The sequence below is a fragment of the Sphingomonas antarctica genome (genome assembly GCF_965137005.1).
Taxonomy (GTDB): Bacteria; Pseudomonadota; Alphaproteobacteria; order Sphingomonadales; family Sphingomonadaceae; genus Sphingomonas_O; species Sphingomonas_O antarctica.
In genome coordinates, this window is the sequence record NZ_CBCRXM010000007.1 from 1 (window position 1) to 115,343 (window position 115,343).

At 64.5% G+C, this 115,343-nt stretch carries 104 protein-coding genes and 3 pseudogenes (1 of these 107 running past the window's edge); 47 read left to right on the plus strand and 60 right to left on the minus strand.

The window, feature by feature from the left end; all coding sequences use genetic code 11:
- Both ACM9ME_RS08870 and ACM9ME_RS08875 read left to right on the plus strand, forming a co-directional pair.
- Window positions 1–909, plus strand: a 909-nt coding sequence (locus ACM9ME_RS08870) for a 3'-5' exonuclease (protein WP_415643103.1), incomplete at its 5' end; no start/stop codon positions are given.
- Window positions 909–2,711: an ATP-dependent nuclease gene (locus ACM9ME_RS08875; RefSeq protein ID WP_415643104.1), complete on the plus strand. Its 1,803-nt coding sequence runs from the start codon at window positions 909–911 to the stop codon at window positions 2,709–2,711. The genes ACM9ME_RS08870 and ACM9ME_RS08875, both read left to right, overlap by 1 nt.
- Window positions 2,712–2,737: 26 nt before the next feature.
- Here the strand turns inward: ACM9ME_RS08875 and ACM9ME_RS08880 are convergent, their stop codons facing one another.
- From ACM9ME_RS08880 to ACM9ME_RS08900, 5 genes are all read right to left on the minus strand, one after another.
- Window positions 2,738–3,028: a HigA family addiction module antitoxin gene (locus tag ACM9ME_RS08880; RefSeq protein WP_415643105.1), complete on the minus strand. Its 291-nt coding sequence runs from the start codon at window positions 3,026–3,028 to the stop codon at window positions 2,738–2,740.
- Window positions 3,028–3,312 (minus strand): type II toxin-antitoxin system RelE/ParE family toxin, encoded by a 285-nt coding sequence (locus ACM9ME_RS08885; protein WP_415643106.1) that lies wholly within the window; start codon window positions 3,310–3,312, stop codon window positions 3,028–3,030. Before ACM9ME_RS08885 ends, ACM9ME_RS08880 begins: the two co-directional genes overlap by 1 nt.
- A 96-nt stretch (window positions 3,313–3,408) precedes the next feature.
- Complete coding sequence (locus ACM9ME_RS08890; RefSeq protein ID WP_415643107.1) at window positions 3,409–3,774, minus strand: response regulator; 366 nt, start codon at window positions 3,772–3,774, stop codon at window positions 3,409–3,411.
- Between the two features lie 19 nt (window positions 3,775–3,793).
- Entirely contained in the window at window positions 3,794–5,302 is a 1,509-nt protein-coding gene (locus tag ACM9ME_RS08895; protein WP_415643108.1) for a sensor histidine kinase, read from the minus strand.
- A 51-nt stretch (window positions 5,303–5,353) separates the two neighbouring features.
- Window positions 5,354–6,013 carry a hypothetical protein gene (locus ACM9ME_RS08900; protein ID WP_415643109.1) on the minus strand — a complete coding sequence of 220 codons (660 nt, stop codon included), beginning with the start codon at window positions 6,011–6,013 and terminating at the stop codon, window positions 5,354–5,356.
- An 85-nt stretch (window positions 6,014–6,098) separates the two neighbouring features.
- Here ACM9ME_RS08900 and ACM9ME_RS08905 point away from each other — a divergent pair, with 85 nt between their 5' ends.
- Window positions 6,099–7,010, plus strand: a complete 912-nt coding sequence (locus ACM9ME_RS08905; RefSeq protein ID WP_415643110.1) for a DMT family transporter — start codon at window positions 6,099–6,101, stop codon at window positions 7,008–7,010.
- Window positions 7,007–7,486 carry a GNAT family N-acetyltransferase gene (locus ACM9ME_RS08910; protein ID WP_415643111.1) on the plus strand — a complete coding sequence of 160 codons (480 nt, stop codon included), beginning with the start codon at window positions 7,007–7,009 and terminating at the stop codon, window positions 7,484–7,486. Before ACM9ME_RS08905 ends, ACM9ME_RS08910 begins: the two co-directional genes overlap by 4 nt.
- On the opposite strand, the gene mmsB is transcribed toward ACM9ME_RS08910, so the two are convergent.
- The 8 genes from mmsB to ACM9ME_RS08950 form a co-directional block, all read right to left on the minus strand.
- Entirely contained in the window at window positions 7,467–8,342 is an 876-nt protein-coding gene (gene mmsB, locus ACM9ME_RS08915; protein WP_415643112.1) for a 3-hydroxyisobutyrate dehydrogenase, read from the minus strand. The genes ACM9ME_RS08910 and mmsB overlap by 20 nt on opposite strands.
- Window positions 8,339–8,686, minus strand: coding sequence for a hypothetical protein (locus ACM9ME_RS08920; protein ID WP_415643113.1), 348 nt, complete (start codon window positions 8,684–8,686; stop codon window positions 8,339–8,341). Before ACM9ME_RS08920 ends, mmsB begins: the two co-directional genes overlap by 4 nt.
- A gap of 10 nt (window positions 8,687–8,696) precedes the next feature.
- On the minus strand, window positions 8,697–9,473 hold the full coding sequence (locus tag ACM9ME_RS08925; protein WP_415643114.1) for an enoyl-CoA hydratase: 777 nt from the start codon (window positions 9,471–9,473) through the stop codon (window positions 8,697–8,699).
- 102 nt (window positions 9,474–9,575) lie between these two features.
- Window positions 9,576–10,628, minus strand: a complete 1,053-nt coding sequence (locus ACM9ME_RS08930; protein ID WP_415643115.1) for an enoyl-CoA hydratase/isomerase family protein — start codon at window positions 10,626–10,628, stop codon at window positions 9,576–9,578.
- Complete coding sequence (locus tag ACM9ME_RS08935) at window positions 10,625–11,770, minus strand: acyl-CoA dehydrogenase family protein (RefSeq protein WP_415643116.1); 1,146 nt, start codon at window positions 11,768–11,770, stop codon at window positions 10,625–10,627. Before ACM9ME_RS08935 ends, ACM9ME_RS08930 begins: the two co-directional genes overlap by 4 nt.
- A 4-nt stretch (window positions 11,771–11,774) precedes the next feature.
- Window positions 11,775–13,277, minus strand: coding sequence for a CoA-acylating methylmalonate-semialdehyde dehydrogenase (locus ACM9ME_RS08940; protein WP_415643117.1), 1,503 nt, complete (start codon window positions 13,275–13,277; stop codon window positions 11,775–11,777).
- A gap of 2 nt (window positions 13,278–13,279) precedes the next feature.
- Window positions 13,280–14,080: a crotonase/enoyl-CoA hydratase family protein gene (locus tag ACM9ME_RS08945; RefSeq protein ID WP_415643118.1), complete on the minus strand. Its 801-nt coding sequence runs from the start codon at window positions 14,078–14,080 to the stop codon at window positions 13,280–13,282.
- A 2-nt stretch (window positions 14,081–14,082) separates the two neighbouring features.
- Window positions 14,083–15,243, minus strand: a complete 1,161-nt coding sequence (locus ACM9ME_RS08950; RefSeq protein WP_415643119.1) for an acyl-CoA dehydrogenase family protein — start codon at window positions 15,241–15,243, stop codon at window positions 14,083–14,085.
- A gap of 56 nt (window positions 15,244–15,299) precedes the next feature.
- On the opposite strand from ACM9ME_RS08950, the gene ACM9ME_RS08955 reads away from it, so the two are divergent.
- From ACM9ME_RS08955 to ACM9ME_RS08980, 6 genes are all read left to right on the plus strand, one after another.
- On the plus strand, window positions 15,300–16,445 hold the full coding sequence (locus tag ACM9ME_RS08955) for an isovaleryl-CoA dehydrogenase (RefSeq protein WP_415643120.1): 1,146 nt from the start codon (window positions 15,300–15,302) through the stop codon (window positions 16,443–16,445).
- A gap of 133 nt (window positions 16,446–16,578) precedes the next feature.
- Complete coding sequence (locus tag ACM9ME_RS08960) at window positions 16,579–18,180, plus strand: carboxyl transferase domain-containing protein (protein WP_415643121.1); 1,602 nt, start codon at window positions 16,579–16,581, stop codon at window positions 18,178–18,180.
- Window positions 18,177–18,671 (plus strand): endonuclease domain-containing protein, encoded by a 495-nt coding sequence (locus ACM9ME_RS08965; protein ID WP_415643122.1) that lies wholly within the window; start codon window positions 18,177–18,179, stop codon window positions 18,669–18,671. The genes ACM9ME_RS08960 and ACM9ME_RS08965 overlap by 4 nt, the downstream gene beginning before the upstream one ends.
- Complete coding sequence (locus tag ACM9ME_RS08970; RefSeq protein WP_415643123.1) at window positions 18,668–19,141, plus strand: nuclear transport factor 2 family protein; 474 nt, start codon at window positions 18,668–18,670, stop codon at window positions 19,139–19,141. Before ACM9ME_RS08965 ends, ACM9ME_RS08970 begins: the two co-directional genes overlap by 4 nt.
- A complete protein-coding gene (locus ACM9ME_RS08975) occupies window positions 19,138–21,054 on the plus strand; it encodes an acetyl/propionyl/methylcrotonyl-CoA carboxylase subunit alpha (RefSeq protein WP_415643124.1) in 1,917 nt (638 codons plus the stop codon). The genes ACM9ME_RS08970 and ACM9ME_RS08975 overlap by 4 nt, the downstream gene beginning before the upstream one ends.
- A 34-nt stretch (window positions 21,055–21,088) precedes the next feature.
- On the plus strand, window positions 21,089–21,475 hold the full coding sequence (locus ACM9ME_RS08980; RefSeq protein ID WP_415643125.1) for a VOC family protein: 387 nt from the start codon (window positions 21,089–21,091) through the stop codon (window positions 21,473–21,475).
- Here ACM9ME_RS08980 and ACM9ME_RS08985 read toward each other — a convergent pair.
- Window positions 21,472–23,478, minus strand: a complete 2,007-nt coding sequence (locus ACM9ME_RS08985) for a coiled-coil domain-containing protein (RefSeq protein ID WP_415643126.1) — start codon at window positions 23,476–23,478, stop codon at window positions 21,472–21,474. The genes ACM9ME_RS08980 and ACM9ME_RS08985 overlap by 4 nt on opposite strands.
- Window positions 23,479–23,621: 143 nt before the next feature.
- Between ACM9ME_RS08985 and ACM9ME_RS08990 the strand changes: the two genes are divergently transcribed.
- Window positions 23,622–24,680: a hypothetical protein gene (locus ACM9ME_RS08990; RefSeq protein WP_415643127.1), complete on the plus strand. Its 1,059-nt coding sequence runs from the start codon at window positions 23,622–23,624 to the stop codon at window positions 24,678–24,680.
- Here the strand turns inward: ACM9ME_RS08990 and gltA are convergent.
- Both gltA and gltX read right to left on the minus strand, forming a co-directional pair.
- Window positions 24,656–25,939, minus strand: coding sequence for a citrate synthase (gene gltA, locus ACM9ME_RS08995; RefSeq protein WP_415643128.1), 1,284 nt, complete (start codon window positions 25,937–25,939; stop codon window positions 24,656–24,658). The two genes, ACM9ME_RS08990 and gltA, sit on opposite strands and share 25 nt — an antisense overlap.
- Window positions 25,932–27,440, minus strand: a complete 1,509-nt coding sequence (gene gltX, locus ACM9ME_RS09000; RefSeq protein WP_415643224.1) for a glutamate--tRNA ligase — start codon at window positions 27,438–27,440, stop codon at window positions 25,932–25,934. Before gltX ends, gltA begins: the two co-directional genes overlap by 8 nt.
- Before the next feature lie 157 nt (window positions 27,441–27,597).
- Between gltX and ACM9ME_RS09005 the strand changes: the two are divergent.
- Window positions 27,598–29,043: pseudogene (locus ACM9ME_RS09005) on the plus strand (ComEC/Rec2 family competence protein); the annotation flags it as partial.
- A gap of 541 nt (window positions 29,044–29,584) precedes the next feature.
- On the opposite strand, the gene lexA reads toward ACM9ME_RS09005, so the two are convergent.
- The 5 genes from lexA to ACM9ME_RS09030 all read right to left on the minus strand — a co-directional run bounded on the left by lexA (window position 29,585) and on the right by ACM9ME_RS09030 (window position 33,755).
- Window positions 29,585–30,247, minus strand: coding sequence for a transcriptional repressor LexA (gene lexA / locus ACM9ME_RS09010; RefSeq protein ID WP_415643129.1), 663 nt, complete (start codon window positions 30,245–30,247; stop codon window positions 29,585–29,587).
- A 61-nt stretch (window positions 30,248–30,308) separates the two neighbouring features.
- Window positions 30,309–31,091 carry an indole-3-glycerol phosphate synthase TrpC gene (gene trpC / locus ACM9ME_RS09015; protein ID WP_415643130.1) on the minus strand — a complete coding sequence of 261 codons (783 nt, stop codon included), beginning with the start codon at window positions 31,089–31,091 and terminating at the stop codon, window positions 30,309–30,311.
- On the minus strand, window positions 31,088–32,068 hold the full coding sequence (gene trpD / locus ACM9ME_RS09020) for an anthranilate phosphoribosyltransferase (RefSeq protein ID WP_415643131.1): 981 nt from the start codon (window positions 32,066–32,068) through the stop codon (window positions 31,088–31,090). The genes trpC and trpD overlap by 4 nt, the downstream gene beginning before the upstream one ends.
- Entirely contained in the window at window positions 32,065–32,649 is a 585-nt protein-coding gene (locus ACM9ME_RS09025; RefSeq protein ID WP_415643132.1) for an anthranilate synthase component II, read from the minus strand. Before ACM9ME_RS09025 ends, trpD begins: the two co-directional genes overlap by 4 nt.
- On the minus strand, window positions 32,646–33,755 hold the full coding sequence (locus ACM9ME_RS09030; RefSeq protein ID WP_415643133.1) for an alpha/beta fold hydrolase: 1,110 nt from the start codon (window positions 33,753–33,755) through the stop codon (window positions 32,646–32,648). Before ACM9ME_RS09030 ends, ACM9ME_RS09025 begins: the two co-directional genes overlap by 4 nt.
- A 44-nt stretch (window positions 33,756–33,799) precedes the next feature.
- Between ACM9ME_RS09030 and ACM9ME_RS09035 the strand changes: the two genes are divergently transcribed.
- On the plus strand, window positions 33,800–34,606 hold the full coding sequence (locus ACM9ME_RS09035; protein ID WP_415643134.1) for a DUF4198 domain-containing protein: 807 nt from the start codon (window positions 33,800–33,802) through the stop codon (window positions 34,604–34,606).
- Here the strand turns inward: ACM9ME_RS09035 and ACM9ME_RS09040 are convergent.
- Window positions 34,600–36,099, minus strand: a complete 1,500-nt coding sequence (locus ACM9ME_RS09040) for an anthranilate synthase component I family protein (protein WP_415643135.1) — start codon at window positions 36,097–36,099, stop codon at window positions 34,600–34,602. The genes ACM9ME_RS09035 and ACM9ME_RS09040 overlap by 7 nt on opposite strands.
- Before the next feature lie 10 nt (window positions 36,100–36,109).
- The gene (locus ACM9ME_RS09045; protein ID WP_415643136.1) at window positions 36,110–38,041 is read right to left on the minus strand and encodes a peptidylprolyl isomerase; all 1,932 of its coding nucleotides are present in this window, start codon (window positions 38,039–38,041) and stop codon (window positions 36,110–36,112) included.
- A gap of 44 nt (window positions 38,042–38,085) precedes the next feature.
- Between ACM9ME_RS09045 and tpiA the strand changes: the two genes are divergently transcribed.
- From tpiA to ACM9ME_RS09080, 7 genes are all read left to right on the plus strand, one after another.
- Window positions 38,086–38,790, plus strand: a complete 705-nt coding sequence (gene tpiA, locus ACM9ME_RS09050) for a triose-phosphate isomerase (protein ID WP_415643137.1) — start codon at window positions 38,086–38,088, stop codon at window positions 38,788–38,790.
- 122 nt (window positions 38,791–38,912) lie between these two features.
- Window positions 38,913–39,293, plus strand: a complete 381-nt coding sequence (gene secG, locus ACM9ME_RS09055; RefSeq protein WP_415643138.1) for a preprotein translocase subunit SecG — start codon at window positions 38,913–38,915, stop codon at window positions 39,291–39,293.
- A gap of 52 nt (window positions 39,294–39,345) precedes the next feature.
- Window positions 39,346–40,980 (plus strand): CTP synthase, encoded by a 1,635-nt coding sequence (locus ACM9ME_RS09060; protein WP_415643139.1) that lies wholly within the window; start codon window positions 39,346–39,348, stop codon window positions 40,978–40,980.
- 104 nt (window positions 40,981–41,084) lie between these two features.
- Window positions 41,085–43,532, plus strand: a complete 2,448-nt coding sequence (locus ACM9ME_RS09065; RefSeq protein WP_415643140.1) for a TonB-dependent receptor — start codon at window positions 41,085–41,087, stop codon at window positions 43,530–43,532.
- Between the two features lie 102 nt (window positions 43,533–43,634).
- Complete coding sequence (locus ACM9ME_RS09070; protein ID WP_415643141.1) at window positions 43,635–44,363, plus strand: AAA family ATPase; 729 nt, start codon at window positions 43,635–43,637, stop codon at window positions 44,361–44,363.
- A gap of 11 nt (window positions 44,364–44,374) precedes the next feature.
- Window positions 44,375–45,046 carry a hypothetical protein gene (locus tag ACM9ME_RS09075; RefSeq protein ID WP_415643142.1) on the plus strand — a complete coding sequence of 224 codons (672 nt, stop codon included), beginning with the start codon at window positions 44,375–44,377 and terminating at the stop codon, window positions 45,044–45,046.
- 10 nt (window positions 45,047–45,056) lie between these two features.
- On the plus strand, window positions 45,057–46,367 hold the full coding sequence (locus ACM9ME_RS09080; protein ID WP_415643143.1) for an SPOR domain-containing protein: 1,311 nt from the start codon (window positions 45,057–45,059) through the stop codon (window positions 46,365–46,367).
- Here the strand turns inward: ACM9ME_RS09080 and ACM9ME_RS09085 are convergent.
- The 4 genes from ACM9ME_RS09085 to ACM9ME_RS09100 form a co-directional block, all read right to left on the minus strand.
- Entirely contained in the window at window positions 46,364–47,569 is a 1,206-nt protein-coding gene (locus ACM9ME_RS09085; protein ID WP_415643225.1) for a dihydroorotase, read from the minus strand. The genes ACM9ME_RS09080 and ACM9ME_RS09085 overlap by 4 nt on opposite strands.
- Before the next feature lie 14 nt (window positions 47,570–47,583).
- On the minus strand, window positions 47,584–48,516 hold the full coding sequence (locus tag ACM9ME_RS09090) for an aspartate carbamoyltransferase catalytic subunit (protein ID WP_415643144.1): 933 nt from the start codon (window positions 48,514–48,516) through the stop codon (window positions 47,584–47,586).
- A gap of 42 nt (window positions 48,517–48,558) precedes the next feature.
- Entirely contained in the window at window positions 48,559–50,250 is a 1,692-nt protein-coding gene (locus ACM9ME_RS09095) for a M20/M25/M40 family metallo-hydrolase (protein WP_415643145.1), read from the minus strand.
- A gap of 104 nt (window positions 50,251–50,354) precedes the next feature.
- A complete protein-coding gene (locus ACM9ME_RS09100; RefSeq protein ID WP_415643146.1) occupies window positions 50,355–51,254 on the minus strand; it encodes a LysR family transcriptional regulator in 900 nt (299 codons plus the stop codon).
- Window positions 51,255–51,323: 69 nt separating this feature from the next.
- On the opposite strand from ACM9ME_RS09100, the gene ACM9ME_RS09105 reads away from it, so the two are divergent.
- From ACM9ME_RS09105 to ACM9ME_RS09115, 3 genes are read left to right on the plus strand one after another with little or no spacing between them, the layout of a single operon-like run.
- Window positions 51,324–51,692 (plus strand): carboxymuconolactone decarboxylase family protein, encoded by a 369-nt coding sequence (locus tag ACM9ME_RS09105; RefSeq protein WP_415643226.1) that lies wholly within the window; start codon window positions 51,324–51,326, stop codon window positions 51,690–51,692.
- Window positions 51,679–52,674, plus strand: a complete 996-nt coding sequence (locus tag ACM9ME_RS09110; RefSeq protein ID WP_415643147.1) for an aldo/keto reductase — start codon at window positions 51,679–51,681, stop codon at window positions 52,672–52,674. Before ACM9ME_RS09105 ends, ACM9ME_RS09110 begins: the two co-directional genes overlap by 14 nt.
- A 44-nt stretch (window positions 52,675–52,718) precedes the next feature.
- On the plus strand, window positions 52,719–53,747 hold the full coding sequence (locus tag ACM9ME_RS09115; protein WP_415643148.1) for a zinc-dependent alcohol dehydrogenase family protein: 1,029 nt from the start codon (window positions 52,719–52,721) through the stop codon (window positions 53,745–53,747).
- A gap of 48 nt (window positions 53,748–53,795) precedes the next feature.
- Here the strand turns inward: ACM9ME_RS09115 and ACM9ME_RS09120 are convergent, their stop codons facing one another.
- The 14 genes from ACM9ME_RS09120 to sdhC form a co-directional block, all read right to left on the minus strand.
- On the minus strand, window positions 53,796–53,999 hold the full coding sequence (locus ACM9ME_RS09120; protein ID WP_415643149.1) for a hypothetical protein: 204 nt from the start codon (window positions 53,997–53,999) through the stop codon (window positions 53,796–53,798).
- Between the two features lie 40 nt (window positions 54,000–54,039).
- Window positions 54,040–56,082: an RNA polymerase sigma factor RpoD gene (gene rpoD, locus ACM9ME_RS09125; RefSeq protein WP_415643150.1), complete on the minus strand. Its 2,043-nt coding sequence runs from the start codon at window positions 56,080–56,082 to the stop codon at window positions 54,040–54,042.
- A 7-nt stretch (window positions 56,083–56,089) separates the two neighbouring features.
- The gene (gene dnaG / locus ACM9ME_RS09130; RefSeq protein WP_415643151.1) at window positions 56,090–57,931 is read right to left on the minus strand and encodes a DNA primase; all 1,842 of its coding nucleotides are present in this window, start codon (window positions 57,929–57,931) and stop codon (window positions 56,090–56,092) included.
- Window positions 57,928–58,305: a GIY-YIG nuclease family protein gene (locus ACM9ME_RS09135; RefSeq protein WP_415643152.1), complete on the minus strand. Its 378-nt coding sequence runs from the start codon at window positions 58,303–58,305 to the stop codon at window positions 57,928–57,930. Before ACM9ME_RS09135 ends, dnaG begins: the two co-directional genes overlap by 4 nt.
- Window positions 58,306–58,442: 137 nt before the next feature.
- Window positions 58,443–58,895 carry a GatB/YqeY domain-containing protein gene (locus tag ACM9ME_RS09140; RefSeq protein WP_415643153.1) on the minus strand — a complete coding sequence of 151 codons (453 nt, stop codon included), beginning with the start codon at window positions 58,893–58,895 and terminating at the stop codon, window positions 58,443–58,445.
- A gap of 90 nt (window positions 58,896–58,985) precedes the next feature.
- Window positions 58,986–61,619 carry a TonB-dependent receptor gene (locus tag ACM9ME_RS09145; RefSeq protein ID WP_415643154.1) on the minus strand — a complete coding sequence of 878 codons (2,634 nt, stop codon included), beginning with the start codon at window positions 61,617–61,619 and terminating at the stop codon, window positions 58,986–58,988.
- Window positions 61,620–61,770: 151 nt separating this feature from the next.
- Window positions 61,771–62,676 (minus strand): NAD-dependent epimerase/dehydratase family protein, encoded by a 906-nt coding sequence (locus ACM9ME_RS09150; RefSeq protein ID WP_415643155.1) that lies wholly within the window; start codon window positions 62,674–62,676, stop codon window positions 61,771–61,773.
- Window positions 62,673–63,770: a glutamate 5-kinase gene (gene proB / locus ACM9ME_RS09155; protein ID WP_415643156.1), complete on the minus strand. Its 1,098-nt coding sequence runs from the start codon at window positions 63,768–63,770 to the stop codon at window positions 62,673–62,675. Before proB ends, ACM9ME_RS09150 begins: the two co-directional genes overlap by 4 nt.
- Entirely contained in the window at window positions 63,767–65,437 is a 1,671-nt protein-coding gene (locus ACM9ME_RS09160) for a formate--tetrahydrofolate ligase (protein WP_415643157.1), read from the minus strand. The genes proB and ACM9ME_RS09160 overlap by 4 nt, the downstream gene beginning before the upstream one ends.
- The gene (obgE, locus tag ACM9ME_RS09165; protein ID WP_415643158.1) at window positions 65,422–66,465 is read right to left on the minus strand and encodes a GTPase ObgE; all 1,044 of its coding nucleotides are present in this window, start codon (window positions 66,463–66,465) and stop codon (window positions 65,422–65,424) included. Before obgE ends, ACM9ME_RS09160 begins: the two co-directional genes overlap by 16 nt.
- Window positions 66,466–66,636: 171 nt before the next feature.
- Window positions 66,637–66,843, minus strand: coding sequence for a hypothetical protein (locus ACM9ME_RS09170; protein WP_415643159.1), 207 nt, complete (start codon window positions 66,841–66,843; stop codon window positions 66,637–66,639).
- 1 nt (window position 66,844) lies between these two features.
- Complete coding sequence (gene sdhA, locus ACM9ME_RS09175) at window positions 66,845–68,650, minus strand: succinate dehydrogenase flavoprotein subunit (protein WP_415643160.1); 1,806 nt, start codon at window positions 68,648–68,650, stop codon at window positions 66,845–66,847.
- Window positions 68,647–69,027, minus strand: coding sequence for a succinate dehydrogenase, hydrophobic membrane anchor protein (gene sdhD / locus ACM9ME_RS09180; RefSeq protein ID WP_415643161.1), 381 nt, complete (start codon window positions 69,025–69,027; stop codon window positions 68,647–68,649). The genes sdhA and sdhD overlap by 4 nt, the downstream gene beginning before the upstream one ends.
- Window positions 69,027–69,422 (minus strand): succinate dehydrogenase, cytochrome b556 subunit, encoded by a 396-nt coding sequence (gene sdhC, locus ACM9ME_RS09185; protein ID WP_415643162.1) that lies wholly within the window; start codon window positions 69,420–69,422, stop codon window positions 69,027–69,029. Before sdhC ends, sdhD begins: the two co-directional genes overlap by 1 nt.
- A 104-nt stretch (window positions 69,423–69,526) precedes the next feature.
- Between sdhC and ACM9ME_RS09190 the strand changes: the two genes are divergently transcribed.
- Window positions 69,527–70,864 (plus strand): methyl-accepting chemotaxis protein, encoded by a 1,338-nt coding sequence (locus ACM9ME_RS09190; protein ID WP_415643163.1) that lies wholly within the window; start codon window positions 69,527–69,529, stop codon window positions 70,862–70,864.
- 4 nt (window positions 70,865–70,868) lie between these two features.
- Here the strand turns inward: ACM9ME_RS09190 and ACM9ME_RS09195 are convergent, their stop codons facing one another.
- The 7 genes from ACM9ME_RS09195 to ACM9ME_RS09225 form a co-directional block, all read right to left on the minus strand.
- The gene (locus ACM9ME_RS09195) at window positions 70,869–71,726 is read right to left on the minus strand and encodes an ion channel (RefSeq protein WP_415643164.1); all 858 of its coding nucleotides are present in this window, start codon (window positions 71,724–71,726) and stop codon (window positions 70,869–70,871) included.
- Complete coding sequence (locus ACM9ME_RS09200; protein ID WP_415643165.1) at window positions 71,723–73,036, minus strand: FAD-dependent oxidoreductase; 1,314 nt, start codon at window positions 73,034–73,036, stop codon at window positions 71,723–71,725. Before ACM9ME_RS09200 ends, ACM9ME_RS09195 begins: the two co-directional genes overlap by 4 nt.
- A 260-nt stretch (window positions 73,037–73,296) precedes the next feature.
- Entirely contained in the window at window positions 73,297–74,568 is a 1,272-nt protein-coding gene (locus ACM9ME_RS09205; protein WP_415643166.1) for an RNA polymerase sigma factor, read from the minus strand.
- On the minus strand, window positions 74,568–74,927 hold the full coding sequence (locus ACM9ME_RS09210; protein ID WP_415643167.1) for a YciI family protein: 360 nt from the start codon (window positions 74,925–74,927) through the stop codon (window positions 74,568–74,570). Before ACM9ME_RS09210 ends, ACM9ME_RS09205 begins: the two co-directional genes overlap by 1 nt.
- A gap of 308 nt (window positions 74,928–75,235) precedes the next feature.
- The gene (locus tag ACM9ME_RS09215; protein WP_415643168.1) at window positions 75,236–76,087 is read right to left on the minus strand and encodes an outer membrane protein assembly factor BamB family protein; all 852 of its coding nucleotides are present in this window, start codon (window positions 76,085–76,087) and stop codon (window positions 75,236–75,238) included.
- Complete coding sequence (locus tag ACM9ME_RS09220; protein WP_415643169.1) at window positions 76,084–76,824, minus strand: hypothetical protein; 741 nt, start codon at window positions 76,822–76,824, stop codon at window positions 76,084–76,086. Before ACM9ME_RS09220 ends, ACM9ME_RS09215 begins: the two co-directional genes overlap by 4 nt.
- Before the next feature lie 142 nt (window positions 76,825–76,966).
- Window positions 76,967–77,479 (minus strand): UrcA family protein, encoded by a 513-nt coding sequence (locus ACM9ME_RS09225; protein WP_415643170.1) that lies wholly within the window; start codon window positions 77,477–77,479, stop codon window positions 76,967–76,969.
- On the opposite strand from ACM9ME_RS09225, the gene ACM9ME_RS09230 reads away from it, so the two are divergent.
- Window positions 77,463–79,334: a winged helix-turn-helix domain-containing tetratricopeptide repeat protein gene (locus ACM9ME_RS09230; protein ID WP_415643171.1), complete on the plus strand. Its 1,872-nt coding sequence runs from the start codon at window positions 77,463–77,465 to the stop codon at window positions 79,332–79,334. The genes ACM9ME_RS09225 and ACM9ME_RS09230 overlap by 17 nt on opposite strands.
- A gap of 310 nt (window positions 79,335–79,644) precedes the next feature.
- The gene (gene uvrA, locus ACM9ME_RS09235) at window positions 79,645–82,542 is read left to right on the plus strand and encodes an excinuclease ABC subunit UvrA (protein WP_415643172.1); all 2,898 of its coding nucleotides are present in this window, start codon (window positions 79,645–79,647) and stop codon (window positions 82,540–82,542) included.
- A 10-nt stretch (window positions 82,543–82,552) separates the two neighbouring features.
- Here the strand turns inward: uvrA and ACM9ME_RS09240 are convergent, their stop codons facing one another.
- Genes ACM9ME_RS09240 through ACM9ME_RS09250 form a run of 3 tightly spaced genes read right to left on the minus strand, consistent with a single transcriptional unit; the run spans window position 82,553 to window position 84,462 of the window.
- The gene (locus ACM9ME_RS09240; protein WP_415643173.1) at window positions 82,553–82,864 is read right to left on the minus strand and encodes a hypothetical protein; all 312 of its coding nucleotides are present in this window, start codon (window positions 82,862–82,864) and stop codon (window positions 82,553–82,555) included.
- A gap of 27 nt (window positions 82,865–82,891) precedes the next feature.
- The gene (locus ACM9ME_RS09245) at window positions 82,892–84,196 is read right to left on the minus strand and encodes an ATP-dependent nuclease (protein ID WP_415643174.1); all 1,305 of its coding nucleotides are present in this window, start codon (window positions 84,194–84,196) and stop codon (window positions 82,892–82,894) included.
- Complete coding sequence (locus ACM9ME_RS09250) at window positions 84,091–84,462, minus strand: AAA family ATPase (RefSeq protein ID WP_415643227.1); 372 nt, start codon at window positions 84,460–84,462, stop codon at window positions 84,091–84,093. Before ACM9ME_RS09250 ends, ACM9ME_RS09245 begins: the two co-directional genes overlap by 106 nt.
- 299 nt (window positions 84,463–84,761) lie before the next feature.
- Between ACM9ME_RS09250 and ACM9ME_RS09255 the strand changes: the two genes are divergently transcribed.
- The 9 genes from ACM9ME_RS09255 (at window position 84,762) to aat (ending at window position 91,657) form a co-directional block, all read left to right on the plus strand.
- The gene (locus tag ACM9ME_RS09255; protein WP_415643175.1) at window positions 84,762–85,037 is read left to right on the plus strand and encodes a hypothetical protein; all 276 of its coding nucleotides are present in this window, start codon (window positions 84,762–84,764) and stop codon (window positions 85,035–85,037) included.
- A gap of 343 nt (window positions 85,038–85,380) precedes the next feature.
- Entirely contained in the window at window positions 85,381–85,590 is a 210-nt protein-coding gene (locus ACM9ME_RS09260) for a cold-shock protein (protein WP_415643176.1), read from the plus strand.
- Window positions 85,591–85,658: 68 nt separating this feature from the next.
- Window positions 85,659–85,856 (plus strand): hypothetical protein, encoded by a 198-nt coding sequence (locus ACM9ME_RS09265; RefSeq protein ID WP_415643177.1) that lies wholly within the window; start codon window positions 85,659–85,661, stop codon window positions 85,854–85,856.
- 49 nt (window positions 85,857–85,905) lie between these two features.
- The gene (locus tag ACM9ME_RS09270; RefSeq protein ID WP_415643178.1) at window positions 85,906–86,541 is read left to right on the plus strand and encodes a hypothetical protein; all 636 of its coding nucleotides are present in this window, start codon (window positions 85,906–85,908) and stop codon (window positions 86,539–86,541) included.
- A 140-nt stretch (window positions 86,542–86,681) separates the two neighbouring features.
- A complete protein-coding gene (locus ACM9ME_RS09275) occupies window positions 86,682–88,493 on the plus strand; it encodes an aminopeptidase P family protein (RefSeq protein ID WP_415643179.1) in 1,812 nt (603 codons plus the stop codon).
- A gap of 178 nt (window positions 88,494–88,671) precedes the next feature.
- Complete coding sequence (locus tag ACM9ME_RS09280; RefSeq protein ID WP_415643180.1) at window positions 88,672–89,010, plus strand: hypothetical protein; 339 nt, start codon at window positions 88,672–88,674, stop codon at window positions 89,008–89,010.
- 3 nt (window positions 89,011–89,013) lie between these two features.
- Window positions 89,014–90,126 carry an MBL fold metallo-hydrolase gene (locus ACM9ME_RS09285; RefSeq protein WP_415643181.1) on the plus strand — a complete coding sequence of 371 codons (1,113 nt, stop codon included), beginning with the start codon at window positions 89,014–89,016 and terminating at the stop codon, window positions 90,124–90,126.
- Window positions 90,127–90,146: 20 nt separating this feature from the next.
- Entirely contained in the window at window positions 90,147–90,860 is a 714-nt protein-coding gene (locus tag ACM9ME_RS09290; protein WP_415643182.1) for a ParA family protein, read from the plus strand.
- A complete protein-coding gene (aat, locus tag ACM9ME_RS09295; protein ID WP_415643183.1) occupies window positions 90,857–91,657 on the plus strand; it encodes a leucyl/phenylalanyl-tRNA--protein transferase in 801 nt (266 codons plus the stop codon). Before ACM9ME_RS09290 ends, aat begins: the two co-directional genes overlap by 4 nt.
- On the opposite strand, the pseudogene ACM9ME_RS09300 reads toward aat, so the two are convergent.
- The 3 genes and pseudogenes from ACM9ME_RS09300 to ACM9ME_RS09310 form a co-directional block, all read right to left on the minus strand.
- A pseudogene (locus tag ACM9ME_RS09300) lies at window positions 91,633–92,079 on the minus strand (DUF2155 domain-containing protein); the annotation flags it as partial. The gene aat and the pseudogene ACM9ME_RS09300 overlap by 25 nt on opposite strands.
- Window positions 92,057–92,446, minus strand: a complete 390-nt coding sequence (locus tag ACM9ME_RS09305; RefSeq protein WP_415643184.1) for an NADH:ubiquinone oxidoreductase subunit NDUFA12 — start codon at window positions 92,444–92,446, stop codon at window positions 92,057–92,059. The pseudogene ACM9ME_RS09300 and the gene ACM9ME_RS09305, both read right to left, overlap by 23 nt.
- Window positions 92,447–92,456: 10 nt before the next feature.
- Complete coding sequence (locus ACM9ME_RS09310) at window positions 92,457–92,915, minus strand: DUF192 domain-containing protein (protein ID WP_415643185.1); 459 nt, start codon at window positions 92,913–92,915, stop codon at window positions 92,457–92,459.
- A gap of 84 nt (window positions 92,916–92,999) precedes the next feature.
- Between ACM9ME_RS09310 and ACM9ME_RS09315 the strand changes: the two genes are divergently transcribed.
- Window positions 93,000–94,250, plus strand: a complete 1,251-nt coding sequence (locus ACM9ME_RS09315; RefSeq protein WP_415643186.1) for an MFS transporter — start codon at window positions 93,000–93,002, stop codon at window positions 94,248–94,250.
- Here the strand turns inward: ACM9ME_RS09315 and ACM9ME_RS09320 are convergent.
- Window positions 94,247–94,771, minus strand: coding sequence for a regulatory protein RecX (locus ACM9ME_RS09320; RefSeq protein WP_415643187.1), 525 nt, complete (start codon window positions 94,769–94,771; stop codon window positions 94,247–94,249). The genes ACM9ME_RS09315 and ACM9ME_RS09320 overlap by 4 nt on opposite strands.
- Window positions 94,772–95,028: 257 nt before the next feature.
- On the opposite strand from ACM9ME_RS09320, the gene ACM9ME_RS09325 reads away from it, so the two are divergent.
- The 5 genes and pseudogenes from ACM9ME_RS09325 (at window position 95,029) to ACM9ME_RS09345 (ending at window position 103,227) form a co-directional block, all read left to right on the plus strand.
- A complete protein-coding gene (locus tag ACM9ME_RS09325; RefSeq protein ID WP_415643228.1) occupies window positions 95,029–96,708 on the plus strand; it encodes a fatty acyl-AMP ligase in 1,680 nt (559 codons plus the stop codon).
- Between the two features lie 53 nt (window positions 96,709–96,761).
- A complete protein-coding gene (locus ACM9ME_RS09330) occupies window positions 96,762–99,107 on the plus strand; it encodes a putative bifunctional diguanylate cyclase/phosphodiesterase (RefSeq protein ID WP_415643188.1) in 2,346 nt (781 codons plus the stop codon).
- A 183-nt stretch (window positions 99,108–99,290) separates the two neighbouring features.
- A pseudogene (locus ACM9ME_RS09335) lies at window positions 99,291–99,809 on the plus strand (hypothetical protein); the annotation flags it as partial.
- 75 nt (window positions 99,810–99,884) lie between these two features.
- Entirely contained in the window at window positions 99,885–102,656 is a 2,772-nt protein-coding gene (locus tag ACM9ME_RS09340) for a YadA family autotransporter adhesin (protein WP_415643229.1), read from the plus strand.
- A gap of 70 nt (window positions 102,657–102,726) precedes the next feature.
- Window positions 102,727–103,227, plus strand: coding sequence for a hypothetical protein (locus ACM9ME_RS09345; RefSeq protein WP_415643189.1), 501 nt, complete (start codon window positions 102,727–102,729; stop codon window positions 103,225–103,227).
- On the opposite strand, the gene thiS is transcribed toward ACM9ME_RS09345, so the two are convergent.
- Entirely contained in the window at window positions 103,224–104,228 is a 1,005-nt protein-coding gene (thiS, locus tag ACM9ME_RS09350) for a sulfur carrier protein ThiS (RefSeq protein WP_415643190.1), read from the minus strand. The two genes, ACM9ME_RS09345 and thiS, sit on opposite strands and share 4 nt — an antisense overlap.
- A 75-nt stretch (window positions 104,229–104,303) precedes the next feature.
- Here thiS and accB point away from each other — a divergent pair, with 75 nt between their 5' ends.
- Genes accB through ACM9ME_RS09380 form a run of 6 tightly spaced genes read left to right on the plus strand, consistent with a single transcriptional unit; the run spans window position 104,304 to window position 111,023 of the window.
- Window positions 104,304–104,774, plus strand: a complete 471-nt coding sequence (gene accB, locus ACM9ME_RS09355; RefSeq protein WP_415643191.1) for an acetyl-CoA carboxylase biotin carboxyl carrier protein — start codon at window positions 104,304–104,306, stop codon at window positions 104,772–104,774.
- Complete coding sequence (gene accC, locus ACM9ME_RS09360) at window positions 104,774–106,123, plus strand: acetyl-CoA carboxylase biotin carboxylase subunit (RefSeq protein ID WP_415643192.1); 1,350 nt, start codon at window positions 104,774–104,776, stop codon at window positions 106,121–106,123. The genes accB and accC overlap by 1 nt, the downstream gene beginning before the upstream one ends.
- A 7-nt stretch (window positions 106,124–106,130) precedes the next feature.
- Window positions 106,131–107,057 carry a bifunctional riboflavin kinase/FAD synthetase gene (locus ACM9ME_RS09365; RefSeq protein ID WP_415643193.1) on the plus strand — a complete coding sequence of 309 codons (927 nt, stop codon included), beginning with the start codon at window positions 106,131–106,133 and terminating at the stop codon, window positions 107,055–107,057.
- Entirely contained in the window at window positions 107,054–109,996 is a 2,943-nt protein-coding gene (ileS, locus tag ACM9ME_RS09370; protein WP_415643194.1) for an isoleucine--tRNA ligase, read from the plus strand. Before ACM9ME_RS09365 ends, ileS begins: the two co-directional genes overlap by 4 nt.
- Window positions 109,997–110,554 (plus strand): signal peptidase II, encoded by a 558-nt coding sequence (gene lspA / locus ACM9ME_RS09375; RefSeq protein WP_415643195.1) that lies wholly within the window; start codon window positions 109,997–109,999, stop codon window positions 110,552–110,554.
- Window positions 110,547–111,023: a DUF3035 domain-containing protein gene (locus tag ACM9ME_RS09380; RefSeq protein ID WP_415643196.1), complete on the plus strand. Its 477-nt coding sequence runs from the start codon at window positions 110,547–110,549 to the stop codon at window positions 111,021–111,023. The genes lspA and ACM9ME_RS09380 overlap by 8 nt, the downstream gene beginning before the upstream one ends.
- Before the next feature lie 98 nt (window positions 111,024–111,121).
- Here the strand turns inward: ACM9ME_RS09380 and ACM9ME_RS09385 are convergent, their stop codons facing one another.
- The 4 genes from ACM9ME_RS09385 to ACM9ME_RS09400 form a co-directional block, all read right to left on the minus strand.
- Entirely contained in the window at window positions 111,122–111,931 is an 810-nt protein-coding gene (locus ACM9ME_RS09385; protein ID WP_415643197.1) for a TorF family putative porin, read from the minus strand.
- Between the two features lie 121 nt (window positions 111,932–112,052).
- Window positions 112,053–113,231 carry a cystathionine beta-lyase gene (metC, locus tag ACM9ME_RS09390; protein WP_415643230.1) on the minus strand — a complete coding sequence of 393 codons (1,179 nt, stop codon included), beginning with the start codon at window positions 113,229–113,231 and terminating at the stop codon, window positions 112,053–112,055.
- A complete protein-coding gene (sseA, locus tag ACM9ME_RS09395; RefSeq protein WP_415643198.1) occupies window positions 113,197–114,039 on the minus strand; it encodes a 3-mercaptopyruvate sulfurtransferase in 843 nt (280 codons plus the stop codon). Before sseA ends, metC begins: the two co-directional genes overlap by 35 nt.
- Before the next feature lie 29 nt (window positions 114,040–114,068).
- A protein-coding gene (locus ACM9ME_RS09400; protein WP_415643199.1) for a cryptochrome/photolyase family protein crosses the window boundary here: on the minus strand, window positions 114,069–115,343 show its 3' portion. It continues 270 nt past the right edge of the window; 1,275 of the gene's 1,545 nt are visible here — the last part of the coding sequence; the start codon falls outside the window, past its right edge; the stop codon is at window positions 114,069–114,071.

The following is a 115,343-nucleotide window of genomic DNA, read 5'->3' on the forward strand; positions in this document are numbered from 1 at the left end:
CTCCCCGAGGGAGGGGACTTTTATTTGTCTCCCCCCACCGGGGGGAGCGACTCGCCGGGGGCGAGCGGAGGGGGGAGCCGCAGCGGAGAGACAACCCACGCCGACCTAACCCGCATCATCCTCGACGAATCCGGCTACACCGCGATGCTCCAGGCGGACAAGACCGCCGAGGCCGCCGGCCGCCTCGAAAACCTCACCGAACTCGCCCGCGCGATGGAGGAGTATGAAACGCTCCAGACGTTCCTCGAACACGTCTCATTGGTCATGGACAATGACGCGCGGTCGGAGGAGCCCAAGGTCACGATCATGACCATCCACGCCGCCAAGGGGCTGGAATTCGACAAGGTGTTCCTCGCCGGCTGGGAAGAAGGCGTGTTCCCCTCGCAACGCTCATTGGACGAAGGCGGCACCGCCAGCCTCGAGGAGGAACGCCGCCTGGCGTACGTCGCCATCACCCGCGCCCGCGTCGAAGCGACCATCCTCCACGCCGCCAACCGCCGCATCTACGGCCAATGGACCAGCTCCATTCCCAGCCGCTTCGTCGCCGAACTGCCCCCCGCCAATATCGAAACCGAAACCAGCATGGCCGGCGGCGAAAGCCTGTGGCGCGCCAACTGGTCCGAACGCGCCGATCCCTTCGCCAACATCCAACGCGGCGAAGGCCGCGGCCCCGGCTGGGGGCGCGCCGCCAGCGGCAATTTCACGACGACTCCCCAACGCATGGTCGAACCGAGGCAGAGCGCGGTGAGTTTAGGAAATAAGGGCCGCGACGACGTGGCACTGGGCCAGCGCGTGTTCCACCAGAAATTCGGCTACGGCGTGATCGCGGAGATTGAGGGGAATAAGCTGGAGATCGATTTTGAGGTGGCCGGGCGGAAGCGGGTGTTAGATAGTTTTGTGAGTGTATAATGATAGCCGATGGAGGGGGTGTGGAGCAGGAGTTAGATCATTTCGTCGCGGTAGAGTTCTACCGATTCAAAGCGTTTTCAAGATTTTCCATAAACTTGAGAAACTTCAACGTCCTAGTCGGGCCTAACAACGCTGGAAAGTCAACCGTTCTAATTGCGTTCCGGATTCTTGCTGCAGCTTTTAGGCGCTCAACCACAAGAAAGGCAGAGTTTTTGCACGGACCTGATGGACCGGTGCGTGGTTATAGCGTTGATTTAACTTCGATATCGGTCGCTGAAGAGAACTTGTTTTATAATTACAACGATGGTGAAGCAGCTTGGGTAAAGTTCGAGCTTTCGTCGGGCAATTCATTACTGTTATACTTTCCAGAAAGAGAGACTTGCTATCTCATTCCTGATGCACAGGGGAAGTCATGCTCAACGCCATCTGACTTCAAGCGGCATTTTCGTTGTCAGATTGGTTTCGTGCCGATCTTAGGACCTGTCGAACACCGAGAAAGATTATATGAGAAGGAAGCCGCACGACGAGCCTTGAGCAACTATGGTGCGGCGCGGAACTTCAGGAATATCTGGTATCATTTCCCTGAAGAGTTTGACGAGTTTCGCGCTCTCGTCAAACGTACTTGGCCTGGGATGGACGTCACGCCTCCGGAAATCGACTCATCGCACGAGCGGGCGGTTCTCCACATGTGGTGCCCTGAAAACCGAATGCCACGTGAAATTTTCTGGGCTGGTTTTGGGTTTCAGGTCTGGTGTCAGATGTTAACGCATCTTTTGCAATCTCGCCGGGTATCGATGTTTCTCATCGACGAACCTGACATCTATCTTCACTCCGATCTGCAACGTCAGATTCTGAACATTCTGCGGGAGCTAGGGCCTGATGTCATCTTGGCTACACACTCAACCGAGATTGTGACGGAAGCTGAGACTGACGAAATAGTCGTTGTGGATAAGCAGAAGGCTCGAGCTTCTCGACTAAAGAATGCCGGACAGCTGGAATCGGTGTTCAGAATACTAGGTTCGACCGTCAATCCTGTTCTAACGCAACTTGCGAAAACACGTCGTGTTATTTTTGTTGAGGGTCTAGATTTTCAACTACTTTCCCGCTTTGCACGTAAACTGGGTAAGGAACGTTTAGCAAACCGCTCAGACTTTGCTGTTGTTCCGGTCGAGGGCTTCAACCCTGATCGAATTCGGACGCTTAAGCGAGGAATGGAAACGACTTTGGGCGTCCAGATTGCAGCCGCCGCCATATTGGACCGCGACTATCGATCATCAGAGGAGTGCAAAGAGATCACTGTAGCGTGCAAAGAGTTTTGTGACTTTGCCGTTATCCATGATGGCAAAGAGCTGGAGAACTTTTGCCTGGTCCCAGACGCGATCGATCGTGCGGCTGTCGGGCGGGTTGCAGATCGTGCTCGACGTAGTGGAACTAAACTCGAATACATTCCAATTGCTGAATCGGCGCTGGTTTCATATGCATCTGCACGACGAAACTACGTCACGGGGCAACGAATTGCCGATCGACGCACTTACGAACGCGCGAAGGGTGGGACGGTCCACGAATCAACTCTAAATCAAGAGATTCTAGACGAAATTGAAGCAAGCTGGAATAGTAACGCCAATATATTTGCTATGATACCCGGTAAGGACGCGTTAAGTGAAGTTAATCGGGTGCTTCAAGATAAGTACAATGTTAATGTTACGCCTAACAGTATTGTTGATGCAATGAGACGTGATGAAGTGCCTCAAGAGATGGTAGATCTGATCGAGAAGTTAGACCTCTTTGCTGCAGCTAAATAGATGTTGGGCCATGCGCTGCGAGTGAACTAAGCTCCCGCCCTCACCACCTCACTCACCCTCGCCCGCGCTGCCACCAGATCATGCGCCACCTGCATCCTGAGCATCGTCTCCGCCCGCACGCCGAACGCCTGCTCGAACCGCACCGCCATGTCCGCAGACAGCGCCGCGCGGCCATTGAGCAATCCACTCATCGCCTGACGCGACACGTGGAGGCGTTCCGCCGCACCGGTCACGCTCATGCCGTGCGGTTCGACCACCTCGGTCCGCAGCCATTCGCCGGGGTGAACCGCGAAACTCGAATGAAGCTTGATCGCCATCAGTGATAATCCTCCAAATCCACATCTTCGATCACGTCACCGTCGATACGGAACGTCATTCGCCAATTCTTCGTCACCGTCAGCGACCAGATGCCGCGCCGATCGCCCGTCAATTCATGCGCGCCGTAATTGGGCGGCACGCGCAACTCCTCGGCGTCTTCGATCAAATCCAGATAAGCGAGCATCTTGCGCAGCCGATCAACGAGGTTCCCCGGCAACCCTTTGGACCTTCCGGTCTCCGCGAACTGGCGAAGCGCCTTGTGCCGAAAACTGCCGAATTCCACGGCGTCAAATAATCAACCTGATGGTGATGTGTCAAGTGTAACTTTACACATTGAACTCTCCGCTGTGGTGCGTCACCTTTGTCACCTTTGCCGGATTTACCCCGCCATTCGCGCCATCATCGCCGAGATTTGCGACCCGCGATACGGCTTGGCGATGAACTCGGCGTGGGGCGGGAGGTGCAGATCTAGGTCGGTCGCGTTGCCCGACGTGACGATGACGCGGATCGGTGGCCAGCGGTCATGGACCTGCGCCGCCAGTGCTGCGCCGTTGATGCTGCCAGGCATTTCAACGTCGGTGAACACCAGCGCGATGTCGTCGCGGCTTTCGAGCAGGGCGATCGCTTCGTCCGCATCGGCGGCTTCGATTGCGTCATATCCCGCATCCTCCATCATGTCGCACGCCGACATGCGGACGATCGGTTCGTCTTCGACGATGAGGACAGACCTGCGGCCGTCGGTCATCGGGTGAATACGCTTTCGATCATTGGCGCACGATGATTTTCATCGGCGTTCGGAAATGGGCAGACAGGCCAGTGTCAGAGTAACGAAGCGTGGTCCCGCCCGTTCCGGCCAGCCCCAGATTAATCAGGCGTGAGCCAAATCCCTTGGTCGTAGGGCTCTGCGCGGGCGGCCCGCCATGCTCGATCCAGTCGAGCATCAGCACGGCCGCATCGTCTTCGCCCTCGATCCGCCACGTCACGTCGACGCGCCCTTCGGGCACCGACAGCGCGCCATATTTGATCGCATTGGTGGTCAGTTCATGAAGCAACAGCGACATCGACAAGGCGGCCTTGGATCCGGTGACGACGGGCGGGCCGGCGGGGACGATGCGCCCATCCTGCGCCGCCGCGTTGATCACCGATTCGATGATCTGGTCAATCGGCGCATCATGCCAATTGCCGCGCATCAGGATGTCGTGGGCCGCGCCGAGCGCGTAAAGCCGTTGTTCGAGGACTTCGACGACGGCCGGATCCGCGACACGGCGCAGCGTCTGGGTCGCGATGGCCTGTGCCACCGACAGCGCGTTCTTCAGGCGGTGGCCGATCTCCTGATTGACCAGTCGCTGTTGTTGTTCGGCCTCGACGCGTTCGGTGACGTCCTCGATTGTGCCGATAAAGGTCGTCGCCCGTCCCGCTGCGTCGAATTCATACGTCCCGCGCCGCTCGATCCAGCGCAGCGCACCGGTATCGGGGCGGACGATGCGGTAAAGGGTGTCCTGCGGTCCGGGGGCGGGCTTGCGCCGCGCCGCCGCGATGGCCGCCCGGTCCTCCGCCACCAGCAGCTTTTCGAGCGCCGCGCGATCGTGTTCGTCCGCCACGCGCACCCCATAGATGCGGCAGAATTCAGGGGAGACGCGGACGATATCGCTGCCCAGATCGAAATCGAACGTGCCGATCCGACCGGCTTCCTGCGCCGATTGCGTGCGGGCATTTTGCTCATTGATCAGGTCGCCCAGCCGCCGCTCGACTGCTACCGCATCGTCGCGAATGCGCGCATGGCGGCGCAGTTCGATCATCGCCATCACCGACCGGCCCAGCGCCTCCAGCCCGCGCCGCTGCGCCGTGTTCAGCCCTTCGGGCCGCGCCACGATATCGATCACGCACAACGTCCCCAACGCGTGACCAGCCACATCGATCAGCGGCACCCCGGCATAAAAGCGGATGCCGCCTTCGCCCGTCACCAACGGGTTGGCGGCGGTACGCGGATCGCGCGTCAGGTCGGGGATGATGAAGGTTTCGCGCGCCGTGATGGCGTGCGCACAGACCGCCTGATCGACCGGCGTACTGTCGAAATCGATTCCGGCGCGCGCCTTGAACCATTGGCGGCGGTCATCGACCAGGCTGACCAGTCCGATCGGTGTCGCGCATAACGCGGTGGCGGCGGCGACAATATCGTCGAACACCGCCTCACCCGGCGTGTCGAGCAGTTCATACTGCTCCAGCGCGTGCAGCCGCCTGGCATCTTCTACCGTCGATTGCACGCCCGCCATGCGCCGCGCTTCGCCGAGTTTCGTGCGGCAATCAAGGGCAGAGGCTTGCGGTTAGGCGAGCGTCGTCCCCGCCACCGCGACGATGCTCGCCGCTTCGATATAGGCGCGCACGGCATTCCCCAGCGCGCGCCCATAGGACTGATGATGGATGCGGCGGAACCACGCGGTTTCGACTGACACGAACCAGATGATGCTGACCAAGAATGATGCCACGCCGGCAATCTGCAGGCCGACGACGTTCATCCGCAGCAGCGTGCCCGCAACGCTTGCCCACAGGGCCATCGGCGTCGCGGCATAGCATTGCGCGTAAAATGGCTGGCGCAGCGTGTCGCGCGTCACGGGCCGGTTCATCGACCGCAAGGCGCGCACAGCCATGAGCAACGGAAAGACCGAAAACATCGCCATCCGCGCAGCGAGAAGATCGGTGTCGTTGCTGATAAAGCCGGAGAGACCCACCCGCGACGCGAGCAACGGGCTGTCTCCGACGAGGGCGATTTCAAGGATGTGAGCAATGACCAATGACAGCAGCAGGAACAGCGGCGGGCTGAGCGCCGCCTGATATTGATCCTCGGGCGCGTCATTCAACTCGTCATCGGCGTAACGCATCATCGCCAACGGATGCCGCACCGCGCGCCACAGGGTCAGCGGCCAGAAGATCAACCACGACATGACCTCGTACAACAAATCGTCGAGCGACTTGAGCAGACCCATGAACCCCATAAACGCGAGGTTAGGCGGTGCGACTGCACAGGGCTAGTGCTTGACCCGGCGCGCCGGATCGCGTCGAGCGAATGACATGACGCGCGCCAGCTCCGCCATCCCCTTTGCCGTCGCGTGCCTGGGCATCGCGACGTTCGCGCTGATGGACACGACGATGAAGCGGCTGTCGATCGAACTGGGCGCCTACGCCGCGATCCTGTGGCGGCAGGGTATGGCGGCGGTCATGGCGGGTATATTCTACTTCCGTGAGCGCCAGCCCTGGCCCGGACGCGCAGCGATGCGCTTTCACCTGATGCGCGGCTGTGCCGGCGCGGTCATGGCGACGACGTGGTTTTACGGCCTGGCGCGACTGCCGATGGCGGAAGCGATTGCGCTGAGCTTCATCGCGCCGATCATCGCCTTGTTTCTCGCGCGGCTGTTGCTCGGCGAGACGGTCGGACGCGAGAGCATCATTGCCTCGCTGTTGGGGTTGGCGGGGGTGGCGGTGATGCTCGTGGCGCGGTTGGGCGACGGGACGGACCGGCATCTCGACGGCGTCGCGGCGATCCTGTTTTCAGCGGTGCTCTACGCCTGGAACCTCATCCTGATGCGGCAGCAGGCGCAGGTCGCACGCGCGATCGAAGTGGCGTTTTTCCAGAATGCGATTTCGGGTGGTTGGCTGCTCATCGCCTTGCCCTTCGTGTGGTTCGCACTGCCTTCGAGCGTCGCGATACCGCATGGCGACCAGTGGCCGCTCGTTGTCGCGGGCGCGGCATTGACCGTCGTGTCGCTGTTCCTGCTCAGCTGGGCTTATGCCCGCGCGGAGGCGCAAGCTCTGGTGCCCGTCGAATATACCGCATTCGTCTGGCTGTCGCTGTGGGGGGCGGTGTTTTACGCCGAAGCGGTGACGGTCACGACGCTGATCGGCGCGGTGCTGATCGTCGCGGGCTGCCTGTTCGCGGCTTACGGGCGACGGGCCGATTTGATCAAAGTCGAGGTCGGCGCATGAGCATTTCCGTCCGCCCCGCAATCGAGCCCGATGCGGCGACGATCCTCCGATTCGTGCGCGATCTCGCCGATTATGAGCGTGACCCCGAAGCGGTCGTGGCGACCGAGGTGATGCTGGCGCAAGCGCTGTTCGGGCCAGACCCGGCAGCCGAGGCGCTGATCGCGGATATGGACGGCCAACCCATCGGTTTTGCCTTGTTCTTCCACAATTTCTCGACCTGGACCGGGCGGCGCGGCCTCTACCTCGAAGATTTGTACATCACGCCCGACGCGCGGGGGAGCGGCGCAGGCAAAGCGTTGCTTGTCGCTTTGGCAAAAATCGCCACGACACGCGGTTGCGCGCGGTTCGAATGGTCGGTGCTCGATTGGAACGATCCCGCCATCGGCTTCTACAAATCGATCGGCGCGCAGCCGATGAACGAATGGACCGTGTTCCGCCTCGACGGAGACGCGCTCGCTAGCCTCGCAGCGTCTTGATGATCGCGGAGAAATCGAGCCCGCCATTTCCGGCATCGGCGAACGCCTGATACAATTCGCGCGCCCGCGCACCCATCGGCGTGTCGGCGCCGACCGAAGCCGCCGCTTCCTGGCTCAAATTGAGATCCTTGAGCATCAGCGCAGTCGCGAAACCGCCCTGATAATCGCGATCCGCGGGTGTCTCCGGCCCGACACCGGGCATGGGGCAATAGCTGGTCAGCGACCAGCTCTGCCCCGAAGACACGCTGGCGATGTCAAAGAACTTGTCCGCCTCCAGACCCAATTTCTCCGCCAGCGCAAACGCCTCGCACGTCGCAATCATTTCCGCGCCGAGGATCATGTTGTTGCAGACCTTCGCCGCCTGCCCCGCGCCGTTGGCGCCGGCATGGATTACCGCCTTGCCCATCGCCGCGAGGATCGGCTGCGCCCGCGCAAATGCCTCGTCCGATCCGCCGACCATGAACGTCAGCGTCCCCGCACTGGCCGCCGTGATCCCGCCCGACACCGGTGCATCGACGGCAAGCAACCCCCGATCTGTCGCCATCTGCGCGACTTCCTTGGCCGTCGCCACGTCGATGGTCGAACAGTCGAGCAGCAAAGTACCTCGCGGCGCTTCGAGCAACGCGCTCTCATAAACCTCGCGGACATGCTTGCCTGCGGGCAGCATCGTCACCACCGCCTCCGCGTCATCGGCAGCGTCAGCCGCACTCGCCGCGCGCGAACACCCCGCCGCGACTGCCTTGGCCAAAGCCTCCTCGCTCAAATCGAACGCGCGAACGGCAAAGCCTTTCGCCGCCAAATTCGCGGCCATCCCGCCGCCCATATGGCCAAGGCCGATGAAACCGATGCTGGTCATGCGGTCGTCCTATGGTTTGCGCCGGTCAGCATCGCAACGACATCGCCACGATGCACGAAACTCAGGTACAACAAATAAGCGGCCATGAACGGCGAGCCGAGGAACAGCGCTCCGAGGGCGAGCAAAATGCCGAGCGCCGAAAATTGGTTACGCCACGCCGTCCACATGGCGAATAACGCCAGGCAACAGGTGAAATCGACGATGAACTGCCCAGGCCAGCGATGCGCCGCGATCTCGCCGAAATAAGCGGGAAACAGGTAGATCCCTTCGCGCGCCACGACCGGCACGGTGTAGGCGGAAATCCCGACGAACAATGCGATCATGAACACCCGAAACCAGGCCATTCGTGCCTCCCTATTTACCCGTCCACTTCCCCGGCCGCTTCTCGACGAATGCGGCCATGCCCTCTTTCTGATCCTCGGTGCCGAACAGGCCGTGGAACAGGCGGCGTTCGAACGTCACGCCTTGCGCCAGCGTGGTTTCGAACGCGGCGTTGACCATTTCCTTGTTGGCGATAGCGGCAAGGGGCGCCATCGCAGCGATGGCGGCAGCGACCTTCATCGCTTCGTCGATCAGCCCGGCGGCGGGCACGACGCGCGCGACCAGACCCGCGCTTTCGGCTTCCGCCGCGTCCATCATCCGCCCGGTCAGGCACATCTCCATCGCCTTGGATTTACCCACCGCGCGGGCGAGGCGCTGTGATCCGCCCATGCCCGGGGTCACGCCCAGCTTGATTTCCGGCTGGCCGAACTTGGCGCTGTCCGCCGCGAGGATGAAGTCGGCCATCATCGCGACTTCACACCCGCCGCCCAGCGCATAGCCGGCAACCGCAGCGATCCACGGCTTGCGTGTCGCAGTCACCTTTTCCCAGCCGCCGAAGAAATTGCTGCCGTACATCTCGGCAAAGCCTTGGCCCGACATTTCCTTGATGTCCGCACCCGCGGCGAATGCCTTTTCGCTGCCGGTGAGGACCAGGCAGCGCTGGCTGTCGTCCGCGTCATATGCGGCAAACGCGGCGATCAGATCGGCGAGCACTTGCGAATTAAGCGCATTCAACGCCTGCGGCCGATTGAGCGTGACGAGCGTCACGGCATCGCGTCGTTCGACCAGGATGGTTTCGTATTCAGCCACAATGTCTCTCCGTCATCCCGGCGAAAGCCGGGATCCACGGTGCCGGATGAGCGGCTCTCGCGGATAGGTGGACCCCGGCTTTCGCCGGGGTGACGAGGCGGGTCAAGCCGGGAGCGGCGCCCATTCTTCGCCCTCAGGCAGCGGGGCGAAGATCGCGTCGAGCAACGCGTCCGTCACGCCTTCGGGTGTTGCCGGGTTCCAGACGGGCGCATTGTCCTTGTCGACGATGACTGCGCGCACCCCTTCCGTAAAATCGGGGCGGGTCAGCACGCGCGATGCGATGCGATACTCCATCGCCAGATTGTCGGCGAAATCGTGCAGCGTCCGGCTCGTCGCCAATTGGCGCAGCGCGACCTTCATCGTCTGTGGCGATTTGGTGCGCAATGTGGTGAGTTCCTTGTGCGCCCAATCACTCGCATCCGCTTCAAGCGCGGCGATAATGTCTTCAAGCCGATCAGGCGCGAACAAGGTGTTGATACGGTCGAGATTTCCGATGATCTTCGTTTCATCGGGTACGTCCGACGATCCGTCGAGGATCAGCGCGATCTCATGCGGCCGTTCGGCAATCCAGTCGCGAACATCCGCTATCCGGTCGCTGAGCAGATAATGCGTGGCAAGGCCGAGATACAGGCATTCAGCGCCATCTAGCCTAGCCCCGGTGAGCGCGAGAAACTTCCCGACATGACCCGGCAATCGCGACAGATACCAGCCGCCGCCGACATCGGGGAACAAGCCGATGCCCGTTTCGGGCATCGCCAGCCGCGTGTTCTCGGTCGCTACGCGGTAGCGCGCCGGTTGCGAAATACCGACGCCGCCGCCCATCGTGATCCCGTCCATGAACGCGACCACGGGCTTTAGATAAGTGAACAGCAAATGGTTGAGGCGATATTCGTCGTGAAAGAATTTGCGCCCCGACACGCCCCCATCGTTGAGTGCCGAATTGCGCAGGAACGCGATATCTCCCCCCGCGCAAAACCCTCGTCCCTCGGCATGGTCGATCACCACCGCGCCAACCGCGTCGTCGTCCCGCCACGCGACCAGCGCGGCGGTCATCGCATAGACCATGTCGAGCGTCAGGGCGTGCAGCGCCTTGGGCCGGTTGAGCGACAAATGGCCGACGGCTCCGTCGATGCGGGCGAGAATTTCGTCGGTCACTGCCGCAACAAATCTCGGCCGACAATCAACCGCATCACCTGATTGGTGCCCTCCAAAATCGAATGCACGCGCAGGTCGCGCCAGAAGCGTTCGATCGGATAATCCTTGAGGTAACCGTAGCCGCCGAACAGCTGCAGCGCGTCGTTGACGATCGCCGAGCCATTGTCGGTCGCCAGCCGCTTGGCCATCGCCGAGAAACGCGATTTGTCGGGCGCGTTGGCAGTCACCTTCGCCGCCGCCAGATAGAGCAAGGCGCGCGAGGCCTCTAGGTCCGTCGCCATGTCCGCCAGCATGAATTGCGTGTTCTGAAACTCCGCCACCGGCTGGCCGAATTGATGCCGCTCCTTGGTGTATTTGATCGCTTCGTCGAGGCAACGCTGCGCCCCGCCTAGCGAACACGCGCCGATATTCAACCGCCCGCCATCGAGCCCGGCCATCGCAAAGCGGAAGCCATCGCCCTCCGCACCGACACGGTTTTCGACCGGCACGCGGCAATCCTCGAAAATCACCTGCGCGGTCGGGCTGGCATTCCAGCCGAGCTTTTTCTCCGGCGCGCCGAACGACAGGCCGGGCGTGTCCTTTTCGATCACCAGGCACGAAATGCCTTTCGACCGGTCGTCGCTGGTGCGAACCATGCAGACGTAAATGTCGTTATAGCCGGCACCCGAAATGAACTGCTTGGTGCCGTTGAGGACGTAGTGATCGCCGTCCAGGCGCGCGGTCGTCTTGAGCGCCGCGGCGTCCGATCCCGAGCCCGGCTCGGTCAGGCAATAGCTGGCGATCTTGTCCATGCTGACCAAGTCGGGAAGGAAACGGTCCTTGATCTCCTGCCCGCCGAACCGGTCGATCATCCACGTCGCCATGTTGTGAATCGAGATATACGCGCTGGTCGCGGGGCAGCCATAAGCCATCGCCTCCATGATCAGCGCGGCCTCGAGCCGCCCCAGCCCGATCCCGCCCGATTCCTCGGACACATAGATCGCACCGAAACCCAGCTCGCCCGACGCCTTCCACACATCGACCGGATAATGGTTGGTCTCGTCCCACTCCGCCGCGAACGGCGTGATGCGGTCGGCGGTAAATTTCCGCGCCAGATCCTGAATCTCGCGCTGGTCGTCGGTCAGGTCGAATTGATTGCTCATCGGCTCACCCCATCGTCGGGATGATGAACGCTGAGTCGCCCGCGCCGCCATCGGGCCAGCGCTGGGTCACCGTTTTGACCTTGGTCCAGAAGCGAACGCCTTCCATGCCGTGCTGATTGTGGTCGCCGAACGCCGAACGCTTCCACCCGCCAAAGCTGTGATAGGCGACGGGCACCGGGATCGGCACGTTGATGCCGACCATGCCGACATTGACCCGCGCGGCGAATTCGCGCGCGGCGTGGCCGTTGCGCGTGAATATCGCCACGCCATTGCCATATTGGTGATCGCTGGCGAGTTTGAGCGCGTGTTCGAAATCGGCGGCGCGGACGATCTGTAGCACGGGGCCGAAAATCTCTTCCTTGTAGCTTTCCATCTGCGGCGTGACATGATCGAACAGCGTCGGGCCAATGAAGAAGCCCTCCTCATGCCCCTGCAGCTTGAAGCCGCGACCGTCGATCACAAGTTCGGCACCTTCGTCGACGCCGGTCTGGATCCAGTTCTCGACGCGCTGCTTGTGCGCGGCGTTGACCACCGGACCATAATGCGCGTCGGGATCGGTCGAGGTACCGATGCGCAGCGCGTTCATGGCTGGGATCATCGCCTCACGTAGTTCATTGGCGGTCTTGTCAGTCACCGGCACAACCACCGGCAGCGCCATGCAACGCTCTCCCGCCGATCCGAACGCCGCCCCGGCCAGATCGTTGACGACTTGATCGAGATCCGCGTCGGGCATGACGATGCCGTGGTTCTTGGCCCCGCCCATCGCCTGCACGCGTTTGCCGGCGGCGACACCGCGCGAATAGACGTACTGCGCGATGTCCGACGAGCCGACGAAGCTGACCGCCGCAATCGCCGGATGATCGAGGATGGCGTCGACCATTTCCTTGTCGCCGTGGACGACCTGCAGAATGCCCTCGGGCGCACCCGCTTCGAGCATCAGTTCGGCCAGCCGCACCGGCACGGACGGATCACGCTCGCTCGGCTTCAGAATGAAGGCATTGCCCGCCGCGATCGCCACGCCGAACATCCACATCGGGATCATGCCCGGGAAGTTGAACGGGGTGATCCCCGCGCCGATGCCCAAGGGCGTGCGCAGCGAATAGATGTCAATGCCCGGCCCCGCGCCCGGCGTATATTCGCCCTTCAGGAGATGCGGCACGCCGCAGGCGAATTCGATGACGTCGAGCCCGCGCTGAATATCGCCCTTTGAGTCGGCAACGACCTTGCCGTGCTCCGACGACAGCAGTTCGGCCAGCGACTGCATGTTCGCCTCGACCAGCGCCTTGAAGTTGAACATCACGCGCGCCCGGCGCTGCGGATTGGTCGCCGCCCAGCCCGGCTGCGCCGCCTGTGCCGCCGCGACGGCGCGATCCAAAGTCGCCGCATCGCCCAGGCCGACCCGCGCCTGAATCTGTCCGGAGTTCGGGTCGAACACGTCGCCATGTCGCGAAGCCGCGCCGCCAGTGCCGCCAGTGCCGCCAGAAATAAAATGGTCGATCTGTCGCATGGTCATTGTCCCGTAAAATTGGGGGTGCGGCGTTCGAGGAACGCCTTGATCGCCTCGTCATTGTCGGCGGTGGCATGAGCCAGCGCCTGCATCGCCGCCGACATGTCGAGGATGTTGGGGAGCGTCGCGGTCTGCCCTTCGCGCAGCAGGCGCTTGGCCATGCGCGTTGCGTGAGGCGGGTTGGCGGCGATCTCCGCTGCAATCTCGTGCGCCTTAGCCATCAACATTCCGTCGCTGACGACATGCGTGACCAACCCGATCCGGAGCGCCTCGCCAGCATCGATCGTGCGGCCCGTGAGCGCGAGTTCGCACGCCATCGGGAAACCGATAATCCGCGGCAGCAGCCATGCGCCGCCATCCCCCGGAATGATCCCCAGCTTCACGAAGCTCTCGGCAAAACGCGCGCTCTCGGCGGCAACGCGAATGTCGCACATCGTGGTCAGGTCGAGGCCCGCGCCGATCGCCGGGCCATTGATCGCGCACACCACCGGCACTTCCAGCGCCTGGAATGCCAGCGGGATGCGCTGGATACCCGTCTTGTAATTGCGCCGCGTCTGAACCGGCCGTTCGTCGCGCAGGCCGCCGCCCGGGACCATCTTCTTGAGGTCGCCACCGCTCGAAAACGCGCTGCCCGCGCCGGTCAGGATGACACAGCGCACCTCGATATCCGCGTCCGCCGCTTCGACCGCCGCGATCAGCGCATCGACCGTCGCGATGTCCGAAATCGGGTTGCGCCGCTCGGGCTCGTTGAGCGTCAACGTCAGGATCGCGCCATCGCGCTGCTGCAGGATCAGGTCGGTCATGTTCAGTAACTCTTCGGCAGGCCGAGCACGCGCTCGGCGACATAGTTGAAGATCATTTCGCGGCTGACGGGGGCGATGCGCGCGATCATCGCTTCGCGCAGGTAACGCTCGACATCATATTCCTTGGCATAACCCATGCCGCCATGCGTCAGCATCGCGGTTTCGCAGGCAGAGAAGCCAGCTTCGGCGCCGAGGTATTTGGCGGCATTGGCGGACGCGCCCGCATCCTCCCCGGCGTCGAAGGCACGCGCGCCTTCGAACACCATCAGGTTGGCTGCTTCCAATTCCATGAAAGCGCGCGCCAGCGGGTGCTGAATTCCCTGATTCTGCCCGATCGGCCGCCCGAACACGACGCGTTCCTTGGCATATTGGGTCGCCTTGCGCAGCGCCGCGCGACCAAGGCCTACTGCTTCCGCACCGAACAGCACGCGCTCCGGGTTCAACCCGTGCAGCAGATACTGAAATCCCTTGCCTTCCTCACCCACCAGATCGTCCGCCGGCACCGGCAGATTGTCGATGAACAGGGTGTTACACTCGACCGCCTTGCGCCCCATTTTCGGGATCGGCTGCGCATCGACATATTGGCGATCCAAGTCAGTGTAGAACAGGCTCAGCCCCTGATGCGGCTTGGCGCATTGATCCTTGGGCGTGGTCCGCGCGATGAGCAAAATCTTGTTCGCGCGCTGGGCATTGGTCGTCCAGATCTTGCGCCCGTTGATGACATAGCCGTTGCCCGATTTTTCGGCGCGGGTTTCGAGGCTGGCGGTATCCAGCCCCGAATTCGGCTCGGTTACGCCGAAACACGCCGAGTCCTCCCCCGAAATCGCGCGCGGCAACAATTCCATGCGCTGCGCCTCGGTGCCGAATTTGACGAGCGGCATCAGCCCGAAAATGTTGAGGTGTATCGCCGACGCGCCGGTGAACCCCGCGCCCGATTCGGTGACCGTCTGCATCATCAGCGCCGCTTCGGTCAGCCCCAGCCCGGCACCGCCGGCCTCCTCGGGCATGGCGATGCCCAGCCAGCCGCCCGCCGCCATGTCGTCGACGAACGCCTGCGGGAACACGCCCGTCTCGTCGGTCCGCCGCCAATACTCGTCGTCATAGGCGGCACAGACCCGCGCGACGCTGTCGCGGATCGATTGCTGGTCTTCGGTTAGCTGCACAAAGGCCTCCTAGGCCGGTGTTGCGCGCCGCTCAACCTTGGGCCTAGGGCACCCGCATGGACTTCGACTTTCAACTGGGTGAGATGGCGGACACGATCCGCGACACCACTGCCCGCTTCGCCGCGGACCGCATTGCGCCCATTGCGGCCGAAATCGATCGCAACGACCGGTTTCCGATCGAATTGTGGCCCGAAATGGGTGCGCTCGGACTCCACGGCATTACCGTGTCCGAAGACGATGGCGGTCTCGGTCTCGGCTATCTGGAGCATGTCGTCGCGCAGGAAGAAATCGCGCGCGCCTCGGCCTCGGTGGGCCTCAGCTACGGCGCGCATTCGAACCTTTGCGTCAACCAGATCAGCCGCTGGGCCAACCCCGAGCAGAAGGCCAAATACCTGCCCAAGCTGATCTCGGGCGAACATGTCGGCAGCCTGGCGATGAGCGAATCGGGCGCAGGCAGCGACGTGGTTTCGATGAAATTGCGCGCCGAAAAGACCGATAACGGCTATGTTTTGAACGGCACAAAATTCTGGATCACCAATGCCGAATATGCCGACACGCTGGTCGTCTATGCCAAGACGGGTGATGGTTCGCGCGGCATCACCACCTTCCTGATCGAAAAAGACATGGCCGGTTTCTCGATCGGCCAGAAACTCGACAAGATGGGCATGCGCGGATCGCCCACCGCCGAGCTGGTGTTCGACGATTGCGAGGTTCCGGCGGAAAACGTCATGGGCCCCGAAAATGGCGGCGTCGGCATCCTGATGTCCGGCTTGGATTACGAGCGCACGGTCCTTTCCGGCATCCAGCTGGGCATCATGCAGGCGTGTCTCGACACCGTCCTGCCCTATGTCCGTGAGCGCAAGCAATTCGGCAAACCGATCGGCAGCTTCCAGCTGATGCAGGCCAAGGTCGCCGACATGTATGTCGCGCTCAATTCTGCCCGCGCCTATGTCTATCAGGTCGCCAGGAATTGCGACGCGGGCAAGACCACGCGCTTCGACGCGGCGGGTGCGATCCTGCTGGCGAGCGAGAGCGCGGTAAAGGTCGCCAACGAGGCGATCCAGGCGCTCGGCGGCGCAGGCTATACCAAGGACTGGCCGGTCGAACGCTATTACCGCGATGCCAAGCTGCTCGACATCGGCGCCGGCACCAACGAGATCCGCCGCATGTTGATCGGCCGCGAACTGATCGGGGCGGCATGATGGGTGTGCTCAAGGCGTCCCTCCCGCTTGCGGGAGGGACAGGCGCGCAGCGCCAGGGTGGGGAGAGTCGTGCACTCCCCACCCCCGCTCGGNTNCGCCGAGTCGCCCCCTCCCGCAAGCGGGAGTGGGGTCTGTGAGCGCGCCCGTTCTCGACACCAAGATCAACACCGACAGCGACGAATTCCGCGCGCGCTCGGCACATAATCGCGCGCTGCGTGACGAACTGCGCGCCCGCGTCGGCAAGGCGGCACTGGGCGGCAACGAGAAATCGCGCGAACGGCACACGTCACGCGGCAAGCTCCTCCCCCGCGACCGCGTCGAACGCGTACTCGATCCCGGATCGCCGTTCCTCGAGATCGGGCAATTGGTCGCGAACGGCCTATACGATGACGAGGTGCCCGGCGCGGGCATGATCGCGGGCATCGGCCGTGTGTCGGGCCGCCAGTGCATGATCGTGTGCAACGACGCGACGGTGAAGGGCGGCACTTACTACCCCCTGACCGTCAAAAAGCATCTCCGCGCGCAGGAAATCGCCACCGAAAACCGTCTGCCCTGCATCTACCTCGTCGACAGCGGCGGCGCGAACCTGCCGCACCAGTCCGAAGTCTTCCCCGACCGCGACCATTTCGGCCGCATCTTCTTCAATCAGGCGAACATGAGCGCGAAGGGCATCCCGCAGATCGCCTGCGTCATGGGCAGTTGCACCGCCGGCGGCGCTTACGTCCCGGCGATGTCCGACGAGAGTATCATCGTCCGCGGCCAGGGCACGATTTTCCTCGCAGGGCCACCGTTGGTGAAGGCGGCGACGGGCGAGGAGATTTCGTCCGAGGATCTGGGCGGCGGCGATCTGCACGCACGCAAATCGGGCGTGGTCGATCACCTTGCCGAAAACGACGAACATGCGCTGAGCATCGTCCGCGACATCGTTTCGACCTTCGGTGAGTCCACGGGTTTCGACGCCGCGCTCAAGGAACCGCGCGAGCCCAAATACGACGCCAAAGAGCTGTACGGCATCATCCCCGAGGATGTCCGCGCGCCGTATGACGTTCACGAAATCATCGCGCGCATCGTCGACGGGTCCGAATTCCACGAATTCAAGGCGCTCTATGGCAGCAGCCTCGTCTGCGGTTTCGCGCATATCTGGGGCATCCCCGTCGCGATCCTTGCGAACAACGGCGTGCTGTTCAGCGAAAGCGCGGTGAAGGGCGCGCACTTCATCGAACTCGCGCAGCAACGCAAAATCCCGCTCCTCTTCCTCCAGAATATCTCCGGCTTCATGGTCGGCGGTAAATACGAAGCCGAAGGCATCGCCAAGCACGGCGCCAAACTCGTCACCGCCGTCGCCACCGCCAGCGTGCCCAAAATCACCGTGCTGATCGGCGGCAGTTTCGGCGCGGGCAATTACGGCATGGCGGGCCGGGCCTATTCGCCGCGGTTCCTCTTCAGCTGGCCCAATGCGCGGATCAGCGTGATGGGCGGCGAACAGGCGGCATCGGTTCTGGCGACAGTCCACCGCGACGCGGACAAATGGACGCCGGAGGAAGCCGAAGCGTTCAAGGCCCCCGTCCGCCAGAAGTACGAGGACGAAGGCAACCCCTATTACGCCACCGCCCGCCTGTGGGACGACGGCATCATCGACCCCGCGCAGACGCGCGATGTGTTGGGCCTGGCCTTCGCCGCAACGCTTAACGCGCCGATAGACGAGGGAGCACGCTTCGGCGTGTTCCGGATGTGAGCGGGGCAGAGCCAATACCTCCCCGGTACGGGGAGGGGGACCGCGCGGCAACGCCGCGTGGTGGAGGGGTTCTCAACGCGAGCGCCACCGCCCGGCAAATTGCCAAACGCGAGAGACGCTCGGGCAACCTCCCGGAAGTGCTCGTCTGGCGCGAACTGCGAAAGCGTCCGGGCGATCACAAGTTTAGGCGGCAACACCCCCTGAGCGAACTCATCCTCGATTTCGTTTGCCTCGATCGCCGCCTTGCGATTGAGATCGACGGCCAGTCGCACGATCACGGTGATCGGCCGGTTAGAGATGAGCATCGCGACGCCTATCTGCAGTCGCGCGGTTTCGCCGTCCTTCGGATCCCCGCCCGCGAAGTGCTCCGGGATCTCGACAACATCATCCGTGGCATCGTCCATGCGTGTGACGAACGCCAACCCCTCCACCACGACGCTACGCGTCGCGGTCCCCCTCCCCGTGCCGGGGAGGTATTGGAACCAGCATGATCCTAATCTCAATCGCCCTCGCCGTCACGCCCATCGCGCCCATCGTGAAGGGCACTGCCCTCCCCCCGCCGGAAACCGCCGAGGGCGCGGTGATGGCGCCGATCACGACGCTGCTCGATGCGCTGACCCACAAAGACGGCGCGGCGATGCTCGCGGTGACGTTGCCCGAGGGTTCGATCACCGCCGCGCGCGTCGAAGCCGATGGCTCGCATAGCCACAAAACCTTGCGCTGGGCCGATTTCGCCGCCGTGATCAAACCCGGCGGCCCGCGCATCGTCGAAACGCTCGGCACTCCCGCGATCGAGATCGACGAGGATGTCGCCATGGTCTGGGCGCCGTATACCGTCACCGCCGACGGCACGCTGTCGCATTGCGGCTACGACCATTTCGACCTGGTCCGCAGCGGCGGCGCATGGAAGATCCTCAACATCACCTATTCGCACCGCACGACGGGCTGCGCGCCGCAATGATCAAGTCGCTGCTCATCGCCAATCGCGGGGAGATCGCCTGCCGTATCATGCGAACCGCCCGGGCGATGGGTATTCGCACCGTCGCGGTTTATTCGGATGCCGATGCCAAGGCGCTGCACGTGCGTCAGGCGGACGAGGCGGTGCATATCGGCGCGTCGCCCGCGCGCGAAAGCTATCTGGTCGGCGAGAAGATCATCGCGGCGGCAAAGCAGACCGGGGCGGAGGCGATTCACCCGGGCTATGGTTTCCTCAGCGAAAATGCCGGCTTTGCGCAGGCGGTGATCGACGCCGGGCTGATCTGGGTCGGCCCCGCCCCCGCCAGCATCACCGCGATGGGCCTGAAGGACGCCGCCAAGGAACGGATGATCGCCGCGGGCGTCCCCGTCACGCCCGGCTATCTCGGTGCGGACCAAGCGCCCGCGCGGCTGAAAGCTGAGGCCGACACCATCGGCTATCCCGTGCTGATCAAGGCGGTCGCGGGCGGCGGCGGCAAGGGCATGCGCCGCGTCGATGACGGCACCGCCTTCCTCGACGCGCTCGAAAGCTGCAAACGCGAAGCCGCCTCCTCCTTCGGCGACGACCGCGTGCTGATCGAGAAATACATCCTCTCGCCGCGCCACATCGAAGTGCAGGTGTTCGGCGACACGCATGGCAATGTCGTACACCTGTTCGAACGCGACTGCAGCCTGCAGCGCCGCCACCAAAAGGTCATCGAGGAAGCCCCCGCCCCCGGCATGGACGAACGCACGAGGGCAGAGCTGTGCGCTGCAGCGGTGCGCGCCGCCAAGGCGGTCGATTATGTCGGCGCGGGAACGATCGAGTTCATCGCCGATGCGTCAGAAGGCCTCCGCGCCGACCGCATCTGGTTCATGGAAATGAACACGCGGCTGCAGGTCGAACATCCCGTGACCGAGGAGATTACCGGCGTCGATCTGGTCGAATGGCAATTGCGCGTGGCGTCCGGCGAAGCCATTCCGCTCAAGCAGGATGAGCTCAGCATCAACGGCTGGGCGATGGAAGCGCGCCTGTATGCGGAGGATCCCGCAAGAGGCTTCCTTCCGTCTACCGGCAAGCTGACGGACCTGCACCTCGACGATCAGGTTGCCCGAATAGAAACAGGTGTGGATCGCGGCTCGGAAGTTTCGCCTTTCTACGATCCGATGATCGCCAAGCTTGTGACCAAGGGCGCGACTCGGGACGAAGCGATCGAGCGGCTGGCCTTTACTTGCGATGACACGCTGACTTGGCCTGTGCGGAACAATGCAGGCTTTTTGGCTGCGTTGCTGCGTCACCCGGACTTTGCTGCCGGTCGTATCGATACGGGCTTCATCGCCCGCGAAGGCGACGCGCTATTGGAAAGCGCGACAATCAGCGATGCACTGCTCGATACGGCCGCAGTCAGCGTCTTTCTCGCCAGCGGCGGTTCGCGTGGCGCGTTCGACCGGCATGATGAAGAGGCATCGGGCGACCCTTGGAGTGACGCGCTAGGGTTTCGCCTCAACCGCGCCGCCAACACCAACGTCTGGATGCTCGCTGACGGTGAACTGCGTCAAGGCGATGCACGTGCGCGTGCCACCGGTGCCGGATCGCTACTATGGCGCTCGGACGACGGCACGATCATTGTTGATCGCGGCTGGCCCCACATCTTCGCCGCGCCACGAACTTCGGGAGTTGCGGGCGCAACAGGCGGAGACGGCTCCATCCTCGCCCCCATGCCTGGCCGCGTCACCTCGGTCGATGTCGCGGCGGGCGACGCTGTGACAAAGGGCCAGAAACTCCTCACCCTCGAAGCGATGAAGATGGAACACGCGCTCACCGCGCCGTTCGACGGCGTGGTTGCCGAACTCAATGCGAGTGCGGGCGAGCAGGTTCAAGTCGATGCCATGCTTGCGCGGATCGAACCGAACCAGTAGCGTTTCGAAACTAACATTGCAGAGGAGAGACTCGATGTTCACGCACGTCATGGTCGGATCGAAGGATCCGGAACGCAGCCGCAGTTTCTACGACAAGGTGCTCGGCGCACTCGGCATCGGGCCCAGCCAGTCGCCTCCCGGTGCGGGCCGTCACTTTTACGGCGACATGACCAAGGGCGGCGCATTCGGCGTCGGCACCCCGGCAGAAGGCGAGCAGCAGCACGCCAATGGCGGCACCATCGGCTTCATCGCGCCGTCGTCACAGCACGTCGATGCCTTTCATCAGGCTGGCCTCGACAACGGCGGCTCATGCGAAGGAAAGCCGGGCAAGCGTGAAGGTGCTCCCGGATCACCCTATGGCGCGTATCTGCGCGATCCGGATGGCAACAAGATTTGCGCCTTCGCGCCACCCGGACGTTAAGCCCGCAGGCGTTCGATCGCCTGGGCCAGCGCGACGTACAGCTTGCCCATATCCGACGACAGGAGGGTCACGCCGAGCGCGTGGCCCTCTCGCGTCGACAGCACCTGGCGCAGCATCGCTTCGAAGTCGTGGACGTAGCGGTTCACCCCGTCGCGGAAATCGGGGTCTTCGCCATAATAGGTCGCGACCGTGCGCGCCTCGCCGCCCGACAACAGCCGTACCGCGCGCCGCGTAAACACCCCGCGATCGCCGCGCAGATAGGCGTCCCATGCGGTGTCGGCGATCTCGGTCGACAGCAGTTTGGCGACGTCGATCGCGGTCGAATTGAGCGACTCGACGAGCAACGCAACCTGCGCCGACAAATCGCGCCGCACGTCCGCCGCCGCGACCCGTTCGTCGAGCGCCAGCAATTGCTGGTTGATCCCGGCGCTGGCCGATTGCGACACCGCGACCGCGCGTTCGATTGCCGCCGCGACCGCACCGACGCTCGCCTCGACCTCGTGCGCCACCGCGTCGGCGAGCGCGCGTCGCGCCTCGTCGCTGAGCCGCGCCACGGCATCGGGAATCGCGTTGGTGATCGCTTCGCGCGCTTTGTCGGCGGAGCTGGCCGCGACTTCGCGCACCCGCAACAGCGCATCGACCAATTGACCGCCGGCCTGTTGGCTCAGCGCTTCGGCGGTCGCGAGCGCCGCCGCCAAGGTCTCACCCAATTCGGCGGCGCTGCGCCCGCTGTCGCTGAGGCCCGCCAAATGACCCGCGGCGCGTTCGGCGTCGCCCGCCAAGGCGCGGATTTGCGGGGTGATCTCGTTCGCCGTCTCGCCCGCCGCATGCAGCCGCTGGCTCGCGCCGTCGAGCAGCATCGGCAGCGCCTCGCCCAGATCGCGCGCACCGGCATCGAGCGCGCGCAACCGCGCCTCGGCACGGCCCAGAACCTCGTCATGCCCGGTGAACGATCCGAGTCGCGCGTCGACGTCCCCTAAGGCCCCGGCAAGATCGGTCAGGACGCCGCGCGTCGCCTCACTCTGGCTTTCGAGCAGCGCACCCAAGGCCGCGACACGGTCTTCCAGTTCGGCAATGCGCGCCTGCGCCGCCACCCCGGCTTGTTCGCCGCTGCGCGCAATCGCCTGTTCGGCCGAACCGACAAACGCCTCGAGCGCCGCGCCTTGTGCCGCGAGGCCCAGCCGCACGCCCTCGGTCGCCTGGTGCGCGCGGTCGAGCGCCGCATCGACCCCCTCGGTCAACGCGGCGGTCGCGCCGGCAATCGCCTCGCGCGCCTGCACAGCTTGCTCGGCCGCACGTGCATTGCCGTCGCTCAGCGCCGCGGCGCTGGTCTCCGCAAGCACCTTGGCGTCGTGGCTTTGCGTCGCCAGCGCGCCGACTTGCGCAGTCAGCGCTTCGGCATGGCCCAGCGCGCTGCGCGCTGCCAAATCGATTTCCGCCGCCATTTCGCGCGTCTGGATATGCGCCTTGGGCACGTCGCCGAGCAGCAGCGCCATGTCGGCGCGCGCCACGGCGGTAGCTTGCTTGAGCGCATTGGCATGGCGCGAGAGGAGATCGAGATCGCCGCGCAGTGTCTCGCTCATCGCGCGCATGTCGGTCGCCGCACGTTCGCCCGTCGCGCCCAGCGCCGCGCCGCCTTCTTCGATCTGCGCGCGCTGGATGATGATGCGGTCGGTCGCGGCATCGATGGACGCCTGCATATTGGCCTGCTCGCCGCGCAATGCCTGGATCATCAGCCGCAACCGCCGAGCCTCCGCCCGGCTGCCGCGCGCGAACAGGGCGTAGAGCCCGGCGAAAAACAACAGCGGCACCAAGGCGATCACCGTCAGCGCCGCCGCCCCGCTCGCGGGCGGAAGCGACGCGCGCAATTCGGGCAGCACCATCAGCGCGACGAACGCCAGCCACGCCGCGCCCGCCAGCGCCAGAATGCCGAGCAACGCCGGACTGCGCCAGTCGCGCGTCGGCGCCTCGGGTGCGTAACCCGGCTCGACATACGCCTCCACCGCGTCCTCCTCAAAAGGCCGGTGCAGGCCGACGACTCTCGCTTCCCCCGTCATGGCGCTGGCGTAACACGAACGTCGCACAGCCGTAAGCGGCGGCTCGACAAATTTGCCGCTAGTGGCCAATCGGGCGGCTGGAGGACGGCGTGGCGCTGATTGGGTTGATCGATCTGGAGGACCCGCTCGACGCGCGGGCCGAGGCGGCGCTGCACCGCGCGCTGCGCGAAGCGGGCGTCACGCGCATCGCGACGCCGGGCGAGGCCGCGAAGTTCGACCGGGGCGATCGCGTGCTGCTGGTCGGGGCCGACACCCTTATCGACAGCGCGATGATCGCAGCGATGGCCGAGGGGCCGACGTCCACGCTCGCGTGCCTGCCCAACGAGGTCGACACCTCGCATTACGAATTGATCGACGGCGCAACCCGCTGGGCCGGATGGGCTGCGCTGCCCGGCGATATGGTGGCGGAGACCGCACAGACGCTCGATCCCGATTGGTCACTCGCTTTGACCCTGGTGCGCCGGGCGGTCCAGCACGGCGCATTGCGCGTCGATGCCGGTCGCGCGGGTGCCCTGATCGATTTGAGTGCAGGGGATGCAGTCGCCGCAATCGACGAGGCGCGGTTGCGGACGGCGATGCGGCCCAAGGCAGGCATTTGCGGGCGGATCGTCGAACGCGCGGCATTGTTCATTGCCGACACGTTGCTCGGCGTCGAGCATAATCTGCGCTGGATCGGCGGGGCGACGGCGGCGTTGCTTGGCGGGTTCGGCGCCGCCCTGGCTTACGGCTGGATCGCTCCGGCGGCTGTGAGCTTCATCCTGCTCACGATTTCCACGCGCGCCTGGCGCGGGCTGACCCTCGTCGCGGGCCGGCCATTGCCGTGGCTCGATCATGCCGTCGATGCCGCCGCGCTCGCGGGACTGGCCGCTGCGACCGGCTGGGCGTGGACGTCGAGTGGACAATGGGGTGTCGTGCCGCTGGCCATCGTCCTCGCCGCCGACACGGCAATGGCGGCGGAGGATGAGGCGGACGCAGCCGCGCCCTTGTGGTGGCGTGGCGACCCGCCCGCTTATGCCGCGATCCTGCTCGCCGGATCACTCGCCGGGCATCTTGTCCCCGCATTGGTCGCGGCGACCGTTTATGCCTCAGCCAGCTTTGCCGTGGCGCGGCGCCGCCTCCGCGTTCAGCGCTTGTCGATCGAGACGTAATCGCGCGCGGTCGCGCCGGTGTAGAGCTGGCGCGGGCGGCCGATCTTCTGTTCGGGGTCCGAGATCATCTCGTTCCACTGCGCGACCCAGCCGACGGTACGCGCGAGCGCGAACAGCACGGTGAACATCGTCGTCGGGAAGCCGATCGCCGACAGGATTACGCCCGAATAGAAATCGACGTTCGGGAACAGCTTTTTCTCGATGAAATACGGATCGCTCAGCGCCATTTCCTCGAGCGCGATGGCGACGTCGAACACCGGATCGGTGACGCCCAATTCGCCGAGCACTTCGCGCACCGTCTGCTGCATCACCGTCGCGCGCGGATCGTAATTCTTGTACACGCGGTGGCCGAAACCCATCAGGCGGAACGGATCGTCCTTGTCCTTGGCGCGGGCGATATATTCGGGGATGCGGTCGACCGTGCCGATCTCGTGCAGCATGTTGAGCGCAGCTTCGTTCGCCCCGCCATGTGCCGGACCCCACAGGCAGGCAATGCCCGCCGCGATGCACGCGAACGGGTTGGCGCCCGACGACCCCGCCAGACGCACCGTCGACGTCGACGCGTTCTGTTCGTGATCGGCATGGAGGATGAAGATGCGATCCATCGCCTTTTCGACGATCGGGTTGACCTCATACGGCTCGGCCGGGTTGCCGAAGGTCATGCGCAGGAAATTGCCGGTGTAGGACAGGCTGTTCTGCGGATACACGAACGGCCGGCCGACGCTGTATTGATATGCCATCGCCGCGATCGTCGGGATCTTGGCGATCAGCCGGTGCGACGCGATGAGGCGCTGGTTCGGATCGGTGATGTCGGTCGAATCATGATAGAAAGCCGACAGCGCGCCGACGACACCGCACATGATCGCCATCGGATGCGCGTCGCGACGGAATCCGCGGAAGAATGACGACATCTGGTCATGGACCATCGTGTGGCGCGTGATCGTGCCGCTGAACTTCGCAAGCTCGTCCTTCGACGGCAACTCGCCATTCAACAGGAGGTAGCATACCTCCATATAGCTCGATTTTTCGGCCAGATCGCCAATGGCATAGCCGCGGTGGAGCAACACGCCCTCGTCGCCGTCGATATAGGTGATCGCCGACTGGCACGCAGCGGTCGAGGTGAAGCCCGGATCGTAAGTGAACGCGCCGGTCTGCGCATAGAATTTGCGGATATCGACGACATCGGGCCCGACGGACCCGTGCATCACCGCATAATCCTGATCCTTGCCGCCCAAGGCGATCTTTGCGGTGTCAGCCATGAGTCTCTCCTTGCGGCGGTGCAGCAATCGCATTGCGCCGGTTTAAGCTATCGTCAAGCCGCCCGAACGACTCCTCTCGGCCGAGCAGTGCCAGCACGTCGTAAATACCCGGTGAAGTGCTCCGCCCGGTGAGCGCCGCACGCAGCGGTTGGGCGACTTTACCGAGGCCGATACCGGCGGTTTCGGCGACTTGCTTGATCGGCGGCTCGAGGTTTTCGGCGGTCCAGTCGAGCACCGGGTCGATCGCCGCACGGACCTGTGCCACCAGCGCTAGTCCGGCGTCGTCGAGCAGGCCCGCCGCCTTTTCCTCAAGCGGAAGCGGACGTTGTGCGAACAGGAACGCGGCGCCGTCGGCCAGCTCGTTGATCGATTTGGCGCGGACCTTGAGAAACGGCATCGCCTTGGCAAGCAACGCCGTCGCCCCGGCGGAGGCCGGGGCCGCTAAAGGCGGTCGCGCTCCAACGCCAGCGGCCTGCGCCGGGGCGACGCGCTCTGCCACCAGCCCCGCCAGACGCGCATCGTCCGCTTCGCGCAGATAATGGCCGTTCATGTTTTCGAGCTTCTTGATGTCGAAGCGCGAGGGCGAACGCCCGACATCCTTGATGTCGAACCACTCGGTCGCCTGTTCGCGGCTGATATACTCGTCGTCGCCATGGCCCCAGCCGAGGCGGAGGAGATAATTCGACAGCGCCTCGGGCAAAATGCCCATTTCGTCGCGATACGCCTCGACGCCCAGCGCGCCGTGGCGCTTGCTGAGCTTGGCCCCATCCTGCCCGTGGATCAGCGGGACGTGCGCGTAAATCGGCTCCGCCCATCCCATTGCATGGATCAGCGCCAACTGGCGGAACGCGTTGTTGAGGTGATCGTCGCCGCGAATGACATGCGTCACGCCCATATCGTGATCGTCGACGACGACCGAAAGCATATAGGTTGGCGTACCATCCGAGCGCAGCAGGACCATATCGTCCAGTTCGGCATTGGCGACGGTGACTTCGCCCTGGACCAGATCCTGAATGCGCGTCTCACCCGTCCGCGGCGCGCGCAGACGGATGACGAACGGCAGATCGGGCGTATCGGTTCGATCGCGCCAACGCCCGTCGTAACGCAGCGGTTGCTTGTTGGCGCGCTGCTCCGCACGCATCGCCTCAAGCTCTTCGGACGTCGTATAGCAGCGATAGGCATGCCCCGCCGCGAGCAGTTGGTTGGCGACCTCGGCATGACGATCCGCACGCGCGAACTGATAAATTTCCGGCCCGTCCCAATCGAGCGCGAGCCAGCGCATCCCGTCCAGAATCGCCTCGATCGCCGCGTCCGTCGACCGCGCGCGATCAGTGTCCTCGATGCGCAGCAGGAAATCGCCACCGTGATGACGCGCGAACAGCCAGTTGAACAACGCAGTGCGCGCGCCGCCAATGTGCAGGAAGCCGGTTGGTGACGGCGCAAATCGGGTGACAACCTTACTGGTTGCCGGAACAGTTGCGCTCAAGCGCCAAGTCTCCATGAATGCGGCCATGGCCACGGTGATCGACGCGCGCCCTAGCATGGCAACCAAGGGGCTTCAAACGCTCGGGTTGCACATGCATCCGCGCCATTGGGGCCCGCGCGTCGAAGCATGGCTGGAGGTCGAGCGCGACCAATTGTTCCTGTGGACGCCGGTGATGCTGGGCGTCGGCGTGGCGGCGTGGTTTGTCTTGCTGTCGCCGGTCGAGTGGTTGGCGTTTCTGGGCTTGTGCGCGGGTGTCGCGTTGGTCGCAGCAGTCGCGGCGAGCGGGACGCGTCTGCGACGCGCCTTGCTGTGGAGTGCGGCACTCGCGGCACTTGGCTGCGGGCTCAGCTGGGGGCGCGCGGAACGCGTCGCCGCGCCGGTGATCGCGCGTCCGACGATCGCGCAGCTTTCCGGGCGTGTCGAACGCATCGACTTGCTTCCCGCACGCGGTACCATGCGCCTGACCCTCTCGGGATTGGGTGCGGGATTGCCCGATCATGTCCGCGTGTCGGTACCGCTCGATCCGGCGCCACCAGCCGTCCATGAAGGCGATGCGGTCAGCTTGCGTGCGCGGCTCGTTGCGCCGCAGGAACCCGCCGTTCCGGGCGGCTATGATTTCGCACGCATCAGCTGGTTTCAAGGGCTGGGCGGCGTCGGCAAGGCGCTGGGGCCCATCACCGTGACACCCGCCCCGCGCGGCGGACCCAGCCTGCGCGAACGCCTGTCGGCGCACATCCGCGCACAGATCGACGGCAGCGCGGGTGGCATCGCGTCGGCTTTCGCCAGTGGCGACCGCGGCGGCATCGCGCAAAGCGACGAAGAGGCGATGCGCGACAGCGGCCTGACGCATTTGCTGTCGGTCAGCGGCCTGCACATCTCGGCGGTGGTCGGCGCGGCGTTTTTCCTGACGCTCAGATTGCTCGCTTTGTGGCCGCGTCTGGCGCTGCGCCTGCCGCTGGTGGCGATTGCCGCCGGTGCAGGCGCGGCGGCGGGGATCGGCTATACCCTGCTCACCGGCGCCGAAGTGCCGACGATCCGCAGTTGCGTTGCGGCCGTTCTGGTGTGCGTCGGGATCGTCCTCGGGCGCGACGCCTTCACGCTGAGGCTGGTCGCGGCGGGGGCGCTGGCGGTGTTGCTCGCCTGGCCCGAGAGCTTGGTCGGCCCCAGCTTTCAGCTCAGCTTTGCCGCCATCGCGACCATCGTCGCGCTCCACGAAATACCCGCCGTCAAGGCCCGCTTCGCCAAGCGTGACGAGGCATGGTGGGGCAAGGTCGCTCGCGAAATCGGCGCCTTGCTCCTGACGGGCCTGGCGGTCGAAATCACCCTCGCCCCGATTGCGCTGTTCCATTTCCACAAACAGGGGCTGTTCGGCGCGTTGGCGAATATCGTCGCGATACCGCTGACAACGTTCGTCACCATGCCGCTCGAGGCGCTGGCCCTGCTGTTCGACACGGTTGGTCTCGGCACGCCGTTCTGGTGGGCGACCGGCAAGTCGCTCGACCTGCTGCTGTGGATCGCGCGCAGCGTCGCCGCCTGGCCCGGCGCGCGCGCGGCGCTGGCCGACATGCCGCTGGGGGCCTTCGCGCTGATTATCGGTGGCGGAATATGGCTGATCTTGTGGAAGACACGCGCGCGGCTGTTCGGTCTATTCCCGCTCGCCGCCGGCGTGCTGATCGCCGCTGCCGCGCCGCCGCCCGACCTGATCGTCACAGGTGACGGCAAGCATCTCGCGGTGCGGCAGACGGACGGCAGCTATGCGATCCTGCGCGACCGCGCGGGGGATTACGTCCGCCAGGTGCTCGCCGAACGCGGCGGGACGCTGGCGGAGTTGAGCGATCTCGACGGCAGCGACGGCGCATCGTGCAGTGCCGACCTGTGCCGCGCCACGCTGAGCAGCGGCGGGCGTTCATGGCGCGTGATGGCGACAAGAACGCCTTATCTTGTCGATCGACCGTTGTTCGAAGGCGAGTGCGCTGCTGCGGATATCGTCGTCAGCGACCGCCGCTTGCCCTATTGGTGCCGCCCGCGCTGGTTGAAAGCCGATGCCGTATTGCTCGCCAAAACCGGCGGACTGGCCATCGCGCTGAGCGATCAATCGGTCGCCACGGTCAGGACACCCGGCGACGCGCACCCGTGGGTCCGCGCCGCCGAGGCCAATTTCAATAGCGGCGGAGCAAACCGGCGAGGCGGCCCTGCACGCGGACGCGGTCGGCGCGATACCGCTGCGCCTCGTAACGCGCATTCGCCGGATCGAGGCGAACATTCCCGCCCCCTTCCGCATGGAAATATTTGAGCGTCGCTTCGCTGTCGTCGACCAGCGCGACGACGATATCGCCCTCGCGCCCGGTCTCCGTCTTGCGGATCAAGGCGAAGTCGCCGTCGAGAATACCCGCCTCGACCATCGAATCGCCCGAGACCTCGAGCGCATAATGTTCGCCCGGGCCGAGCAAGGCGGCGGGAACCTGCAAAATGCTTTGTCCTTCGATCGCCTCGATCGGCGCACCCGCGGCGATGCGGCCATGCAAGGGCAAGTCGATGACGTCGTTTGCGGGCATAGGTATCTTGGGCGCCGCGACCTTCGCGCGCGCCTTTGCAACTTGCGGCCCGCGCTCGGGCGAACGCACGACTTCGAGCGCACGGGCACGATTGGGCAGACGCTTCAGAAACCCGCGCTCCTCCAGAGCCGAAATCAGGCGATGGACACCCGATTTGGACTTGAGGGTCAGCGCTTCCTTCATCTCCTCGAACGAAGGCGAGATACCGGTTTCGGCGAGCTTGTCCTCGATATAGCAGATTAGTTGGTGCTGTTTGCGCGTCAGCATGCCTGCGGACTCCCATGGTCACGGAACGTTCCAGACCGTTTATGTTCGCATTTGTTCCCCGTCAAGACCCCGTCAACAGCCGTGACGTAGCGGCAGCAAGGTCGTCCTGACGCATCAAACTTTCGCCGACGAGGAAGCAGCGCACGCCATGCGCCGCCATCGCCGTCAGATCGGCATGGCTGCCCAACCCGCTTTCGGCGACGAACGTGCAGCCCGCAGGCGCGCGACCGACCAGTTCATACGTGCGCTCAAAACTCACCGAGAAATCGCGCAGGTCGCGGTTGTTGACCCCGATCAGCCGGGATCGAAGGTTCAGCGCGCGCTCCAGTTCATGCGCGTCGTGCACCTCGACCAGCACGTCCATGCCGCGCTCGATCGCCGCCGCTTCGATTTCCGCCATCGCCCCGTCGTCCAGGGCGGCGACGATGATCAGGATCGCATCCGCGCCGATCGCGCGGCTTTCGGCGACTTGCCACGGATCGATCAGGAAGTCCTTGCGGATCACCGGCAGACCGCACGCGGTGCGGGCCGCGACGAGGAAGTCTTCATGCCCCTGAAAATAATCGGCATCGGTCAGCACCGACAGGCACGCCGCGCCGCCCGCGGCATAATCGCGGGCATGCGCGGCGGGATCGAAATCGGCGCGGATCAGCCCCCTGGATGGCGACGCCTTCTTGATCTCGGCGATCAGTCCGAACCCCGGCGCGGCATCGAGCGCCGCGCGAAACCCGCGTGGCGGCGTCTGCGCGGCGGCATCGCGGTCCAGAGCCCCGAGCGAACGCAGCGGCTTTCGTGCCGCGACTTCGCCGCGCTTGGTGTCCAGAATCTGCGCGAGAATGGTCATGCGCAGTACGCGATCCAGCAATCGAGCAGCGCCTTGGCGAGCCCCTTGTCGACCGCTTCCGCCGCTTCCTCGACCCCGTCCTGCCAGTCGCGCGCGTGTCTTGCGACGATCAGGGCGGCGGCACTGTTGAACAGCACGGCGTCACGATAGGCGCCATTCTCGCCCATCAACAGCCGACGAAGCGCCTGCGCGTTATAAGCCGCATCGCCGCCCCGGATCGCGGTCAGCGGATGAGTGGGAAGGCCGGCATCGGCTGGCGTGATCCGCTCGGGCGGGTGGCCCAACCTTATCACCGTGCTCGGGCCGCCGATCGACAGTTCATCCAGCGGTTCGTCGCCCGCGACCAAAATCGCATCCTCCGTGCCGAGCATCGCCAGCGCGTCGGCGTAGATCGGCAGGTAATCGGGCCGTGCGATGCCGATCAATTGCCGCCGCACCCCCGCCGGATTGCACGCCGGGCCCGTCAGGTTGAAGATCGTGCGTCGCTGGATCGATCTGCGGATCGGCGCGAGCCGGGCAAGTGCTGGATGGTGTTTTTGCGCGAACAGAAACGCAATGCCGAACTCGGCAAGCGTCGCTTCGGCAGTTTCGGACGCGCGATCGAGGTCGAGCCCCAGGGCTTCGAGCGTGTCGGCCCCGCCGGCCTGGCTCGATGCGGCACGGTTGCCGTGCTTCGCGACCGGCACGTCGCATGCCGCAACCACGATCGCTACTGCGGTGGACACGTTGAGGCTGTTGCTCATGTCGCCACCCGTGCCGCACACGTCAATCGCGCCGTCGGGCGCGGCGACGCGGATCATCCGCGCGCGGATTGCGCGAACGGCGGCGGCGATTTCGATCGCGGTTTCGCCGCGCAACGACATCGTCAGGATGAAGTCGCGCGCGGCATCGTCGCCAACCGCGCCATCGAGCAGTGCGTCGAACGCGGTCGTCGCCTGTTCGGGGCTAAGCGGTTGCGCCGCGTCGGGCAGGGTCATGCAAGCGCCTTTACCGGCAATCCGGCGATGCTCATGAAATTGGCGAGCAGGGCATGGCCATGTTCGGTGGCGATGCTTTCGGGATGGAATTGCACGCCGTGGATCGGCAGCGTCGCGTGGCGCAGGCCCATGACGCTGCCGTCGGGTGCGGTTGCATTGACGAACAAGGCGGTGGGCGTATTTTCGACGATCAGCGAGTGATAGCGCGTGGCGGCAAATGGCGACGGCAGCCCGGCGAACAGCCCGGTACTGTCATGCGTCACTGGCGACGTCTTGCCGTGCATCAGGCCGCCGCGCGCGACGCGTCCGCCAAAATGCTGGCCGATCGCCTGATGGCCCAGGCACACGCCGAGGAGCGGCTTGCCCGCATCGGCGCAGGCCGCGACGAGTTCGAGGCTGACACCCGCTTCGTTCGGTGTCCTCGGTCCCGGCGAGATCAGGAACGCGGACGCCCCGCTCGACAAGGCCTGCCCCGCCGAAATCGCGTCGTTGCGGACCACCTCCACCTCCGCGCCGAGCTCCAGCAGATAATGGACGAGGTTGAAGGTGAAGCTGTCGTAATTGTCGATGACGAGGATCATGGACTCGGCGTGGCCAAAAGCTTGGCGAGGTCCGCCTGCCAGAATTTGCCCCAGGTATGCGTGCCGTGGCCGTGGGTTTCGGTGCTGGCGGGGATCAGGCGGAACGTGGCGCGCGGCATGCGCTTCACTTCGCGCTCGGCGATGCCGAGTTCTGGCGGATTGATGAAATCGTCGCCCGAGTTGATCCACAGGACCGGCACCGTGATGCGCTCCAGATTCGCCGACGGGTCGTAGTTGCGCGAGGCATCGTACCAATAGATCGAATCATTGGCGTCCACGCCCCTGCCGCGACTGGCGAAGGCGGCGGCGAGCGCGGCCTCGGCCTTTTCGCGCGTCGGGAATTGTGCCTGCAGCGCTGACGCGTTGCCCCCGGCGATGATCGACAGGTCGGTGACCGTGCGCATCGCCTGCGCGGGCTGATCCTTATACTCGCCACCCAGCCAGGCGGGATCGGCCTCGATCGCGTCGATTGCCATCTTGCGCCACATGCGGTTGCGTCCGGCGATCGCGACGGACTGACAGGCAAAGGGGGCAAGGCGCCTGGCGAAGCCCGGATGCGCCTCGCCCCACACGAAGGCGTGCATGCAGCCCATCGACGTACCGAGGATCAACTGGAGGGATTGCACCCCCAGCCCCTCGGTCAGCATCCGCCGCTGCGCCTCGACCATGTCGTCATAATCGTAACGCGGGAATTTCATGTGCAGCCCGTCGCTGGGCTTGGACGAGCCGCCGTGCCCCAGATTGTCGGGCAGGATAACGAACCATTTGGCGATATCGAGCGGCTGGCCGCGGCCGTAAAGTTCGTCGGCAAATTGCGTGACGAGGAACTGCTTGCCCGTCCCGCCGGTGCCGTGAAGCACCATGATCGCATTGTCGATCTGCCCTTTGGCATCGCGGTGCGGTATGCCGAGCGTGGTGTAATGCATCCGCACTTCGGGGAGCTTTTCGCCCGATTTGAATGCGAAATCGCGGAGGGCGACGTCCCCTTCCTTGGTCGGCCATTGCCGGGCCTGCGGGGCGGCGGGCGAGGTGACCGGTTGCGCCTTTTGCACGATGGCCGGGGCGGCGACGAACAACCAAGCGAGGGCGATGATCAGGCGGGTCATGCTGGACGCTTTACGACGCAGTGCGGGGCGCGCAAACCGATACCGTGATCCGCAAATTGTTCCTGACCCTGCTGTTCGTCGTGCCAGCGGGCGCTTTGGCGCACGAAATGTGGCTTGCCCCCGCCGCCTTTCGTTATTCCGGGACGCAGGCCGTGGTGCCAACCCGCTTTCTGGTCGGTGACGCCGCCGACATCACGCCATGGCGCGTCGCGTGGGACAAGGTGGTGTCGCTCCGCAGCTATGGTCCGACCGGCATCGTCGATCAGCAGGCCAACCTTCGGCCCACGATGCCTTCGCTTGAGGCGGCTGCCGAAGTACAACTCACTGGGACAGGCACGCATATTGTCGCAATCGAGACGTATCATGCGGAGATTACGCTGCCCGCAAGCGCGTATAATGCCTATCTCGCCGAGGATGGCCTGACACCCGCCATCGAAGCCCGCCGCGCCGCGCATCTGGAGGCCCGGGACGGGCGGGAAGTCTATTCGCGACGCGCCAAAATGCTCGTCCAGCTTGGCCCGCGACCGACCGGCAATGTCACGCAGCCGATCGGCCAAACGTTGGAAATCGTGCCGCTCGCCAATCCGTTCGCGCTGCACAACGGCGACGTGCTCGCCGCACGTATTCTCTATCTCGGCAAGCCGCTCGATGGAGCGAAAGTCATGTTCGCCGATCTCGACCGGCCCGCCTCACCGCCCATATTCGCGCAATCGCGCGGCGGCGGTATCGTTCGGTTTGTCGCTGCAGGAAAAGGTCGTTCGCGACTTAGCGTGGTGTGGACCCGTGCGCTGGACGGCAATCCACGCGCCGATTTCGAGACGATCTTTTCCAGCCTGACGTTCGGTTACTGACCAAAGCCCGCTTCACCCGCCAGCCGGATTGCTTCGCGCGCGGCGGCAAACAGCGCGCCGGATTTGGCTTCGCATTCGCGCTGTTCGTTTTCGGGGAGGCTGTCGGCGACGATGCCCGCCCCGGCCTGGACGTGCATCGTGCCGTCCTTCACGACGGCGGTGCGTAGAACGATGCAGCTGTCCATGCTGCCGTCGGGGCTAAAATAGCCGACGCCACCGGCATAGGCCCCGCGCGTTTCGGGTTCGAGTTCGGCGATGATTTCGCAAGCCCGCACTTTCGGCGCGCCGCTGACGGTCCCCGCCGGGAAGCCCGCGAACAAGGCGTCGAGCGCGTCCTTGCCCGCGGCCAGCCGCCCCGTGACGTTGGAGACGATGTGCATCACATGGCTGTAGAATTCGACCATATAGCTGTCGGTGACGGTGACGCTGCCGCCCTCGGTCACGCGGCCGACATCGTTGCGGCCTAGGTCGAGCAGCATCAAATGTTCGGCGCACTCCTTGGGATCGGCCAGCAGTTCGGCGCGGTTGTCGGCATCCTCGCGCTCAGATTTCCCGCGCGGACGTGTGCCGGCGATGGGGCGGATGGTGACCTCTCCATCGCGGACGCGAACGAGGATTTCGGGTGACGAGCCGATCAGCGCGAAGCCTGGCAGGTCGAGATGGTAGAGGAACGGCGACGGGTTGATCCGGCGGAGCGCGCGGTAGAGGTCGAACGGCGGCAGTGCGAACGGCGTGGTGAACCGCTGGGCGAGGACGACCTGGAAGATGTCGCCGGCGGCGATGTAGTTTTGCGCGGTGGCGACCATGGCGGCGTAGCGCGCTGCGTCGAGCACCGGCGTCGTCCCGGCGGAGACCGGGACCGCTAATGTGCGAGCGCGACCGTCGTGAGCGGCCCCGGTCTTCGCCGGGGCGACGAGTTTCGCCATCGCGGTCTCGATCCGCTCGATCGCGCGATCCACATCTCCGTTCGGCCACACTGGTGCGACGAAGAAGAGTTGGTCGGCCAGCCTGTCGAACACCAGGATCAGCGTCGGCCGCACGAACATCATGTCCGGCAGGCCGATGGGATTGGCGGGCGGACGCGGCAGCCGCTCGATCAGCCCGACCGTCTCATAGGCGAAATAACCGACCAGCACCGCCAGCGCCGGAGGCAATTCGGGCGGCACGTCGAGGCGGCACTCGGCGACCAGCGCACGGAGCGCGCCGATCGGCTCCCCCGCCCCGGCGAAGGCATCGCGGTCATGCGCCCAGTCGCGATTGATCGCCGCGCCATCGCCATCGGCGCGAAAGACGAGATCGGGTGCGAGGCCGAGGAGGCTGTACCGCCCGCGCGATCGCCCGCCTTCGACCGATTCGAGCAGGAAATCGCCGCGTCCCGGCTCGATCAGCTTGAGCGCGGTGGACACCGGCGTTTCGGTATCCGCGACGATACTGCGCCAGACGAGCGCACCGCGCCCGTCCGCGAGCACCATCCGCGCGTCTGCATCGCTCATCGGCGAGCGGTCATTGCGCTCCGCCGGCTAGGCTCCGCTTGACCGCCGAAATCTTGGACGCGTCCCGCTTCACCCCGACCTGGGTGCGAACCGCGTTCATGAATTGCTGAACATATTCGTCGCCCGCGCTGCGCGACAACGCCTGTTGCACGCTCTGCACCAGCCCGCCCGCTTCGGCGAGGTTACCGGGCTCGACCTTGTCGACCGTGACAACAACCCAGCCGCCATTGTTCGGCGCGGCCAGCGTTTTGGCGCGGCCCGGGGCAATCGCGAACATCAGGGCCAGCGGCGGCGGCGCCCGGCCCTGATCGCGCAGGATTTCGAGGCGGCGCCCCCCCAGTGGCTGGACCGGCGGCAGCTTGACGCCCGCAGCGGCAACCGCCTGCGCCAGCCGTGTGCCGCTATTGACCGCGGCGGCGATTGTGTCGGCGACACGCTTTGCGGCCTGCTTGGCGCGGTCGATCTTGTAATCGACCAGCAGGCCATCGCGGATCATGGCGAACGGCCGCGCTGCCGACGGCACGACCTTTTCGAGCTTCCAAAAGGCGAATTTGCCGTCGGCGATCGTTGCCACCTGCGGATCGTCGTCGGGTTCAGCCCCGAACGCGTCGCGGACCATCCCGGCATATTCGGGGGGCAGTTTGTACGCGACATTGTCCGGATCGGTCGCCGTCGCGGTCAGCGCGGGCGATTGCGACACCGTCAGTCCGTTTGTTTTGGCGACATCGTCGAACGTCGCGCCACCATCGATCGCATCCTGCATCTTGGCGACGCGATCGGCGACCAGGTCATTGGCCTTTTTCGTGGTCAGCCGCGTGACGATTTCGGTGCGCGCCACCGCCAGGGTCTTGGCTGCCTTGTCGACCACCTGATCGACGCGGAACACGACGAAGCCGAGCGGCGAGCGCAACGGCCCGCCGACTGCGCCCTTCGGCGCGGCGAACACCGCCGCCGCCACCGCGTCGCCCGAAATCTTGGTCAGACCCGCGCGATCGGTAGGCGGCAAGGTCAGCGGTTCGAGCCCGAGCGGCTTTAAGGCATCGGCGAACGACGCGCCGCCCTTGATCCGTGCGAACACCGCGTTGGCCGCAGCCTGATCGGCGATGACCGCTTGCGTGATGCCGCGCGTTTGGCTGGCACCGTAAAGCTGCGCGTTGCTCTTGTAATCGGCGGCAATCTCCGCCTCGGTCGGGACCGCATCGGCACCCACCGACGTCCGGTCGAACACCGCGTAACGCAGGATGCGGCGCTCCGGGACCGTGTAGTTTTTCAGATTGGTGCGATAAAATGCCGTCAATTCCGCGTCGGTCGGCGCCTGCAAGCTGGCAAAGGCGGCGGTCGGCACCGACGCCATTTTCCCGTCGCGCCGCTCGACCAGCAACGCGGCATAAGGCGCGACCAGATTGGCGGGCATCCGCGCACCGCCGCTGACCGGGATCAGCAGTTGGCGGGTCAGCGCTTCGCGTGCGAAATCAGCGCGCAATTCGCCCTCGTTGATCTTGCGCTGCGACAGGACGCCGAGGAAGGTGTTGCGGTCGAATTGGCCGGTCGGGCCGTTGAACGCGGGGATCGAAGCGATCTGCCCGTCGACCAGCTTCTTCGACGCGACCATGCCATTGGCGGCCGCGAATTCCTCGACCGCCCGGCCGTTGACCAATTGATCGAGAACTTCATCGACCCCGCCGCCCGCGACGAATCCGGCCATGTCGAGCGTCGGATTTTGCGCGCGGTTGGAATCGAGCGCGAGTTTGGCGCGGCGCTCGACCTCGACTTCCGAAATCGAGATCGACCCCGCCTTGGCGACACCGCCGCCGGTGCCGCTGGCCAGATTGCCGATCCCGCCGCTGCCGCCGACACCGGTGACGATGAACGCGAGCATGATGACGGCGAACAGCGCGAGCACCGGCGGCGAGGTTAAATATTTGCGAAAGATCTTGAGCATCGTGCGGCCTTGAGCGAATTTCGGTTCGCCCATAGTGCGGCGCGATGCACACACGCAAGCTGATCGCCGGAAACTGGAAGATGCACGGCACCCTTGCCGCATTGTCCGAACTCGAAGCCATTGTCGCCGCGACTCATGATGACGTGGATGTGGCGATCTGTCCGCCCTTCACGCTGATCGCGCCCGCCGCCGCGCTGGCCGGAGCAGTACGGATCGGCGCGCAGGATTGCTCGCCCCAGCCGCAGGGCGCGCATACCGGCGATATTTCGGCGGCGATGCTGGTCGAAGCCGGTGCCACTTTGTGCATCGTCGGGCATAGCGAGCGCCGCGCCGATCATGGCGAAACCGATGCGGTCGTGCGCGCCAAGGCCGAGGCCGCGCTCGACGCAGGAATGCAGCCGATCGTCTGTGTCGGCGAAACGCTCGAACAACGCGATGCGGGTCAGGCCGTCGAGGTCGTCGAGGGGCAACTCGACGGATCATTGCCCGAAGCGTTCGAACGCTGCGTCGTCGCGTACGAACCGGTCTGGGCGATCGGCACCGGACGCACCCCGTCCGCCGACGATGTCGCGGCGATGCACGCGGCGATCCGTGCGAAGGTCGGGCCGGACGTGCGGATTCTGTACGGCGGGTCGGTCAAGCCGTCGAACGCCGCCGAATTGCTTCACGTCGCCAATGTCGATGGCGCGTTGGTCGGCGGGGCGAGCCTGACCGCCAGGGATTTCGTGCCGATCATCAGATCTGCATAGTCGTCGTCCCGGCGAAGGCCGGGACCGCTAAAGGCGGTCGTGCTTCGCCGCCAGCGGCCCCGGCCTTCGCCGGGGCGACGGGAGCGTTGCGATTCGCCGCTCGCGTCCTTATGTGGCGCGGCATGTTGACCTTCCTTCTTGTCGTTCAGGCGATCGTCGCCGCTGCCCTTGTCGGCGTCATTCTGATGCAGCGTAGCGAAGGCGGCGGGCTGGGCATGGGCGGCAGCCCGTCGGGCCTGATGTCCGCGCGTGGCGCCGCCGATTTCCTGACCCGCGCGACGACGATACTCGCCAGCGTGTTCGTCATTCTGTGCATCGTCATGGCGGTGATTTCGGCACATCGCGCGGCACCCGGTACGGTCGATACGTCGTTGAAGGGCGCGGTTTCCGGCCAGCCAACTCCCGCCGCGCAACCAGCGGCGAACAAGTCACCGGTCCCTCTCGGCGGCCAGGCGACTCCAGCGCCACAGCCGGCCACGCCGGCCCCTGGAAACGCGCAATAAACTGACAAGCGGGTTGCGCGGACGGGGTCCGCGCGGCTAAGCCCATTCTCCCATGGCGCGGTTCATTTTCATAACCGGCGGCGTGGTTTCGTCGCTTGGCAAAGGTCTTATGGCGGCGTCGCTCGCGGCGTTGTTGCAGGCGCGCGGCTACAGCGTGCGTATCCGCAAGTTCGACCCCTATCTCAACGTCGATCCAGGCACGATGAGCCCGTATCAGCATGGCGAAGTGTACGTCACCGACGACGGGGCGGAGACCGATCTCGACCTCGGTCATTACGAGCGCTTTACGGGCGTCGCGTCGCGCCAGTCGGACAACATCACTTCGGGCCGGATTTACCAGCAAATCATCCAGCGCGAGCGGCGCGGGGATTATCTCGGTGCAACGGTGCAGGTCATTCCGCACGTCACCGACGCGATCAAGGCGTTCGCGCTCGACCAGACTGAAGATGTCGATTTCGTGTTGTGCGAGATCGGCGGGACCGTCGGCGACATCGAATCGCTGCCGTTCATTGAAGCGATCCGTCAGCTGCGGAACGATCTGGGTCGCGGTAACAGCGTGTCGATCCATTTGACGCTGGTGCCGTACATCGCGGCGGCGGGCGAGCTAAAGACCAAGCCCACGCAGCACAGCGTGCGCGAATTGGCGGCTTTGGGCGTTCAGCCCGACGTGCTCGTCTGCCGCTGCGAACACCCGCTACCGCAGAGCGAACGCGACAAGATCGCGCAATTTTGCAACGTGCGGAAAGAGGCGGTGATCCCCGCGCTGGACGCCAAATCGATCTATGGCGTGCCGATGCAATATCACGCCGAGGGGCTCGATTCGGAGGTGCTGCGCGCCTTTGGCGAGGAACCGGGCGCGGCACCGCCGCTCGATCGCTGGATCGACATCATGGACCGGCTGCACAATCCCGAGGGCGAAGTGACGATCGGCGTGGTCGGCAAATATGTCGGGCTGCAGGACGCGTATAAGTCGCTGACCGAGGCGCTGGTCCATGGCGGCATCGCCAATCGCGTGAAGGTGCGGATCAACTGGCTCGACGCCGAACTGTTCGCGGCAAACCCCGCGGACGTGGCGGCGATGCTCGAGCCGGTCCACGGCATCCTCGTCCCCGGCGGGTTCGGCGAGCGCGGTTCCGAAGGCAAGATTTCGAGCGTGCAATTCGCGCGCGAACGACGCGTGCCGTTCTTCGGCATCTGCCTCGGCATGCAGATGGCGTGCATCGAAGGCGCGCGGAATCTCGCGGGGATCGCATCGGCCTCGACCACCGAATTCGGCGAAACCGATGAACCGGTGGTCGGCCTGATTACCGAATGGATGAGCCCCGAAGGCCTGGAGAGCCGCCATGCCGATGGCGACCTTGGCGGCACGATGCGGCTCGGCGCCTATGATGCAAAGCTCGGCGGTAACAGCCGCGCGGCGACGATTTATGGCGGCACCGAAATCAGCGAGCGCCACCGCCACCGCTACGAAGTCAACGTCCATTATCGCGAGGCATTGGAAAAACAGGGCCTGATCTTTTCCGGACTGTCGCCCGACGGCGAACTGCCCGAAATCGTCGAGCGGCCCGACCATCCGTGGTTCGTCGGGGTGCAGTTCCATCCCGAACTGAAGTCCAAGCCCTTCGCGCCGCATCCGCTGTTCGCCAGTTTTATCGAGGCGGCGGTCGCCCAATCCCGGCTGGTCTGACGCATTTCAGTCTAGCGTTGTCAGTTCGCTGGCCCCAAGTTTTTGTGTCTTTCTAAAGCCCACCATATCAGTGGACGATAGCCTCGATACATCAGGGGCGATTCATGACGCGCGCATTCAAACTGGCATTGTTGTTCTCGGCGGCGGTTTCCTCTCTGGCCGCCGCCGAGGACGCCCCGCAGGCGGCGACGTCGCCCAACGCGGTCGTCGGCGCGTCGGACGTCATCATCGTCACCGCCCGCCGCCGCCAGGAAACCGCGCAGCAGGTGCCGCTGGCCATTTCGGTCATCCGCGGCGATTCGATCGAGGCCACCGGCAATTTCAACGTCGTGAAGCTGCAGCAACTGGCCCCGACGCTGCAGGTTTATACGTCGAACCCGCGCAACACTTCGGTCAACATCCGCGGGCTCGGCGTGCCGTTCGGCCTGACCAGCGACGGGTTCGAGCAGGGCGTCGGCATCTATGTCGACGACGTGTATAATTCGCGCGTCGCCGCCGCGACATTCGACTTTCTCGATGTCGAGCAGGTCGAGGTGCTGCGCGGGCCGCAGGGCACGCTTTATGGCAAGAACACGACCGCCGGCGCGATCAACATCACCACCAACCAGCCGACGTTCGATTTCGAAGGCCATGCCGAAATCACCGCCGGCAATCTCGATTACAAACAGGGCAAGGCGGCGATTTCCGGCCCGCTGTCGGACACCATCGCCGTGCGCCTCGCCGTCGCCACCACCAGCCGTCGCGGGACGCTCTACAACACGCGGACTCAGCGCTACCTCAACGAACAGGACAATCTCGGTCTGCGCGGCACATTGCTGTTCAAACCAAGCGACGATCTCAGCATCACGCTGTCGGGCGATTATTCGAAACAGGACCCTTATGGCTTCGGCACCGCATTCGTCCGGGTCGGGACGACCCAGCGCGCGCTCAGCCGTCAGTATGACGCGCTCGTCGCGGCGATCAACGCCGCCACACCCGGGCGCAATTACGCCGTCCCCAGCCGCAACGTGTACGACCGTCTGACCGATATCGACGCCACGCTTCAGGCCGGTAACAAGATCGGCGGCGCGTCGTTGAAGGTGAAGTGGAATGTGGGCCCCGGCACCCTGACCTCGGTGTCCGCGTGGCGATTCTGGGACTGGAAACCGCAGAACGACCGCGATTTCACCGGTCTGTCGATCGTTTCGAAATCGCAAAATCCGTCACAGCAGAACCAGTACAGCCAGGAATTCCGCTATAATTATGAGGGTCCAAAGGTCGACGCGGTAATCGGCCTGTTCGGTTTCAAGCAGCGCATCGATACCCAAGGGGTCGAGCAACAGGGTGCCGATGCCAGCCGCTGGAGCCTGTCCGGCGCGCAGGCGACCGATGCCTCGATCCTCAACGGCCTGACCGCGACCAACACCCAATATCTCAAGAGCGACAGCGCCGCGCTCTATGGCCAAGTCAGTTACAAACTGACCGACGCCTTGACGATTCAGCCCAGCATCCGCGTCAACTACGACAAGAAACAGGGCTATTATAATCGCGTCGTGACCACCGGTGCGGGCACGGTGATCAGTTGCACGCCCGCCCCCGCCGCAGGCACGACGCTGGCGGCGCAATGCGGCGTGTACCAGCCGCAAAGTACCTCGCCATCGGTCAGCGACTGGAACTTCAGCTACGACTTCAACGTGAATTACAAATTCGCACGCGATGTCCTCGGCTACGCGACCTATGCGAAGAGCTTCAAGACCGTCGGCATCAACCAGAACGGCCTGCCGCTGACCGCCGCCAACGTCCCCGATCTGTCGGCCAGCACAGTCAAGCCGGAGTCGGTCAACCACTTCGAAATCGGCCTCAAGACGCAATTTTGGGACCGCAAGGCGACCTTCAACCTCACCGCATTTCACACCAGCATCAGGGATTTCCAGGCAACGGTGAATGGCGGCCAGTTCGGCACGGTGCGCGGCTACCTCGCCAATGCCGAGAAGGTCGTGTCGCAGGGGATCGAGGCCGACTTCAAGATCCGCACCAGCGAACGCTTCACCGCTTATGCCAATGGCGCTTACACCGATGCCAAATACAAGAAGTTCACCAGCGCGCCGTGCCCGCCCGAATTGTCCGGCGGCACGCTGCAGGCGGCGGGCACGACCCCCGATTATTCGCAAGCCGGTGTCCCCGGGGCGCTTAGCCCACGACAATGCGACATTTCGGGACAGGCGCTGCCCGGCGTCTCCAAATGGGCGTTCAGCTATGGCGCGGAAGTGAATGCGCCGGTCACGGTGCTGGCAAAGCAGGGTCAAATCTATCTCGGTGTCGACGGCAATTATCGTTCGCACTGGAATTCTAACGCGTCCCCGTCGATCTATACCGATGTGAAGGGCTACGCGCTGACCAACTTCCGCGCCGGTTTCCGTGGCGACGGATTCGATGTGTTCGGCTGGGTCCGCAACGCCTTTGACGTCAACTATATCGAATTGTTGCAGGTCGCCCCGGGCAATGTCGGGCTGATCGCCGGCACGCCGGGCGACGAGCGCACGTTCGGTGGGACGATCAAGTTCAGTTTCTGACCGGTTAGCGCGCCGCTAACCACACCGGATGGGACGGCTTTAACCGCATCTTAGCGCCTGTCGTGCGACCAGACCTGCGACCGAACACGGAGCAGGCATTACATGCGCGTACTCGCAATGGCATCGCAAAAGGGCGGATCGGGCAAGACGACCCTGTCCGGCCATATCGCGGTGCAGGCCCAGCTGGCGGGGGCCGGCCCCGTCGTGCTGATCGATATCGACCCGCAGGGATCGCTCGCCGATTGGTGGAACGAGCGTGAGGCGGAATTGCCCGCGTTCGCGCAGACGACCGTCGCGCGCCTCGCCTCGGACCTCGAAATGCTGCGCCAACAGGGCTTCAAGCTGGCCGTCATCGACACCCCGCCCGCCATCACCATGGCGATCCAGAGCGTCATCACCGTCGCCGAACTGATCGTCATCCCGACGCGTCCCAGCCCGCATGATCTGCGCGCCGTCGGTGCGACGGTCGATCTGTGCGACCGCGCCGGCAAGCCTTTGCTGTTCGTCGTCAATGGCGCGACGCCCAAGGCCAAGATCACCTTCGAAGCCGCCATCGCGCTGTCGCAGCACGGCACGGTTGCGCCGGTGACGATCCACCACCGTACCGATTTCGCCGCATCGATGATCGACGGCCGCACGGTGATGGAGGTCGATCCGCGCAGCAAATCGGCGGCCGAAGTCACTGAATTGTGGAGCTACATCTCCGACCGCCTCGAAAAGAATTTCCGCCGCACCGTATTCGCCGCCCCCGGCATGGGCCAGGGTGCGATGCCGGCAATGGCTGCGCGTGCCGCGCCGGGTGGCTTTGGCCGCCGGGTGGTGGGCCAGTGAGCGGCGTCGCCATGAACGAACCCAAACCCTTTGCCTCGTTGTCCTCCGGGCTCCTCGCCCGCAAGGGTCAGGCCAAGCCCGCGATGCGGCCCCAGGGCTTTGGCACGTTCGGCGCGCAGTCGACGGGGTTCGACGATCTCGGCTGGAACGACATGGGTCACGATCGCGGCGCCCCGCAGGTCGGGCTGACGCCGATGGATGCGGATCCGGTCGAAGCCGAAATCGTGCCGTTGCACGCCGAGCTGGCACCTGAAACCGCCGAGCCCTTCGAGCCGGTGGTGTTCCAGCAGCGTGAAGAGATCGAGCGTAGCTATGAGGCCGCGCCGATCGACGAAACGCCGGTCGAGGATGTGGAACCCGCCGCGCCGATTCTGATGACCAAGCGCAAGGCGACGCCGCTGTTCGCGCCTGCACCGGTGGCCGAAGCCGAGCCGGCACCCGCCATCGCGCCAGTTGCCGTGTCCGTCGCCATCCAGCCCTCCGCGCCGATCTTCCGCGCGCCTGCGGGCAGCAAAGCGCGCGCCGCCTTCACGCTGCGGCTCGATCAGGATCGTCATCTGAAACTGCGCCTCGCCGCGGCGGTCGCGCATCGTTCGGCTCAGGCGCTGGTGATCGAAGCGCTCGATGCCTTTCTCGCCAACACTCCGGCGGTGGCGGGCATCACGCCCGGTTCCGCTAATTAGGACGACAGACATGACGCCTCATCGCTTCGCCCGCCTTGCCGCCACGACCTTGTCGCTCACCGCGCTCGCTTTCGGCATCACCGCTGCAAAAGCGCCGAGCGCCGCGCAGATCGAAAAACTGCTCGCCAAGGGAGACACCGCCGACGCGGTCACCGCCGCCGAAGCCAGTGTCGCGGCTACGCCCAACGCCGCGGCCAACCGCGCGCAGCTCGGACGGGTTTATCTCGAGGCAGGTCGTTTTTCTTCCGCCGAAGCGGCGTTTGCCGATGTGCTGGCAATCGACCCCAGCGACGGCGCCAGCGCGCTGAAACTCGCTCTGGTCAAGGTTGCGCTGGGCAAGGGACCAGCCGCCCGAAGTGTGCTCGAAGCCAATCGCGACCGTCTCGGCGGCGCGGATTACGGCCTCGCCGTGGCGCTGTCGGGCGATACCGATGCGGGCGTCCAGATCCTCGAAGCCGTCACCCGCGCGCCGGGCGCGGATGCCAAGGCGCGTCAGAATCTCGCGCTGGCTTATGCGCTGCAGGGCAAATGGCTCAATGCGCGCGTCATGGCGGTGCAGGATCTGTCCCCCGCCGACGCCGATGCGCGCATCGTTCAGTGGATGAATTTCGTCCGTCCCACCGCCGCGCACGATCAGGTCGCGACGTTGCTCGGCGTGACGCCCGCAGCGGTCGATACCGGCCAGCCGATGGCGCTGGCCTTTGCGCACAACGCCGCGCCCGTGGCGCTGGCCGAAGTCAGCAAACCGGTCGAAGTCGCTCCGGCGCCCGAAGCCGAGCCCGCGCCAGTTGCCCTTGCCATGGTCACGCCACCGCCGACGCCATTGATCGTGGATACGCCGAGCGCCGCGCCGACCACCGCGCAACTCACCGCCGCTTTCGCCGAAACGCGCAAGGTGACGTTCGCGCCGAACCGCGAAGTGGCACAGGTCATTCCCGCCACGGTCTTCGTGCCGCAGCGTCCCCTGGTCCTCGCCGCCAAGCCCAAGCCCTTCGTTCCCGCGATCCGTGCCGCGTCGGGCGGACGCTACGTCGTCCAGCTGGGCGCGTTCGGCAGCGAGGGTCAGGCCGAACATGCCTGGCGTCGCAGCAGCGCTCGCCTCGGCGTCGCCGGCTACACCCCGTCGAGCGCGCGCATCCGCGTCCGCAACGTCAATTTCGTCCGCTTGTCGGTCGGTGGCTTTCCGACGCGCACCCCTGCGGTCAATTTATGTGAGCGCGTGCGACACGCGGGCGGCATGTGCTTCGTGCGCACGACGGCGGGTGACCAGATCGCCGCGTGGTTCCGCCCCGGCAATCCGCAGCGCTACGCCAGCCGTTAGGAAATAGTCCGTCCGCCCTTGATGGTGCGGACGGCACGGCCCTGCACCGGCAGCCCCTGAAACGGCGTATTCCCCGCCGACGATGCGAATTTCGCGCCGTCGACGATCCAGAATGCGTTCGGATCGGCCAGGCACAGATCGGCGGGCGCGCCCGCGCCGAGACGCCCTGCATCAATTCCCAGGAGCCGCGCCGGATTGATGCTGGTCAGTTCGGTGAGGCGGGCGATGTCGACCACCCCTTCGCGCACCAGCCCTAGCCCCAGCGTCAGTAGCAATTCCGCACCGCTCGCGCCCGGATCGGCGTCGGCGAAGGGCAGCCGCTTGGCCTCTGCCCCGCGCGGATCGTGCCCCGAACACAAAATGTCGATCGTCCCGTCGGACAGCGCCGCGAGGCACGCCCGCCGGTCGTCTTCGCACCGCAGCGGCGGAGACAGCCGCGCAAAGGTGCGGAAATCGCTCAGCGCAATTTCTGACAACAGCAGATGCGCGGGGGTGATGCCGCACGTCACCGGCAGTCCGCGTGCTTTCGCCTCGCGGATCAAGTCGAAGCCGCGCATTGTGGTCACCTGATCGAAATGCAGCGCCGCGCCGGTTTCCTCGACCAGCAACAGGTCGCGCGCGATCGCCAGCGCCTCGGCGATCGCCGGCGCGGCATGCAGTCCGTGGCGTGTCGCGGTTTCCCCCGCCGTCGCCACCGCACCACCGGTCAGACCGGCATCCTCGGCATGGACGATGACCGTCAGCCCGAGGGTCGAGGCATATTGCAGCACGCGGCGCATCACCCCCGAATCCGCAATCCAGCGCCGCCCCGTCGCCACCGCTTTCGCCCCCGCACGCGCCATCAGCGCATATTCGGCGAGTTCGCGCCCTTCGAGATTCTTGGTGGCGGCGGCCAGTGGATGGACCCATAGGGAAGGCTTGGCGGCAAGCGCGGCGCGCTGAACCAGCCCCGGATCGTCGAGCGGTAGCCGCCCGTCGGGCATAGGCGCCACCCGCGTAATTCCGCCAGCGGCGCAAGCCGCGATCTCGACCGCCTGCGCGCCGATGTCGATCAATCCGGGAAGGAGGACCAGCCCCTTCGCATCGATCACTTCGGCATCGGCGGGAATCTCGAACCCGCCGGTTGCGGCAATGCGGTCGCCGTCGATCAGCAGATCGCCCGGCCGATCGATCAGCGTGCCACCCAAAATCGCGATGCGCATCGGAGCCTGATGGGTCACCGGCGCCCCCGCGTCAGCACGTCGAGGCACGCCATGCGCACCGCCACGCCCATTTCGACCTGTTCGGCGATGGTCGAGCGATCCCTGTCGTCGGCTAGCCCCGACGTGATCTCAACCCCCCGATTCATCGGGCCCGGGTGCATCACGAGCGCACCCGGTTTGGCCCGCTCGAGCCGCTTCGGCGTCAGACCCCACAGCGCATGGAATTCGCGCAAGCTCGGGATATATCCCGCCGCCATCCGCTCGGTCTGCAGCCGCAACATCATCACCGCGTCGCAACCGTCGAGCCCGGCATCCATGTCGGTGAACGCCGTCACGCCCATCCGCTCGATTCCCGCGGGCATCAAGGTCGGTGGGGCAATCACGCGCACTTCGGCGGCGAGTGCCGTGAGCGCGAGAATGTTGGAGCGCGCCACGCGGCTGTGCATGATGTCGCCGCAAATCGCGATGCGCTTGTTGGCGATGTCGCCCAGCCGCCGCCGGATCGTCAGTGCGTCGAGCAAAGCCTGGGTCGGGTGTTCGTGGCTGCCGTCGCCCGCATTCAACACCGGGCAATCGACCTTGTCGGCGATCAGCGCCACCGCCCCCGAACTGCCGTGCCGGATGACGATCACATCCGCGCGCATCGCGTTCAGCGTGATTGCGGTGTCGATCAGCGTTTCGCCCTTTTTCACGCTCGATTGTGCGGCATGCATGTTGACGACGTCGGCACCCAGCCGTTTGCCGGCGATCTCGAAGCTCAACAGCGTCCGCGTCGAATTCTCGAAAAACGCGTTGATCTGCGTCAGGCCCGCCAGCCGTGCGTCCCGGCCATGCGCACGATTATGCTCGACCCAGCGGTCCGCCTCGTCGAGCAGAAACAGGATTTCATGCGGCTGGAGCTGCGCGATCCCGAGCAGGTCGCGGTGCGGGAATTCCGGCGGCGTCACTAAAGAACGTGCGTTACGACGGAGACCGCCGACGCGCAAGGATCAGTGCGGCGCGCCGAACTTGCTGTACACCGCGACGCTCGCCGCCACCGGATCGAGCCGCACCCACAATGCCACCGCCAGCGCGGCGACGATCAGCAGCAGCGCCGCCGTCAGCGCGGTCTGGCGTGACACGATCGGCGCCAGCGGCCACGCGATGGTCGCGGCGAGGACCAGCGGCAATGCGGCGATCATCGGCATCCCCGGCCCGACGGCCTGCATCAGTAGAAATCCAATGGCGAGGAGGTGGCCGATGCCGATCGCCGCGAGGACCACAGCTATGCTGTCGGCAAGCACGCCGCGCTCCGACAGCAAGGCAACCACGCCACCGATCAGCAACGGCACAGTGATCAGGAACGCCGCGGTCGGCGCGAGTCCCTGTGCCACGGCCGCGAGCAGCAACAGCGGCACCGCCGCCCCCGTCCACCCTGCCGGGTCGAGCCGGTGCCGCATCAGCAATGCGCGGACCAGCCCGATCGACGCGATGCACGCCAGCAACGCCTGCACCTGCAATCGCGGGATCGCCGCGAGGCGGTCGTAGTAATTGACCGGCCCGTCAGCCCCCGAAACCAGATTGATCGCGTAAAGCAGGACCCCCGCGACGATCGGCAGCAACAGCGTCACGGCAATGCCGCGCACCCCGTCGCGCCACGTCCCGGCCCCCCGCGCGGCAAAGCCCCAGGCAAGCGCGGCCGCGCCCAGCAACACCCACCCGAACACCGGCGGATAATGCACCACGAACAGCCCGAAAATATCGAAGAACACACGGTCGATCTTGGCGACCGGATCGACCGGCGCGGCAGCCAGCGCGCGCGTCAGGTCGAGCACCTGCCCGCCCATGTCCTGCAAGGCGCCCTGATCGAGATTGTCGGGCGTCGCCAGCGGCGAATGGTACAGTCCGGGCCGACCAACAAAGGCGAAGTTATAGCCGTAATGGCCCGCCGCCTTGGCCGGCGTGAAGTCGGTCGAGTTGGGTAGCTTCTTGTAAACGAACACGCTCAGCGACGTGCCCACCGGCCGCCGCACCGCACCCGCGAACAGCCGCACCGCCGCATCATTGCCGTCGCCGGTTTCAAACATCGATGCGCGCCCGCCGCCGCCACGTGTCTCCAGATTGACGATCGGGCCGATATGCGCGCGCAACGGATCGCCCGCAAAGAACATCTTCGCCCCGCTCAGCCCCAGTTCCTCGCCATCGGTCAGCAACACGATCACGTCGCGCCGCTGCGGGCCGGAAGCCTTCAGCGCGCGGACCGTCTCCAGGATCGACACGACCCCCGCGCTGTCGTCCGCCGCGCCGGGAGAACCCCACACGGTGTCGTGATGCGCCATCAGCAGGACTGCGGGCAGTGTGGGATCGGTCCCCGGCAACCGCGCGATGATGTTGGTCAGCGGCACCGTCGCGGTCGATCCCGACCAGGTGGCCAGCCGCTCGGCGGACTTGGCATCCATCGAACCCTGCGCCGTCGATACCTCCAAGCCGATGGCGCGTAACCGCGTCGTCAGCACATCGCGCACATGCGCATCCTCGGCGCTGCCGGTCGGATGCGGGGCGCGGGCGATGGCGCGAACATCGGCCATCGCACGCACGGCCGAAAATTCGGTGGCGGGTGTATCGCTCCCGCGCGGCCCCGGCGGCGTCGTCGCAAAGATCGCCAACAACACCGCGCCCAACAGCGCCAGAACCAGCCGCATTTGCCTCTCCCCTTATTCCGGCAACATGACGCGGCACGGCGGCGAGCGCCAGTCCCGCTCGACGAACCTTCTAGGCTCGCGATGAGCGCAAGAGCGCCACCGCATTAGGAGACCGTTTTGTACCTCAGCGCGTCGACCAGCAGGGAGAATGCAGCCGAAGGCTGGCGGCGGCTGGGATAGTAAAGGTGGTAACCGGCAAAGGGCGGACACCAGTCATCCAGAACGCGGACCAATCGCCCGTCGGCGAGTTCCGTCGCGACCTGGTTTTCCATGACGAAGGCCAGCCCGAAACCAGCCAGTGCCGCGCGCGCGATCAATTCGATATTGTCGAAGGCCAGTTGCCCATCGACGCGCACGCGCAGTTCGCGCCCGTCGCGTTCCAACTCCCAGGCATAAAGACCACCCGCGCTCAGCAATCGCATATTGATGCAGTTATGCCCGGCCAGGTCTTGCGGCGTGCGCGGCACCGGATGGTCTTCGAAATAGCCTGGCGATCCCACCACCGCCATTCGCAGATCGGGGCCGACGCGCACGGCGATCATATCTTTCGCTATGGCCTCGCCCAGCCTGACACCGGCATCGAACCGCTGGGCGGCAATATCCGTGAACGCGGAATCGATACTCAACTCGACATGAATTTCGGGATAGGCGGGCAACAATCTTTTCAACGCCGGCCAGACGATCGTGTCGGTCGCATGCTTGGATGCGGTCAGGCGGATATTGCCCGCCGGTCGCTCGCGCAATTCACCGGTGGCCGCGATGGCCTGGCGGATTTCGTCGAAATGCGGACCAACCGTGTCCAGCAATCGCTCACCCGCCTCGGTCGTGCCGACGCTGCGGGTCGTCCGGGTCAGCAACCGCACCCCGATTGCCGCCTCAAGCCGCCGCATCGTGTGGCTCAGAGCGGACGGCGAAACACCCAGCAAAGCCGCCGCGCGCTTGAAACTGCCCTCACGGGCAACCGTCACGAACGCGACGAGATCACCAATCGGTTCCCGCGCCATTCATGAATCTCCCTCAACGATGCATGCGCATTATGACGGCTAATCAATGAAGATGGCAGCGCCTAATTGATGTTCATGACGCAGCAACCCCAAAAGACCCGCTCGCCGTTCGGCGACATCGCCCCCACCCTCAGTGCGATCACCGCCGACGTTTTGTTCGGAGAGGTTTGGGAACGCCCCGAACTTTCCAAACGCGACCGCAGCCTGGTGACGGTGGCGTCGCTGGTGGCGCTCTACCGGGTCAACGAATTGCCGTTCCATATGAAGCGCGCGGTCGAGAATGGCGTGGCCCGCGAAGAATTGGTGGAGGCGATTACCCACCTCGCATTTTATTCGGGCTGGCCGACCGCCAGCACCGCCATCGGCATCGCCCGCACCGTGTTCAAGGACTTGGACGATGCCACCGCCGTGGAAGGAAACGATAATGCAACAGCGTGAATTGGGCCGCAGCGGCCTTCGGGTATCGGCGATCGGCCTCGGCTGCATGGGCATGAGCTGGTCCTATGGTCCGGCGGGCGACAAGCACGAGATGATCGCGCTGATCCGCGCGGCGGTCGAGCGCGGCGTGACCTTTTTCGACACCGCCGAAGTCTATGGGCCGTTGCTCAACGAAGAACTCGTCGGCGAAGCGCTTGAGCCCTTTCGCGGTAACGTCGTCATTGCCACCAAGTTCGGCTTCGCGCCCGGTGAGGGCGACACCAACCGCTGGAACACGCTGAACAGCCGCCCAGAGCACATCCGCGAGGCGGTCGAAGGCTCGCTGAAGCGTTTGCGCGTGGACTCCATCGACTTGCTCTATCAGCATCGCGTCGATCCGAACGTGCCGATCGAGGACGTCGCCGGTGCGGTCAAAACCCTGGTCGACGAAGGCAAGGTCAAGCATTTCGGCATGTCCGAAGCCGGCGTCGAGACCTTGCGCCGGGCCCATGCCGTGCAGCCCGTCGCCGCGTTGCAAAGCGAATATTCGCTGTGGTGGCGTGAGCCCGAACGCGAAATCCTGCCGACGTGCAAGGAACTGGGCATCGGCTTCGTGCCGTTCAGCCCGCTGGGCAAAGGCTTTCTCACAGGCAAGATCGACGCCTCGACCACATTTGCCCGCGACGATTTTCGCAGTGTCGTGCCGCGCTTTTCCGCCAATGCGCGCAGCACCAACCAGCAGCTGGTCGATCGCGTCGTAACGCTGGCCGGGCGAAAGGGTGTCACCCCCGCGCGGATCGCCCTCGCCTGGCTGTTGGCGCAATCCGACTGGATCGTACCGATCCCGGGGACCACGAAATTGCATCGCCTGGAGGAAAATATCGGCGCGGCGGACGTTGATCTGACGGCGGCCGACTTGGCCGATATCGAACAGGAACTGGCCGGAGTCGACGTGGTCGGCGAACGCTATCCGGCGGCGCTCGAGGCGATGACGGGTCGTTGAGCGTCACGGTCAGTTAGAAATGTAAAGCGATCGAGGAATTAAAAATGCGCGCTACCATCATGCACCGCTCGCACGACGTGCGGATCGAGAACGTCGCGGACGCGGCGATCAAATTCCCCACCGACGCCGTCATTCGCGTCACGCGGGCCTGCATCTGCGGCAGCGACTTGTGGCCCTATAATGACGGACCCACGCCGGGCGGCCAGCCGATGGGCCATGAAGCGATCGGGATCGTCGAGGACGTCGGCAGCGAAGTGCGCACCCTCAAACGCGGTCAGCTCGTCGTCATGCCGTTCGCTTATTCCGACGGCAGTTGTCAGTTCTGTGACGAAGGGTTGAACACCTCATGTGTCCAGGGTGGCTTTTTCGGCTCACCCGATGTCGGCGGGGCGCAAGCCGAGGCGCTGCGCATCCCGTACGCCGACGGCACGCTCTACCCGCTGAACGTCGGGCCGGACGACGCTTTGATGCCATCGTTGCTGACGCTGTCCGACGTGATGGGGACGGGTCATCATGCAGCCGTCGTGGCGCGCGTTTCGGCGGGCAAGCGCGTGGCAGTGGTCGGTGACGGCGCCGTCGGCCTGTGTGGTGTCATCGCGGCGAAGCGGCTGGGTGCCGAACAGATCATCATGCTTGGTCGGCATGCCGACCGGATCGTGTTGGCGCGCGCGTTCGGCGCGACGGACATCGTCAGCGAACGCGGCGACGAAGGCATCGCCCGCGTCCGCGACATGACCGGCGGATTTGGCGTCCATTCGGTCCTGGAATGCGTGGGCAGCGAAGGCGCCATGACCACCGCATTGGGCATTGTCCGCCCGGGTGGCGCAATCGGCCGCGTGGGGGTGCCGCACTATGACGGGATCGCCGCCAAACAGACCTTCTTCGACAATATCGTCATTGGCGGCGGCCCAGCACCAGTGCGTGCGTATATCGACGAGTTGCTGCCGGATGTGCTCGAAGGCCATATCGAGCCGGGTCGGGTGTTCGACCGCACCGTGGATCTCGATGGCGTACCCGACGGCTATCGCGCCATGAACGACCGCGAGGCCATCAAGGTCATGGTTCGCCCGTAAGACGAACGGACTGCAGGGCGAACCAGCGCCCTGCAGTCAAACGTCCGTTTACTGCCGCGACCCGCGCAGCGTTCCCAGTACGGCCATCGCCGCGACGCCGAGCAGTGCGAAGCTCGCAAACGGGCGCGCCTTGGCAAAGCTTTTGGCCTTTTCGGTCAACGGCGCGTCACCCGCGAAATGCGTACGGATGTCGTCGGTCAGCGCCGTTTTGGCATTATGGACTTCGGCGGTCGTGGTATCGATGTCGGCCATTGGGGTTCTCCGTTTCGGATAGCCCAACGCCGAACCTCGCTTACTGATCCAGGAAGCTGCGCATTTTCCGGCTGCGGCTCGGATGCTTCAACTTACGCAGCGCCTTCGCCTCGATCTGGCGAATACGCTCGCGCGTCACGCTGAACTGCTGGCCGACTTCTTCCAGCGTATGATCGGTATTCATGCCGATGCCGAAGCGCATGCGCAGCACGCGTTCCTCACGCGGCGTCAGCGACGCGAGCACGCGCGTGACGGTTTCCTTGAGGTTCGCCTGGATCGCCGCGTCGACCGGGATCACCGCGTTCTTGTCCTCGATGAAATCGCCCAGATGCGAATCTTCCTCGTCGCCGATCGGCGTTTCGAGCGAGATCGGCTCCTTGGCGATCTTCATCACCTTGCGGACCTTTTCGAGCGGCATCGACAAGCGCTCGGCCATTTCTTCCGGCGTCGGCTCGCGACCGCTTTCGTGGAGGAACTGGCGGCTGGTGCGGACCAGCTTGTTGATCGTCTCGATCATGTGCACCGGGATGCGGATGGTGCGCGCCTGATCGGCGATCGAGCGCGTGATCGCCTGGCGAATCCACCACGTCGCATAGGTCGAGAATTTGTAACCGCGGCGGTACTCGAACTTGTCGACCGCCTTCATCAGCCCGATATTGCCCTCTTGGATCAGATCCAGGAATTGCAGTCCGCGATTGGTGTATTTCTTGGCGATGGAGATGACGAGGCGCAAATTGGCTTCGACCATTTCCTTCTTGGCGATGCGCGCCTCGCGCTCGGCCTTTTGCACCGTGTTGACGATGCGGCGGAACTCGGCGAGCGCCATGCCCGTCGCGGTCGCGATTTCGGACAGCTCGTTACGGATCCGATCGGCGGCCTCGCGCTCATTGGCGACGAACGCCGCCCACTTCTTGTCGATCTTGGCCACCGAATCGACGAAACCTTCGTCGAGCTCGTGATCCATATACGCGTCGAGGAAGGCCTTGCGCGGCACCTTGTGGCGTTCAGCCAGCCGCAGCATCTGGCCGCCCAATGCGGTGAGGCGGCGGTTGTACGAATAGAGCTGATCGACTAGCGATTCGATCTTCGCCTGGTGGAACTGAACGCTTTCGACTTCGGCGGTCAGTTCCTCACGGAGCTTCTGGTATTTCTTCTCTTCGGACGCCGCAAAATCCTGGCCGCTCGACACGGCGGTGACGCGCGCCTGCTGGACCTTGGAGAATTTCTTGTAGACCGCCGTGATCGCCGCGAATTTTTCGAGCGCGGCGGGCTTCAGCGTCTCTTCCATCTGCGCGAGGGAGAGCGTGTTGTCCTCATCCTCGTCGTCGACGACCGCTTGCGCGCGATGTTCGGTCAGCGCCGATTCGTCATGCTCGTCGTCCGACGTCGATGCCTCTTCCTGAACGTCCTCTTCTTCCTTGAACGTCGCGCCGGCATTCTTGGCGCTGATCTCGCCATCGCCCTCGGCATCGTCGGTCAGCGATTCGGGCGCCGGATCCTTGTTGAGCATCGCGTCGAGATCGATGATCTCGCGCAGCTGCATCGTGCCTTCGTTGAGCGCGGTCGACCAGCCGATGATCGCTTCGAACGTGATCGGGCTTTCGCACAGCCCCAGGATCATCGTGTCGCGACCGGCCTCGATGCGCTTGGCGATGGCGATTTCGCCTTCGCGGCTGAGCAGTTCGACCGCGCCCATTTCGCGCAAATACATGCGGACGGGATCGTCGGTGCGGTCGGTGGTCTTGGTGACTTTTTCGGCGACATTGCCGCCATCGGCACCATCTTCGCCATCGACGGCGGGGATATCTTCTTCGGGTTCGGCATCCTCGCCGTCTTCGCCCGCTTCGTCGTTCTCGACGACGTTGACGCCCATTTCGTTGAGCGCGGACATGACGTCCTCGATCTGCTCGCTGGACATCTGGTCCTGCGGCAGCGCGGCATTCAGCTGGTCATAGGTGATGTACCCGCGCTTCTTGGCACGGGCGAGCATCTTTTTGATATCGGCATCGTTGAGGTCGATCAGCGGGGCATCGCCCGACTTGTCTTCGGCCTCGTTCGCCTCTGCCGTGTTCGCTTTTGCCATGCGTCGTCTAAATCCCGTCGTCTTGTCCGAGCAGCAGGCGCATCTGCTGTTCGTTATCGTGTTTCGCGCGGAGCAGCCGCAGCTGTTCCTCAAAGCAATCCTCACCGCCGCCCATGCCGACCCGGTCGGTCGCCGCCTGCAACGCCTGATCGATTTCAGGTCGCGCGGCCACCGCCTCGATCGTCATGGCCAGATCGCGTCGTGCCGCTTCCTCGGGCGTTGAACGCTTGAGGAAGGAGAATGCCATTCCCCGTCGCCCGTTCATCGCACGCAATTCCGCCAACATGTCCGTGAGGCCAGCAGAGGCGCATATAGGGTCTAGTTGCGCCGAATCAACGAGGTCGCCGTCATAGGCGGCGTCGACCAGCGTAGCGCGTAGCGCGTCGAGCCGCTGATCGCCGAGCCGAAGCATGCCCAATGTTTCCGCGCAGGCCATGACGATCGACGGGTGCCGCACCAATCCGGCCATGATCGGGCGCTCGTAGACCGGCTCGATCCCGCGCCCGTAAATGGCCTGGGCAGAGGGAGAGGCGGGGCCGGCAACGGGTTTGCCTTTCCCGGCAAATTGCCCACGCGGGACGAACTCGCGGCGGGCGAAGAAGCGTTCGTCGAAACGCTCCTTCAACTGTCGTTGGTAATGGCGCCGTACTTCGGGATCGCCGATCGTGTCGACCAAGGCGTCAAGACGCTGCTTCAGACCGGCGCGCGCTTCGGGTGTCGCCAAGGAGGTGGCGGCCTGTTCACTCGTCCATAACCGGTCGATCATCGCCTCGGCGGCGGCAATGACCGGCTCAAACGCCGCGGCGCCACCCGCGCGGACGAGGTCGTCGGGATCCTGTCCCGGGGGGAGAGTAGCGAAGGCCAGGCTGCAGCCGGGGCGCAGGATCGGCAACGCGCGATACGCCGCGCGTGATGCGGCCTTCTGCCCCGCGCTATCGCCGTCGAAGCACACCACGGGCACGTCGATCAGGCTCCACAGCCGTTCGATCTGGTGCTCGGTCAGCGCGGTGCCGTTGGGCGCAACGACCTCCTCGATGCCCGCCCCGGCCAGCGCGATGGCATCCATATAACCTTCGACGACGATCAGCCGCCCCGCTTTGCGTGAGGCACCAGCTGCCTTGTCGAGGTTCCACAGCGTCCGCCCCTTGTCGAACAGCGGCGTGTCCGGGGAGTTAAGGTACTTCGGCTCGCCGGCTCCCAAAATGCGCCCGCCGAAGGCGATCGTCCGTCCGCGCGGGTCGCGAATCGGGATCATCAGGCGGCCACGGAAGCGGTCGTACGGTTCCTTGTCATCGACTGCGATCAGCAGCCCGCATTCGACCAGCATCGGATCGCCGAATTTGGTCAGCGCCGAGCGCAGCCGTCCCCGGCTGTCGGGCGCGAGACCGATGCCGAATTTCGCGGCCAGTTCGGGCGAGATGTTGCGCGTTTTGAGGTAGGCGCGCGCCTCACCGCCTTCGACGCCGTTCAGCTGTTCGATGAACCACGCTTCCGCCGCCGCCATCGCGTCATGCAGCCCCGCGGCGCGCTCCTGGCGCTGCGCCTCGCGCGGGTCGGGCGCGGGAAGATCCATGCTCGCCGCATTGGCCAATTCCTTGACCGCATCCATGAACGGCAAGCCGCGCTGATCGGTCAGCCAGCGGATCGCATCGCCATGCGCCGAACAGCCGAAGCAGTGATAGAAACCCTTGGAATCATTGACGTAAAAGCTCGGTGTCTTTTCGTCATGGAACGGGCAGCAGGCGCGCCACTCGCGTCCGGCGCGCTGCAATTTGACGGTTTTGCCGACCAGCGCCGACAGCAGGGTGCGGGTGCGAAGTTCGTCGAGAAAGGCGGGAGACAGGCTCATGGGCGAGCATGTCCCTCGACTGCGCTCGGGACGAACGGACTCTGTAGTTCCCTGCTCCCCTCTCCGTTTATCCCGAGCGAAGTCGAGGGACGCTCTTTCGGCGGGCGGGCGTAATGCGAAACGCGCGCCCAATCGCCGCGTATCAGCCCTTCCTTCTTTGCTCGCGACCACGGCTTGATCCGCCGCTCAACCTCAAGCGCCTCGTATCTCGTCTGAAAATACTCGTTCCACACCAACTCGACCGGTCTCCGTCTGCTTGTGAAATCGGAGAACCCGCCTGTCCGATGCTCGGCGATTCGACGATCCAGATTGTCGGTGTGGCCGGTATAATATCGACCATCGGCGCAGCGCAGAATGTAGCACCAAAAGGCCAACGATAGCTCCTGCCGGCGTCCCTCGACTTCGCTCGGGACAAACGGATGAGGGTTAAGCCCGGCGCCGAATCCGAAGCTGGGTCAATCGCAAACTATGCCGTCCGTGCCGAGCTAAGTCGAGGCACCCTCCGCGAGTTTTACGCCAGCGCCGCCTTCACCGCGGCACTGGCCTTCGACATGTCGAGCTGCGAGCCGTGGCGTTCCTTGAGCAGCGCCATGACGCGGCCCATGTCCTTGACCGACGCCGCGCCCGTCTCAACCTTGATCGCCTCGATCGCGGCGCGGGTTTCTTCCTCGCTCAGCACTTGTGGCAGGAAATCCTCGATCACCGCGACTTCGGCCGCTTCGACATCGGCCAGTTCCTGGCGCCCGCCCTTCACGTACATGTCGATCGATTCGCGGCGCTGCTTGACCATTTTCTGGAGCACTTCGACGATCATCGTGTCGTCGTCCGCGGGCGCCTTGCCCGTGCGTGCCTCGATGTCGCGGTTCTTGATGGCGGACAGCATCAGGCGCACCGCGCCCAATCGCGCCTTGTCGCCCGCCTTCATCGCCGCGATCTGCGCGGCCTGGATTGTATCTCTGATCATCCCGCGCCCCTAGCCGAGCATGCGCCACGAAAAAAGGCCGCCGCCCGGATGGGGCGACGGCCTGATTTCAAATCAACCTGGCAAAGACGCTTAGAAGCCCATCTGGACGGTCAGCGACACGGTGCGCGGCGCGGTGATCGCGAACGTCGGGTTGGCACCGCCCGGAACCGAGGTCACGCCGCCGGTCACGCGACCCAGCGCATTGCTGGTCGTCGCGATCTGGCTGCTGATCGACCCGAGATATTGCTGGTCGAACAGGTTGACGACGTTGAGCTGGATAAAGCTCTTGGCCAGACCGAACTGCTTCAGGCTGAAGCGGGCATCGGCACTGAAGGTGTCGTAAGCGGGCACCTTCACGTCGTTAATGTCGGTCGCGAAGCGCGAGCTGACATGCTTGTAGTTGCCGCCGATGCTGAGCGCGCCAAACCTGACCTGCGCACGATAGCCATATTGCCAGGTCGGCGTTTCGACGAGCTTGCGACCCGCCGTCAGTGCGACGATCGGCTGGCCTGCGACAGTCGCACCGTTCACACCAACCACCGACGTGCCGAGCCGGATATTATCCTTCAGCTTGGCATCGATGTACGACCCGAAGCCGTTGAACGAGAACCACTTGAACGGGCGCACGTTCGCGGTGACTTCAAGACCCTTGATCTCGACGCGCCCGACGTTGCGGTCGACGCTGATACCCTGGTCCTGATCGAACGAGGTCACGATGCGGTTCTTGAAGCTGTTGTAGAACCCACCCAGCGAGCCCTGGAACATCGACGACGAATAACGCAGGCCGACATCGAAGTTGTTGGTCGTTTCCGGCCGCACACCGACGAACGGTGCGCGGTAGAGGTTGTCGGTACGCGGCGACGAGAAGCCCTGTGCGAAGCTGGCATAGGCGCTGATCTGGTCATTGGCGCGGTAGGTAAAGCCGACGTTCGGCAGGAACCGGCGATAATTATACGTCGCGGCGAACGGCGCATAAACCGGCGTGCCGACGATGCCCGACGTGGGCGCAACATAATTGTTGGGAACGATATAGGTCGTGCCCGCCGCTGCGGTCGTGCCAAGTGTCTGGCTGGTGCAGGTCGGGTTGCCGCTGGTCACTTGCGTGTAGCAATATTGGTTCAACTCGCGGTGGAAGAACGGCAGACGTCCACCAAGCATGACCTCGAGCTTGTCCTCGAAGAACTTGCCGCGATATTCCGCCGAAATCTGGTTCAGTTCGGCGAGCGAACGGCGATCGCGCTGACGCAGGGCATAACCGTCGGCATTATAGACGCGAATGCCCGGGTTGTTGATCCCGCCAAAGACGTTGAGCGGGAAACCCGACGCGTCGAGATAGGTCCACTCACCGGTCTGGCGATGCCGCGCATAGTCGAGCGCGTAAGCCAGGCGAACATACTGACCATCGGCAATATCGTAACGCAGCGAAGCGAGGACGCCGTAACGATACGTGTTCGTCGTATTGGGCGTATAGAATGCGGATTGATCGGGCACGAAGTTCGTTCGCGTCGCGTTCGGTGCAGCCGGAACGAAAACGCCGCCTACGACGCTACCGAAATTACCGATCGTACCGTCGCGGTTGAAATCGACACCCGCCGTCGGGTCCGCGGCGAACTTGTTGCCGCGCGCGAGCGCAGAGTTCTCGGCCAAAGTCGAGAAACCGCCGCCGTTCGCCAACACATACTGGAAGCTCGGATCGACGGTCAGAACCAGCTTGTCGCTGAGCGTGAACTTCGAATTGATGCGAATGTTGCCCGTGTCCCCGGGATTAATGCGCACGCCGTAAAAGTTGGTGCAGCTCTGGTCGACCGGACCGGGGATCGACGTCACACCGGTTTGCGGAAAACCGGCCTCGTTGTCAGGCGTCGCCGCGTTGGGCGTGGGTCGCAAACAGCGCGCGTTCTGTTCGTAATTGAATTTGCCGTTGTCCTGGAAATCGGCCTTGGCCTGGTCCAGCGTCAGATTCTTGTAAAACGCGTTGCGGTTGCGGTTGAAATGGCCGGCGATCGAGATGAAGTCGGTGCCCGACAGCGGCTGGTACACTCGAATGTTGTACTGCTGCTTTTCAAGGCGCCCCGGCCCCTTGAACTTGTTGTTCGTCGCGTACGAAACGGAACCGAACATCTTCGTGCCGAACGACGTGAACTCACCCGATTGCAGCATGCCGAACACGCGCATGCGCGCATTTTCGCCGATCGTGCCGTTGAGGATCGCGCCGATCTCGTCCGAAGGAACGATGGTGCGGTAATTGATCGTGCCGCCCGACGATGCCGCCGTCGGCGAATCGACGTCGGTCGTGCCCTGGTTGACGTTAACCTGATCGATGATTTCCTCGTCCAGCGTCTGGTTCGAGAAGATCGCATAGTTGCCGCTATCGTTGAGCGGCATACCGTCCCAGGTCAGCGAAACGCGATTGCCGTCGAAGCCGCGGATGCGGACGTTGCCGCCCGACGAGCCGTAAGCGTCGTTGTCGGTGAAGTTGACCGAAGGCACGACGTTGATCGCGTTGATGATCGACTGGCCCGGCGCCTGGGTGGTCAGATATTCGTTGGTCAGGACCGTCTGCGCCTTGGGCGTATTGGGCTGAACGACGCCCTGAATGCCCTGCGAGCGCGAACCGGTGACGACGATCGTTTCCGCGTCGATCGTGCCCGACGACTGCGCGAAGGCGACGCCCGGAATGGCGAGCGCGACGAGCGCCACGCCGGTAAACAGCTGATTCTTCATGTGCCCAAACCCCTAGTTTTTTAAATTCGTCCGGCGACTCGAAACGCCCCGTGCCGGTCCCCTGATGACCGTATGTTTCATTGGCGTGACGGCATCAACCGGAGGGGTGGAGAGTCGCCAACTTGGCCATGCTGCGTTGCAAAAAGGTCACTTAAATCAGGCTGCGCGCCCGATACCAATCGGCGGTGCGGGCGAGACCGATCGCCGTGGGGGTCCGCGGCATCCACAGGGCTGTGGGTGGCCGCAACGCGGGATCGATGGTCCAGTCGGGGTGCGCGAGGTAACCGGCGCGGTCGGCAGTCAGCTTGGCGGCTTTCCCCCGCACCGCCTCGTCGGCCCGCGCCGCGAGTCGCAGCAGCCATGCGGGCGCGTGGAAGCTCGTGATCCCCCGCCGTCCCAGCGCGGCGGCGAGCGCCTCGGCGAACGCCGCGTGCGTCCAGCCGCCTTCGCGTCCGTCATCGGCCTCGACCAGCGCGGGTGCAATGTCCGCTTCGGCCAACGCCACGATGAGTTCGGCCATATCCCCGGCATAAATCCACGATCCGCGCCCGCGCGGCGGCAACAGCGCAAGCCCGCGCCCGGCCATGCGAAACAGGTCCAACGTCTCGGTATCGCCGGGCCCGAAAATCCCGGGCGGACGGACGATGCGGACGTCGAGCCCGCTTGCCGCCGCGACCTGTTCGCCCGCCAGTTTCGATGCACCGTACATCGACAGCTGCGGCTGGCGCGCCGTCAGTGACGAGACGTGGACGAAGCGCGTCACACCCGCGGCTTTCGCCGCCTCGATCACCGCGACAGTGCCCGCGCGATTACCCCGGTCGAAACCCGCTGCATCGGGCGCGCTGACTACACCCGCGACATGGATCACCGCATCGGCGCCGTGACACATCCGCGCCAGCGCGGTGTAATCCTCCAGCGATCCCGGGATCCATTCGACGCCATCGCGAGGCGGCTGCGAACGCCGTGTCAGCGCCCTGATCCGGTGACCATGTTCGAGCGTCGCCTCAAGCACATGGTTCCCTAAAAACCCGGTGCCGCCGGTCAGCGCGACGATCACAGCAACGCCATGTGACTGCGATGCACCAGTGCGGCGCGGGGGGCGTGGCCGAGCAGTGCCTCATGCTCGTCCGATCGCCGTCCGAGCAGGCGTCGCATGTCCCCCGCATCATATTCGGCGAGCCCGCGCGCCACGGCCCCGTCCGGCCCGGCGATGCGGATCAAGTCGCCGCGCGCGAAGGCGCCGTCGATCCGCAGCGCGCCCGCCGCCAGCAGACTGCCGCCCCTGGCCAAAGCCGCCGCCGCCCCGGCATCGATATGGATCGTCCCGGCTTCGACCGTCCCGCCCGCCAGCCAGGCTTTACGCGCCGACGCTGTGGTCTCCGGTGCAAACAAGGTGTGACGGCCATGCAACGGCCGTTCGGACCGCCCCGATGCAATTGCCAGAGGAATGCCCGCGCGCGCCGCGATTCGCGCCGCCGCCAGTTTGGACGCCATGCCGCCAGAGCCCATGCCCGAGCTCGAGCCGCTGCTCGCCATCGCTTCGGTCGCCGCATCGACCTGCTCGACGCGCGGCAGATGTACGGCACCGACCTCGGACGGATCGCGGTCGTACAGCCCGTCGACATCGGACAGCAGGACAATGCCATTGGCTTCCGCCGCCTGCGCCACGCGCGCGGCCAGCCGGTCATTGTCGCCGAAGCGGATTTCCTCGGTCGCGACGGTATCGTTTTCGTTGACCACCGGCACCACGCCGAGGCTCAACAGCCGCGCCAGAGTCGCCGCCGCGTTGAGGTAGCGGCGCCGGTCCTCGAGGTCGCCGGGCGTGACGAGAATCTGTGCCGCCGTCAGTCCTTCGGCGCCGAGCACTTCGGCCCAGACGCGGCTCAATTCGATCTGCCCGACCGCCGCCGCCGCCTGCGCATCCTCGAGACTGGCACGCCCGCCTTTGGCGAGTTTCAGCCGCCGCGCGCCCAGTGCGATCGCCCCCGACGAGACGATAACGACACGCTGCCCGTCGCGCTGCCGCCCGGCGATTTCAGCCGCCAATTCGGCCAGCCAGTCGCGCCGCACGCACCCGTCCGCTTCGACCAACAGCGCCGAGCCGATCTTGACGACCAGCCGCGCGCAACCGGAAGGCGCGAAGAGGTTCACGACAGCCCCTGCACCAACCCATCGGCATCGAGCCGGATATGCTCGGCCGCGGGGACACGCGGCAAGCCGGGCATGGTCTGCACCTCGCCGCAAATCGCCACCACGAACCCCGCGCCCGCCGCCAGTCGCACTTCGCGGACATCGACGACATGGCCGGTCGGCGCGCCGAGCACGGCCGGATCGGTCGAGAAGCTGTATGGCGTCTTGGCGATGCACACCGGCAGCGCGCCATGCCCCGCCGCCTCCCACCGCGCGAGTTGGGCGTGGATATGCGGCTCGGCGACCGCGCGTTCGGCGCGATAGATGCGCGTCGCGACCGCCTCGATCTTGGCGAACAGGCTCAAATCGTCATCGTAGAGCGGCGCGAATTGCGACGGTGCCTCGGCAAGTTCGGCAATCGCGTGCGCCAGTTCTTCCGCCCCGGCACCACCCTCGGCCCAGTGGCGGCAGGAGATCGCGCGGACGCCGTGCGCTTCCGCCGCCTCGGCAATCACGACGAATTCGGCGTCACTGTCCCCGGCGAAATGATTGACCGCGACGACCACCGGCACGCCGAACTGGCGGACGTTTTCGATGTGACGGACGAGGTTGACGACGCCCCTCTTCACCGCCGCGACATTTTCGCCAGCCAGATCGGCCTTGGCGACACCACCGTTCATCTTGAGCGCGCGGACGGTGGCGACGATCACGGCAGCGGCAGGCGTCAGGCCCGCCTGACGGCATTTGATGTCGAAGAATTTTTCCGCGCCCAGATCGGCACCGAAGCCGGCCTCGGTCACGACATAATCGGCGAGCTTCAGCCCCGCACGCGTCGCGATCACCGAATTGCAGCCATGCGCGATATTGGCGAACGGGCCGCCGTGAATCAGCGCCGGATTGCCCTCCAGCGTCTGAACCAGATTGGGTTTGATCGCGTCCTTGAGCAGCGCCGCCATCGCGCCATCGGCCTTGAGGTCGCGCGCCGTCACCGGTCTGCGGTCGCGCGTATAGCCGACCACGATCCGTGCCAGCCGCGCTTCCAGATCCTCGACATCGCTGGCGAGGCAGAGGATCGCCATGACCTCCGACGCCACGGTGATATCGAACCCGCTCTCACGCGGAAAGCCGTTGGTGACGCCGCCCAGCGACTGCACGATCCCGCGCAACGCCCGGTCGTTCATGTCGAGCGCGCGCCGCCAGACGATGCGACGCACATCGAGGCCCAGCGCATTGCCCCAGTGGATGTGATTGTCGACCATCGCCGCGAGCAGATTGTGCGCCGCTGTGATCGCATGGAAATCGCCGGTGAAATGAAGGTTGATGTCCTCCATCGGGATGACCTGCGCGTGACCCCCGCCGGTCGCGCCACCCTTGATGCCGAAGCACGGCCCCAGCGACGGTTCGCGCAGGCACAGCATCGTCCGCTTGCCGATGCGGTTGAGCGCGTCCGCCAGCCCGACCGACGTCGTCGTCTTGCCCTCCCCCGCCGGCGTCGGGTTGACCGCGGTGACCAGGATCAGCTTGCCATCGGGCGCGTCGGGGATGGCCGACAAATCCAGCTTGGCCTTGCCGCGCCCATAGGGTTCGACCGCCTCGGGCGGAATGCCCGCGCGCGCCGCCACGTCCATGATCGGCAGCGGCGTGACGCTGCGCGCGATGTCCAGATCGGAGCTTAGACCGGTGACCATTCGACCACGTCCTCGCCCTCATCGTCTACCGGGACGCCCGCACCTTTACCCGCCTGCGCGGTGAGGCGATCCAGCACCCAGTCGATGCCGGTGCCGCCCGCGCCCGAAATCGGCACGACGTCGGCACCGCTGGCCTCGGCCAGTTCGGCGGACAGCGCCTCGATCAGTTCATCGTCGAGCATGTCGATCTTGTTGAGCGCGACGACCACCGGCTTGTCGACCAAGCCCGCGCCATAGGCCTCGAGCTCGTCGCGCACGATGCGATAGCTTTCACCGACGTCCTCGTCGTTGGCGTCGACCAGATGCAGCAGCACGCGGCACCGCTCGATATGGCCGAGGAACCGGTCGCCGATCCCCGCGCCGTCGGCGGCACCTTCGATCAGGCCGGGGATGTCGGCGATGACGAATTCCTGGCCATGATGGCTGACCACGCCCAGCTGTGGGCGGGTGGTGGTGAAGGCGTAGGCGCCGACCTTGGCCTGTGCATTGGTCACCGCGTTGATGAAGGTCGATTTGCCCGCATTGGGCAGCCCGACCAGCCCGATATCGGCGAGCAGCTTCAGCCGCAGCCAGACCCATTTTTCTTCGCCGGGCCAGCCGGTGCCATGCTGGCGCGGGGCGCGGTTGGTCGAGGTCTTGTAGCTGGCATTGCCGCGCCCGCCATCGCCGCCGCGCAGGAACACGCGCTCTTCGCCCTCCTTGGTGAAGTCGGCAAGGACATGCTCCTTGTCTTCGCTCAGCACCTGAGTCCCGACCGGCACGTCGATGATCAGGTCGTTGCCGCCCGCGCCGGTCATGTTCGACCCCGCCCCGCCCTTGCCGCGCGGCGCACGGAAATGCTGGGTGTAGCGAAAGTCGATCAGCGTATTGAGCCCGTGGACGGCGCGGAGAATAATGTCCCCGCCCTTGCCGCCATTGCCGCCGTCCGGGCCGCCATATTCGACGAACTTTTCGCGCCGAAAGGCGACGGCGCCGGGGCCGCCAGCGCCGGAGGAGACGTAGATTTTGGCTTGGTCGAGAAAGTGCATGGCGAAAGCCCCTAGCGACTTAGCGCAGCTAAGTCACAGAGGGCTTCGCGCGTCCGGCCTCGCACTGCGAGGTGCGACGACGCGGCTTTGCCGCGGCGGACCCATCTCGAACAGGTATACCGGAGAAAACACTGTCTGGTCTAACGCGCGGTGACCAAACCCACGTTGAGATCAAGCTCTATCGAAGAACTTTGCGTTCTTGCTTGCAACGAGATTGAGCAACTCGGTGTAGGGAATTTCGACCTTCTTCCCTTGAAGGGGGCGTGATCGGTGCACAATGATGCCGTCATCGGCAAAGCTGATAGATGCCGAACGGCCTGCTGCATCTTGGACGGTCACGAAAACGTTTTGAACAACGGCGTCGGTGAACTCCCTCATTCTAGTAAACCCGCGCCTTCGGCTTGATATAGGTCGCGTCGTCGGTGAGCGTGTATTCGTGCACCGCGCGGTAATCGAGGGTCACTTTGCCGCCCGTGCCGCCCCAGCCTTCGAACCAGCTGATGGTGTGCTTCATCCAGTTCTTGTCGTCGCGGTTGGGGAAGTCTTCGTGCGCATGGGCGCCGCGGCTTTCCTTGCGGTTCGCCGCGCCTTCGATGGTGCAGATCGCCTGGCTCATCAGATTGTCGAGCTCGAGCGTCTCGACCAGATCGGTGTTCCAGATCAGGCTGCGGTCGACCACGCGGATGTCTTCCAGCCGCTTGTTTACCTTCTGCATGTGCTCGACGCCTTCGGCGAGCAGCGCGGTGTCGCGGAACACGGCGCAATGCGCCTGCATCGTGTGCTGCATGTCGAGGCGCACTTCCGCCGTCGTCGAGCCGCCATCGGCGTTGCGGAATTTCTCGACGCGCGCCAGCGGCAGGTCGAGTGCGTCGGCGGGCAGCGGCTTGTGCGGCGCGTTGGGCTTGAGATTGTCCTTCAGGTGCAGCCCCGTCGCGCGGCCGAAAACCACCAGATCGATCAGGCTGTTCGAGCCGAGGCGGTTGGCGCCGTGCACAGACACGCACGCCGCCTCACCCACCGCGTACAGCCCCGGCACCACCGCATCGTCGTCGCCGTCGCGCTTGGTGACGACCTGGCCGTGATAGTTACAGGGAATGCCGCCCATATTGTAATGCACCGTCGGGGTGACCGGCAGCGGCTGGCGCGTCAGGTCGACGCCCGCGAAGATCTTGCCGCTCTCGGTAATCCCGGGCAACCGTTCGGCGAGCACTTTCGGGTCGATATGATCGAGGTGCAGGTAGATATGGTCTTTCTTGGGGCCGACGCCGCGCCCTTCGCGCATTTCCAGGGCCATCGAGCGCGACACGACATCGCGCGACGCCAGGTCTTTCGCCGAAGGAGCATAGCGTTCCATGAACCGCTCGCCTTCGGAATTGGTCAGGTAACCACCCTCGCCGCGCGCGCCTTCGGTGATCAGCACGCCCGCGCCGTAAATCCCGGTCGGGTGGAACTGGACGAATTCCATATCCTGCAGCGGCAGGCCCGCGCGCAACACCATCCCGCCGCCATCGCCGGTGCAGGTGTGCGCCGAGGTCGCGGAATAATAAGCGCGGCCATAGCCGCCGGTTGCCAGCACCACGGCGTGCGAACGGAAACGATGGATCGTGCCATCGTCCATGCACAACGCAATGACGCCGCGGCATTCGCCATTTTCCATGATCAGATCGAGCGCGAAATATTCGATAAAAAAGTCCGCGTCGTATTTGAGGCTCTGCTGGTACAGCGCGTGCAGCATCGCATGGCCGGTGCGGTCGGCGGCGGCGCAGGTCCGCTGGACCGGCGGGCCTTCGCCCATATTCTGCATGTGGCCGCCGAACGGACGTTGGTAGATCGTGCCATTGTCGTTGCGCGAAAACGGCACACCGGCATGTTCCAGCTCGATGACCGCGGCGGGGGCTTCGCGCACCATGTACTCGATCGCATCCTGGTCGCCCAGCCAGTCCGACCCCTTGACGGTGTCGTACATGTGCCAGGTCCAGTGATCCGGGCTGTTGTTGCCCAGCGACGCGGCGATGCCGCCCTGCGCGGCGACGGTATGGCTGCGCGTCGGGAACACCTTGGTGATGCACGCGGTCTTCAGGCCCGCCTCGGCGCTGCCCATCGTCGCGCGCAGCCCGGAACCGCCCGCGCCGACCACCACGGTGTCATAGGTGTGGTCAATGATCTTGTAGCTGTCAAAATTCATGAAACCGTCCCGCCGAGCGCGATCTTGAGGATGGAAAACAGCGCGATGCCGCCCATGACGAAGGTCCAGATGTGCACCAGCGCCATCACGATGATGCGGCTTTCGTCATGCTGGTAATCCTCGACCACCACCTGCAACCCCATGCGGAAATGCCAGAAGGTGTTGAGCACGATCAGCGCCATCGGCACCGCCGCCCACGGGCTGGCGAGCCAGTCGTGCACGACCGTGTAGTCCAGGCTCGGCAGGCGCAGCAGCGACCCGATCAGCCACAGGATCAGGAACAGATTGCCGAACGCGGTGACCCGCTGCAGCCACCAATGGCCCGCACCGTGCTTCGCCGATCCCAGCCCGCGAACGCGCCCCAGCTCGGTCCGCATCAGAACGTCCTCGTCAAGATGAACAGCCACATCGCGGCGGTGAGGAAGAACGGCGCGATCAGCACGATCAGCGCGCCCAGCTTGTTGGTCTTGAGCTCATACCCCGCGCCCATATCCATGACGAAATGGCGCAGGCCGTTCGACATGTGGAGGAAGAATGCGAAGCTCAGCCCGATCGGGATGATCAGCATCGGCGGCCACTTCATCCACGCCAGGAACCCGGCATAGGCTTCCGGTCCGCCCGCGAGTGATGCCAGCCACCAGGTAAAGATCGCGGTGCCGATGGTCGCCAGCCCGACGCCCATGGCGCGGTGCGCGATCGAGGCCGCCATGTGGGGGCCCCATTTCCAGATCGTGAGATGCGGCGACAAGGGCCGCTGAACTTTAGTCCCCATATCATTGCCCCTTAATCCTCGCGTCCATGGATGCAACCGCGGCAACCCCCCCTTAACCACCTTGGGTCTAATCACCGCGCGACAAGCGACCACAGGATTTGCCCATGCCCGCCGACAGCACGCGCGTTCGCCTCCCTCTCGCGGAGCGGCTGAACTATTTCGCCGATCGCGAAACGCTGCGCAAAGACGGTCCGTTGGTCCTGGCGGCGATCGAGGGGCACGAGCGCGCGCTGACCGATGTCTTCTGGCAGCATTACAACAGCTTCATGCCTGAAACGCAGCGCATCGGCGGCGATGCGATGGTGCGGTTGCACGCGTCCGGCCTAGATTACGGCCGCGCCAAATTCGGCGATCCGACCGACCAGCGCTGGGCCGATATCGCGTGCGATTTCGCATGGCTTACCTTTAACAGCGGGCATGATGCGACGCTGGTGCTGTCGGCCTATGCCGCGTCGCACCGCCGCACGCGCGAAGTGGTCAAGGATTATTACGTCAACGATCCCGTCAAATGCACTGCCGCGACCGACGCCATATTCACACTGGCGCTGATCGAGGCGGATTTGCTGACTTCGGCGATCGGCGAGCTGAAGTCGCGCGAAGTGCGCACCAGCCGCGCCGATCAGGTCGATGTATTCCAGCTCAACATTGCGGCCAATGTCGGCGAAGCGTCGAAGCTCGGCGGCCATTTGCGCGCGCAGGCCAGTGGTGCCGCCGCCGCCACCCGCAACATGTTGGGCAAGGCGAGCGAAGTCGCCGCCGCCGCCGAACAATCCGCCGCCGCGATGCGCGACGCGGCGCACACCGCCGCAGGGCTGATCCGCGCGATCGAGGAAGCCCGCGGTGAAGTCGAAATCGCCTCCGACGTCGCATCACGCGCGGCGCAACAAGCAGCCGAAGCCGTCGCCGTCTCGGGAACACTCAGCGAGACCGCGCAGTCGATCGAATCGATTCTCGGCCTGATCCGCGACGTCGCCGGCCAGACCAATTTGCTGGCGCTCAACGCCACCATCGAAGCCGCGCGTGCGGGCGATGCCGGACGCGGCTTCGCCGTCGTCGCGCAGGAAGTGAAAAGCCTCGCCAATCAGACCGCGCGCGCCACCGACGATATCGCCAGCAAGATCGCCGCGATCCAGGCGGCAACCCGCTCGACCGTCCAGACCACCGGCTCGATCCGCGACATCGTCGGCGAAGTCCATGCCTCGGCGCAGCGTATCCGCCGCGCCATGGACGACCAGGCGCAAACCGTAACGACGATCACCGCGGCGGTCGACGAAACCGCGCTCGCCGCCGACACCATGTCGTCGACCATCGCCGCGATCCGCGTCGATACCGAAAATGTCGCCAGCGAAATCGACGCGCTCGAAGGCGGCTTCGAAAGCGTCAATGCCAAGCTCAGCGCGCTGGAAACCGCGGCGGGCGATTATGCCCGCATGGCCGCCTGATCGCTTATTCGGGTTTCGGCGTCGGGAAGGTTTTGTGCAGCAGATCCCAGGTGAAATGCATCGTGCCATCTTCCTCGTGGAGCACGTCGACGAACTCGCGATCGCGTAGAATGTCTTCGCGGAGATAGCGGCGGCTGCCCTGCGCCTGCGTCGCGAGTAACGTGTCGGTGCCCGCGACCGATGCCGCGACCATGAACCGCTCGGACGACTCCAGTCCGGCCAGCACCGGGCTGTCCTCGTCCAGCATATGCACCAGCGTCCAGGTCAGCCCGAACAACGGGTTCACGTCGCGCACCAGCGGCAACGGCGTCATCCGCCGCAGCGTCCGGCCGTCGGGCTGTACCACCGTTTCGAGCCAGCTGATCTGGCCGTGCGCGTCGGCCAGCGGCTGCGTCCGTTTGACCGCGACGCGTATCATCAGCGCGGGCTTGCCGTCGAATTGCCCGATCACCGCGCTCTGGCTGAATTCAAGGCTTTCGCGCGGCCGTGAAAACCGCGCGAAGATCAGTCCGGTGATCGTCGCCGAAAAGAACAAGCCGACCAGAATCTCGATCGCCGCGACGGCATGGCCGAGGTGATCCGCCGGATGCATCGCGCCGTAGCCGACCGTCCCCAGCGTATCGACCGAGAAGAAGAATCCGTCGACCAGCGATCCCGGCTCCATATGCGCGATCGCGCCCGGCATCATGGTGTAGATCAACCCGAAGCCCAGATTGATGGCGACGAACAGCGCCGCCGTGACCGCGATGAATTGCGGCCAGCTCATCTCCATCACCGCGTAATACAGATCGCTGAACCGCGACGGTCCGCCGATCCGGATGGCGGGCACGCCGGCCAGCGATATTTCATGGCGCCGGTTCATGCCCGAGGGGCCCGCGCCGCGAGCATATCGGTCACCGACACGAATTTCTCGCGCGGGCTGCCATCGCGCGCGCGCGCGTTCTCCGCCGCCTCGATGTTTCGCCAATCGCGAAAGGTGGTAACGTCGGCGCCGCGACCGGCGAGCAGCGCGTCGAGCGCCGGCCGACCGGGCTTGCCGCCGCCGATCGCGTCGCCCCAATCCTCGGCGATCCGGTCCACCACCGAATAACCATCGGGGCGATTGGTCCCGATCGTGCCTGACGGCCCGCGCCGCGCCCAGCCGACGACATAAAGCCCCGGCAACACCCGCCCCTCGACATTGGCGAAGCGCCCGCGCCCGTGTTCGTACGGCACGCCTTCGATCGGCGGGGTCTGATAGCCGATCGCGGTCAGCACGAGGTTGGCCGGGATCGCGTAGGTCTCGCCAGTCCCGGTCGAGCGCAACTCCCGGTCCAGCGTCGTCCGCTCGACGATGACCCGCTCGACATGCCCGGCGCCCTCGATCGCGACCGGCGCGGCAAAGAAATCGAAATCGATCGAAAGCGGTTTGCCGGCATGAGGCGCCCCCGCGAAGTCGCGCAAATGCGTCACCGACTTGCGCATACCCGGTTCGAGCAAGGCATCCTCGCCGATATCGGGCAGGTCGGACGGGGCGACGAACGGTTGCGCCCGCTGGAGGTGGCCGAGCTCGCCCAGCTCCTTGGGCGTCATCGCGATCTGATGCGGGCCGCGCCGCCCCAGGATGGTCACCCGGACGATGCCCGAATGCTCCAGCACGTCGATGGCGTGGTTCGAGATATCCGAGCCGTGAAACTCGGCGCGGCTCTTGGCCAAAATCCGCGCAATGTCGAGCGCGACATTGCCATTGCCGATCACCACCGCCCCCGGCCCGGCCAGTGGCGGATCGAGGTCGGCAAATTCGGGATGGCCGTTATACCAGCCGACGAACGCCGCCGATCCGACCACGCCCGGCAGGTCGGCACCCGGAATATCCAGCTTGCGGTCGTGCGGCGCGCCGGTCGCCAGCACCACCGCGTCATAGCGCGCCGCCAATTCTTCGACCGAAACGTGCGTGCCGACACAGACATTGCCGACGAAGCGGACATTGTCGGCCAGATTGACCGCCTCGTACCGCCGATAAACCGCCTTGATCGATTGATGATCGGGTGCGACTCCCGACCGGATCAGGCCGTAAGGCACCGGCAAGCGGTCGATGATGTCGACGCGCACGCCGTCGCCCCAGCGCTTCTGCGCCGCCTCCGCCGTGTAATAGCCCGCGGGCCCCGACCCGACGATGGCGATGTGGCGCATTGGCGACCCCTCCTGCCGGCGACGTTACGCTGTGGCGGCCACGGCGCAAGTCACGAAGGTTTCAGCGTCACGCAATCGCTCGGCGCACGCCGTCCAGCCTCGCGGTGCTGGTATCTTCTGCCGTGGTTTCATGGCCTTTTCCCACGCGCCATCCCCGCCCAAGGACCGATCCGCCCGAGATCGACATTCTTGCGGTCGCGCGCAACGCCGACGCCCGAGCACGGTCCCCCGGTCGCGACCTGGCCTCGGGATTGATGCGGTTAGTCTGCGCGAACCGGCGGATGATCCCCTGCGCGGAACTTTTGACCCCGTTGGAAGCCCCCGCTGAGCAAGAAGGCCCTTACGCTGGGATCGCTGCTGAGCCCGGCGGCAGTCCGGGCAGCGGCCCATGCTTCATCCTCGTCACCCGCCAACCAGCACACGCGCGCACGTGCTGCCCACCATGGCTGATATTCAGTCCCGTTCTGCACATCGTGCAGTTGCCGCAGGGCACTTACCGACGCCCCATTTTCGGAATGCGCGACGGCACGAGCCACCAGCACGCCCGTCGTCGGCGCGAAACGAGCAAGAACGTCGTACAGGCGCGCCAGCGCTTCGGTGAAGCGCTCCCCGGTCATGCGCTGATGCGCATGAAGCGATTGGACTGCGGCCTCGGTCTGGAAGCGGCCCGGTGCGGCAAGCAGCGACGCTGCGCGGATCAGCGCTTCCGCTTCGGCGATCATCGTGCCGCTCCATCGGGACACGTCCTGCCGGTCGAGGGGTACAAACACGCCTTGAGCGTCACGTCGCGCACTACGGCGCGCCTCGCAATGCAACATTAGCGACAACAGACCCATGACCTCAGGATCCTCGGGCAGCAACTTCCGGAGCAGGCGCGCGAGCCAGATTGCTTCCGACGCCAGTCCGCCAAGCTTGCTGTCGGTGCCGCTCACATCTTCCCAAGCCGTGCCATAGGCGGCGTATACGGCCGACAGAACCATATCGAGGCGACCGGGCAAATCGGTGCGGTCGGGAACGACAAACGATATCCCGGCCTCGCGTATTTTCCGCTTCGCCCGCACCAGCCGCTGACTCATGGTGCCGCTGGACACAAGGAAGCACGCGGCAATGCGGGCCGCATCAAGCCCGAGCACTGTCTGAAGCATCAACGGTGTCTGCACGTCGCAGTCTATCGCCGGGTGCGCGCAGACGAACATCAGTGCCAACCGTTCATCGCCGAAGGCGCTGGCGACGGTCGCTTCGCGCTCATCCTGGAGCAACTGGACAAGCTCGATGGCGGCTTCCGCCGTTTGCCGTCGCCCCACGGCATGACCGATGCCGCGCCGCGCAACCGTCAACAGCCAACCAACGGGGTTGGTCGGCGTGCCGTCACGGGGCCACTGCGCGAGCGCGGCAGCGAAGGCGTCGCCGAGTGCATCCTCCGCAACTGCGATGTCGCCGCATCGCTTGGCGAGGATTGCAAGCAGCTTGCCATAGGACGCGCGCGCCACAACCTCCGCCTGGTCGGCAACAGCGTGGCGCGCGCGATCCATCAGGCGCTTGGCGGCGGCATCACGGGGCGAATCTCGACCGAACCCCCTGTCACGCACGGCGCGCGCGACGCCCATTCGAGCGCGGCGTCGAGGTCGGGGACATCGACGATGACGTATCCGGCGAGCATCTCCTTCGTGTCCGCGAACGGACCGTCGACAACGTGGCGTTTGCCGTTCTCCACCCGGAGCGTCGTGGCGACGTCAGGCGGTTGCAGGCCATTTCCACTCACCATCGCGCCGCTCTGCGCGATCGCACCGATGTACGCGGTCCAGCCACCCCAATAAGCTTCCGCTTGAGCCGGATCATTGGGCTTGGCCCTTTCAGCCGACGTTTCATGGAACAGCAGCATGTAGTGCATTGGTCGCATCCTTATACCAGGCTGGAGCCGCTGGCGTCATGCCCGCGACGAGCGGCGCAACAGCCGCTCGATTAGATGTGCGGCAAGGCAACGGGATTCAGACCGACGGGTTAAAAAAATCGCAAGGGTCGGTCACCTCGTCACTTTTCCACAGGATTACGAGTTTCGAAATTGCGGGTCAGAATGCCGACAGCCGGCGGGTGCTGCGACGCTTGCGGCTATAATCACCCAACAGCAGAAATAGACGGATCATGACAGCCTCCGGAACGATGGCCAGGCGTTTGATCCGCCACCCCCAACCCGGAGCGCTAGTTCAGCGCATAAGCGAACAACCCGGTGCTACCCGAGATCAGCAACAAATTGTCCGGCGAAATCGCCAGATCACCGCCCTGCGCGATTGTCCACACCACCGGATTGCCCGCGCGCGTCAAATCGATGGCATAGGTTTCGGTCATGCTGGCGACAAACAGGTGGCTTTCGGTGACGACGACATTGCTGGTCAGGTTCGGCTTGCCCGATGCGACATCGATAGAGGAGACAACAGCGCCGGTTGCCGTGTCGATCACGTCGATAATGGTCGAATTGGCGCGCGGCGCATACAGCCGGGTCGCGCGCAAGGCGGGTTGGTTGATATAGCTGGCGGCGGTGCGCCACAGGAAATTTGCCTGACCACGCGCGAATGCGATCAACGGCCGCGGCTGATTTGGCGCGCGATTATCCGAGAACGTGAAAATATTCCCCTTACCGTCGAGGATCGGCGCGCCGAAATACGACCCGTAATAGCTTAGACCGGCGCTGGAGAAAAACGGATCGACAATCGACTGGGAGATCGAGCCGTCCGCGCGGCTCAGGATGTTAAGCGAGCCAGCGCTGTAGAAATAGACATATTGCTCATCGACGCCGAGGCTCTCGCCTTCTTGCACGATTCCCGTACCGGCGGTCTGAACCCAGTCCTGCGTGCCTGCTGCGGCGTCGAAGGCATAAACGACGTTCCCGAAATATCCGGCTTGGTGATATAGCTTGTCGCCAAACGGCACAGGCGCACCTGCTTTTGCAAACTGACTAGCATAATGCAGCACGCGCAGGACTTCGCCGCTGCTCGCATTCAACACCGGCATCGGCACACTGCCCGACGACAGGACGATCGCCGCGGTGATCACGCGGCCGTTGCACAACTCGGCGCACTGACATTGAAGCCGACCTGGCCCAAGTCATAGCTCCATTGCTGAACCCCGGAAGCGCTCGCAAAAGCGCGCGTGAAGCTGTGGCTTGACGTCGTCCCACCTTGCTGGAAATTCGCGAACACGCTGCCTTGACATGCAGCGACGGCCGATGGTGCGGAGCCCTCGCTCGGCACGCTCCAGACCGGCGTTGGCCGGAAATTCGCGGCATTATATTTTACGGCGACATACGCTGTGTGCGCCGCATCCCGCTGAAATGTCGCCCAGTCTTTCAACTTCACGTTCAAATTTACTGAGAACGTCTTCGTCGAACCGGGATAAACAGTCGTGCAACTAGCATCGGTGCACAGACGGAACGTAACCGCATTGGTGGTACTACCACCCGGCAGGAAATCTGCATTGGTCAGCTTGACTTGATAACCATTCGCCCCGCTCGCGGTTGGCGCATTCGCCAGCAGGAACCGCCCGCCGTCGATCTGGATGTCGGGCACGACTGCTCCCGAAGGAGTTCCGGTGTAAGTCGCTGAAAAAGAGTAAGTCGCCTTACTGCCTTCGGAAACTTCCGTAGTTGGTGATGACGAATCGAGCGCGACGTTCAAAGTCGAGATTGTCGGCGGTGCAGTGCCGGCACCCCCGCTGCCGGTGTCGGCGCTGCCTCCGCATGCGCTCAAGGCAGACGTCAAAATAATTGTGGCCCACGGCCGGGCGTACCCCATGCGTCCCCCTTTTTCGTCCGTCTATTAGTGGTAACCTGTTGTTAACCAGAGCCTAGTTGGGGGACAATGGGGCTTTGACAAAAAAACAGGGGCGGCGCGAGGATGTCTCGCGCCGCCCCGAGGGCGTTGGTCATAAGCGGGTTCAGCCTTGGCCGATGGTGCGCACCCGATAAGCCGCCGCCAGTTGATCGTTGCCGATCTTGGCAAGCATATCGACCGACAGTTCGTTGCGGCACTTCGTTTCTTCCATCAGGCTCGGACCGGCATAGCAGGCCGACTGCACCGCATGCTTGATGCGCTTGGCGACGGCATCGCGGCCCGTCACGGTCGACAGCTCGGACGGACGATAAGCGACCTTGGCTGTAATGTCGGCCTGCGCGGCGGCAGGAACGATCAGGGCGGTGGCGATGATGAGGTTGCGGATGAACATTGGACTTTCCTTCGAATTGCGCCGGCTGGATTGCCGACGATCCGGGGATGGGCCGTCCGCCGCCGGCGATCCTGCAAAGCCGCTGGAATGTCGCTGACCCAGTTTGTTTTCAGAATTGGTCACGCGATTCCGCCATTTTTCTTGCGTGCCTGCGCGCCATAAGTCACTCTTCGCCCGATCAGTCCGCGACAGGGGGAGCGGCATAGCGATGGACACCGCCGCCACGCCCCCGCGACTCGCGTTCGACCGGTTCGTTTTCGATCCCGCCGACGCGCGGCTGAGCGGACCCGACGGGCCGATTCGCATCGGCAACAAGGCGCTGGGCGTGCTTGCCGCGCTGATCGCCGCGCGCGGGCGTTTGCTGACCAAGGACGAATTGTTCGAGACGGTGTGGGACGGCACCGTCGTGTCCGAATCCGCTCTGACGTCGGTCATCAAGGAATTGCGCCGGGCGCTGGGCGACGACCGGCAGGACGCCCGCTTCATCGAAAGCGTTTACGGGCGCGGCTATCGGTTTTTACCCGAGGTGCGCGAAGCCGGGGTGGACAGCGCGCCGCCGCCACGCCCAAAGGCGCCGTTGGTCGATGCCCCAACTCTCGCAGCCGCGCCCCGCCGCAAGTGGCTGTGGCCGGTCGCGCTGGCGATGCTGGTGATCGCCATCGGTATCGCCGCATGGCGCTTCGTGCCGCGATCGACGGCCGATGTGGACCTGGCGTCGTCCAGCGTCGCGGTGTTGCCCTTCGCCAATATCAGCGGCGACAAGGACGAGGATTATTTTGCTGCCGGGGTGACCGAGGAACTGCGCACGCGCCTGTCGCGCCTCGCCAGCCTGCAGGTCGCGGCGCGCGCCTCCTCGGTCTCGGTCAAGACCAGCGGACTGGATGCGCAAGCGATCGGCAAGCGCCTCGCGGTCGGCTACGTCATCGACGGCAGCGTGCGCCGCGAAGGCAATATCGTCCGCGTCAGCGCAACCCTGGTCGATACCCGCACCGGCTTCCAACGCTGGACGCAAAGTTACGACCGCAAGCTCGACGACGTCTTCGCGATCCAGGGCGACATCGCCCAGTCGGTGGCCAGCGCCGTGCAGGGGCGGCTGGGCAAGGCACAGGCGGCGGTTCTCGACGCGTCCCTGACCAGCGTGCCCGCGGCGTTCGACGCCTATGCCAAGGGGCGAGCGCTGTTCGACCTGTCAGGCGACGAAGCGACGTATCGCGCTGCCCTCGCCGCGTTCGATCGGGCGATCGAGTTGGACCCCAAATATGCCGCCGCTTATGCACAGCGGTCGCGGGTATTGGTGACGCTCGCCAACCAATTTGCGTCGACGGACAAGTTGCGTGGGATTTACGCGGAAAGCCTGCGGTCGGCGCAGACCGGCGTTGCGCTTTCCCCCGATCTTGATGTTGCCCAAGCGGCATTGGGCTATGTGTTGGTCAATGGTTTCTTGGATTTTGCCCGTGCGGCAAAACCATATGAACGGGCCATACATCTGGGGCCGAACAATGCGGATATCTTGATTCCTTATGGCCTTTTTGCCGCGCGAACGCAGGGGGAGCAAGGCTTGGTTTCTCTATACAAGGCGGCCACGCTAGATCCGCTGAGTGCCCGACCATTCCTGTCGCTGGGGGCGGCATTCATGAGCCTGCATCGCTATGCGGACGCCATTCCGCAATTCAGCCATGCTCTCAAAATAACTCCCGGCCTTACTTCGGGTCATTCCGGTCTAGGCGATGCGTTGCTCATGCTCGGTCGTCCCAAGGAGGCACGCGCGCAGTATATCGCCGAGCCACTCGATTTTACCCGTCTGGCAGGACTAGCCATCACCGAACGCCAATTGCGCAACAATACCGCTGCGCAAGCCGCATTCGATGAGCTGTCAAAGCAGGGCGATGCCGTCGCTTACCAACGCGCACAGGTCTTGGCTCAATGGGGAAATAGCAAAGGTGCATTGGACGCGCTTGAAGCCGCATTTCGGGTCGGCGACGCCGGCTTGGTCAAGATGCGTTCCGACCCGCTACTCATGCCGATCAATCGTCAGCCAAGGTTTGTCGCCTTGCTGGCCAAAATACATTTTCCATCGTAAGTTCTAAGTACGCTCGAAGCCAAGGGGAAGTCAGATGCGAAAGCACGATATCGTTTTAGGAGCAGCCGTTCTCACGGTAGGATTACTTCTTGGCTGGGCAATGGGTCACAATGAGGATCCACACTTCGTGCGTGTGCCCGATCCGCATGTCGGTGAAGACCCGGATCCGCGGCACAAGAAACCCGACGATAATTGAGTAACGTCGCGGTTCACTGAGCTCCGCGAGCCCTTGCGGGACTGACCCGTTCCACCCATTTGAAATTCGGCGCACCGCTTGCTGCAGCCGAACAAATCTGGAACAAGTCGTCTTATGCTGACTCATATTTCCGTGCGTGGTGCGCGCGAGCACAATCTGAAGAATGTCAGCGTGGACATTCCGCGCGACACGTTGACGGTGATCACCGGCCTGTCGGGTTCGGGCAAATCCTCGCTCGCCTTTGACACCATCTATGCCGAGGGTCAGCGGCGCTATGTCGAGTCGCTCAGTGCCTATGCGCGGCAGTTCCTCGAACTCATGCAGAAGCCCGATGTCGACCATATCGAAGGCCTGTCGCCCGCCATCTCGATCGAGCAAAAGACCACCAGCCGCAATCCGCGCTCGACCGTCGCAACGGTCACCGAAATCTACGATTACATGCGGCTGTTATGGGCGCGCGTCGGTGTGCCTTATTCACCCGCGACGGGGCTGCCGATCAGCGCGCAGCAGGTCAGCCAGATGGTCGACCGCGTCATGGCGCTGCCGAAGGACTCGCGGCATTATCTGCTCGCGCCCGTGGTGCGCGGGCGCAAGGGCGAATATCGCAAGGAACTGCTCGAATGGCAGGCGGCGGGCTATACCCGCGTGCGGATCGACGGGGTGTTTTACGACATCGAGGAAGCGCCGGCGCTCGACAAGAAATACAAGCATGACGTGGAGTTGGTCGTCGACCGGATCGTGGTTCGTGACGGACTCGAAACGAGATTGGCGGACTCGTTTGAGCAGGCGCTGAAGCTGGCGGACGGGTTGGCGTATGTCGATCCTGCGGATGGGGTTGTCGCCGAGGGAAAGTTGAAGGCCGGGGAATATGCGCCGGAAGGCCGCATCACCTTTTCGCAGAAATTCGCCTGCCCCGTCAGCGGGTTCACCATTCCCGAGATCGAGCCGCGGTTGTTTTCATTCAACGCGCCGCAGGGGGCTTGTCCGGCCTGCGACGGATTGGGCGAAAAGCTGCACTTCGACCCTGGCCTCGTCGTGCCCAACGAGAATCTCAGCATCAAGAAGGGCGCGGTGGTGCCGTGGGCTAAGTCCAACCCGCCCTCGCCTTATTACATGCAGGTGCTCGGCAGCCTCGCGCGGCATTTCGGGTTCGACATGGACACGCCGTGGAACGAACTGCCCGAGGACAGCCGCAATGCGATCCTGTTCGGCACCAAGGGCGTCGCCGTCGTCCTGCGCTTCGTCGACGGGCGCAAATCGTACGAGGTGAAAAAGCCGTTCGAAGGCGTGATCGGCAATCTCGACCGCCGCCTGCTGGCCACCGACAGCGCGTGGATGCGCGAGGAACTGGCGAAATATCAGGCGTCCGCCCCCTGCGAAACCTGCCACGGCGCGCGCCTCAAACCCGAAGCGCTGGCGGTCAAGATCGCGGGCGAGGACATCAGCATCTCCACCCGCCGCGCGGTCGGCCCCGCGCTCCAATTCTTCCGCAACATGCCCGACAAGCTGACCGATCAGGGGCGCCAGATCGCGACGCCGATCCTCAAGGAAATCGTCGAACGCCTCGGCTTTCTCGACAATGTCGGGCTCGATTACCTCAACCTCGACCGGACCAGCGGCACGCTCAGCGGCGGCGAAAGCCAGCGCATCCGCCTCGCCTCGCAAATCGGCAGCGGCCTGTCGGGCGTGCTCTACGTCCTCGACGAACCCTCGATCGGCCTCCACCAGAAGGACAATGACCGCCTGCTGATCACGCTGCGCCGCCTGCGCGACCTGGGCAACACGGTGATCGTTGTGGAGCATGACGAGGATGCCATCCGCGCCGCCGATTACGTGCTCGACATGGGCCCCGGCGCGGGCGTGCATGGCGGCGAAGTCGTCGCGGCGGGCACGCTGGCCGAGGTGCTGGCCAACGAAAACAGCCTGACCGCGGACTATCTCTCCGGCCGCCGCAGCGTCCCCCTCCCCGCCAAACGCCGCAAGGGCAATGGCAAGAAGCTGACGGTGAAGGGCGCGCGCGCCAACAACCTCAAGAACGTCACCGCGTCCATCCCGCTCGGCACGTTCACCTGCATCACCGGCGTATCGGGCAGCGGCAAGTCGAGCTTCACCATCGACACGCTCTACGCCTCCGCCGCGCGCCAGCTCAACGGCGCACGCATGCAGGCCGGCCACCACGAAAAGATCGAGGGCCTCCAATATCTCGACAAGGTCATCGACATCGACCAGTCGCCGATCGGCCGCACCCCGCGCAGCAACCCCGCAACCTATACCGGCGCGTTCACCCAGATCCGCGACTGGTTCGCCGCCCTCCCCGAAAGCGCCGCGCGCGGCTACAAGCCCGGGCGGTTCAGCTTCAACGTCAAGGGCGGGCGGTGCGAGGCGTGCCAGGGCGACGGCGTGCTCAAGATCGAAATGCACTTCCTGCCCGACGTCTACGTCACCTGCGACGTGTGCCACGGCGCGCGCTACAACCGCGAAACACTGGACGTGAAATTCAAGGGCAAGTCGATCGCCGACGTGCTCGACATGACCGTCGAGGACGCGGTCGAATTCTTCAAGGCGGTGCCCGGCATCCGCGACAAGATGGCGATGCTCGCCGAAGTCGGGCTCGGCTATGTCAAGGTCGGGCAACAGGCGACGACGCTCAGCGGCGGCGAGGCCCAGCGCGTCAAACTCGCCAAGGAATTGTCACGCCGCGCGACGGGGCAGACGCTGTACATTTTGGACGAACCGACCACCGGCCTGCATTTCGAGGATGTGCGCAAATTGCTGGAGCTGCTCCACGCGCTGGTCGAACAGGGCAATACCGTGGTGGTGATCGAGCACAATCTGGAAGTCATCAAGACCGCCGACTGGATCGTGGACCTGGGGCCGGAAGGCGGCGTGCGCGGCGGGGAGATCGTCGCGGAAGGCACGCCGGAGAAGGTCGTGACGGTGCCGGCGAGCTATACCGGGCATTATCTGAAGCCGTTGTTGGCGGCCGGCGTGCAGGCGGTGGCGGCGGACTGAGGCTGGCCGCCTAACCGTCTGTAGTCTCGAAAAATAGCTTTTCTATTTTGCCGAGCTTATCACGAAGCACAGAGGCACGTTGACGATCAATTAGGACTCTCTCTGGATCGCTGTCGAGTATATTGAGAATCTCGTACGCAACCTCAACTTTAGGCAATTTGACACCCGTCGCCTTTTTATATGCATCGGCCACCTTCTTAGTTCGCATTGCACCAGAACATTCGTTGAGGTCTATTCTTTTTGCATTTGGGTGATAATGGCTTAGAACTATATTAACGGCTTCGACAAATAAGCCGGGGTTTATAAAGTCTTCCGTTTCCACCGCTGTTTTACCACGATTTTCGAGCTTTTAGATAAGGTTATTGTGTACTCCTGCGTCTGATATTTGCTTTGCAATTTTTTCACCGCCTTCGTCGCTATCTACGAGGTAAACTACGTTAGTTGATTCAAGGCTGATGGGCAGTAAGACTGCTCCATGTTGCGCTAGGCCGGGAACGAACTGAAAACCTAGATGACTTTTAACTGATGCCGCTTTAAATAGTCGTGGCAGTAGGATGATATCACTTACTCCTTCAACCATGACGGCTTTGCGAGTCGGGAAGAAGGCAAGTGTGGCGGCGCCCATACCGACCAGCATTGGCGAGAATCCAAGACCACCATCCGTCCAGAATTTACTCACTAAATTACTTGTAGTGTTATCCAAAGATGATCGCACAAAAGCGGTGCCCGTTCCAATATCTTCTGGAAGGCAGCCAGCTGAGTGCGTTGTGATTATAACTTTCGGAGCGAGATTCTGCTCAACCAACATATTCATCAAATCCGCCTGAGCGTCATAATGTAAGTGCTGCTCTGCTTCGTCGATTAACAAGATCGGACACTCTGCGTGAGACTGCAACGCGAAGGACTGAAGTGCGACGAACTGCCTTAATCCTGTGCTCCTTTCGTCCAATCCAGACACAATATCTTGATCGTTTTCTATCTGAAGGCGAATCATGTTCGCAGAAAACCTTAGCGCAACCTTGATTCCAGATTGACTCCAAGCCTTCTTGTATGCGGTTGCTAAACGCTTATTTGCTTGGCGCTCCAACGTTGTTAAATCATCCTCGTTGGCCTTCTGGTTGGCAGCGATAAGCTTCGACGGCGACACTTCTGCAAGGTCAAGAATACCCTGCAGAACAGGCGGCACGTTGGCAGATAAATCGGGAATGCTGTAAAAGGATTCTAGCGAGCGATGTTCATCGCTAAACATTAGAAATCGTGGTCGCCTTGGCCAAACTGCGTCGATTGCAGCACGACTCGGCGTCGGCGCTCTTTCTGCTAAAACGGAGCTACCTATCAAAGCTCTGGCTTCACCAAGCTCCTTGAGCTTTGGGTTGGATTCCAAGGCCATCAAGACGTCTTGAACATGATCGTACACTGCGATCTGTGCCTTCGTTAAATTTGGCCCGCTAGCAGTAATTTTGTCAGCGTCTTGCAGAAGTGAATCTAGCAGGTTTTCATCATTTTCGGCGACCTGACGTCGCACCGCGTCCAATGCGAAGAGCTTTCTCAAAACAGCGGAGAGTACGGAGCGGTGTGACGTATCCCGATCTCCGAGTTCTGGCGTAAACTCGATGATATTAGTACCGTCGAACCCTTTGTAGCCTTCATCCATGTCGGCCAGCGCAAACCCGCAACCGCGCAGTCCTCCCTGCTGAGCAGAAATGTGACAGAAACTCCAAGATCTCCCGACACGCAACCTCGAGCGACATCACCATCCGTAAATGGCTCGCGATCATTGAATTTTGTGAGCGCCTTCAGAAGTGAGGTTTTGCCGGCCTCGTTTGGCCCGAGCACCGCTACGACCTTGCCCCGAAACTGAATCTCGGACTGGTCCTTAAAGCGCCGGTATCCCTTTAAGCTTGCTGCTGTCAGATCCATACCGCCTTTTTGAAGAGGAGTGTTCGACGTCGCAACTTTTTCTTTCTTGTCTCCTGTTGAAAGGTAAGCTCGCACTCTTGAGCAAATAGAAGAAGCAAGCGGCACGTAGTCGCCGAATAGATCGCAGCGGAGTAAATCCGCGTCGTCAGTCGCTGCTCCGCGCGCCGGCTGGCAAACATGAGTCGGGAATAAGGTTCGCTTGCTTCGCGCCGCTCTCCTTATTCCTCGCTCATTTTGTTTGCATAATAGGAAATATCCTGCGCACTGAGTCGTCGCCTTGAAAACGGAGGGTGGCGGCAATGGCAAAACAATCGGTGGGGCGAATCGAATTTACGCCCGTCCTGCGCAAGAAGACGCGGCATGACGGGTGGACGGCGGAGAACCAGATGATCGGGTCGCGCCGTTCCCCGGACGGCGCTGGGCAGCGTGGGGCGCTGACCACCCGATCATTCTTTATCGACGCGCTGGCGGCGGGGGCTTCGATCACGCGCGAGACGCGGGCGGCGGGGCGATCGCTGTCCAGCGTTTATAAGCTCAAGGACGCGCGGGATTCGGCGAGGTTCGTGGCGGCGTGAAGACCGCGCTCGAAGCCGTGTTTTGGCCTAAACTTTAACTAAACTTCCGCGCTCGCCGCACCGCATTGGCACGTGTGAATCGTGTGAACCGCCGCGCGCCACGGCGTAAATCCGCATCGTCGGTCCTGCCGTGGCAGGCCGGTCGGCGGACGCGAGCCGAAGGCAAGTCTCGCTTGCTGCGCGACGCTCGATTTGCCTTTTGCGCGCTTACCGCCCATATTCGTTTCGCTAGAGTCGCAAATCGACGGTCTACGGTGCTTTGCGGCTCGTTTCTCCTTCTTTCCCTGCTGCCAAGGCACCGGGCCCCGGTTGTCGGGCGCCCACGCAAACGAAGGAACTACCAATGGCCACCACTGGCACCGTCAAGTTTTTCAACGCCGACAAGGGTTATGGCTTCATCGCCCCCGAAAATGGCGGCAACGACGCATTCGTCCACATCAGCGCGGTTCAGGCCGCCGGCATGCAGACGCTGCAGCAGGACCAGCGCGTCTCGTACGATCTCGAAGAAGATCGTCGCGGCAAGATGAGCGCCGTCAACCTGCAGTCGGCCTAAATCGCCGAACCGCCGGGGCGCCTGTCATGGGTGCCCCGGTTTCTACCCCCCCTTTCAAGGAGCCAGCGATGCGCGACAGCGACCAGTTTACCGCCCATGCCGACCGCTGCGATGCGGAAGCCGCCGCCGCGACGCTCGACAATGTCCGTGACCGCAGCTTGCGCGCCAGTGCCACGTGGCGCGACATGGCCGAACGCTCGCTCCGCATGGAAACCGCGCGCGCCGAACGCGAAGCGCGCACGCCGGTCGCCGCGACCCAGGCTTAAATCCGGCCAGGCCTAGGTCTGGTCGATTTGGGGTGATAGGCGCGGCGGCATGATCCGCCACGCTGTCCCCTTCACCCTGATCCTGACGATCACCCTGACACTGGCCGCGTGCGACCGGTCGGGCTCCAACACCACCACCGTCGTCGCCACCGACGCTCCGGCCAATTCGGTCGGGCGGATCGTCCCGACGCCCAAAATCCCGACGCCACAAATCCCCACGCCAAAACCGACCATCGTCCCCGACGACGGCAACTGGCCCCCCGCCCCCGGCACACCGGGCGGCCTGCCCGACGATCGCCGTCCGCTCCCCGAAATGCACCGCGACATGATGGGGCCGCAGGGCGCGGCGTCGGCGCTCGAAACCTATGTCGTCAATGTCGAGGGCAAGCACTGGACCCGCGCGCATCAGCAATGGGGCGACGACAAGGCGGCGGTGGCGTTCGAGCAACGCTGGCGCGACGTGTCCGAGGTCCACGGGCAGATCGGCACGCCCGGCGATACCGAGGGCGGCTGCGGCTCGATCTACAGCGACGTGCCGGTGCAATTCTATGGCACGCGATTGGACGGCACACGCTTCAATTCGATCGGCAAGGCGGTGATGCGCCGCGTCAACGGCGTGGACGGCGCGACGCCGCGGCAATTGTCGTGGCATGTGGATTCGATCACGTTGAAGGATACGCACTGAGCCCACCCCCGCTCGGCTGGTGCCGAGTCGCCCCTCCCGGTGGGAGGGGACTAGACCTTTCCCCTCCCTCAGGGAGGGGCGACTCAGGCGAAGCCTGAGCGGGGGTGGGAACGGCACCACGGCTGCGCTAAGCTCCCTACATGTCCACTTATGCCGCCCGCCTCGCCGCGCTTCGTGCGCAACTTGCCGCCGATCGTCTCGACGGCTTCGTCGTCCCGCTGACCGACGAGCATATGTCCGAATATGTCGGCGATTATGCCAAGCGGCTCGAGTGGCTGACGGGCTTCAAAGGCTCGGCCGGCGCGGCGGTGGTGTTGCCCCAAGAGGCGGCGATCTTCGTCGACGGGCGCTATACGCTGCAGGTGCGCCAGCAGGTTTCGGCGGACGACTGGCAATATCAGGGCGTGCCCCAGACGAGCATTTCGGAATGGCTGAAGGCGCATGCCCCGGCGGGCGCGCGGATCGGTTACGATGCGTGGCTGCACACGCGCGATTGGGTGAAGGCGGCGTCCGAAGCGCTGGCCGCCAAGGGCGCCGAACTGGTGGCGGTGACGCGCAATCCGCTCGATCTGGTGTGGTCGGATCGCCCCGGCATGTCGGAAGCCAAGCTCGCGGTGCAGGACGAAAGCCTCGCCGGGCGCAATGCGGCGGACAAGCGCGCCGAGATTGCCGACTGGCTGACCGCCGAAAATCTCGACGCGACGGTGATGACCGCGCTCGATTCGATCGCCTGGACGTTCAATTTGCGCGGGACGGATGTCAGCCACACGCCGGTCGGGCTGGCCTTTGCGATCGTCCATGCCGATGCGACCGCCGACCTGTTCGTCGCGCCGGACAAGGTGCCGGCGGATGTGGCGCAGGCGCTGGGCAATGGCGTGCGGCTGCATCCGCGTGAGGCGTTCGCGCCCGCGCTCGAAGCGCTGAAGGGCAAGCGCGTTGCTGCCGATCCGGAGCGGGCTGTCTCGGCGGTGTTCGCCGGGTTGGAAGCGGGCGGTGCGCAGATCGTTTCGGTCCGCGACCCCGCCGTGCTGGCCAAGGCGATCAAGAACCGTGCCGAACAGGCCGGGCAGCGCGCGGCGCAGGCGCGCGACGGCGCGGCGCTGAGCCGCTATCTCCACTGGCTGTCGGTCGAGGCGCCGAAGGGCGGGCTGACCGAGATTTCGGCGTCGGACCAGTTGCGCGCGTTCCGTGAGGAAACCGGCAAGCTGCGCGACCTGAGCTTCGACACGATTTCGGGCGCGGGGCCGAACGGCGCGATCATGCATTACAAGGCGTCGGAGGAAACCAACCGGCCGATCGAGCCGGGATCGGTCTATCTGTGCGATTCCGGGGGGCAGTATGAGGACGGCACGACCGATGTGACGCGGACGATCTGGGTCGGGACGCCGGATGGACTCAGCTTACCGAGCGCGGAGATCAAGGACCGCAACACGCGCGTCCTGAAAGGTCATATCGCCATCGCCACCGCGGTCTTCCCCTATGGGACGCGCGGCGGGCAATTGGACGCGTTTGCGCGTGCGAGCCTGTGGCAGGCGGGGTGCGATTACGCGCACGGCACGGGGCACGGGGTCGGTGCGTTCCTGGCGGTGCATGAAGGGCCGCAGCGCATCGCCAAGCCCGGCGGCGGGCAGATGGGCACCGACGAGCCGTTGCGCGCCGGCATGTTCCTGTCCAACGAGCCGGGCTATTACAAACCCGGCGCGTTCGGCGTCCGCATCGAGAATCTGGTGCTGGTCGAGCGGCGCGAGATCGACGGCGCGGAAGGGGATTATCTCGGCTTCGAAACGCTGACCTTCGCACCGATCGACAAGACGCTGATCGAGCCGTCGCTGCTGACCGCGCAGGAGATTGCGTGGCTGAATGCGTATCATGCGCGCGTGCTGGAGATCGTCGGGCCGCAGCTGGACGGTGAGGCGAAGGCGTGGTTGGCGGAGGCTTGCGCACCGCTTTAACATCTACGTCGCCCCTGCGCAGGCAGGGGCCCAAATAGGCTCACAAACAGAAGCGCGATTTCGGGTGGAGAGTTCATCTGGACCCCTGCCTGCGCAGGGGTGACGTCGAATGCTCGAGCGCGGGCGAGACCGGCGCGATCGGGCTAGGCATCACCCGTTCACCCATCCATACTGACGCATGGGCAAACAATCACGACGCGATCCCTATGGCGATCTGCACCGGGCGGCCGAGGAGCCTGAGGCGCCGCCACCACCGTGCTGGCTTTGCGGGCGGCCGACGGGAAAGACCATCGTGTGGCACCATCCCGTGCCCAAGAGCCGCGGCGGCCGCGATGTCGTGCCGATGCATTCAATCTGCCAGCAGACGCTGACAACAAATTTTTCCAATTCGGAACTGCAGCGCGCCGGCATGGATGTGGGGGCGTTGCTGTTGCACCCCAATGTCCGCAAATTCGTCGACTGGGTGGCGAACAAGGATCCGGACTTCACCGCGACGTTCGCCAAGAAGCAACGCTGATGCGTGCTTGACGTTCGCGTCAAGCGGCGCGACGGCACACGTGTGAGCAAACCCGCCCCCGACCAGAGCCTGGCCGATCATGGTCCCGATGCGATTTCGTCGCGCGGGCTGACCTATCCGTTCGGCGAGACCGTGCCGGATTATGGCGCGGTGGTGGAAATCGTGCCGGGGGTCGGCTGGACGCGGCAATTGGTGCCGGGATCGCTGAAGCATATCAATTGCTGGCTACTCGACGATGGCGACGGCATGGCCGTCGTGGACACCGGCCTCAACCTGCCGCACACCGCCGAGAATTGGGACAAGGCGATTGCGGGCCGCAAGGTCACGCGCGTCATCTGTACGCATTTCCATCCCGACCATGTCGGCGCGGCGGGGACGTTGTGTGCACGGCACGGGGTGCCGCTGTGGATGACGCGCGGTGAATGGCTGACCGCGCGGTTTCTGGTCGCCGATGTGCAGGACAGCCAGCCGTCCGAAGTGACCGCGATGCGCGTTGGCGCGGGGTGGAGCGGCGAGCAGATGGCCGATGCGGCCAAGCGCGGCTGGGGCAGTTTCCGGACGATTGTGTCGAAAATGCCGGCGGGGTTCACGCGGTTGCAGGACGGCGACCGGGTGAAGATCGGCGTCGGTGAATGGCGTATCGTCACCGGCGCGGGGCATTCGCCCGAACATGCCTGTCTGATCGACGACGCCCGGCGGCTGATGATTGCGGGCGATCAGGTGTTGCCCCGGATCACGTCCAACGTTTCGCTCGGCGTGATGGAGCCGGACGGCGATCCGTTGGGTGAATGGCTGGCGTCGATCGCCAAGCTGCATGCGTTGCCCGAGGATTTGCTGGTGCTGCCGGCGCATGGCGAGCCGTTTACCGGGCTGCACGCGCGGCTGGAGCGTTTGGCCAAGGGGCATCGCGACGGGCTCGACCGGCTGGCGGCGCATATCAAGGACGAGCCCAAGCGTGCCGTCGATTGCTTCTCGCCTCTGTTCAAGCGGCCGATCGACGGCAGCGTGCTGGGACTGGCGACGGGCGAGACGCTGGCGCACCTCCGCCATCTCGAGCGGCGCGGGCGCGCGGTGATGGAGGATCGCGACGGCGTGTGGTGGTGGCGCGCGGCGTGAAGCGCGGTTAGGCTGCGCCGATGGCGACCATCGCGGTCTATTCGTTGAAGGGCGGGGTCGGCAAGACGACCATCGCGGTCAACCTCGCCTGGTGCAGCGCGATACTTTCGGGCCGCAAGACGTTGTTGTGGGATCTGGACCCGCAAGCGGCAGCGACATTTGTCCTGTCGATCGAGGCCAAGGGCGCGGCGCAGGCGGTGTTCGCCAAGGACCAGCCCGCCGCGCGCCTGATCCGCGCGAGCGCGTGGCCGCTGCTCGACGTCCTGCCCGCCGACACGTCGCTGCGCGGGCTCGACCGGCTGTTCGACACGATCGGCAAGAAGCGGCGCATGGCGCGCCTGATCGAGCGACTGAGCCTGGGATATGGGACGATCATCCTCGATTGCCCGCCGGGTCTGACCGAAACCAGCGAACAGGTGATGCGCGCCGCCGACCTGATCGTCGTGCCGGTGATCCCGTCGCCGCTGTCGCGCCGCGCGCTGGATGAGGTGCAGGCGCATCTCGCCAAACTTTTGAAGGACGGCGCGCCGGTGCTCCCGGTGTGGTCGATGGTCGACCGCCGCCGCGCGCTGCACCGCGACGCCGGCGAGGATTGGCCGACGATTCCGATGGCCAGTGTGGTCGAGCAGATGGCGGTGCGCCGCGCGCCGCTGGGGCACATCGCCGCGCGCAGTCCGGCGCAGGCGGCGGTCGCGGCGCTGTGGCAGACCATCGAACGGCGGCTAACCGGATGAACGCCGCGCAGCAGCTCGATCTGGATACGCTGCTGAAAGCCTATGCGATCGGCTGGTTTCCGATGGCCGACAGCCGCGATGCGGCCGGGGTGCATTGGGTCCAGCCCAAGGAGCGCGCGATTATGCCGCTCGACGGGTTTCATCTGTCGCGGTCGTTGAAGAAGACATTGCTGGCAGAGCGGTTCACGACGACGGCCGACCGCGCGTTCGAGGCGGTGCTGGAACTGTGCGGCGCGGCGGCGGACGACCGGCCCGACACGTGGATCAATCCGGGGATCGCCGATGCGATGCGGCGGCTGCACCGGCTGGGGTTGGCGCACTCCATCGAGACGTGGGAGGGCGATCGGCTGGTTGGTGGGTTGTACGGGCTGGCGCTGGGCCGGGCGTTCTTCGGCGAATCGATGTTCAGCCGCGCAACCGATGCGTCAAAGGTCGCGCTGGCGCATCTGGTGGCGCGGATGCGGTGCGGGCATTTCACGTTGCTCGATTGCCAGTTCCAGACGCCGCACCTCGCCAGCCTCGGGACGGTCGAGGTTAGCGCCAACGCCTATGCGGCGTTGCTCGACACCGCGCTGTCGGGCGCGGCTGGCGTCGGTTCGGGCGCGGGTTCGGACGAATTGCCGCCGCCCGATTTCTTGGCCTTCGACGTGCCGCCCGAAGCCCCGCCCGGCGCGGCGAGCGTGTCCGGCCCGACATCGGGATGGCGCATCTCGCAAGCCTTGGTCCAGACGTCCCACACCGGATGTTCGACGGTGTTGAGCGAGGGCGATTCCTTGAACAGCCAGCCGGAGAAATAACGCCGCCAGCGGTCGGGGCGTTCGTGCACGATGACCTGGACGAACGCGCCGGTCAGGTGATCGGCTTCCCACGATTCGGTTTCGTCGCACGCGCGGACCTTGACGATCAGATCGCCGACGCGGACGCCCTGGCCGGGGTGCAGGCGGAAATCGCGGGTCAGCCCGTTGCGTTTGTTGAGCACGCCGATCACCGCGATGCGGTCGGCCATCGGCGTGGTGCCGGCGAAGCCCGTGGCCTTCGCGCCGACGCTCCGTTCCATCGCCGGGCTGCCGCTGAGGTCGTCGGCCGCGATCGGTGCGCTGTCGTTCGACGGCGCGTCCTTGACGACCGCGATCGCCGCCGCCCCGCCGAGCACGGCGAGACCCGCGAAGATCGCCAAAGCCCGCTTCACGCGCCGGTCACTCGGGCGACCATGCCTCATAGTCCCCGGTTGCCGCCGCACGGCGCCCGCCCGCTTCGAGCGAGCCCGCGGGGCGATACGCCTCTCGCGTGCCGGTCAGATTGGGCAACGCCGGCTTTTCCCAGGCGCGGGTCTGCGGCAGGGCGTTGTCGGGCACATCGTCGATCATGTGGCGCAGCCACGCGGTCCATTCGGGCGAGATGCGGCTGGCGTCGTTATTGCCGCTGTAGATCGCCATGCGCCGGCGGACGCCGCCCGGCCCCATCTTGCCGAGATAATAGCCGGTGCCGAGCGCATCCGACCCGACATGGTCGGTGCCCAGCCGCCCCATATAGGTGCCGAAGGTCGCGCCTTCCCACCATGTGAAGATATTCTTGAACACGCCCATCGCCGCGGCCCTACTTGGCGAGCGCGGGGGACGCAACGCGGTCCCCCTCGTGCAGCCCGAGTTGCGCCGCGCGGCCCCCGGCGATTTCGAGGACGGCGGCGACCGGCTCATAGCTTTCCACCGGCGTCAGATCGAGCGCGCGGGCATTGGCGATGCGGTGGATCGTGCCGTCGGGGCGGATGAAGACGATGTCGAGCGGGATCAACGTGTTCTTCATCCAGAAACTGGCGAAGCGCGGCGGCTTCATCGGAAAGATCATCGACTCGGCTGGACCGAGTTTGGTGCGGAACATCAGCCCCTTTTCCTGCTGCAGCGACGTCTTGGCGACCTCGGTGCGGAACCGCGCGACGCGACCGCCGGAGGTGATCGTCAGCGGGACGGCAGCCAGATGCTGCGACCGGTCCTTCGCTAGCGCGGGCACGGCGGGAGTGAGGAGCAGCAAAGCGAGGAGGGTCATGAAACGGGGCATGGCTGCCACTTAAACCGCGCTCGCGCCTGAAGGAAGCATGAAGGCGGGTTGCACTATCGCGCCCGTGCTGGACATAGGAACCGGATGACCGCCGCCTCGACCCGCCGCATCCTGCTCGCCAGCCTGATCGGTACCTCGGTCGAATTCTATGATTTCTACATCTATGCGACGGCTGCGGCGTTGGTGTTCGGGCCGCAATTCTTCCCCGCTGAAAATCCAGCGGTGCAGTTGCTGGCATCCTATGCCAGTTTCGGCCTGGCTTTTTTTGCGCGACCGCTCGGCGCGGCGCTGTTCGGGCATATCGGCGACCGGGTCGGGCGCAAATCGACGCTGGTTGCATCATTGATGCTGATGGGCGGATCGACGTTCGCCATCGCCTTTCTGCCGACCTATGCCCAGATCGGCTGGGTTGCGCCCGCTTTGCTGTGCACGCTGAGACTTGGCCAAGGCCTTGGGCTGGGCGGCGAATGGGGCGGCGCGTCGCTGCTCGCGGTCGAGAACGCGCCGAACGGGCGGGAATATCGCTGGGGCATGTTCCCGCCGCTGGGCGCGCCGATCGGCTTTATCGCCGCGAACGGCATGTTCCTATTGCTGGGCGCCGTGCTGACCGAGGCGCAATTTCAGGCATGGGGCTGGCGACTGCCCTTTCTCGCCAGCGCCGCCTTGGTCATCCTCGGACTATGGGTACGCCTCAAACTGGCTGAGACGCCGGCGTTTCGCGAGGCCAAGCAAGCCGATGCGCTGGCCGATATGCCGATCGCGACATTGTTCAAAAACCATGCGCGCGAGACTGTCGCGGGCACGGCGGGCGTCGTCGCCTGTTTCGCCTTATTCTATCTGACCACGGCGTTTGCGCTCAGCTACGGCGTCACCACGCTCGGGCATGGGCGGCAGGCGATGCTGGGGCTGGAGATTGGCGCGGTGCTGTTCCTCGCCGCCGGGGTGATCATCTCATCGACCTTCGCCGACACCCGGGGCGCGACGGCAATGCTGCGCTGGGGCTTTGCCGGTTGTCTGTTGTCGGGTGTGCTGATGGGGCCGATGCTCGGGGCGGCATCGCTGTGGATCGTGTTCGGCTGGCTGGCGCTGTCTCTGTTCGCGATGGGATTTTGTTACGGGCCGCTGGGCGGCTGGTTACCGTCGCTATTCGATCCCAAAGTCCGCTACACGGGAACGTCGATCACGTTCAACCTCGGCGGAGTTATCGGCGGCGCGCTGGCCCCGATTGCCGCGCAAGCGCTCGCCATGCGTGGCGGATTGGCGCTGGTCGGAGGATATTTGATCGCCGCCGGGATACTGAGCTTGGGCGGCGTGATGCTGATCAGGCGCCGCTAAGCGTCCGCGACGCCCTCTACAGTCTTGCGAGCGACATCGAAGCCGTGTCCGGCCCTGATCATCGCCGCCATCTGCTTGCGCTTCACGTCACGATCCGCCTCGGCTTCGCCGAACGCGCCGATTTTCTTGCGGCGGGCGTAGGTTTGGGCGGCGGCCCAGGCTTCGTCTTCGTCGGGGGCGACGGCTGAGGCGAGGTCGGGGTCGATGCCGGCCGCGCGGAGTGCATCGCCGACGCGGCGGGGGCCGAAGCCGCGGCGGGTCAGGCTGCTGGCTTTCGATCCGGCCCAGGCGGCGTCGTCGACATAGCCGAGCGAGGCGAATTTTTCGACGATGGTGTCGATGCCGGCGGGGTCGAAGTCTTCCACCGTGCCGCGTTCGCGGCATTTGCGGCGGAGGTAGTCGCCGAGCTTGCCGCGTGTGGTGGCGAAGCGTTCGACATAGCGCAGCGCCAGGCGTTCGAGTGTGGGGGTGTCGAGGGGTGGTGCGGGGCGGCGGTCCCCGTAGTTGCGCTTGCCTTTCATGGGGGGAGCTTAGGGTTCAGGGCGGTGGTTGGACAAGGATCGGGCGGCGCCTTGCCCTCCCCCGCNCAGCNTCGCTGAGNCGCCCCTCCCTAGGGAAGGGGAAAGGTTGGCCATTATTGCGCCACACTCGGCCATGATTGAGGCTGCAACGTATCTGTAATCCGGGCAGTCCCCAACGCCCGGCGGAGAATTTGATTTTGGCCGACGCCGCCGCAACGATCGTGACGACCCCGACCCGTGACGCCCTGCCCCGTATCATGTCCGATTTCGCCACTTTGGGCGCGGCGCTGGATTATGCCGCCACGGGCGCGCGCGGGCTGAATTTCCATGACGCGCGCGGCAATCCGTTGCGTGCCTACACCTTTGCCGAGTTGCAGTCGGATGCCTGTGCTATGGCGCGGCGGTTGATGGGGCGCGGGGTGGTCAAGGGCGACCGCATCGCGCTGATCGCTGAGACCGGCGCGGAATTCGCGACATTGTTCTTTGGCTGCATTTATGCCGGCGCGTGGCCGGTGCCGTTGCCGCTGCCGACCAGTTTTGGCGGGCGGGATTCATATGTCGATCAGCTGCAGGTGCAGCTCGACAGCTCGGACCCCAAAATGCTGTTCTATCCCGCTGAGCTGGCGGCAATGGCGGGCGCGGCGGCGGAAGCCAAGGGTGTCGAGGGGCATGCCTGGGAAGATGCGGCGGAGTGGGCGGTGAAGGATTCTCCGCTGCCCGAAACGGTCAGCGACGACATTGCCTATCTGCAATATTCGAGCGGTTCGACGCGGTTTCCGCATGGCGTGGCGGTGACGCATCGCGCGCTGCTGTCCAACCTCGCGGCGCACAGCCATGGCATGGAGGTGCGCGAAACCGACCGCTGTGTGTCGTGGCTGCCCTGGTATCACGACATGGGCCTGGTCGGGTGCCTGTTGTCGCCGGTCGCCAATCAGGTGTCGACCGATTACCTCAAGACCGAGGATTTCGCGCGGCGACCGCTGGCGTGGCTCGACCTGATCAGCCGCAACGAGGGGACGACGCTGAGCTATTCGCCGACGTTCGGTTACGACATTTGCGCGCGGCGGATCTCGTCGCAGACGCATGCCGAGGACCGGTTCGACCTGTCGCGCTGGCGGGTGGCGGGGAATGGCGCGGACATGATCCGCCCCGACGTGATGCAGGCGTTCGTCGATGCGTTCGAGCCCGCGGGCTTCAAGGCCAGCGCGTTCCTGCCGAGCTATGGCTTGGCCGAGGCGACGCTGGCGGTGTCGATCATGCCGCCGGGCGAAGGCATCGTCGTCGAACTGGTCGAGGAAACCGAATTGTCCGGCAAGGACGAAGCGGTCGGCCGCCCGCAGCGATACCGCGCGGTGGTCAATTGCGGCAAGCCGGTGCGCGACATGCTGGTCGAGGTCCGCGACGAGGATGGCGGCATCCTGCCCGAACGCGCGATCGGCAAGATGTTCGCCAAGGGCGCGTCGATCATGACCGGATACTTTCGCGACCCCGAAGCGACCGAAGCGTGCCTCTCGGGCGGCTGGCTCGACACCGGCGACATGGGCTATCTCAGCGACGGTTACGTCTACATCGTCGGCCGAGCGAAGGACATGATCATCATCAACGGCAAGAACCATTGGCCGCAGGACATCGAATGGGCGGTGGAGCAATTGCCGGGGTTCAAGTCGGGTGACATCGCCGCATTCGCGATCACCACCCCGGGCGGCGAGGAAACCCCCGCGGTGCTGGTCCAGTGCCGCACCACCGACGATGCCGAGCGGTCGCGGCTGCGCGAGGATATCAAGGAACGTGTGCGGTCGATCACCGGCATGAACTGCGTCGTCGAACTGGTCCCGCCGCGGACCTTGCCACGCACGTCATCGGGCAAATTGAGCCGGGCAAAGGCGCGCAATCAATATCTGTCGGGCGAAATCCAGCCCTATGCGATGGCCGCCTGAATCCGCATTTGACGGTTACCTGACGGTAAGGGTTTCCGCCGTATTTATCGCGGGTGACCACACCCTCCGAAGGACCCTCGCTGCCCAACTGGCGGCTCGTGCTTGGCCTGACCAATTCGGGCGGGGGCGATTGGGGGCGGGTGCGCGCGGCACAGCTCAACGCCGTCCGGCGCCTGGCGCCGTTGCGGTTGGCGATTACCGCGATCGGCGTCGCGGCGGTGTGCAGTGCCTTGCGCGGGCATGTTGCCAACTGGGCGCTGGCCGGCTGGGCGCTCGCCGTCACCGCCGTCGCCGGACATAGTTTCTATCGCAAATTGCGCGAAGGGCGTTGGCAGGTCGGCAGCGCATCGCTGCGCGACCTGCATGTCGAGAGCGTCTGGGCGATGACCATGGGCTTTGCCTGGGCCTCCGCGCCGCTGTTGCCGCTGCTCGCGCCGCACGGGCCACCGGCCGAAATGTTGGTCGTGTGGGTCGTCTGCACGACGATGATGTCGGCGGCGGCGATGGGGCTGTCGGTGCTGCCGCTGGCCACCGTCTGCTATCAATTGATTGTCAGTGGTGCATTGGCCTTTGCAACCTGGCGGCTGGGCCTGCCGCTCGTCGCGCTGATCGCGGCGTTGTACGGCTTCGGCATGGCGCTGGTGTCGCTGACAACCGGTCGCAAGTTCATCGCGCATGAAGCGGCACAGCTTCAGCTCGACGAAAAAAACGAAGTCGTCTCGCTGTTGCTGCGCGAATTCGACGACAAGGGCGGCGACTGGATGTGGCAAACCGACGCGGGCAAATGCCTGACCCACGTGTCGCCGCGCTTTGCGGTCGCATTAGGGCTGCAGCCCGAGGCTCTAGAGGCCAAGGCGCTGTTGCAGGTGCTGGCCGGATCGCGCTGGGACACCGGCGATTTCCATGCCTCGCTTCACGAACTCGCCGAACGGCTGAAACTGCGCGAGGCGTTTTCGGACCTGACCATTCCGGTCGAGGTCGGTGACGATCTGCATTGGTGGGAATTGTCGGCCTCACCCCGCTTCGAAGACGGCGTGTTCATCGGTTTCCGCGGGGTCGGATCGGACGTCACCGCCGCAAGGCATGCTGCGGACAAGATCAACCAGATGGCACGGTTCGACCCGCTGACCGGACTGCCCAACCGCCTGCATGTTAACGAGGCACTGTCCTCGACATTGGCGCAGGCCGACAAATGGAAGGGGCGTTGTGCGTTCCTAATGATCGACCTCGACCGGTTCAAGGCGATCAACGACACGCTGGGCCATCCGGTCGGCGACCGGTTGCTGATGCGTGTGGCCGAACGGCTCCGCGCGCTGATTTCGGGCCATGAGAGCTGTGGTCGCTTGGGCGGCGACGAATTCGGCGTGGTGATCGCCGATGGCAATGACACGACGCGGATCGAAGCCCTGTCCCGCGCGATCATCGAATCGCTGTCGCGGCCCTATGAGGTCGACGAGCACACGCTCTATATCGGCGCGTCGATCGGCTATGCGGTCGGACCGCGCGACGGCCAGACGGTCGAGACGTTGGTGCGCTCCGCGGACCTGGCCTTGTACCGCGCCAAGGATCAGGGCGGCGGCATCGTCTATGCCTATGAGCCGCAGCTGCACAGCCATGCGGAGGAACGCCGCGTTCTCGAAATCGCGCTGCGCAAGGCGCTCGAACGCGATCAGCTGACGGTACATTACCAGCCTGTGGTCGCCGCCGACACCGGCGCGATCGAGAGTTTCGAAGCGCTGCTGCGCTGGACGCACCCCGAACTGGGGCCGATCAGTCCGGCAAAATTCGTGCCGATCGCCGAGGATACACGCCTGATCGGCCCGATCGGCGACTGGGTGCTGATGACCGCGTGTACCGAGGCGCGCAATTGGCCCGACCATGTCCGCATCGCGGTCAATGTCTCCGCCGAGCAATTGATGAACGGCAATTTCGTCGGGACGGTGGTGCAGGCGCTGGCGCGGAGTGGGCTCGCCGCCAACCGGCTGGAACTCGAAGTCACCGAAAGCGTGTTCCTGCGCGAAGGCGGCGGGGTCACCGACATGCTCGACAAATTGCTGTCGCTGGGCGTGCGCCTGTCGCTCGACGATTTCGGGACGGGTTATTCGTCGCTCGGCTACCTCGCGAAAATCCGCTTCAACACGATCAAGATCGACCGCAGCTTTGTCCAGGCAGCGGCGAAAAATGTGGCGGAAGCGATCGCGATCATCCGCGCGGTGGTCACGCTGGCCAGCAGCCTAGACATGACCACGACGGCGGAAGGCATCGAGACCGATCGCGAGCTGACCCTGATGCGCGATCTGGGCGCGAAGAAAATCCAAGGTTTCCTGTTCGGCCGGCCGATGCCCGCGCGCGATGCGCTGAAGTTGTTCAACCGCGACGGCGAGCGCGCGGTGGCTTGACCCTGCACGCCGGCCAATTCTTCGTCGTTGCCCTAAAATGACGCACTGCCGCCGACTTTCAGGCTAGCGTATCAGGTGCTTACGCTTAAACGTGCTACGTCAGCGGGTCGCATATCCGGCTGGCGGGGCTGGGAACGACTAGCACGATACCCGCACGCCTCAGTTTTCTGAGGGAGTATCGACATGCCTGTCCCATCCAAGACTTTTTTAACCGCAGCTGTGAGCGTGCTTGCAATCGCCGTGGCTGCAACGCCGGCCCAGGCGGATGAATGCTTCCTCGATCGCAACAACAACGGCACCATCGACACCGGCATCGATAATGACGGCGGCGCAGATTCCGCGGGTAATGATACACGCCTCGCTTGTGGCATTAGTTCCACGGCGACGGGTTTGGCTTCCACGGCAGTTGGCGTTTCTGCGCAAGCAACCAACACCAGTGCAACGGCCGTTGGTTACACCGCCCAAGCAAGTAACCTGAATACGACGGCGTTGGGCGTCGACGCAATAGCTTCCGGCGCAGACTCGACCGGCATCGGGGTGTCGGTGCGAGCGACGGGTACCTCCGCTGTCGCTATTGGCACCACGACGACTGCTACAGCAGATGGATCGACTGCGGTCGGCTACTCTGCAGACGCCACCGGAATGAGCTCAACCGCCATCGGCCAGGGCGCGCAGGCATCCGGCACTATTTCAACGGCGCTAGGCAACGGAGCAACGGCCAGTAATGCTTCTGCAGCAGCATTCGGCGCTGGTGCCAGTGCCAGTGGCTCGAACTCGGTGGCCATCGGTGCCGCCGCGGCAAGCGCGGACAGATCCGTTGGCATCGGCACATCTGCTTCCGCGCAATCGTATCGCGGCGTCGCGGTAGGCGCGTCGTCGATCGCCCAAGGCAACGCAGGGATTGCCATAGGTTCCGACGCGGCGGCGGGTACTCCGACTGCTGGCGGAGCCATTGCCATCGGCGCGAGCTCAGGCGCCTTCGCTGGAGGATTTGGCGGTCAAGCGACGACCGCGACGGGCAGCAATTCAATCGCCTTTGGCACCGGGGCGCAGAGTTTTCAGGCTGGCGCCATTGCGATCGGCGGGCGCACCGACAACAGTGTAGGCCAAGGCGCTGCGGCCACTGCGATTGGCGCAGTGGCGATCGGCGCCCAAGCGACCACCGGCACCTCGGCTGCTTATTCCGTAACACTGGGAGCGGGTTCCAACGTGACGGGCGCGGAGGCATTTGCCGGCGGGCACAATTCGCGCGCGAGCGCCGAGGGTGCGATCGCGATCGGCGGCGATAGCGGCGACGCCGATACTTTCGGCGCGACGGCAAGTACCACCAGCGCCGTGGCGATCGGTCAGGACGCCGTCGCCAGTGGTTCGTTTGGAGTTGTCGCGCTGGGCGCCATGGCCACGGCATCGGGCGACTATTCGACCGCTATCGGCAAAGGGTCGAATGCGCTGCAACAAGACACGATCGCTATCGGGAATAATGCAAAAGCAGGCGGGTTGGACTCCACGACTATCGGCGTCGACGCGCAAAGTACGGGAACCCGGACCACGATCATAGGGTCGGAAAGTTCTGCGGGGAGTAACACGGCCGGCGTAGCGGTCGGCTATCGGTCGGTAGTTGCCGCCAATGGTGGGACAGCCGTCGGTGCCTTCGCATCGACCACCGGTCTAAGGTCCATCGCGATCGGGACCGACGCTGGGGGCGACGATATTGGCCCATCGGCCTCCGCGACCGATGCAATTGCCTTGGGCACGGAAGCGATCGCCGCCGGTGTACGTTCCAACAGCATTGGCGCTCTTTCCGTAGCCTCGAGCCCCTATTCCACCGCTCTCGGTTTTGATGCGCAGGCCATGGGCAATGGTGCGTTGGCGCTGGGTGCGAGTTCGCGCACGGGGGACGGCAGTACGGCAGGGAATATTGCCATCGGCTTGTCTAGTGGCGCACTGGCCGGGAATGTCGGCGGGACCGGAGCAACGGCAACCGGCGGCCAATCGCTCGCCATCGGTGTTGCAGCACAGGCCACCGGCGCATCGACCAACGCGATCGGTTCAGCCGCATCGGCGACGGGGATCAACGCCATGGCAATTGGCACGACATCGGGCGCCTCCGGCATTGCCTCGACGGCTATGGGCCAACAGGCCAATGCATCGGCCAATTTCGCGACCGCACTCGGCAACGTCGCCGTCGCATCGGGCCTGCGAAGTGTGGCGCTGGGCACTGACGGCACTGATGGCAACACGACTGGCGCTACCGCCAGTGCCGACGATGCGGTCGCCTTGGGCACCGATGCAGCCGCGGGTGGCGTTGCCAGCGTTGCGCTGGGCCTGACCTCTTCTGCCGGCGCGACGAACAGCATCGCCATTGGATCGGGCGCGAGCAGCGGGGGTGTCAGCGGCGTCGCCGTCGGGGCGCAAACGGTCGCGTCTGTGACGGGCGCAACGGCGATTGGCCTGCAGGCCAGCGCGACCGGGGTTTCGGCGACCGCTTTGGGCAATGGTGCCGCTGCGTCGGCCGCACGGTCAATTGCGATCGGCGCAGATGGTGCGGACGGTGATGCCTTTGCCGCACGCGCAACGGGTTCGGATGCGGTGGCGATCGGCACGGACTCACTCGCCAGCAATACCGCTTCCGTAGCCGTCGGCGCGGGCAATACCGCCACTGGCGGCATCGGCGCGGTGAGCGTCGGCAACCGCTCGACCGCGAATGGTCAGGGCGCGGTCGCGATCGGCGATGCCGACAATGCCGTCGGCTTCGGCGCGGTGGCGATGGGCTTTTCGAGCAATGCGACGGCATCGAACGCGCTGGCGCTGGGCAGTTCGTCGACCGCATCGGGATCGGCTGCGGTGGCGCTGGGCAATGGTGCTGTCGCCAGCATGAGCGGCAATCTTGGCCTAGGCTCGTCGGCGCAAGCGACGGGGGTCGTGGCGACGTCGATCGGCTATCTCAGCCAGGCAACGGGCGCGTTCGGCACCTCGATCGGGGCCGCTGCTGTCGCGACCAACGCCCAGACGACTGCGATCGGTGGGAAGAGCACGGCATCGGCGATGAACACCTCGGCGGTCGGTTATATGGCGACGGCCAGCTTTGCGGGATCGACTGCGCTGGGGGCCAATGCCGCGACGACTGCGGTCAATCAGGTCAAGCTGGGCGGATCGGGGACGTCGGTACAACTCGGTGACATCGCCGCCTCCGACGCTGCGCAGAGCGGAACCGAATTCTACGTCACGGTCGATGCCAATGGCACGCTGGGCAAGGGCGGGCAGTCGGGTGCGTCGCTGGTCGCGATGCAGCAGAACGCCCAAATCGAAAGCCTGCAGGTCAGCCAGGCGGCGATCGACGATACCGTCGCCGCGCAGGGGCGGCAGATCACCGCGCTCGGCACCGGGCTGCATCAGGCCAATGCCGGGATCGCGGCGGCGATGGCGATGGGCGGGATGATGGCGGTCCCCGACAGCAACGTGTCGGTGAACTTAAACCTGGCGACATATCGCGGCGAGCAGGGCTTTTCCGGCGGGCTGGTCGGGCGTGTGGCGCCGAAAGTGTTCTGAATGCGGGCGTGGCGGGGTCGACGCGAAAAGGCTCTACCGGTGGGCGCGTCGGCGTGGCATTCGGTTTTTGATGAAACCGATCCTCGCCCTCGCACTGGCTTTGACCACGGCACCTGCATTCGCGCAGGCGCCCGCCCCCGTCGCCGCGCCGACGCTCGAACAGCACGAGCTGATGAAATTGATCTGGTCGACCATGGCGGCGGTCGATCAGGCCAACCGCACCGGCAATTATTCGGTGCTGCGCGACCTCGCCGCGCCGGGCTTTCAGGCGGTCAACGACCAAGCGAAGCTGACCGCGATCTTCGCCAATTTACGCGCGTCGGGCGTCGATCTGTCGTCCACACTGCTGCTCGCGCCGACCTATCGCGTGCCGCCGCAAATGGTTCAGCCGGGACTGGTGCGCGTGCAGGGCGCATTCGGTATGCGGCCCAATGCGATCAGTTTCGACCTGGCCTATCAATTCAGCGGCGGCCAATGGCGGTTGTTCGGCATCGGCGTATCGCCGGTGGCGATGCCGACGCAGCAGGCGGCGCCGCAAGCCGCGCCGCCGCCCAAGCCCAAGGGGCGCTAGATCAAACCGGCGAGCGGGCTCGACGGGTCAGCATATTTACGCGTGCCCATGCGCCCCGCGAGGTAGGCGAGACGCCCCGATTCGACCGCGAGTTTCATCGCCGCTGCCATTTTGATCGGGTCTTTCGCTTCGGCAATTGCGGTGTTCATTAGGACCCCGTCGCAGCCGAGCTCCATCGCCACCGCGGCATCGCTGGCGGTGCCGACACCGGCGTCGACCAGCACCGGCACCTTCGCGCCTTCCACGATAAGCCGGATGGTGACGCGGTTCTGGATGCCGAGGCCGGAGCCGATCGGCGCGCCCAGCGGCATGATCGCGACCGCGCCCGCCTCTTCCAATTGTTTCGCGGCGATCGGATCGTCGGTGCAATAGACCATCGGCTTGAAGCCTTCGCGGACGAGAACGTCGGTCGCCTTCAGCGTTTCGCGCATGTCCGGGTATAGCGTGCGCGCTTCGCCGAGCACTTCGAGTTTGACGAGATCCCAACCTCCCGCTTCCCGCGCCAGGCGCAGCGTGCGGACCGCGCTGTCGGCGTCGAAACAGCCCGCGGTATTGGGCAGATACGTGATCTTCGCCGGGTCGATAAAGTCCATCAACAGCGGCGCATTGCGATCGGATATGTTCACCCGCCGCACCGCCACCGTGACGATCTCCGCACCCGATGCGGCGACAGCGGCGGCGTTCTGCGCGAAATCCTTATATTTGCCGGTGCCGACGATCAGCCGGCTGCGGAACGTCTTGCCCGCGACGGTCCATGTATCGTCATCGACCGCTACCGGATGGTCGCCACCGCCGACAAAATGAACGATCTCCAGTTCGTCGCCATCCTCGACGCGAACGTCGGCGAGGGTGGAGCGTGGAACGATCTCCAAATTGCGTTCGACCGCGACGCGCGTCGGTTCGAGCCCGAGTTCCAGCGCCAACGCCGCAATGCTCAAGTCGTTCGCCACGCGGCGGTGTTCGCCGTTGACGCGGATGGAAATGGTGCCGTCTGGGGTCATGCCGCACCTCTAGCCATGCTTGCCCCTGCTGCGAAGCCATGACAGAGGCTGTCGCAATCCAAAAATGAGGTTCGCATGAGCGACGAAGAGGGAGCGATGCAGGTCGATGTCGCGCTGGTCCGCCAGCTCGCCGAGCTGCTGGACGAAACGAAACTGACCGAAATCGAGGTCGAACATGGCGAGCGGCGCATCCGCGTCGCGCGCAAGGCGGCGGCGGTCGCGGGTTATGCTCCTGCCCCCGCTGCGGCACCGCTGCCGGCACCGACCGCATCCTTGCCCGCCGAAACGCCGACGACGGCGGCCAGCGAAAGCGGCACGCCGGTCAAATCGCCGATGGTCGGCACGGTATATCTGTCGGCGGAACCCGGATCGAAACCCTTCGCCAGCGTCGGGGACAAGGTCAGCGAAGGGCAGACCCTGGTCATCATCGAGGCGATGAAGGTGATGAACGCGATCCCCGCGCCCAATGGCGGCACGGTCAAGCGCATCTGCGTCGAAAACGGCCAGCCGGTCGAATTCGACCAGTCGCTGATCATCATCGAATAATGGCGATTGAAAAGCTGCTGATCGCCAATCGCGGCGAGATTGCGCTGCGAATTCACCGTGCCTGCCACGAAATGGGCATCAAGACGGTGGCGGTGCATTCGACGGCGGATGCCGATGCGATGCACGTGCGGCTGGCCGATGAGGCGATCTGCATCGGGCCGCCCGCCGCCGCCGACAGCTATCTCAACATCCCGGCGATCATTTCCGCCGCCGAGATCAGCCATGCCGACGCGATCCATCCGGGATACGGGTTCCTCAGCGAGAACGCGCGTTTCGCCGATATCGTCGAGGAACACGGCATCATCTTCGTCGGGCCGAAGCCCGAACATATCCGCACGATGGGCGACAAGATCGAGGCCAAGCGGACCGCCGGCGCGCTCGGGCTGCCGCTTGTGCCCGGATCGGACGGGCCGATCAGCGACCTGGCCGAGGCCAAGGCGATCGCCGCCGAGGCCGGCTATCCGGTGATCATCAAGGCGGCATCGGGCGGCGGCGGGCGCGGCATGAAAGTGTGCACGTCCGAGGATCAGCTCGAAACGCTGATGCAACAGGCGGGCAGCGAGGCCAAGGCGGCGTTCGGCGACGCCACCGTCTATCTCGAAAAATACCTCGGCAACCCGCGCCACATCGAATTCCAGATCTTTGGCGACGGCAATGGCAATGCGATCCATCTCGGCGAGCGCGATTGCTCGCTCCAGCGGCGTCACCAGAAAGTGCTTGAAGAAGCACCATCCCCCGCCATTTCGACCGAGGAACGGATGCGCATGGGCGAAGTCGTCCGCAAGGCAATGGCCGATATGTCCTATCGCGGCGCGGGAACGATCGAATTCCTGTGGGAAGACGGCGAATTCTATTTCATCGAAATGAACACGCGGCTGCAGGTCGAGCATCCGGTGACCGAGATGATCACCGGCCTCGACCTGGTCCGCGAACAGATCCGCATCGCCGAGGGTCGCCCGCTATCGGTCAAACAGGAAGACATCGAGTTCAAGGGGCATGCGATCGAATGCCGCATCAATGCCGAGGACCCGCGCACCTTTGCGCCGTCGCCCGGGCTGGTGACGACCTATCACGCGCCGGGCGGCATGCACGTCCGCATCGATAGCGGGCTGTATGCAGGGTACCGCATCCCGCCTTATTACGATTCGATGATCGCCAAGCTGATCGTTTACGGGCGCACGCGCGAGGGCTGCATCATGCGGCTGCGGCGCGCGCTGGAGGAAATGGTCATCAACGGGGTCAAGACGACGATCCCGCTGCACCGCGACCTGTTGCAGGATCCCGACATGATGAACGGCGATTACTCGATCAAATGGCTCGAGGAATGGTTGGCGAAGCAGGACGCCTGAGCGCCTGATGGAGCGCGTCACCGGGGGGAACGATCTGCCGCCGCAGCTGCGCGGGGCGGTGATCGCGCTGGGCAATTTCGACGGCTTTCATCTGGGGCATCAGGCGGTCGTCGGGCGCGCGGTGGAGACGGCGCGGCGGCGCGGGCGTCCGGCGATCGTCGCGACGTTCGATCCGCATCCGGTGCGCTATTTCAGGCCCGACGCGCCACCGTTTCGGCTGACCAGCCTCGACCAGCGCGAACGGCTGTTCGCGGGCGCGGGTGCCGATGCGATGATGGTGTTCGAATTCAACGAGCGGCTGGCCAATGTCACTGCCGAGGATTTCGTGCGTGACTGGCTGACACACACGTCGGGCGTGGTGACGGGCAGCGACTTTACCTTCGGCAAAGGGCGCGGCGGCAATGTGCAGGTGCTGGCCGAACTCGGCGCACGGCAAAGCATGACGGTGGACGCGGTGGCGGCGGTGACGCTGGATGGCGAGTCGGTGTCGTCGTCGCGCATCCGGCAGGCGCTGCAGGCGGGCGATTGCGCGACGGCGACGCGGCTGTTGACGCGGCCCTTCGCGGTCGAGGGCATTGTTCAGCACGGCGACGCGCTGGGGCGGACGATCGGTTATCCGACCGCCAACCTGTCGCTCGGCAATTATCTGCGGCCCCGCTACGGGGTCTATGCCGTGCGCGTGCGGCTGGCGGACGGGCGCGTGATCGATGGCGCGGCGAATCTGGGGGTCCGACCACAATTCGACCCGCCCAAAGAGTTGCTCGAAGCCTATCTGTTCGATTTCGACGAGGATTTGTACGGGCAGAGCATCGAGGTGTCGCTGATCGCGCATTTGCGGGACGAGGCGAAGTTCGACGGCATCGATGCTTTGGTGGCGCAGATGGACCGCGATTGCGATGAAGCGCGCCGCATCCTAAGCGCCCCCGCGACATGACAGATTATCGCAGCACCGTCTTCCTTCCCAAAACCGATTTCCCGATGAAGGCGGGCCTTCCGCAAAAGGAGCCGGGGATCCTTGCCAAATGGCAGGCGGCGGACCTGTACCGGCAGCTGCGCGAGAGCCGCGCGGGCCGCGAAAAATTCATCCTGCACGATGGCCCGCCTTATGCGAATGGCGACATGCATATCGGCCATGCGCTGAACCATATCCTGAAGGACATGGTGGTGCGGACGCAGACCTTGCTCGGCAAGGACGCGCCGTACGTGCCCGGCTGGGACTGTCACGGCCTGCCGATCGAGTGGAAGGTCGAGGAGCAATATCGCAAGAAAAAGCTCAACAAGGACGAGGTCCCCGCGGTCGAATTTCGCGCCGAATGCCGGGCCTATGCCCAGCATTGGGTCGATACGCAGCGCGAACAGCTCAAGCGGCTGGGCATCAACGGCGATTGGGACAAGCCGTATCTGACGATGGATTTCGACAGCGAAGCGACCATCGTCGCCGAACTGATGAAGTTCGCGGAGTCGGGCCAGCTCTATCGCGGTGCCAAGCCGGTGATGTGGTCCCCGGTCGAAAAGACCGCGCTGGCCGAGGCCGAAGTCGAATATGAGGACATTGTTTCGACTCAGATCGACGTGGCGTTTGAGATTGTGGACTCACCGATCGAGGAACTGAAGGGCGCCTACGCCGTCATCTGGACGACGACGCCTTGGACGATCCCGGTCAATCAGGCTTTGGCTTACGGGCCGGAAGTTGATTACGTTCTGCTCGCAACCGACTTAGTCGAAATCCATTCGGGCGATACTCGCTCAAACTATTACCTAGTTGCCGCCGAGCTTGGGCAAGCGTTCGCCGACCGCTGTTTCCCACACGCAGCGCTTCGCTTGGTCAAAGAGATCAAAGGTACCGACCTCGCCCACACTATCGCCCGTCATCCGATGCATCATCTCGGCGGGTTCTTCGCTCGACCTCGGCCGTTCCTCGCGGGCGATTTTGTCACCACCGAACAGGGCACCGGTCTGGTCCACATGGCGCCCGATCATGGCGAGGACGATTTCGAGCTGTGCAAGCTGAACGAGATCGAGCCGGTCTTCGCGGTCGAGGGTGACGGTAAGTATAGCGAAAACTGGACATGGCTCGGCGGACAAGGGTCGGTCATCAACCCGAAATTCAACGCGCCTGACGGGCCGATCTGTACGGATCTGCGCGAGGCCGGCGCGCTGCTCGCGGCGAGTGCCGATTACAAGCACAGCTATCCGCATTCGTGGCGGTCCAAGGCCAAGCTGATTTTCCGCGCGACACCGCAATGGTTCATCGCGATGGATGAGGTGTTGGAGGAGGACGACGACGTCACCCCGGCGGAGGCCGGGGCCGCTCTCGGCTTTGGCGCACAATCGACAGAGGTCCCGGCCTCCGCCGGGACGACGCTGAGAGACCGCGCGCTCGCCGCCATCGCGCAAACCCGCTTCATCCCGCCCAAGGGCGAGAACCGCATCCGTGCGATGGTCGAGGGGCGACCGGACTGGGTGATCAGCCGTCAGCGCGCCTGGGGCGTGCCGATCACGTTGTTCGTCAACAAGATGACCGGGCAATATATGGTCGACGAGCATGTCAATGAGCGCATCGTCGCGGCGATCCGCGAACGGGGTGTCGATGCGTGGAATGCGGAAGACGCGGCAGCCTTGCTCGGCGGCGGGCACGATCCCGATGCGTTCGAAATGGTCACCGACATTCTCGACGTGTGGTTCGATTCGGGCTGCACGCACGCGTTCGTGCTGGAAAGCGGCAAATGGCCCGAATTGCGCTGGCCCGCCGACCTCTACCTCGAAGGATCGGACCAGCATCGCGGGTGGTTCCAGTCTTCGCTGATGGAAAGCTGCGGCACGCGGGGGCGCGCGCCGTACGACGCGGTGCTGACGCACGGCTTCACCATGGCCTCCGACGGCAAGAAAATGTCGAAGTCGCTCGGCAACACCGTCGATCCGTTGAAGGTGATGGAGCAATATGGCGCGGACATCATCCGGCTATGGGCGCTCTCGGTGGACTTCACCGAGGATCACCGCATCGGTGACGAGATTTTGCGCGGGGTGGCCGATGGCTATCGCAAGCTGCGCAATACCTTCCGTTACCTGCTCGGCGCGCTCGAGGGGTTTAGCGAGGCAGAGCGCGTCGATGCGGCGGCGATGCCCGAGTTGGAGCGCTACATCCTGCACCGCGTCCACACGCTCGACGGCGTGTTGCGGCGCGCGATCGATGATTTCGACTTCAACACATACACGCGCGCCTTGGCCGATTTCGCCAATGACGATCTGTCGGCGTTCTTCTTCGATATCCGCAAGGACAGCCTCTATTGCGAGGCCGCCGATGCGCCGACGCGGATGGCGTATCGCACGACGCTCGACGCGCTGTTCCACGCGCTGGTGCGTTGGGCCGCGCCGATCCTGGTGTTCACCGCCGAGGAGGTGTGGAACACGCGCTACCCCGGCGCGAGCAGCGTTCATTTGCTCGACTGGCCGGTGATCGGAAACTGGCACAACGCCGCGCTGGGCGAGCGTTGGGACCGCCTGCGCGCGATCCGCGGCGTGGTGCTGGGCGAGATCGAGCCGCTGCGGCGCGAAAAAATCATCGGCTCGGGGCTGGAAGCGGACGTCACGGTCATCGCCTATGATCTCGCCGACAAGGTGTTGCTCACGGGCGTGAACCTGAGCGAACTGGCGATCGTGGCGAAAGCCGAGATCTGCACCGGCGATGGCGCACTGGCGAGCGGCGATGCCAGCTCGGTGGCCGACATTCGCGTCGAGGCCAAGAAAACCGAATATGAGAAATGCGAGCGCTGCTGGCGGCATTTGCCCGAGGTCGAGCCGGAGGGGCTGTGCGCGCGATGTGAGAGCGTCATCGCGTCAAATCCTGTCGCCCCTGCGCAGGCAGGAGCCTAGATGAACGCTCCACTTGAAACGAAGCCGGACGGGGTGAGTCCATCTGGGCCCCTGCCTGCGCAGGGGCGACAGGTTCGATCGACGGGTCTGATCTTCGCCGCCATCGTCTTCTTCGCCGACCAAATCCTCAAATGGGTGATGATCGGTCCGCTGGGGTTGCAGGAGCGCGGGCAGATAGAGATCGTGTCGGTCTTCAATTTTACCTGGGTGCAGAATTTCGGCGTATCGCTGGGCATGCTCACCGCGGACACGCATATGGGCCGCTGGCTGCTGGTGGCGCTGACCGGCGCGATTGCTGCGGGGGTGCTGGTGTGGCTGTGGCGCGAGACCAATCGCGGCGAGGCTCTGGCGCTCGGCGCGATCCTCGGCGGCGCGCTGGGCAATATCCTCGACCGGATGCGGCTGGGATATGTGGTCGATTTCGCCGATCTGCACTTTGGCGACTGGCGGCCTTTTCTGGTGTTCAACCTCGCCGATGCCGCTATAACCCTCGGCGTCGTCGTGCTGTTGGCTCGGGCGTTCTTCGGGGGCGCGAAGAAGGAAGTGATTGATGCGTAAATTGTTGGTCGCTTCGGCGATGGTCCTCGTGCTCGCCGGGTGCGGTGGCCGTCATGCCGGTCTCGGCAAGACCGGACCCGATGAATTCGCCGTGGCGCGCGCGGCACCGTTGGTGGTCCCGCCCGATTTTGCGCTGACCCCGCCCAAGCCCGGTCAGGCGCGTGTGCAGGAAGGCGATTCGTCGCGTCAGGCGCTCGATGCGATGTTCGGCGGCGCGACCCCGCGCAGCGCGACCGAAACCGCCGCGCTCGACGCCGCGGGCAACGACCGCGCGCAATCGGGCATCCGCTCCGCCGTCGGCGATCCCGGTACGACCGTGGTCGACAAGGGCGCGGTGACGCGCGACATCGTCGCCGCACCAGAAGGCGACGGACAGGACGCCCGCGCCACGATCCCCACCGCAGCGGCGGCCAACGCGGTGCCCGCCGCCGACGTCAGCACGCTGGGCAAGGGCAAGAAAAAGAAGTAATTACAGCAGATTCGCTTTCGTCTTAACTCAACGAAAGCGATAGGGCCTGGCGCGACTAACCCCCAGTACGCCAGGCCCGCAGCGGCCCGTCAGTCCGGTTAGAAACTGACGCCGATGCTCGCGACGACGCCCCCCTTGGCGACATCCTTGCCCGTGGTGCTGACGAAGAAGTATTTGGGCAGATTGGTATCGACGTAGTTGACGCCCAGCGTCAGCGCCTTCCACGTATAGCTGACGCCCACGCCCCAATCGGTGTATTTGCGCCCGGCGCTCAGGAAGCTGCGCTCCCAATTGTGCCCGAGATGGCCCGACACCCCAAAGCCGACGACCGTCGCCGACAGATCGAGCGCGGTGTAAAGATTGTCATCCTTGGTGTGGATGAACGCCAGCGCCTTTTGCTTGGGCGCATAGTTGGCGGTGACCTTGGCGGTCACGGGACCCAGCGTGTGCGAGATCGCCAGATAGGGCTCGAGAAAGTCCGAATTGTAATTGGCGATAAACTTCGACGAACCCGGATAGTAATAATAGAGCGCGCCGACATCGACGGTGGTGCCGCCAAAGGTCTTTTTGAAACCGGCGATGAGATCGAGTTCCTGATCCCCGCCCGCCGCGACGTAATCGTCGATCGAGCTGCCCCACACCGACAGATACGCACCCGAAGCGTGCGTGACGGTGAGCGAGCCTTGCAGCGCAAAATCCTTGTCGGTCTGCGACAGGCCACGGAAGCGATAGTCACTGACGACGGCGGCTGTGCTGTTGATCGTGAACGCCGATGTCGGCGCGGCGGGTTCGGCAGCAGCAACGGGCTTTTCACCCGTGGCCGCGCTGGCAGTCGTGTCTTGGGCAATCGCCGGCGTGGCGATGGCGAGGGCGATGATGCTGCCGCAGCAGCCGAGGAACGTGCGCATGGAAACCTCCATAAATTGCGTCGCGTTCCGCCTGCGTCCGGCTTCGCATCCTCTTGGCGGGATTCGATTGCCGGTCGCCCAATAGCTGCCGTCAAATTGTGCGCTGCACAAGAAAAAAGTGTCAGACCTGTGACAAAGCCCGGTCGATGTCGGCAATTAAGTCACACTCATCTTCCAGCCCGATGCTCAGGCGGATGACGGTGCCGCCGTCCCAACGCGTCGCGCTGCGGCAGCGCGACGGCTCGGTCGGTAAAGCGAGGCTTTCATAGCCGCCCCAGCTATAGCCGATGCCGAACAGGGTCAGCGCGTCGATCACCGCGTCGGTCCCACCGTCCTTGAGCATGAAACCGAACAAGCCGCCGGGCGCAAGGAAATCGCGCGCATAGGCGTCATGGCCCGGGCAATCGGCAAACGCCGGGTGCAGCACCCGCGCAACGCGCGGATGTTTGGCCAGCCAATGCGCGACGGCGAGCGCGGTCTGGCCTTGCTGCTTCAGCCGCAAGGCCAATGTGCGCAACCCGCGCGCGGCAAGATAGGCATCGTCGGGCGACACCGCATTGCCCAGCACCTGCGCGGTCGTGCGCAGATTCACCCAATGCGGCTCGAGCGCCGAAACGCTGCCCATCATCACGTCCGAATGCCCGGCGATATATTTGGTCACGGCGCAAATCGTCAGGTCGACGCCCATCGACGCGGTCGGGTAATACAGCGGCGTCGCCCAGGTATTGTCGATCAGCGTGGTGATGCCGCGTGCCCGCGCGACCGCGACGATCGCCGGTACGTCCTGCACCTCGAACGTCAGGCTGCCCGGCGATTCCATGAAGAGCGCGCGAGTGTTGGGTCGGAGGAGCGCTTCGATACCTGCACCGGCCATCGGGTCGTAATAGCTCGTCTCGACCCCGCGCTGCGCCAGATACGCGTCGCACAACCGCCGCGTCGGATCGTAAGTGCTGTCGACCATCAGCAGATGATCGCCGGGTTTGAGCACCGCCAGCAACGCCCCCGCCACCGCCGCCGCACCCGACGGATACAGCATCGTCGCGTGCGCCGCCGGATCGAGCGCGGTAATCGCCTCCGCCAAACTCCACTGCGTCGGCGTCCCGCGGCGGCCGTAAAACCATTCACCGTCGGCATTGGTTTTCACGCCCGCCTTCAACGCGGCGACGTCGTCATACAGGATCGTCGAAGCGCGCCACACCGGCGGATTGACCGCGTGGCCGGTCCATTCGGAACGGCGGCCCGCAGTGACGGCGGTGGTCGGCGGCTTAGGCAGCGGCCCCGATCTCCTTGGGCGTACCAGCGTCGGCACCCCATTCGCTCCAGCTGCCGTCGTACAGCGCGGTCTTGTCGTTGCCGAGCAGATGCGCGGCGAACACCAGCGTCGCCGCCGTCAGCCCCGATCCGCACGTGGCGGCGATCGGCTGCGCCGGGTTCACGCCCGCCGCGCCGAACGCGGATTGCAGCGCGTGGCCGGTCTTGTACGTGCCGTCGGCGTTGAACAGCGTCGACATCGGCAGATTGCGGCTGCCCGGAATATGGCCCGGATTGACGCCGAGACGCGGCTCGGCCTCGCGGCCTTCGAACCGTGCGGCGCTGCGGGCATCGACGATCTGCTCCGCCTTGCTGTCCAGCAGGCCCGTCATCTGGTCCTTCGACCGGACGTGGGTTTCGTCTTTCCACACCGTGAAGTGGCGGTGGCGCAATTTCGGCTTCCCGCTTTCGGTGTCGCGGCCCTCGGCCTGCCATTTGGCCAGCCCGCCATCGAGGATCGCGACCGAATGCGCACCGAACAGGCGCAGCATCCACCACGCGCGCGCCGACGAATGATAAGGCGAATTGTCATAGATCACCACGCGGCTGCCATCGCCCAGGCCCAGCGACTGCATCCGGCTGGCGAACTTTTCCGCCGAAGGCAGCATTAGCGGCATGACGCTGTTATCGCTGATGCCGTCGAGGTCCATGAATACCGCGCCGGGAATATGCGCCGCTTCATATTCCGCCGCCGGATCGCGCCCGTCGGTTGCGAGGACATAGGTCGCATCAACCACGCGCAGGTCGTCCGCACCCAATTGTCCAGCCAGCCATTCGGTCGAAACCAGCGAATCCATCTGTGATATCCTCCGTCTATCGATGCTCCCTAATAACCATCGGGGGCGGCGTCGAGTTGCGCGAGGAATCGCGCCGCCTGCGCGCGCACTTCGGCTTGCATCTCCTCCGAAAAACGATCCCAGCTGCGATAAGGGCCGAACAACCGTTCATTGTCCCCCAGCCTGTCACGGTGGCGCGCGAGAAAGTCCCAATAGAGGCTGTTATACGGGCAGGCGTCGGGTCCGGTGCGCTGCTTCACATCATAACGGCATGCGCCGCAATAATCCGACATCTTGTTGATATACGCTCCCGACGAAATGTACGGCTTGCTGCCGACGGTGCCGCCATCGGCAAACTGGCTCATCCCGACGGTGTTGGGCGCTTCGACCCATTCGTAAGCGTCGATATAGACTTCGAGATACCATGTGTGGACCTGATACGGGTCGGCCCCGATCAGCAACGCAAAATTGCCCGCGACCATCAGCCGCTGGATGTGATGCGCATGCGCGGTCTCCAGCGTCTGGCCGATGACCTGTTTCAGGCAATTCATCTCGGTGTCGCCGGTCCAGTAGAAGCCGGGGAGCCGCCGATTGTGGTTCAGGAAGTTCGAGCGCGGATATTCCGGCCCCTCATGCCAATAAATCCCACGCATATATTCGCGCCAGCCGATGATCTGGCGGACATAGCCCTCCACCGAATTGAGCGGCGCGCGACCGGCGCGATATTCGGCCTCGGCGCGGCGGCACAGGTCGAGCGGATCGAGCAGCCCCGAATTGATGTAGGGTGACAGGATCGAATGCCACAAATGGCGCTCGCCCGTGACCATCGCATCCTCATAATCGCCAAATTGCGGCAGGGCTTTGGCGAAAAAGGCGTCGGCCTGTCGCTCGGCACCCTCACGCGTCACGGCATAGTCGAAACCGTCGAGGCTGCCGGTGGCGTCGGGAAAACGCGCGGTGACGAGGTCGATCACGTCCTGGGTGGTCGTGTCGGGCGCAAAACTGTGCGGGCGCGGCATCAGTAGATCGGCCTTGGCGGGCTTGCGGTTCTCCTTGTCGAAATTCCAGCGATTACCAGCGGGTTTCGCCCCGTCCATCAGCAGCCCAGTCTTGCGGCGCATGTCGCGGTAGAAGAACTCCATGGTCAGCGCCTTGCGGCCATCGTCGGCCCAGGCGTCGAATTCAGCATGGCTGGCGATGAAGCGATCGTCGCTGCGGATTTCGACGGGCAGACCGAACAGCGTTTCCCAGCTCTCCAGCATGCCCCGCACACGCCACTCGCCCGCCTCGGTCACGACGATGCGATCGGGCGCATGTCGTTCGAT

Bases quoted from the DNA above. Each gene is read 5' to 3' on its own strand.
- thiS (WP_415643190.1), bottom strand. From the start codon at position 104,228: ATGACCCCAGACGGCACCATTTCCATCCGCGTCAACGGCGAACACCGC.
- ACM9ME_RS09080 (WP_415643143.1), top strand. From the start codon at position 45,057: ATGACGCCTCATCGCTTCGCCCGCCTTGCCGCCACGACCTTGTCGCTC.
- ACM9ME_RS09140 (WP_415643153.1), bottom strand. From the start codon at position 58,895: ATGATCAGAGATACAATCCAGGCCGCGCAGATCGCGGCGATGAAGGCG.
- ACM9ME_RS08935 (WP_415643116.1), bottom strand. From the start codon at position 11,770: ATGAGCAATCAATTCGACCTGACCGACGACCAGCGCGAGATTCAGGAT.
- ACM9ME_RS09160 (WP_415643157.1), bottom strand. From the start codon at position 65,437: ATGGTCACCGGTCTAAGCTCCGATCTGGACATCGCGCGCAGCGTCACG.
- sdhC (WP_415643162.1), bottom strand. From the start codon at position 69,422: ATGGGGACTAAAGTTCAGCGGCCCTTGTCGCCGCATCTCACGATCTGG.
- ACM9ME_RS09290 (WP_415643182.1), top strand. From the start codon at position 90,147: ATGGCGACCATCGCGGTCTATTCGTTGAAGGGCGGGGTCGGCAAGACG.
- ACM9ME_RS09320 (WP_415643187.1), bottom strand. From the start codon at position 94,771: ATGAAAGGCAAGCGCAACTACGGGGACCGCCGCCCCGCACCACCCCTC.
- ACM9ME_RS09210 (WP_415643167.1), bottom strand. From the start codon at position 74,927: ATGCACTACATGCTGCTGTTCCATGAAACGTCGGCTGAAAGGGCCAAG.
- ACM9ME_RS08975 (WP_415643124.1), top strand. From the start codon at position 19,138: ATGATCAAGTCGCTGCTCATCGCCAATCGCGGGGAGATCGCCTGCCGT.
- aat (WP_415643183.1), top strand. From the start codon at position 90,857: ATGAACGCCGCGCAGCAGCTCGATCTGGATACGCTGCTGAAAGCCTAT.
- ACM9ME_RS09095 (WP_415643145.1), bottom strand. From the start codon at position 50,250: ATGCGGCTGGTTCTGGCGCTGTTGGGCGCGGTGTTGTTGGCGATCTTT.
- ACM9ME_RS09190 (WP_415643163.1), top strand. From the start codon at position 69,527: ATGCCCGCCGACAGCACGCGCGTTCGCCTCCCTCTCGCGGAGCGGCTG.
- ACM9ME_RS09070 (WP_415643141.1), top strand. From the start codon at position 43,635: ATGCGCGTACTCGCAATGGCATCGCAAAAGGGCGGATCGGGCAAGACG.
- sdhA (WP_415643160.1), bottom strand. From the start codon at position 68,650: ATGAATTTTGACAGCTACAAGATCATTGACCACACCTATGACACCGTG.
- ACM9ME_RS09265 (WP_415643177.1), top strand. From the start codon at position 85,659: ATGCGCGACAGCGACCAGTTTACCGCCCATGCCGACCGCTGCGATGCG.
- ACM9ME_RS09170 (WP_415643159.1), bottom strand. From the start codon at position 66,843: ATGAGGGAGTTCACCGACGCCGTTGTTCAAAACGTTTTCGTGACCGTC.
- accB (WP_415643191.1), top strand. From the start codon at position 104,304: ATGAGCGACGAAGAGGGAGCGATGCAGGTCGATGTCGCGCTGGTCCGC.
- ACM9ME_RS09325 (WP_415643228.1), top strand. From the start codon at position 95,029: ATGTCCGATTTCGCCACTTTGGGCGCGGCGCTGGATTATGCCGCCACG.
- ACM9ME_RS08955 (WP_415643120.1), top strand. From the start codon at position 15,300: ATGGACTTCGACTTTCAACTGGGTGAGATGGCGGACACGATCCGCGAC.
- ACM9ME_RS09060 (WP_415643139.1), top strand. From the start codon at position 39,346: ATGGCGCGGTTCATTTTCATAACCGGCGGCGTGGTTTCGTCGCTTGGC.
- dnaG (WP_415643151.1), bottom strand. From the start codon at position 57,931: ATGAGCCTGTCTCCCGCCTTTCTCGACGAACTTCGCACCCGCACCCTG.
- ileS (WP_415643194.1), top strand. From the start codon at position 107,054: ATGACAGATTATCGCAGCACCGTCTTCCTTCCCAAAACCGATTTCCCG.
- ACM9ME_RS08940 (WP_415643117.1), bottom strand. From the start codon at position 13,277: ATGCGACAGATCGACCATTTTATTTCTGGCGGCACTGGCGGCACTGGC.
- ACM9ME_RS09245 (WP_415643174.1), bottom strand. From the start codon at position 84,196: ATGGATGAAGGCTACAAAGGGTTCGACGGTACTAATATCATCGAGTTT.
- sdhD (WP_415643161.1), bottom strand. From the start codon at position 69,027: ATGCGGACCGAGCTGGGGCGCGTTCGCGGGCTGGGATCGGCGAAGCAC.
- ACM9ME_RS09305 (WP_415643184.1), bottom strand. From the start codon at position 92,446: ATGGGCGTGTTCAAGAATATCTTCACATGGTGGGAAGGCGCGACCTTC.
- ACM9ME_RS09085 (WP_415643225.1), bottom strand. From the start codon at position 47,569: ATGCGCATCGCGATTTTGGGTGGCACGCTGATCGATCGGCCGGGCGAT.
- ACM9ME_RS09145 (WP_415643154.1), bottom strand. From the start codon at position 61,619: ATGAAGAATCAGCTGTTTACCGGCGTGGCGCTCGTCGCGCTCGCCATT.
- ACM9ME_RS09105 (WP_415643226.1), top strand. From the start codon at position 51,324: ATGTTCATGACGCAGCAACCCCAAAAGACCCGCTCGCCGTTCGGCGAC.
- ACM9ME_RS09030 (WP_415643133.1), bottom strand. From the start codon at position 33,755: ATGACCCGCCTGATCATCGCCCTCGCTTGGTTGTTCGTCGCCGCCCCG.
- ACM9ME_RS09065 (WP_415643140.1), top strand. From the start codon at position 41,085: ATGACGCGCGCATTCAAACTGGCATTGTTGTTCTCGGCGGCGGTTTCC.
- ACM9ME_RS09045 (WP_415643136.1), bottom strand. From the start codon at position 38,041: ATGCTCAAGATCTTTCGCAAATATTTAACCTCGCCGCCGGTGCTCGCG.
- ACM9ME_RS09100 (WP_415643146.1), bottom strand. From the start codon at position 51,254: ATGGCGCGGGAACCGATTGGTGATCTCGTCGCGTTCGTGACGGTTGCC.
- uvrA (WP_415643172.1), top strand. From the start codon at position 79,645: ATGCTGACTCATATTTCCGTGCGTGGTGCGCGCGAGCACAATCTGAAG.
- ACM9ME_RS09250 (WP_415643227.1), bottom strand. From the start codon at position 84,462: ATGGATCTGACAGCAGCAAGCTTAAAGGGATACCGGCGCTTTAAGGAC.
- ACM9ME_RS09365 (WP_415643193.1), top strand. From the start codon at position 106,131: ATGGAGCGCGTCACCGGGGGGAACGATCTGCCGCCGCAGCTGCGCGGG.
- ACM9ME_RS09040 (WP_415643135.1), bottom strand. From the start codon at position 36,099: ATGAGCGATGCAGACGCGCGGATGGTGCTCGCGGACGGGCGCGGTGCG.
- trpC (WP_415643130.1), bottom strand. From the start codon at position 31,091: ATGACCATTCTCGCGCAGATTCTGGACACCAAGCGCGGCGAAGTCGCG.
- gltX (WP_415643224.1), bottom strand. From the start codon at position 27,440: ATGGAGACTTGGCGCTTGAGCGCAACTGTTCCGGCAACCAGTAAGGTT.
- ACM9ME_RS09280 (WP_415643180.1), top strand. From the start codon at position 88,672: ATGGGCAAACAATCACGACGCGATCCCTATGGCGATCTGCACCGGGCG.
- ACM9ME_RS09260 (WP_415643176.1), top strand. From the start codon at position 85,381: ATGGCCACCACTGGCACCGTCAAGTTTTTCAACGCCGACAAGGGTTAT.
- accC (WP_415643192.1), top strand. From the start codon at position 104,774: ATGGCGATTGAAAAGCTGCTGATCGCCAATCGCGGCGAGATTGCGCTG.
- ACM9ME_RS08920 (WP_415643113.1), bottom strand. From the start codon at position 8,686: ATGGCCTGGTTTCGGGTGTTCATGATCGCATTGTTCGTCGGGATTTCC.
- ACM9ME_RS09230 (WP_415643171.1), top strand. From the start codon at position 77,463: ATGGACACCGCCGCCACGCCCCCGCGACTCGCGTTCGACCGGTTCGTT.
- ACM9ME_RS09120 (WP_415643149.1), bottom strand. From the start codon at position 53,999: ATGGCCGACATCGATACCACGACCGCCGAAGTCCATAATGCCAAAACG.
- ACM9ME_RS09115 (WP_415643148.1), top strand. From the start codon at position 52,719: ATGCGCGCTACCATCATGCACCGCTCGCACGACGTGCGGATCGAGAAC.
- ACM9ME_RS09380 (WP_415643196.1), top strand. From the start codon at position 110,547: ATGCGTAAATTGTTGGTCGCTTCGGCGATGGTCCTCGTGCTCGCCGGG.
- ACM9ME_RS08980 (WP_415643125.1), top strand. From the start codon at position 21,089: ATGTTCACGCACGTCATGGTCGGATCGAAGGATCCGGAACGCAGCCGC.
- ACM9ME_RS09205 (WP_415643166.1), bottom strand. From the start codon at position 74,568: ATGGATCGCGCGCGCCACGCTGTTGCCGACCAGGCGGAGGTTGTGGCG.
- lspA (WP_415643195.1), top strand. From the start codon at position 109,997: ATGAACGCTCCACTTGAAACGAAGCCGGACGGGGTGAGTCCATCTGGG.
- rpoD (WP_415643150.1), bottom strand. From the start codon at position 56,082: ATGGCAAAAGCGAACACGGCAGAGGCGAACGAGGCCGAAGACAAGTCG.
- ACM9ME_RS09255 (WP_415643175.1), top strand. From the start codon at position 84,762: ATGGCAAAACAATCGGTGGGGCGAATCGAATTTACGCCCGTCCTGCGC.
- ACM9ME_RS08890 (WP_415643107.1), bottom strand. From the start codon at position 3,774: ATGACCGACGGCCGCAGGTCTGTCCTCATCGTCGAAGACGAACCGATC.
- ACM9ME_RS09220 (WP_415643169.1), bottom strand. From the start codon at position 76,824: ATGGGGTACGCCCGGCCGTGGGCCACAATTATTTTGACGTCTGCCTTG.
- ACM9ME_RS09075 (WP_415643142.1), top strand. From the start codon at position 44,375: ATGAACGAACCCAAACCCTTTGCCTCGTTGTCCTCCGGGCTCCTCGCC.
- ACM9ME_RS09195 (WP_415643164.1), bottom strand. From the start codon at position 71,726: ATGAACCGGCGCCATGAAATATCGCTGGCCGGCGTGCCCGCCATCCGG.
- ACM9ME_RS08875 (WP_415643104.1), top strand. From the start codon at position 909: ATGATAGCCGATGGAGGGGGTGTGGAGCAGGAGTTAGATCATTTCGTC.
- ACM9ME_RS08905 (WP_415643110.1), top strand. From the start codon at position 6,099: ATGACGCGCGCCAGCTCCGCCATCCCCTTTGCCGTCGCGTGCCTGGGC.
- ACM9ME_RS09200 (WP_415643165.1), bottom strand. From the start codon at position 73,036: ATGCGCCACATCGCCATCGTCGGGTCGGGGCCCGCGGGCTATTACACG.
- ACM9ME_RS09275 (WP_415643179.1), top strand. From the start codon at position 86,682: ATGTCCACTTATGCCGCCCGCCTCGCCGCGCTTCGTGCGCAACTTGCC.
- ACM9ME_RS09385 (WP_415643197.1), bottom strand. From the start codon at position 111,931: ATGCGCACGTTCCTCGGCTGCTGCGGCAGCATCATCGCCCTCGCCATC.
- secG (WP_415643138.1), top strand. From the start codon at position 38,913: ATGTTGACCTTCCTTCTTGTCGTTCAGGCGATCGTCGCCGCTGCCCTT.
- ACM9ME_RS09310 (WP_415643185.1), bottom strand. From the start codon at position 92,915: ATGCCCCGTTTCATGACCCTCCTCGCTTTGCTGCTCCTCACTCCCGCC.
- ACM9ME_RS09345 (WP_415643189.1), top strand. From the start codon at position 102,727: ATGAAACCGATCCTCGCCCTCGCACTGGCTTTGACCACGGCACCTGCA.
- ACM9ME_RS09270 (WP_415643178.1), top strand. From the start codon at position 85,906: ATGATCCGCCACGCTGTCCCCTTCACCCTGATCCTGACGATCACCCTG.
- tpiA (WP_415643137.1), top strand. From the start codon at position 38,086: ATGCACACACGCAAGCTGATCGCCGGAAACTGGAAGATGCACGGCACC.
- ACM9ME_RS09025 (WP_415643132.1), bottom strand. From the start codon at position 32,649: ATGATCCTCGTCATCGACAATTACGACAGCTTCACCTTCAACCTCGTC.
- ACM9ME_RS08910 (WP_415643111.1), top strand. From the start codon at position 7,007: ATGAGCATTTCCGTCCGCCCCGCAATCGAGCCCGATGCGGCGACGATC.
- ACM9ME_RS08895 (WP_415643108.1), bottom strand. From the start codon at position 5,302: ATGGCGGGCGTGCAATCGACGGTAGAAGATGCCAGGCGGCTGCACGCG.
- obgE (WP_415643158.1), bottom strand. From the start codon at position 66,465: ATGCACTTTCTCGACCAAGCCAAAATCTACGTCTCCTCCGGCGCTGGC.
- ACM9ME_RS08880 (WP_415643105.1), bottom strand. From the start codon at position 3,028: ATGGCGATCAAGCTTCATTCGAGTTTCGCGGTTCACCCCGGCGAATGG.
- sseA (WP_415643198.1), bottom strand. From the start codon at position 114,039: ATGGATTCGCTGGTTTCGACCGAATGGCTGGCTGGACAATTGGGTGCG.
- ACM9ME_RS09315 (WP_415643186.1), top strand. From the start codon at position 93,000: ATGACCGCCGCCTCGACCCGCCGCATCCTGCTCGCCAGCCTGATCGGT.
- lexA (WP_415643129.1), bottom strand. From the start codon at position 30,247: ATGCTGACGCGCAAACAGCACCAACTAATCTGCTATATCGAGGACAAG.
- gltA (WP_415643128.1), bottom strand. From the start codon at position 25,939: ATGGCTGACACCGCAAAGATCGCCTTGGGCGGCAAGGATCAGGATTAT.
- ACM9ME_RS08945 (WP_415643118.1), bottom strand. From the start codon at position 14,080: ATGACCGACCTGATCCTGCAGCAGCGCGATGGCGCGATCCTGACGTTG.
- ACM9ME_RS09110 (WP_415643147.1), top strand. From the start codon at position 51,679: ATGCAACAGCGTGAATTGGGCCGCAGCGGCCTTCGGGTATCGGCGATC.
- ACM9ME_RS08970 (WP_415643123.1), top strand. From the start codon at position 18,668: ATGATCCTAATCTCAATCGCCCTCGCCGTCACGCCCATCGCGCCCATC.
- ACM9ME_RS08900 (WP_415643109.1), bottom strand. From the start codon at position 6,013: ATGGGTCTGCTCAAGTCGCTCGACGATTTGTTGTACGAGGTCATGTCG.
- mmsB (WP_415643112.1), bottom strand. From the start codon at position 8,342: ATGACCAGCATCGGTTTCATCGGCCTTGGCCATATGGGCGGCGGGATG.
- trpD (WP_415643131.1), bottom strand. From the start codon at position 32,068: ATGACCCTGCCCGACGCGGCGCAACCGCTTAGCCCCGAACAGGCGACG.